This window comes from Burkholderia sp. AU17457, from assembly GCF_002223255.1.
Taxonomy (GTDB): domain Bacteria; phylum Pseudomonadota; class Gammaproteobacteria; order Burkholderiales; family Burkholderiaceae; genus Burkholderia; species Burkholderia sola.
Genome location: NZ_NKFB01000008.1, coordinates 915352 through 1030694 on the forward strand (window position 1 = coordinate 915352; position 115343 = coordinate 1030694).

90 protein-coding genes, 1 pseudogene and 2 riboswitches (2 of these 93 only partly in view) are annotated in these 115343 nt (G+C 66.7%); of the genes and pseudogenes, 48 read left to right on the forward strand and 43 right to left on the reverse strand.

Going from position 1 to position 115343, the window contains the following annotated elements; all coding sequences use genetic code 11:
* The 7 genes from CFB49_RS34110 to CFB49_RS34140 form a co-directional block, all read right to left on the reverse strand.
* Nucleotides 1-130 carry the 5' end (the start) of a transporter substrate-binding domain-containing protein gene (locus tag CFB49_RS34110; RefSeq protein WP_089493586.1) on the reverse strand. It extends 608 nt beyond the left edge of the window, so the window shows 130 of its 738 coding nt (coding positions 1-130); the start codon lies at nt 128-130; the stop codon falls past the left edge of the window.
* Nucleotides 131-275: 145 nt separating this feature from the next.
* Complete coding sequence (locus tag CFB49_RS34115) at nt 276-1187, reverse strand: ABC transporter ATP-binding protein (protein ID WP_069619902.1); 912 nt, start codon at nt 1185-1187, stop codon at nt 276-278.
* 45 nt (nt 1188-1232) lie between these two features.
* Nucleotides 1233-2207: an ABC transporter permease gene (locus CFB49_RS34120; RefSeq protein ID WP_089437986.1), complete on the reverse strand. Its 975-nt coding sequence runs from the start codon at nt 2205-2207 to the stop codon at nt 1233-1235.
* Nucleotides 2208-2271: 64 nt separating this feature from the next.
* Nucleotides 2272-4143 (reverse strand): allophanate hydrolase, encoded by a 1872-nt coding sequence (atzF, locus tag CFB49_RS34125; RefSeq protein ID WP_089437987.1) that lies wholly within the window; start codon nt 4141-4143, stop codon nt 2272-2274.
* Complete coding sequence (gene uca / locus CFB49_RS34130; protein ID WP_089493587.1) at nt 4140-7766, reverse strand: urea carboxylase; 3627 nt, start codon at nt 7764-7766, stop codon at nt 4140-4142. Before uca ends, atzF begins: the two co-directional genes overlap by 4 nt.
* Nucleotides 7767-7854: 88 nt before the next feature.
* Nucleotides 7855-8511: an urea amidolyase associated protein UAAP2 gene (locus CFB49_RS34135; RefSeq protein WP_089493588.1), complete on the reverse strand. Its 657-nt coding sequence runs from the start codon at nt 8509-8511 to the stop codon at nt 7855-7857.
* A gap of 11 nt (nt 8512-8522) precedes the next feature.
* Entirely contained in the window at nt 8523-9278 is a 756-nt protein-coding gene (locus CFB49_RS34140; protein WP_089437990.1) for an urea amidolyase associated protein UAAP1, read from the reverse strand.
* Nucleotides 9279-9335: 57 nt separating this feature from the next.
* Nucleotides 9336-9467: riboswitch (guanidine-I (ykkC/yxkD leader) on the reverse strand.
* A gap of 432 nt (nt 9468-9899) precedes the next feature.
* Nucleotides 9900-10021: riboswitch (guanidine-I (ykkC/yxkD leader) on the forward strand.
* A 140-nt stretch (nt 10022-10161) separates the two neighbouring features.
* Here CFB49_RS34140 and CFB49_RS34150 point away from each other — a divergent pair.
* Nucleotides 10162-11184: an ABC transporter substrate-binding protein gene (locus CFB49_RS34150; RefSeq protein ID WP_089493590.1), complete on the forward strand. Its 1023-nt coding sequence runs from the start codon at nt 10162-10164 to the stop codon at nt 11182-11184.
* A 359-nt stretch (nt 11185-11543) separates the two neighbouring features.
* On the opposite strand, the gene CFB49_RS36155 is transcribed toward CFB49_RS34150, so the two are convergent.
* Together CFB49_RS36155 and CFB49_RS34155 are read right to left on the reverse strand one after the other, a co-directional pair.
* Nucleotides 11544-13802, reverse strand: a complete 2259-nt coding sequence (locus CFB49_RS36155; RefSeq protein ID WP_143329357.1) for a hypothetical protein — start codon at nt 13800-13802, stop codon at nt 11544-11546.
* A gap of 220 nt (nt 13803-14022) precedes the next feature.
* Entirely contained in the window at nt 14023-15147 is a 1125-nt protein-coding gene (locus tag CFB49_RS34155) for a sensor histidine kinase (RefSeq protein WP_089493591.1), read from the reverse strand.
* 283 nt (nt 15148-15430) lie between these two features.
* On the opposite strand from CFB49_RS34155, the gene CFB49_RS34160 reads away from it, so the two are divergent.
* Nucleotides 15431-16537, forward strand: coding sequence for an extracellular catalytic domain type 1 short-chain-length polyhydroxyalkanoate depolymerase (locus CFB49_RS34160; protein WP_089493592.1), 1107 nt, complete (start codon nt 15431-15433; stop codon nt 16535-16537).
* 33 nt (nt 16538-16570) lie between these two features.
* Here the strand turns inward: CFB49_RS34160 and CFB49_RS34165 are convergent, their stop codons facing one another.
* The 6 genes and pseudogenes from CFB49_RS34165 to CFB49_RS34190 all read right to left on the reverse strand — a co-directional run bounded on the left by CFB49_RS34165 (nt 16571) and on the right by CFB49_RS34190 (nt 23257).
* Entirely contained in the window at nt 16571-18340 is a 1770-nt protein-coding gene (locus CFB49_RS34165) for a histidine kinase (RefSeq protein ID WP_069620112.1), read from the reverse strand.
* An 83-nt stretch (nt 18341-18423) separates the two neighbouring features.
* A complete protein-coding gene (locus CFB49_RS34170) occupies nt 18424-19836 on the reverse strand; it encodes an HD domain-containing phosphohydrolase (RefSeq protein ID WP_089493593.1) in 1413 nt (470 codons plus the stop codon).
* 76 nt (nt 19837-19912) lie between these two features.
* Nucleotides 19913-20412, reverse strand: a pseudogene (locus tag CFB49_RS34175) (GNAT family N-acetyltransferase).
* 386 nt (nt 20413-20798) lie between these two features.
* Nucleotides 20799-21203, reverse strand: coding sequence for a hypothetical protein (locus CFB49_RS34180; protein ID WP_089437996.1), 405 nt, complete (start codon nt 21201-21203; stop codon nt 20799-20801).
* Between the two features lie 169 nt (nt 21204-21372).
* Nucleotides 21373-22611, reverse strand: coding sequence for a dicarboxylate/amino acid:cation symporter (locus tag CFB49_RS34185; RefSeq protein ID WP_179234999.1), 1239 nt, complete (start codon nt 22609-22611; stop codon nt 21373-21375).
* Nucleotides 22595-23257, reverse strand: a complete 663-nt coding sequence (locus tag CFB49_RS34190) for a GntR family transcriptional regulator (protein ID WP_069619887.1) — start codon at nt 23255-23257, stop codon at nt 22595-22597. Before CFB49_RS34190 ends, CFB49_RS34185 begins: the two co-directional genes overlap by 17 nt.
* Before the next feature lie 149 nt (nt 23258-23406).
* On the opposite strand from CFB49_RS34190, the gene CFB49_RS34195 reads away from it, so the two are divergent.
* Together CFB49_RS34195 and CFB49_RS34200 are read left to right on the forward strand one after the other, a co-directional pair.
* Nucleotides 23407-23871, forward strand: a complete 465-nt coding sequence (locus CFB49_RS34195; protein WP_089493595.1) for a GNAT family N-acetyltransferase — start codon at nt 23407-23409, stop codon at nt 23869-23871.
* Between the two features lie 745 nt (nt 23872-24616).
* Complete coding sequence (locus CFB49_RS34200) at nt 24617-25783, forward strand: porin (protein WP_069620111.1); 1167 nt, start codon at nt 24617-24619, stop codon at nt 25781-25783.
* 73 nt (nt 25784-25856) lie between these two features.
* Here CFB49_RS34200 and CFB49_RS34205 read toward each other — a convergent pair whose 3' ends face one another.
* Complete coding sequence (locus tag CFB49_RS34205; RefSeq protein WP_089493596.1) at nt 25857-26789, reverse strand: LysR substrate-binding domain-containing protein; 933 nt, start codon at nt 26787-26789, stop codon at nt 25857-25859.
* Nucleotides 26790-26927: 138 nt separating this feature from the next.
* On the opposite strand from CFB49_RS34205, the gene CFB49_RS34210 reads away from it, so the two are divergent.
* Together CFB49_RS34210 and CFB49_RS34215 are read left to right on the forward strand one after the other, a co-directional pair.
* The gene (locus CFB49_RS34210; protein ID WP_069619884.1) at nt 26928-28157 is read left to right on the forward strand and encodes an MFS transporter; all 1230 of its coding nucleotides are present in this window, start codon (nt 26928-26930) and stop codon (nt 28155-28157) included.
* Nucleotides 28144-29040 carry an oxidoreductase gene (locus CFB49_RS34215; RefSeq protein WP_069619883.1) on the forward strand — a complete coding sequence of 299 codons (897 nt, stop codon included), beginning with the start codon at nt 28144-28146 and terminating at the stop codon, nt 29038-29040. Before CFB49_RS34210 ends, CFB49_RS34215 begins: the two co-directional genes overlap by 14 nt.
* A 125-nt stretch (nt 29041-29165) precedes the next feature.
* Here CFB49_RS34215 and CFB49_RS34220 read toward each other — a convergent pair whose 3' ends face one another.
* Complete coding sequence (locus CFB49_RS34220) at nt 29166-29765, reverse strand: DJ-1/PfpI family protein (RefSeq protein ID WP_089493597.1); 600 nt, start codon at nt 29763-29765, stop codon at nt 29166-29168.
* A 302-nt stretch (nt 29766-30067) separates the two neighbouring features.
* On the opposite strand from CFB49_RS34220, the gene CFB49_RS34225 reads away from it, so the two are divergent.
* The gene (locus CFB49_RS34225) at nt 30068-31225 is read left to right on the forward strand and encodes a DUF4382 domain-containing protein (RefSeq protein ID WP_089493598.1); all 1158 of its coding nucleotides are present in this window, start codon (nt 30068-30070) and stop codon (nt 31223-31225) included.
* A 303-nt stretch (nt 31226-31528) separates the two neighbouring features.
* Here the strand turns inward: CFB49_RS34225 and CFB49_RS34235 are convergent, their stop codons facing one another.
* From CFB49_RS34235 to CFB49_RS34245, 3 genes are read right to left on the reverse strand one after another with little or no spacing between them, the layout of a single operon-like run.
* Complete coding sequence (locus CFB49_RS34235; RefSeq protein ID WP_069619880.1) at nt 31529-31990, reverse strand: chromate resistance protein ChrB domain-containing protein; 462 nt, start codon at nt 31988-31990, stop codon at nt 31529-31531.
* 14 nt (nt 31991-32004) lie between these two features.
* Nucleotides 32005-33177, reverse strand: coding sequence for a chromate transporter (locus CFB49_RS34240; RefSeq protein WP_069619879.1), 1173 nt, complete (start codon nt 33175-33177; stop codon nt 32005-32007).
* Between the two features lie 19 nt (nt 33178-33196).
* On the reverse strand, nt 33197-34159 hold the full coding sequence (locus CFB49_RS34245) for a chromate resistance protein ChrB domain-containing protein (protein ID WP_089438183.1): 963 nt from the start codon (nt 34157-34159) through the stop codon (nt 33197-33199).
* 297 nt (nt 34160-34456) lie between these two features.
* Here CFB49_RS34245 and CFB49_RS34250 point away from each other — a divergent pair, with 297 nt between their 5' ends.
* From CFB49_RS34250 to CFB49_RS34270, 5 genes are all read left to right on the forward strand, one after another.
* Complete coding sequence (locus CFB49_RS34250) at nt 34457-34741, forward strand: hypothetical protein (RefSeq protein ID WP_050013512.1); 285 nt, start codon at nt 34457-34459, stop codon at nt 34739-34741.
* Between the two features lie 257 nt (nt 34742-34998).
* On the forward strand, nt 34999-35283 hold the full coding sequence (locus tag CFB49_RS34255) for a hypothetical protein (RefSeq protein WP_069620109.1): 285 nt from the start codon (nt 34999-35001) through the stop codon (nt 35281-35283).
* A gap of 46 nt (nt 35284-35329) precedes the next feature.
* Entirely contained in the window at nt 35330-35539 is a 210-nt protein-coding gene (locus CFB49_RS34260) for a hypothetical protein (RefSeq protein ID WP_069620108.1), read from the forward strand.
* Between the two features lie 35 nt (nt 35540-35574).
* Nucleotides 35575-35787 carry a 30S ribosomal protein S21 gene (gene rpsU, locus CFB49_RS34265; RefSeq protein WP_069619878.1) on the forward strand — a complete coding sequence of 71 codons (213 nt, stop codon included), beginning with the start codon at nt 35575-35577 and terminating at the stop codon, nt 35785-35787.
* 9 nt (nt 35788-35796) lie between these two features.
* On the forward strand, nt 35797-36003 hold the full coding sequence (locus CFB49_RS34270; protein ID WP_089493599.1) for a hypothetical protein: 207 nt from the start codon (nt 35797-35799) through the stop codon (nt 36001-36003).
* On the opposite strand, the gene CFB49_RS34275 is transcribed toward CFB49_RS34270, so the two are convergent.
* Nucleotides 35987-36346 carry a hypothetical protein gene (locus tag CFB49_RS34275; protein WP_143329358.1) on the reverse strand — a complete coding sequence of 120 codons (360 nt, stop codon included), beginning with the start codon at nt 36344-36346 and terminating at the stop codon, nt 35987-35989. The genes CFB49_RS34270 and CFB49_RS34275 overlap by 17 nt on opposite strands.
* A gap of 41 nt (nt 36347-36387) precedes the next feature.
* Between CFB49_RS34275 and CFB49_RS34280 the strand changes: the two genes are divergently transcribed.
* From CFB49_RS34280 to CFB49_RS34295, 3 genes are all read left to right on the forward strand, one after another.
* Nucleotides 36388-37122, forward strand: coding sequence for an ABC transporter substrate-binding protein (locus CFB49_RS34280; protein WP_089493601.1), 735 nt, complete (start codon nt 36388-36390; stop codon nt 37120-37122).
* Between the two features lie 422 nt (nt 37123-37544).
* Nucleotides 37545-38852 carry a dicarboxylate/amino acid:cation symporter gene (locus CFB49_RS34290; RefSeq protein WP_089438002.1) on the forward strand — a complete coding sequence of 436 codons (1308 nt, stop codon included), beginning with the start codon at nt 37545-37547 and terminating at the stop codon, nt 38850-38852.
* Between the two features lie 13 nt (nt 38853-38865).
* Entirely contained in the window at nt 38866-39807 is a 942-nt protein-coding gene (locus CFB49_RS34295; protein ID WP_089493602.1) for an amino acid ABC transporter substrate-binding protein, read from the forward strand.
* A 90-nt stretch (nt 39808-39897) separates the two neighbouring features.
* Here CFB49_RS34295 and uvrA read toward each other — a convergent pair whose 3' ends face one another.
* Nucleotides 39898-45792 carry an excinuclease ABC subunit UvrA gene (gene uvrA / locus CFB49_RS34300; RefSeq protein WP_089493603.1) on the reverse strand — a complete coding sequence of 1965 codons (5895 nt, stop codon included), beginning with the start codon at nt 45790-45792 and terminating at the stop codon, nt 39898-39900.
* 471 nt (nt 45793-46263) lie between these two features.
* Here uvrA and CFB49_RS34305 point away from each other — a divergent pair, with 471 nt between their 5' ends.
* The 4 genes from CFB49_RS34305 to CFB49_RS34320 all read left to right on the forward strand — a co-directional run bounded on the left by CFB49_RS34305 (nt 46264) and on the right by CFB49_RS34320 (nt 53957).
* Nucleotides 46264-47001, forward strand: coding sequence for a response regulator transcription factor (locus CFB49_RS34305; protein ID WP_089493604.1), 738 nt, complete (start codon nt 46264-46266; stop codon nt 46999-47001).
* Between the two features lie 1060 nt (nt 47002-48061).
* Nucleotides 48062-51910 (forward strand): YadA-like family protein, encoded by a 3849-nt coding sequence (locus CFB49_RS34310; protein ID WP_089493605.1) that lies wholly within the window; start codon nt 48062-48064, stop codon nt 51908-51910.
* Nucleotides 51911-52022: 112 nt separating this feature from the next.
* Nucleotides 52023-52817: an OmpA family protein gene (locus tag CFB49_RS34315; protein ID WP_089493606.1), complete on the forward strand. Its 795-nt coding sequence runs from the start codon at nt 52023-52025 to the stop codon at nt 52815-52817.
* Between the two features lie 69 nt (nt 52818-52886).
* Nucleotides 52887-53957, forward strand: a complete 1071-nt coding sequence (locus CFB49_RS34320; RefSeq protein WP_084044379.1) for a LabA-like NYN domain-containing protein — start codon at nt 52887-52889, stop codon at nt 53955-53957.
* Between the two features lie 125 nt (nt 53958-54082).
* Here the strand turns inward: CFB49_RS34320 and CFB49_RS34325 are convergent, their stop codons facing one another.
* Nucleotides 54083-55651 (reverse strand): sensor histidine kinase, encoded by a 1569-nt coding sequence (locus tag CFB49_RS34325; RefSeq protein WP_249190424.1) that lies wholly within the window; start codon nt 55649-55651, stop codon nt 54083-54085.
* Between the two features lie 722 nt (nt 55652-56373).
* On the opposite strand from CFB49_RS34325, the gene CFB49_RS34330 reads away from it, so the two are divergent.
* Nucleotides 56374-57144: an EAL domain-containing protein gene (locus CFB49_RS34330; RefSeq protein WP_249190425.1), complete on the forward strand. Its 771-nt coding sequence runs from the start codon at nt 56374-56376 to the stop codon at nt 57142-57144.
* A 93-nt stretch (nt 57145-57237) separates the two neighbouring features.
* Here CFB49_RS34330 and CFB49_RS34335 read toward each other — a convergent pair whose 3' ends face one another.
* The 5 genes from CFB49_RS34335 to CFB49_RS34355 all read right to left on the reverse strand — a co-directional run bounded on the left by CFB49_RS34335 (nt 57238) and on the right by CFB49_RS34355 (nt 64775).
* Nucleotides 57238-58230 carry a beta-ketoacyl-ACP synthase III gene (locus CFB49_RS34335; protein WP_089493607.1) on the reverse strand — a complete coding sequence of 331 codons (993 nt, stop codon included), beginning with the start codon at nt 58228-58230 and terminating at the stop codon, nt 57238-57240.
* 65 nt (nt 58231-58295) lie between these two features.
* The gene (locus CFB49_RS34340; protein ID WP_089493608.1) at nt 58296-58625 is read right to left on the reverse strand and encodes an acyl carrier protein; all 330 of its coding nucleotides are present in this window, start codon (nt 58623-58625) and stop codon (nt 58296-58298) included.
* A 92-nt stretch (nt 58626-58717) separates the two neighbouring features.
* Nucleotides 58718-62602, reverse strand: a complete 3885-nt coding sequence (locus CFB49_RS34345; RefSeq protein WP_089493609.1) for a type I polyketide synthase — start codon at nt 62600-62602, stop codon at nt 58718-58720.
* 32 nt (nt 62603-62634) lie between these two features.
* On the reverse strand, nt 62635-63912 hold the full coding sequence (gene ccrA / locus CFB49_RS34350) for a crotonyl-CoA carboxylase/reductase (protein WP_179235000.1): 1278 nt from the start codon (nt 63910-63912) through the stop codon (nt 62635-62637).
* A 47-nt stretch (nt 63913-63959) separates the two neighbouring features.
* The gene (locus tag CFB49_RS34355; RefSeq protein WP_256976420.1) at nt 63960-64775 is read right to left on the reverse strand and encodes an SDR family NAD(P)-dependent oxidoreductase; all 816 of its coding nucleotides are present in this window, start codon (nt 64773-64775) and stop codon (nt 63960-63962) included.
* 197 nt (nt 64776-64972) lie between these two features.
* Here CFB49_RS34355 and CFB49_RS34360 point away from each other — a divergent pair, with 197 nt between their 5' ends.
* Together CFB49_RS34360 and CFB49_RS34365 are read left to right on the forward strand one after the other, a co-directional pair.
* The gene (locus tag CFB49_RS34360) at nt 64973-66046 is read left to right on the forward strand and encodes a carboxymuconolactone decarboxylase family protein (RefSeq protein ID WP_069619862.1); all 1074 of its coding nucleotides are present in this window, start codon (nt 64973-64975) and stop codon (nt 66044-66046) included.
* A 58-nt stretch (nt 66047-66104) separates the two neighbouring features.
* Nucleotides 66105-66575, forward strand: coding sequence for a MaoC family dehydratase (locus tag CFB49_RS34365; protein WP_069619861.1), 471 nt, complete (start codon nt 66105-66107; stop codon nt 66573-66575).
* Between the two features lie 52 nt (nt 66576-66627).
* Here CFB49_RS34365 and CFB49_RS34370 read toward each other — a convergent pair whose 3' ends face one another.
* From CFB49_RS34370 to CFB49_RS34385, 4 genes are all read right to left on the reverse strand, one after another.
* The gene (locus CFB49_RS34370; RefSeq protein ID WP_373453200.1) at nt 66628-68085 is read right to left on the reverse strand and encodes an amino acid racemase; all 1458 of its coding nucleotides are present in this window, start codon (nt 68083-68085) and stop codon (nt 66628-66630) included.
* A complete protein-coding gene (locus tag CFB49_RS34375; protein WP_089438015.1) occupies nt 68082-69356 on the reverse strand; it encodes a dicarboxylate/amino acid:cation symporter in 1275 nt (424 codons plus the stop codon). The genes CFB49_RS34370 and CFB49_RS34375 overlap by 4 nt, the downstream gene beginning before the upstream one ends.
* Nucleotides 69357-69541: 185 nt before the next feature.
* Nucleotides 69542-70456, reverse strand: coding sequence for a LysR substrate-binding domain-containing protein (locus tag CFB49_RS34380; RefSeq protein ID WP_069619859.1), 915 nt, complete (start codon nt 70454-70456; stop codon nt 69542-69544).
* 171 nt (nt 70457-70627) lie between these two features.
* The gene (locus tag CFB49_RS34385) at nt 70628-70843 is read right to left on the reverse strand and encodes a DUF3820 family protein (RefSeq protein ID WP_069619858.1); all 216 of its coding nucleotides are present in this window, start codon (nt 70841-70843) and stop codon (nt 70628-70630) included.
* A 202-nt stretch (nt 70844-71045) separates the two neighbouring features.
* Here CFB49_RS34385 and CFB49_RS34390 point away from each other — a divergent pair, with 202 nt between their 5' ends.
* Nucleotides 71046-71234, forward strand: coding sequence for a hypothetical protein (locus CFB49_RS34390; RefSeq protein WP_059583815.1), 189 nt, complete (start codon nt 71046-71048; stop codon nt 71232-71234).
* Between the two features lie 203 nt (nt 71235-71437).
* Here CFB49_RS34390 and CFB49_RS34395 read toward each other — a convergent pair whose 3' ends face one another.
* Both CFB49_RS34395 and CFB49_RS37030 read right to left on the reverse strand, forming a co-directional pair.
* Nucleotides 71438-72067, reverse strand: coding sequence for an OmpA family protein (locus tag CFB49_RS34395; RefSeq protein WP_089493753.1), 630 nt, complete (start codon nt 72065-72067; stop codon nt 71438-71440).
* Between the two features lie 125 nt (nt 72068-72192).
* Nucleotides 72193-76137, reverse strand: coding sequence for a YadA-like family protein (locus CFB49_RS37030; protein ID WP_089493611.1), 3945 nt, complete (start codon nt 76135-76137; stop codon nt 72193-72195).
* A gap of 1472 nt (nt 76138-77609) precedes the next feature.
* Between CFB49_RS37030 and CFB49_RS34410 the strand changes: the two genes are divergently transcribed.
* Complete coding sequence (locus CFB49_RS34410; protein ID WP_069619856.1) at nt 77610-78443, forward strand: response regulator transcription factor; 834 nt, start codon at nt 77610-77612, stop codon at nt 78441-78443.
* Nucleotides 78436-80787, forward strand: coding sequence for a sensor histidine kinase (locus CFB49_RS34415; RefSeq protein ID WP_089493612.1), 2352 nt, complete (start codon nt 78436-78438; stop codon nt 80785-80787). Before CFB49_RS34410 ends, CFB49_RS34415 begins: the two co-directional genes overlap by 8 nt.
* A gap of 48 nt (nt 80788-80835) precedes the next feature.
* Here the strand turns inward: CFB49_RS34415 and CFB49_RS34420 are convergent, their stop codons facing one another.
* From CFB49_RS34420 to CFB49_RS34440, 5 genes are read right to left on the reverse strand one after another with little or no spacing between them, the layout of a single operon-like run.
* Nucleotides 80836-81123: a hypothetical protein gene (locus CFB49_RS34420; protein WP_069620105.1), complete on the reverse strand. Its 288-nt coding sequence runs from the start codon at nt 81121-81123 to the stop codon at nt 80836-80838.
* Between the two features lie 33 nt (nt 81124-81156).
* Nucleotides 81157-82245, reverse strand: coding sequence for a galactofuranose ABC transporter, permease protein YjfF (gene yjfF / locus CFB49_RS34425; protein WP_069619854.1), 1089 nt, complete (start codon nt 82243-82245; stop codon nt 81157-81159).
* Nucleotides 82242-83285: an ABC transporter permease gene (locus CFB49_RS34430; protein WP_069619853.1), complete on the reverse strand. Its 1044-nt coding sequence runs from the start codon at nt 83283-83285 to the stop codon at nt 82242-82244. The genes yjfF and CFB49_RS34430 overlap by 4 nt, the downstream gene beginning before the upstream one ends.
* Nucleotides 83282-84796 carry a sugar ABC transporter ATP-binding protein gene (locus tag CFB49_RS34435; protein ID WP_089493613.1) on the reverse strand — a complete coding sequence of 505 codons (1515 nt, stop codon included), beginning with the start codon at nt 84794-84796 and terminating at the stop codon, nt 83282-83284. Before CFB49_RS34435 ends, CFB49_RS34430 begins: the two co-directional genes overlap by 4 nt.
* Before the next feature lie 60 nt (nt 84797-84856).
* Nucleotides 84857-85819 (reverse strand): ABC transporter substrate-binding protein, encoded by a 963-nt coding sequence (locus tag CFB49_RS34440; RefSeq protein WP_006482235.1) that lies wholly within the window; start codon nt 85817-85819, stop codon nt 84857-84859.
* 373 nt (nt 85820-86192) lie between these two features.
* On the opposite strand from CFB49_RS34440, the gene CFB49_RS34445 reads away from it, so the two are divergent.
* Both CFB49_RS34445 and proP read left to right on the forward strand, forming a co-directional pair.
* The gene (locus CFB49_RS34445; protein WP_089438020.1) at nt 86193-87221 is read left to right on the forward strand and encodes a DNA topoisomerase IB; all 1029 of its coding nucleotides are present in this window, start codon (nt 86193-86195) and stop codon (nt 87219-87221) included.
* A 274-nt stretch (nt 87222-87495) separates the two neighbouring features.
* Entirely contained in the window at nt 87496-88965 is a 1470-nt protein-coding gene (gene proP, locus CFB49_RS34450) for a glycine betaine/L-proline transporter ProP (protein WP_069619850.1), read from the forward strand.
* A gap of 55 nt (nt 88966-89020) precedes the next feature.
* On the opposite strand, the gene CFB49_RS34455 is transcribed toward proP, so the two are convergent.
* From CFB49_RS34455 to CFB49_RS34470, 4 genes are all read right to left on the reverse strand, one after another.
* Nucleotides 89021-89845 carry an alpha/beta fold hydrolase gene (locus CFB49_RS34455; RefSeq protein WP_089493614.1) on the reverse strand — a complete coding sequence of 275 codons (825 nt, stop codon included), beginning with the start codon at nt 89843-89845 and terminating at the stop codon, nt 89021-89023.
* 147 nt (nt 89846-89992) lie between these two features.
* Nucleotides 89993-90982 carry a LysR substrate-binding domain-containing protein gene (locus CFB49_RS34460; protein WP_069619848.1) on the reverse strand — a complete coding sequence of 330 codons (990 nt, stop codon included), beginning with the start codon at nt 90980-90982 and terminating at the stop codon, nt 89993-89995.
* A gap of 608 nt (nt 90983-91590) precedes the next feature.
* The gene (locus CFB49_RS34465) at nt 91591-92442 is read right to left on the reverse strand and encodes a ferritin (protein WP_089493754.1); all 852 of its coding nucleotides are present in this window, start codon (nt 92440-92442) and stop codon (nt 91591-91593) included.
* Between the two features lie 29 nt (nt 92443-92471).
* On the reverse strand, nt 92472-93419 hold the full coding sequence (locus CFB49_RS34470) for a fatty acid desaturase family protein (RefSeq protein ID WP_089493615.1): 948 nt from the start codon (nt 93417-93419) through the stop codon (nt 92472-92474).
* 427 nt (nt 93420-93846) lie between these two features.
* Here CFB49_RS34470 and CFB49_RS34480 point away from each other — a divergent pair, with 427 nt between their 5' ends.
* The 21 genes in view from CFB49_RS34480 to CFB49_RS34580 are tightly spaced (at most 58 nt apart) and all read left to right on the forward strand, a layout consistent with a single transcriptional unit that may run on beyond the window.
* A complete protein-coding gene (locus CFB49_RS34480; protein WP_256979940.1) occupies nt 93847-95610 on the forward strand; it encodes a fatty acyl-AMP ligase in 1764 nt (587 codons plus the stop codon).
* The gene (locus CFB49_RS34485) at nt 95607-96317 is read left to right on the forward strand and encodes an ABC transporter ATP-binding protein (protein WP_089493617.1); all 711 of its coding nucleotides are present in this window, start codon (nt 95607-95609) and stop codon (nt 96315-96317) included. The genes CFB49_RS34480 and CFB49_RS34485 overlap by 4 nt, the downstream gene beginning before the upstream one ends.
* Nucleotides 96289-97506, forward strand: coding sequence for an ABC transporter permease (locus CFB49_RS34490; protein ID WP_089493618.1), 1218 nt, complete (start codon nt 96289-96291; stop codon nt 97504-97506). Before CFB49_RS34485 ends, CFB49_RS34490 begins: the two co-directional genes overlap by 29 nt.
* Nucleotides 97503-98246 (forward strand): outer membrane lipoprotein-sorting protein, encoded by a 744-nt coding sequence (locus CFB49_RS34495; RefSeq protein WP_089493619.1) that lies wholly within the window; start codon nt 97503-97505, stop codon nt 98244-98246. The genes CFB49_RS34490 and CFB49_RS34495 overlap by 4 nt, the downstream gene beginning before the upstream one ends.
* Nucleotides 98236-99564, forward strand: coding sequence for a hypothetical protein (locus CFB49_RS34500; protein WP_089493620.1), 1329 nt, complete (start codon nt 98236-98238; stop codon nt 99562-99564). The genes CFB49_RS34495 and CFB49_RS34500 overlap by 11 nt, the downstream gene beginning before the upstream one ends.
* A 13-nt stretch (nt 99565-99577) precedes the next feature.
* Nucleotides 99578-100663, forward strand: coding sequence for a hypothetical protein (locus tag CFB49_RS34505; RefSeq protein ID WP_089493621.1), 1086 nt, complete (start codon nt 99578-99580; stop codon nt 100661-100663).
* Between the two features lie 58 nt (nt 100664-100721).
* On the forward strand, nt 100722-100976 hold the full coding sequence (locus tag CFB49_RS34510; RefSeq protein WP_006481176.1) for an acyl carrier protein: 255 nt from the start codon (nt 100722-100724) through the stop codon (nt 100974-100976).
* A gap of 7 nt (nt 100977-100983) precedes the next feature.
* Complete coding sequence (locus CFB49_RS34515; RefSeq protein ID WP_089493622.1) at nt 100984-101859, forward strand: hypothetical protein; 876 nt, start codon at nt 100984-100986, stop codon at nt 101857-101859.
* Nucleotide 101860: 1 nt separating this feature from the next.
* On the forward strand, nt 101861-102469 hold the full coding sequence (locus tag CFB49_RS34520; RefSeq protein WP_089493623.1) for a hypothetical protein: 609 nt from the start codon (nt 101861-101863) through the stop codon (nt 102467-102469).
* A 1-nt stretch (nt 102470) separates the two neighbouring features.
* Nucleotides 102471-103454, forward strand: coding sequence for a ferritin-like domain-containing protein (locus tag CFB49_RS34525; protein WP_059579151.1), 984 nt, complete (start codon nt 102471-102473; stop codon nt 103452-103454).
* 1 nt (nt 103455) lies between these two features.
* Nucleotides 103456-104445 carry a 3-oxoacyl-ACP synthase gene (locus CFB49_RS34530; protein WP_089493624.1) on the forward strand — a complete coding sequence of 330 codons (990 nt, stop codon included), beginning with the start codon at nt 103456-103458 and terminating at the stop codon, nt 104443-104445.
* A complete protein-coding gene (locus tag CFB49_RS34535) occupies nt 104435-105610 on the forward strand; it encodes a PLP-dependent decarboxylase (RefSeq protein ID WP_089493625.1) in 1176 nt (391 codons plus the stop codon). Before CFB49_RS34530 ends, CFB49_RS34535 begins: the two co-directional genes overlap by 11 nt.
* A gap of 16 nt (nt 105611-105626) precedes the next feature.
* Entirely contained in the window at nt 105627-107204 is a 1578-nt protein-coding gene (locus CFB49_RS34540; RefSeq protein WP_089493626.1) for an acyl-CoA ligase (AMP-forming), exosortase A system-associated, read from the forward strand.
* Complete coding sequence (locus CFB49_RS34545) at nt 107201-108295, forward strand: hypothetical protein (protein ID WP_089493627.1); 1095 nt, start codon at nt 107201-107203, stop codon at nt 108293-108295. The genes CFB49_RS34540 and CFB49_RS34545 overlap by 4 nt, the downstream gene beginning before the upstream one ends.
* Nucleotides 108295-110145: an acyl-CoA dehydrogenase gene (locus CFB49_RS34550; RefSeq protein WP_179235001.1), complete on the forward strand. Its 1851-nt coding sequence runs from the start codon at nt 108295-108297 to the stop codon at nt 110143-110145. Before CFB49_RS34545 ends, CFB49_RS34550 begins: the two co-directional genes overlap by 1 nt.
* Nucleotide 110146: 1 nt before the next feature.
* Nucleotides 110147-111400 (forward strand): citrate/2-methylcitrate synthase, encoded by a 1254-nt coding sequence (locus tag CFB49_RS34555; protein WP_089493628.1) that lies wholly within the window; start codon nt 110147-110149, stop codon nt 111398-111400.
* 28 nt (nt 111401-111428) lie between these two features.
* Nucleotides 111429-112091 (forward strand): class I SAM-dependent methyltransferase, encoded by a 663-nt coding sequence (locus CFB49_RS34560; protein WP_069619832.1) that lies wholly within the window; start codon nt 111429-111431, stop codon nt 112089-112091.
* Between the two features lie 3 nt (nt 112092-112094).
* Complete coding sequence (locus tag CFB49_RS34565) at nt 112095-113168, forward strand: TauD/TfdA family dioxygenase (protein WP_069619831.1); 1074 nt, start codon at nt 112095-112097, stop codon at nt 113166-113168.
* Nucleotides 113169-113179: 11 nt separating this feature from the next.
* Entirely contained in the window at nt 113180-114193 is a 1014-nt protein-coding gene (locus CFB49_RS34570) for an ATP-binding cassette domain-containing protein (RefSeq protein ID WP_089493755.1), read from the forward strand.
* Entirely contained in the window at nt 114186-115265 is a 1080-nt protein-coding gene (locus CFB49_RS34575; RefSeq protein WP_089493629.1) for an ABC transporter permease, read from the forward strand. Before CFB49_RS34570 ends, CFB49_RS34575 begins: the two co-directional genes overlap by 8 nt.
* A 36-nt stretch (nt 115266-115301) precedes the next feature.
* Nucleotides 115302-115343, forward strand: partial view of a permease gene (locus CFB49_RS34580; protein WP_089438037.1) — the start only. It continues 501 nt past the right edge of the window; the window shows 42 of its 543 coding nt (coding positions 1-42); the start codon lies at nt 115302-115304; its stop codon lies off the right edge, out of view.

The window sequence follows — 115343 nt, forward strand, 5'->3', positions numbered from 1 at the left end:
ACTCGATCCGGGTGACGCCGATCTGCCGGAGAATCATCGCCGCGAGTTCGAGATCGGCGCCGGTAGCCGTGCCCTCCGCTTCGGTCCAGCCGAATGGCGGTTCTTCGATGTACGCAATGGTCACCTTCATCGCTTTCTCTCGCAAGCCGAAGAATCGATCGGGAATTCATCAGCTTACCGTGGGAAGTCGAGGTCCACGAAGCGTGGACAAAATTAATCCGTGTGTAAGCCAGTTGGCGACATCATTTTGGTGCAGGCGTGTGTGAAGTCGTCGACTATTCGACGTTATCCGCAACATCCGTCATCCGGATCATGTGCGGCTTGATACCGTCGTCTTCCGCCGTCGCGGCCTCCTTCGGATGAATCAGCGCTTCGAGCCGCGCCTTCGTCGCGATGAACTCGGGCGTATTGACCTGCGAATAGTCGCGCGGCCGCGGCACCGGCACCTCGATCAGCTCCTGCACCCCGCCCGGATTCGCCTTCAGCACCAGAATCCGGTCGGCCAGAAAAATCGCCTCGTCGAGGTCGTGCGTGATGAACAGGATCGTCACGTCGATGTTGCGCCAGATGTCGAGCAGGTGCGTCTGCATCCGCGCACGCGTCTGGGCGTCGAGCGCGCCGAACGGTTCGTCCATCAGCAGGATGCGCGGACGGTTCGCGAGCGCGCGCGCAATCGCCACGCGCTGCTTCATGCCGCCCGACAACTGGTGCGGATACACGTCGGCGAAACGCGTCAGCCCGACGAGATCGAGCCACTGCAGCGCCTCGCGCTCGGCCACGCCGCTGCTGCTGCCGTTCATTCGCAGACCGAACATCACGTTCTTCTTGACCGTGAGCCACGGAAACAGCGTATAGCCCTGGAACACCATCCCGCGATCGGCGCCCGGCCCGTCCACCGGTTTGCCGTCCAGCAGCACTTCGCCGCTCGTCTGCGCGTCGAGCCCGGCGAGGATCCGGATCAACGTCGACTTGCCGCAGCCGGACGGGCCGATCACGCACACGAATTCGCGCCGGTGCGTGCGGAAGCTGATGTCGTCGAGCGCGACGCACTCGCCCTGCGGCGTCGCGAAACGCTTGCCGACGTGCCGCACGTCGAGTATCACGTCGCGGGCCTTCAGTCGCGCGAAGCGCTCGCGCACCGCGTCGGATTGGATCAGGTAATCGGGGACGGCTTGCGGGTTCTGCATGATGCCCTCTGCGGAAATCGGTCGATGGGTACGGGGGGGCGAACGTCACGCTTTCAGCGTGCGGTCCCACGGAAAGAGCCGGCGGCCGAGCAGCCCGAGCACGATGTCGGTGCCGAGGCCGATGATCCCGATCATCAGGATCGCCGCATACACGTTGTCGAAATGCTGGTAGCGCGCCTGCTGGCTGATGTACCACGTGATGCCCGAACTCGTGCCGACCAGCTCGGCGACGATCAGATACGTCCACGCCCAGCCGAGCAGGATCCGCTGATCGCGATACAGGTCCGGCAGCACGCCCGGAATCACGACGTGCGTGAGCAGCTTCAGCTTCTTCGTGCCGAGCGTCATCGCGGCCTCGAACAGTCCGTATTCGAGCTTGCGCGTGGTGTTCGCGACGATCAGCACCTGCTGGAACAGCGTACCGATCACGATGATCGCGATCTTCGGCGCGTCGTAGATGCCGAGAATCGCGACCATCAACGCGCCGAACGCGGGCGCCGGCAGATAGCGGAAGAACTCGAGGAACGGCTCCTGCAGCCGCGCGAGCGCACTGAAGGTGCCGCAGACAATGCCGAGCGGCACGCCGATCGCGGACGAAATCACGAAGCCCCAGAAGATGATGCGGATGCTGTGCCACAGGCTTTCGTGCAGCCACACGCCGTCGCGCGACGCGGGCGGAGTCGTGAACGCCGTGTAGAACGCGCGCAATACCTGGTGCGGCGCCGGCAGGTACACCGGATTCGCGCGCTCGCCCTCGGGCACCGCCGCTTGTGTCGCACGCGCATGCGCGCGCTCGTCGTCGAACACGTCGCGGTCGATCTGCATGCCGGTCTGGAAATAGTCGACGCTGCCCGGATTCGTGATGCGCATCTGCGGATGCCAGACGAACGGGACATAGCTGATCAGGCACCAGACGGCGAACGGCAGCAGGAAGGACGCCAGCCCGAGCGTCCATTTGCCGCGCGTGGTCAGCTCGCGGCGCACCGCGAGCCAGCCGGTCGTGTTGCGGGTCGTTGTCATCGGAATCTCCGTATCGTTTCGGGTGCCGGTCGCGCGGATGCCGCGGCATCGCGCGACCGTGCGTTCATTGCAGTGCGTCGCGGGCCGCCTGCGCGCGGTAAGCGCGCCAGCCGCCGAAGCGCGTGATGTCCTGCGCATCGTCGAGCGCCACGCTTTCGCACAGGAAGCCCTGCACGCGCGCACCGTCGGCGAGTGCCAGCGTGCCGATGCCGAGCGGCGCCGCGATACCGGCGACGAAACTGCCGTACGCGTCGACCGGTATCTCCCAGACCTCGACCGCGATCGGCGCGCCGCCGTCCGGCACGCGCACGAGGCCCGGCTTGGCGACGCCGCCGCTTGCGTCGGCGGACAGCGCATAGAGACGATAGGCCGGCGCGGTCGTGGTCGCGGCGACGAAGCGCGCGCCACGCTGCGTGAGCTGCCCGTTCAACGGTTCGCCGCGCAGATGCGCACCGACGACGGCCACCCGCACGACGCCCGCGGCTGCGGCACGCGCCGGCGTCGCGGCCGCGGGTGGCCGAACGTCGTCGAGCGCGGCTGCGCCGTCGCCCCACGCGTGCGCGAGATCGAGCAGCCGCGCATCGTCGTGCGCGCGGCCCACGAACGTGATCCCGAACGGCAAGCCCGCATGCGGCCCGGTCGCGCACGTGCCCGCAGGCACCGCGATCGCCGACAGGTCGAGCAGGTTCACGAAGTTCGTGTAGTAGCCGAAGCGCGAATTGATCGCGATCGGATCGGCGTCGAGCGCCTCGACGGTCGCGGTCGTCGCCGAGGTCGGCATCACGATCGCGTCGAGGCCGTCCCACGCGCGGGCCGCCTCGACGCGCAGCGCCGCAAGCCGGTCGAATGCGGCGAACGCATCGGCGGCGCTGAAGCGCGCGGCGCCGCCAATGATCTCGCGGATCACCGGATGCAGCGCATCGGGCTCGCGCGCGGCGAACGCGCCGATCGCGGCGAGCCGCTCGGCGACCCACGGGCCGTCGTACAGCAGCCGCGCGGCCGCCAGGAACGGTTCGAAGTCGATCTCGACGATCCGCGCGCCGGTCGTACGCAGCCGTTCGAGCGCCGCGCCCCACGCCGCGCGATACGATTCGTCGCCGAAGAATTCGAGCTGATCGGCACGCGGCATGCCGAAACGCAATTGCCCGAGCGGCCGCGCCGGGTCCGCGCGCAATCCGTCCGCACCCAACAGCGGCTGCCACGGGCGCCCGTACGGGTCGCCTTCCGTCACGCCGTGCGCGGCGGCGAATACGGTGCGCGCGTCGTCCGCCGACCGCGCGAACACCGACACGCAGTCGAGCGACCGGCAGGCCGGCACCACGCCGAGCGTGCTCAGCACGCCCCGTGTCGGCTTGAGCCCGACAAGCCCGTGGAAGGCGGCCGGCACGCGCCCGGAGCCGGCCGTGTCGGTGCCGAGCGAGAACGTCGCGACGCCGAGCGCGACCGCCACCGCCGACCCGGAACTCGACCCGCCCGACGCATAGCGCGGGTCGAGCGCATTGCGGCATGCGCCGTAAGGCGAGCGCTGCCCCGAGAGCCCGGTCGCGAACTGGTCGAGATTGGTCTTGCCGACGGGAATCGCGCCGGCCGCGATCAACCGCTCGACGACGGGCGCGCTGCGTGCCGGCGTGTATGCGTAGGCGGGACAGCCGGCCGTCGTCGGGATGCCGGCGACGTCGATGTTGTCCTTGATCGCGAACGGCACGCCGTACAGCGGCAACGACGCGATGTCGCGTCCGGCCAGCGCGTCGGCGTACGGCATCATCTCGTCGCGCGTCAGCGGCCGGATCCACGCATGGTGCGGATCGCCCGCGTCGAAGTGCGCGGCGATCGCGTCGACGAGCGCATGCGGCGTCAGGTCGCCCGCCGCGTAGCGCGCGCGCAGCGCGGCAATCGAGTGCCGCCCCGGCAAAACCGGGCGTTTCGTCGTGCTCATGCGACCTCCTCGGCGGCGCCCGCCTTCATCACCATCAACCGCTGGCCAGCCACCACCGCAGCGCCTGGCGCGCAATCGATCGTCTCGATCGTGCCGTCTTCCGTTGCCGTCACCGCCACCTCCATCTTCATCGACTCGACGATCGCGACGACCTGCCCTTCGGTCACGCGCTCGCCGGCTTCGACCAGCACTTTCCACACGCTGCCCGACACGTCCGCGGCGATCGCGCGCTGCGTGTCGTCGAGCGCGCCCGCTACGCGGTCCGCGTGCGCATCGCCCGGCTCCCCGTCGCCGACGTATTCCGCGTGGCCGGCCGCGCGCCAGCGCTCGCGCTCCGCGTCGAACGCGGCCTGCTGCGTCGCCTTGAACGCGGCGATCGACTCCGCCTCGTCGTGCAGGAAGCGGTTGTATTCGCGCAGATCGAACACCGATTCCTCGATCTTCAGCGTCGCGCGGCCCGCGATGAAATCCGCCCGCAGCGCAGTCAACTCGGCCTCGCTGACTTCGTAGAAGCGGATCTCGTCGAAGAAGCGCAGCAGCCACGGTTTGCCGGCTTCGAATTCGCGTGTGGTGCGGTGGCGATTCCACATCTGCACGGTGCGGCCGACGAACTGATAGCCGCCCGGCCCTTCCATTCCGTACACGCACAGATACGCGCCGCCGATGCCGACCGCGTTCTCCGGCGTCCACGTGCGCGCGGGGTTGTACTTCGTCGTCACGAGCCGGTGCCGGGGATCGAGCGGCGTCGCGACGGGCGCACCGAGGTAGACGTCGCCGAGGCCCATCACCAGATAGCGCGCGTCGAACACGATGCGCTTCACGTCGTCGATGCTCGCCAGGCCGTTGATGCGCCGGATGAACTCGATATTGCTCGGGCACCACGGCGCGTCGGGCCGCACCGACTGCATGTAGCGCTCGATCGCGACGCGCGTCGACGGGTCGTCCCACGACAGCGGCAGATGCACGATGCGGTTCGGCACGCGCATGTCGGCCACGTCGGCGAGTTCGCGCTCCGCGGCCTGCAGATGCGCGAGCAGCGCGTCCAGCGGCAGCGTCCGTGCATCGAACTGCACCTGAAGCGAGCGAATGCCCGGCGTCAGGTCGAGCATGCCGGGCAGCCGGTGCGCGTCGAGCCAGCCCATCAGCGCATGCACGCGAAACCGCAGGTTCAGGTCGAGCACGAGCGGCCCGTATTCGACCAGTACGTTGCGATCGCCCGAGCGCCGGTAGACGACGCCGATGCCGCCGCCGGCCGACGGGTCGCGATGCAGCACGCAATCGTCGGATGAGCCGGATGCAGCAGCAACGGCGGCAACGTCACGCGTCGCCTCAGCGATCGCGGCAGCGGGTTTCCCGGTCGATATCCCGACCGACACGTTCGCGCGCACGAACTGCACGGTATCGCCCGGTCGCAACTGCCCGAGCTTCCACAGCTCGTCGCGCACGACCGTCACCGGACACACGAAGCCGCCGAGGCTCGGCCCGTCCGGGCCGAGAATCACCGGCATGTCGCCCGTGAAATCGACGGCGCCGATCGCATACGCGTTGTCGTGAATATTCGACGGATGCAGCCCCGCCTCGCCGCCGTCCGCGCGCGCCCATTGCGGCTTCGGGCCGATCAGCCGCACGCCGGTGCGGCTGGAGTTGTAATGGACGGTCCACTGCGTGCCGTAGAGCATCGCGATGTCGTCCGGCGTGAAGAAGTCCGGCGCGCCATGCGGACCGTCGAGCACGCCGAGCGTCCACGCATGCGTCAGCGCGGGAATATCGGCCGCGGCCAGCGTCGCACCGGCGTTGCCGCGCCCGGCGTCCGCGTGCAGATGCAGCACGTCGCCCTTGCGCAACGCGCGGCCGGCATGGCCGCCGAACTGACCGAGCGTGAAGGTCGCCTTGCTGCCGAGATAGTCGGGCACCTGCAGCCCGCCGTTGACGGCGAGACACGCGCGCACGCCCGCGCCCGTCACGCCACCCAGCTTGAGTACCGCCCCCGCTCGTGCGCGCACGACCTCCCAGAACGGCACCGCTTCGCCGTCGAGCGTGGCCGTGAGCGGCGCGCCGCCGAGCACGAACAGCGTGGCGGTATTGAAGCGCAGCGTCGCGCCGACCATCGTGAATTCCAGCCCGGCCGCGTCGCGCGCGTTGCCGAGCAGCGCGTTCGCGAGGTCGAACGCGCGATCGTCCATCGGCCCCGACGGCGGCACGCCGACGCTCCAGTAGCCGACCCGCCCGGGCGCCTGCTGCACGGTGGTCTGCACGCCACCGTCGAGCACGTCGATCGTGTGCGGCGCGAATGCGAAGCGCGACAGGAACGCGGTCGTCGGCGCGCCGCGCGCGAACGTGTCGGAACCGACGACGGCACGCAGGTAGTCGAGGTTGGTCTCGATCCCGTACAGCTCGGTCTGGTCGAGCGCGGCGCGCAGCGCGCCCAGCGCGTCGCGCCGCGTGTCGCCATGCACGATCAGCTTCGCGAGCAGCGGATCGTAATGCGCGCTGATCTCCGTGCCCGCGTCGATCCAGCCGTCGACCCGCACGTTGTCGGGAAACGCGACGTGCGTGAGCACCCCGGCGCTCGGCTGAAACTGCTTGTTCGGATCCTCCGCATAGAGCCGCACCTGGATGCTCGCGCCGCGCGGCGCGACGGCGAGCGTGTCGAGCGGCGGCAGGTCGCCTTCGGCCTGCAGGATCATCCATTCGACGAGATCGACGCCCGTCACTGCCTCGGTCACGCAATGTTCGACCTGCAGCCGCGTGTTCACCTCGAGGAAATAGAACTGCCGCGCGGTCGCGTCGAACACGAATTCGACCGTGCCGGCCGATGCGTAGCCCACCGCGCGCGCGAGCCGCACCGCGCTCGCGTGCAGCGCATCGCGCTCGGCGTCGGTCAGGTCGGGCGCGGGCGTTTCCTCGATCACCTTCTGGTTGCGGCGCTGCACCGAGCAATCGCGTTCGCCGAGCGCGATCGCGCCGCCGTGGCCGTCGCCGAAGATCTGCACTTCGATGTGCCGCGCGTGTTCGACGAACTTCTCGAGATAGACGCCCGCATGCGCGAAGTTCGCAGCGCCGAGCCGCACGACGGATTCGAACGCCGCGCCGAGCTGCGCGGCATCGCGGCACAGCGACATGCCGATCCCGCCGCCGCCGGCCGTGCTCTTCAGCATCACCGGATAGCCGATCGCATCGGCTTCGGCGAGCGCCGTCGCGACGTCGTCGAGCAGCCCGGTGCCGGGCAGCAGCGCGACGCCGTGCGCGGCCGCGAGTTCGCGCGCGGTGTGCTTGAGTCCGAACGCGCGCATGTGATCGCCGAGCGGCCCGATGAAGCGCAGGCCCGCCGCTTCGCATGCGTCGGCAAAGCCCGCGTGCTCGGACAGGAAGCCGTAACCGGGATGCACGGCCTGCGCGCCGGTCTCGCGCGCGGCGGCGAGGATCGCCGCGACGTTCAGATAGCTGTCGGCGGCCGGTGCGGGCCCGACACGCACGGCTTCGTCCGCGAGCGCCACGTGGCGCGCATCGCGATCGGCATCCGAATAGATCGCGACCGATGCGATGCCGAGGCGCTTCAGCGTGCGGATCACGCGGCACGCGATTTCGCCGCGGTTCGCGACGAGGACTTTGGCGAATCTCATGTTGCCTCCCGCAGCGAACGTGTCGGCCCGGAGTAGCGCTTCAGCGCGTACTCCGGCCCCATGCAAAGCAAGTGAGCGTGGGGGCAGTTCATTCCGCCTCCCACACGATGAGGCGCACGGGCGTCGGGTTGTAGCCGTTGCACGGGTTGTTGAGTTGCGGGCAGTTCGAGATCAGCACCGTGACGTCCATCTCCGCGCGCATCTCGACGTACTTGCCGGGTGCGGAGATGCCGTCCTCGAACGTGAGTCCGCCGCGCGGCGTGACGGGCACGTTCATGAAGAAGTTGACGTTGCCGACCAGGTCGCGCTTGGTCAGCCGCGCGCCGGCGCCGCACGTGCAGTGCGCGATCGCGTTGAGGAAGCTGTCGCGGCAGTTGTGCATGTAACGCTTGTCGAGCGCATAGCGCACCGTGTTGCTCTCGGCCGCGCACGCGCCGCCGAGCGTGTCGTGACGGCCGCACGTGTCGGCGACGATCGTCGCCATCGGGTTGCCGTGGCTCGACACGAGTACGCTGCCCGCGCTCAGGTACAGGTTGCGCTGCGCGCGGATCGTGTCCTGCGCGCTGTAGCGCTCCTCGGGATCGTCGGTGCGGTAGAACAGCGTGTCGACGGCCTGGTTGCCTTCGAGGTCGAGAATGCGGAAGATCTGCCCGCGCTTCAGGTCGTGCAGCCACGGGTCGCCCGCGTTCAGCGTGGTGTCGTGGATCGCGTCGCGCGGGTCGAGTCGGCTTTCGATGATCGGCATGGTGTCGCTCCTCATGCGAACAGGCGGTCGGTGTTGGCGAAGCCGCGCGTGTTTTCCGCGCATGCGCGCCGGCACGGGTCGTCGTCGGGCGCGGCGCCGTCGGCCGGATACGCGCGGTACGCGATCAGCTTCACGGCTTTCGGCGCGTAGTCCGGACGCGGGTCGAGCGGATGCGGCGCGGTCGAGAACGCCGCCAGCGTATTCATCTCGAAGCGCAGATCGAACGCGCTGCCGGCCGGCGAATGTCCGGCGACGAAATCGAGCGCGCCGTCGTCGCGCGTGTCCAGCTTGCTGAAGAAGTTGACGTTCGCGGCGAGGTCGCGCGCCGACAGCCCGTATTTCGCGAGTTCGAGCACGAGGCTGTCGCGGCCGTTGCGGATCATCGCGTTGCGGTCGGCCTGATACGACGACGTGCCGTACTTGTGCGCGAACAACCGCGCATCGCCGACGCCGCCGAGCGGGTCGTGCCAGCCGAGCGTGTCGGCCGTGATCGACGCGATCACGCGCCCCATGTCCGTATACAGCGCATGGCCGCGCGTGAGATGCGCGGTGTGCTGCGCCTTCAGCGTATCGGCCATGTTGTAGCGTTCGAGCAGGTCTTCCTGACGATGAAAGACGGCGGACAGGTTCGCGCCGCCGTCGACATCGACGATGCGCAGCGCGAGACCGCGGCGCAGGATGCCGGACCAGTGGGTTCCGGCGGGAATCAGCGTTTCCCACGCGACGTGTGGCGGCGGGGCAAGGACGGTTTGGGGGCTCGGCGACATGGCGGCTCCGGGATCGGTTGGACAAAAGGCGTGAGAGGGCGACCGAACGACATCGCGACCTCCCGGGCTTTTATCCCTCCGTGGAGCCTCGCCGTTTCCTCTCATCGAGGCGAAGGCAAGACCGGATTGCTCTCGGACCAGGCATCGCGCGGCGCACGCCGCACGACCGGAACCCTAGCGATCCTGAAGATGATGCAAATTGCTTCGCACCTCTCGGGCATCGAATAAGCGAGTTGCATGCCAGCCGCCGCCTAATCACCGTACGACGCGGCCCTGTGGCGCGATGCCGCGCGGCATCCGGATGGCGGACGCGTTCGCTTGCCCTCGCGGCGGGCGCGCGGCGCACCATGCGCACGCAACCGCGCACCGGTGCAGTGCGCGTCGCGCGGGCGCGCACCGTGCGATCCGCGATGGCACGGGCATTGCTGAACTCACGCACCGTTACCTCATACCCGCTCCTTCATGAACAAGCTCGACCTGCTCCGGCGCGCGCTGCACGCGCTGTTCGCCGCCCGCTTCATCGAACTTCAGCGCACCATGCGTCAACGTTGAATCGCGTTGCCGCGCGCCGTTGGCACGCTTCTCGCTCGGCATGACGCCGAGAGGTGCGGCGGCGTCGCATCTTAGGGGTGCTAGGGTTCCGGTTCATCGAATGTCTGGTCCGAGAGCAGCCCGGCGCGGGTTCATCCGATCGCGAGACCGGATGCACGCGTGCTACACGGCGGGACAAAAGCCCGGGAGATTGGCGATGGCAACGGCCGTCGCGCCTCTCCGTGGCCGCCCCGTTCGTTCCGCATCCGCAGGAACCGGTCACGCAGCCGGCCCGTGTGTTCGCGCACGGGCCGTATCGACGATCCCGATCCCGGTCTCCTGGAGAACAACGATGACCCGTCCCGCCCCGGCGTTCCGCCGCCTGTCGTCCTTCCGTTTCATCCGTCATGCTTTGGGCGCCGCCGCCGCGGCCGCCACGCTATGGGCGGCGCCTGCCGCGCACGCTGCCGCACCGCTGAAGATCGGCTACAGCGACTGGCCCGGCTGGGTCGCGTTCCAGGTCGCGCTCGACAAGGGCTGGTTCAGGGAAGCCGGCGTCGACGTCGATTTCGAATGGTTCGATTATTCGGCGTCGCTCGACGCGTTTTCCGCAGGCAAGCTGGACGCGGTCGCGGCGACCAACGGCGATGCGCTCGTGACGGGCGCTTCCGGCGCGAAGAACGTGATGATCCTGCTGACCGACTATTCGGCCGGCAACGACATGATCGTCGCGAAGCCGCCGCTGCGAACCGTCGAGGCGCTGAAGGGCAAGAAGGTCGGCGTCGAGCTCGGCCTCGTCGACCACCTGCTGCTCGAAACCGCGCTGCAGAAGCACGGACTCAAGAACAGCGACGTCACGCTCGTGAATGCGAAAACCAACGAGCTGCCGCAGGTGCTCGGTTCGTCGGCCGACATCGCGGCGGTGGCGGCGTGGCAACCGAACGCGGGCGAAGCGTTGAAGCGCGCGCCGGGCGCACGCGCGATCTTTACGTCCGCGGATGCGCCGGGGCTGATCTACGATGCGATCACGGTCGCGCCGGCGAGCCTCGCCGCGCGCCGCGCCGATTGGGCGAAGGTGGTCAAGGTCTGGTATCGCTGCGTCGCGTACATCAACGATCCGAAGACGCAGGCCGATGCGGTCAAGATCATGTCGGCGCGCGTCGGGCTCGCGCCGGCGCAATACCTTCCGCTGCTGAAGGGCACGCACCTGCTGGACGAAGCGGCTGCGAAGCGTGCGTTCCGCAAGGGTGACGGGCTCGATTCGATCTATGGCTCGACGCGCAATGCGAATGCGTTCAACGTGCGTAACGCGGTGTACAAGCAGTCGCAGGATGTCGATGCGTATATCGATTCGCGGTTCATCGACGCGCATTGACGGCAGCATGCCCGCCGGCGCGGCGATGTACCGCGTCGCGTCGGTGGGCAACGCGTGTCGGCCGCATGCTCCATACTGGAGTAACCTTCCGCCATGTGCCCGGTTGAATGGCTGCGACGCTGATTGATCGTCGCGGCGAGATGCGAACGGTTGTTTGCAAGCCGTTGCCGAAGGCGGCGTGGATCGTCCGCTGCCGACCCTTTGGAGACGTTTCCGTAGCCACGCTCGGAACGTCCGAGTTCAAAATTGAAACGGACAGCCGCGATGAGCAGCGAGCTCGCGCGGCATATTACAGACTTCAAAACCGCTTCACATCTGAAGAAATAGAACGCGCAATGATTGAAATTCGAAACGCGGTCTCATTGCCCGGGAAACTCTTTCATCGCCATGAGTTCAGTCCAAGTAACTCTTCTAATTGACGTGAACATTGCCGACTGGTCTTCGAAAAGCACCTCTTCGCGAGGATCGTCGATTGTGATCGGAATCCTCATGCCGCCAGGTGAAATAGTTCCCGTTCCCAGCACTCCATTTGCAGACAGGATGACCCCCACGTTTTTCTGGCCCCTTGCATAAGCCTCCGACACCCCCTGTCGGAGCCACTCCCAATCGACGTCAATGGTGGAAAGCGATGGTCTAAGGTGAAGAACGCCATGCGCCAACCAATCGGAGGCCGAAAGACATGCACGCCAACTTTTGACAAGTGTAGCGGGTGACACTTGATCGATCGAATGTGAATTAACCTTGTTCAGACCAAGCTCGGACGTCAATCGATTAAGTTCTCGTATTCCTTTAGGTAAAAGGCCGCCCTCATCTCGAAATTTGGTGAGCTCGTCAAGCACGAATTCAGTGGCTGATCTGATTTCTTCCTCGATAGCTTTCGTTGCTGCCGTACGGTAATCGTCGTCGATCAGCGAATCTATTGTGCTGTCATCAAAAATCGCAGCTCCGTTTACTCCGCAGATAAAAGCGTTGATGTGCCCGCCTGATCCCATTAAGAAATCCTCGCAAATCCATTCCACGAGACGATCGAATTGATCAATGTCAAACTTAAGTGGATTCGAATAAAATCCAATGGGATCCGCAGGTCGAGTAATATCTGCCGAATCTGCCAAGAGGGACATCTCGTCAAGTGCCAGCACCAAATCCATCCTATTCCAGAGGAATCGGCACAGTAAAGGGCCAGCGGGTTCTGTGTCAGATTCCCTTTGTAGATTCTCTCGAAGAAATCTATCAAGTCCAACAAAGACACCAAGCTGAAAAGCATCTGACCAACGTACATTGCCGCTGCCGAACAGCTGTGGACGCATGAACTGCGCAACCAGCGACAATGCGACGTCGGGATTCCGCCAATCTCCTTCTCCTTTTTGCAACAATAGCTGTCGCCATGCTCGAACCGAGGGGTTCGCCACGTACTCGCGCGCATATCGACCGAGAGCCCCCCAAAATTCGCAGATCAAGGGTTCAGCTCGGAGCGACAGCGATATCTTGTCCTCACTCCACGTGGATGGGGATTCCCATACAGGCCGTGACACCTCTGCGAGCAGCGAGGCAGCGGATTCGCAAATAGAAAAGAACGAGCTTGAGTGGCCGCTAGGAAAAAAATCGCGACGAACTTTGTCGAGCGCGCCTGCGAGCGCGCTTGATTTTGAATTGCGCCCAGACTGCGAGGCTTCATAGATTGCAAATGGCGACACTGAGCAAACCGTTATACAGTATGCGTCGGGTGAGGGGGCCGAGTGGTCCCGCCATAGAAGGACAAATCCGTGACCTCCCGCGACATCACCCTCCCGCGCGATCAGTTCTACAGCGGTAATCATCTGGTGAGGTACATATTCCGACGCTGTTTCATCCTCGGTGTGCCAAGGCTCCAGCGAGCTGCCTGGAGTATCGAACTCATCCTTTCTATAGAGAGTGAGCTGTGATGTCGCAAGTGCCTCATTAGGCAGAAAGACAGAACCGGTGATGGTCCATGCCTTGGGAATCCGTGTTCGTAGCGTAAGTGCTCCGTTCTCGTTTGAGGCATGCAAGCATAGAATATTCTTTCCGGACCAAGTAATGGCGGCGGAAACGCCATGATCCATCAGAGTGTTCCACTCTGTAGATAGGATAATTAAGCAAATGTCTCGCTCGGCAAGCAGTGGTAAATGATTTTTGATCTCTTGCTCGTATGCCGCCAATTCTGAAACTGCCTGCCGCCCCGGGGAAGATGAGTTTTTGAGTTCAAACAGGACAATGCTTTGCAGTTCCGGACTGAAGCAGACAATGTCCGGGCGAAGCGTTTCCGACTCTTCCAGTGAAACGTCTGTATCGGAACTCAGGATCACCAAGTTATCTAGCGCATTGAGTACCCTCGCGCCCGCGCGAATGGAAGCGCTTCTACACAGGTAATCGATCGAAAAATGTGGAAGAATATTGGCTGCCACCTCCTCGTGCTTCCCTCGCAATTTCGCAGTGTCGGTGATTAGCGTTGGTAATTGCTGACTCCGAATTGCCTCCAAGACCAAGGCTTGAAGTTCTGCTTCAGATGAGAATTTTTTCATAAAATTTTTCTTGTTGAAAAATATAATCGTTCGGAGAAATATCGGCTTCTCGATGGAATATCCGATGTTTACGATCACTCACGAGTTCATCGCAAGCCCGACTGCGTAACGAGAGCCGGAGTACCTCGAGCTAACGGCAGGCTAGCGTGGAACTTGAGAACGCGATTGGATGTCAGCTTTGGACTTGGCACGGACATCAGAGTGCCCTGCTGGACGACGCATGTTGGCCGATAGCGGCCTCTCGCCACCCCGCCGACCGCAAGCCCGGCGAATCATTCCCCTGCCCGCGCTCCCCGCCTCATATGCCTCTCGGCAACCGCACCGTAAAAACGGTTTCCGTCTGATCCGACCGCGCGTCAATCCGGCCGCGATGCGCCTTCGCGATTTCGTTGGCGATAAACAACCCGAGCCCCAGACCGGCATCGTCGCCCGTCCTTCGCGAACGATCATCCTCCCCGCGCTCGAGCGGATCGAAAATACGGTCGAGCGTGCGCGGATCGATCGCCGGCCCGCTGTTGCCGACTTCGACGACCACTTCGGCGCCGGTCGTCGTCGCCACCACCCGCACCGGTGTATCGTGCGTGCCGTACTTGACGGCATTGCTCACCAGATTGCTCAGCAACTGCTGCATGCGCTGTTCGTCCCACTCACCCCGGAGGTCCCCACGTATATCGACGGTAATTTCGCGATCCGGATGACCCGCCCGCAGCTCGTCCACCACATTGACGAGCACGTGCGCGAGATCGATAGGGCGGGGAACGACGTTGATGCCCAGCCCGAGCTGGGTTCGATTGAAATCGCAGAGATCGTCGAGCAGGCCCTGCATGCGACCACCGCTTCTGATCAGCCGCGCGGCGGCCGCCGAGACTTCCTCACCCGCATGGAGCGCGGCAAGATACGACGCCGTGAGCTGGATCGTCTGCAGCGGCGTGCGCATGTCGTGGCTCAGCATGCCGAGAAACAAGTTACGAGCCTGTTCGACCTGTTCGGTAAAAAAAGCGACGGATTCCGCCAGCGCTTGATCGATCGCTTCGTTGAAGCGAATCATGTCGTCCATATCGATCGGGCCCGGCTGACACGCGTCGATCCACAGGCGCAGCACGCTGGCACGCAGCGCCCGATACTCGGCTGCCAGCTGGTTGATGTTGAAGCCCCGCCGGGCGCGCAGAACGGCATGCGTCTGGGCAGCCGTTTCGCGAGCGTCCGCCGGCTCGGGTGCGCGCCCCAGCGATTTTTCGTGTTGCGCTTCCCTCGTCTGCGGGGTCGCGATGTCCCTGGCGACGGCGGTCAGGATCTCGCGCGCGTGGTCGCGTAGCCCGTGCGAGGTCATGTTCCTCGCGGCCGGTAACAGCGTGGCGGCAAACGCTTCCCACTGCACCAGGATCGGTTCCATGTTCCGTACGATGAAATCGGAAAGACGCATGTCGCCCCTCACAACGGAATGAACGGTGGATCTTCTGTCGAACCGCACGATATCACGTGAATCACGGCGTTAGCCGAAGCGGGCTTCGATTCGCACGCCCGTCACGTCGGGCGGCCAGTATCGCCGATAATCGATTCGCGTCATTCCGGTTCCGAAGGGCGCCACCTTTCGACTGCCGCGACACCGGCAGCACGAACCTTGCTTCGCGCCCGTTCGACTTCCATCCAACGGCGGGATCGGCCGCCGCTTCCTGTCACGGCCGGCCGCCGGCACGAGATTGCACATGCCCAGGAAAAAATCCAGCCTCTGGTTGCGGCATCTTGAACTGTTTTCAGCGGCGGCCGGCGCACGTCCGAAGAAGCGCGCCGGCAAGCCGCGGCCGGCCGCAAAAAAAACCACCGCCAAGCTGGCTCAACGGCGCGCCAAGCCGGCCGCCCCCGCGCGCGCCGCCAAACGGCAGGGCACCGCACGCGCCCCGTCGGCCCGGCCGCCCGGCACCTGGCTCCGGTCGTTTCATTCGTCCGGCCCGAGCGCAGGCCGGCTCGTGAACCATCTGGCGTACGCGCTGTATCTTCCCGCGGCGCCCGTGACGACAGCGGGCATGCCGGCCGTCGTCATGCTGCACGGCTGCAGGCAGACCGCCGAATCGTTCGCCGCGGGTACGCGCATCTGCCGTCTCGCGGAGCGGGCGGGGTTCGCCGTGCTGTTTCCCGAGCAGGCCAAAACCGCCCATGCGCACCGTTGCTGGCACTGGCATGGCGACGCGACCCAGTCCGAAGCCGCGTCCGTCGCGTCGCTGATCGACGCCATCGTCCGGCGCCACGGCTTCGATCGCGACCGGATCTACGTGGCCGGCATGTCCGCCGGCGCCGGGCTCGCCGCGGCGCTGGCGCTCCGCTATCCCGACCGCTTCGCGGCCGTCGGCCTGCACTCCGGGCCGGCCGTCGCGCCGCCGTCGTCGACGATGGCCGCGATGAACCTGATGCGCCGCGGCCTCCGCGACGATCCGATTCACGCGCTCGACGCATGCGTCGACGTCGCATCCTATCCCGGCATGCCGGCCTTCGTCATCCATGGCCGGCTCGATACGGTCGTGACCGACCGGAACGCGACGCAGCTCGGCATCGCGTTCGCGCGGCTCAACCGGCTCGTCGACGAACACGGAGCGATCCGCGTCGGCGAGCAACGCAGCTACGCGCAGGACGATGCGGACTACATCGACTATCTGAAGGGTGGACGGCTGGTCGTCAGGGTGTGCATCGTCCGCGGGCTGCCGCATGCATGGAGCGGCGGCGATCCGGGCGAACCATTTCATTCCGCGACGGGGCCGGACGCGACCGCGATGTTCTGGCATTTCTTTCGTCGTCAGCGCCGCAAGCGGTTGGCGTGACGCGCGACGCTCGCGCCGGCCGCCATCGCGTCGTCATGCCCGTTGCTCCAGCGCCGCCGCGTTCGCGCGATCGCCGGCACGCCGAACCGGCAACCGTATCCGGAAGGTCGTGCCGCGCCCCGGCTCGCTGGTCACGTCGATGGTGCCGCGATGACGCTCGACGATGCCGTGCGATACCGACAGCCCGAGCCCCGTACCCTGCCCGACCGGTTTCGTCGTGAAGAACGGATCGAAGATCCGCCGGACGACGTCGGGCGTCATGCCGGCGCCGGTGTCGCTGATCGCGATCGATACCTGATCGCCGTCGCTCGACGTACGGATCGTGATCACGCCGCGCTCCGGAATCGCCTGCGCCGCGTTGACGAGCAGGTTCATGAAGACCTGGTTCAACTGCGATGGCAGGCATTCGACCTGCGGGACATCGCCGTAATCGCGCACGATGTCGGCCTTGTACTTGAGCTCGTTGTGGACGACGTTGAGCGTGCTCTCGAGGCCCGCATGCAGATCGACCACGCTCCATTCGTCGCTGGCCGGGCGCGAGAAATCGCGCAAATCCTGCACGATGCGCCGCACGCGCAGCGCGCCGTCGATCGATTCGTCGATCAGCATCGCGATCTCGTCGCGGACGTAGTCGAGATCCGCGGCACGGTGCACGGCCGCCAGCGCGTCGCGGGTGGCCGGATCGAGCTGCGGCAGCGTGGCCTCATGCGCCGCGACCACGTCGAGCAGGCTGCGCACCCACGTCTTCAACGTATTGAGGTTGGCGCTGACGAAGCCGATCGGATTGTTGATCTCGTGCGCGACGCCGGCCGCGAGCTGGCCGATCGACGCGAGCTTTTCCGACTGCAGCAATTGCTCGTGCGTTTCCTCGAGCGCATGCAGCAGGCGCCGCTGTTCGTCCTTCTCCTGTTCGAGCAGCGCGTGCGCGGCCTTGCGTTCGTCGATCTCGGTCGCCATGTTCTCGCGCGTGCGTTGCAGCATCTGCGTCGTCTGCTCGTAGCGATGCAATGCGCGTTCGAGTTCGCCGGTTCGCAACCGCACGAGCCGTTCGAGCGTGTCGGTCATCCCGCGCAGGAACGTTGTGCGCGCATCGAAACGGCACACCAGCAGCGTGACGACCAGCGTCGCCATCGTGAACAACGCGACCGTCGTCGCGAGCCACGGCGCGTCGACGCCGTTCGCGGCGCCGCACCGCGCATCCGGCGCGAAATGCGCGGCCGCCATCGCCGTGTAGTGCATGCCGGTAATCGCGATGCCCATGATGACGGCCGCGCCGATGCGTTGCGCGGTCGCGTAGCGTGCCTGCTGCATGCGCAGCGCCTGCGCGATCCACAGCGCGGCCGTCGACGCGATCACCGCGATGCCGATCGACGCGGCGAACAGCGCGGCATCGTAGCGAATGCCGGGCTGCATGTGCATCGCGGCCATCCCGGTGTAGTGCATGCCGGCGATTCCGCCGCCCATCAGCACACCGCCCGCGCACAGCCGCCGCCAGCCCAGCCGTGCGCGCGTGACGACATTCAGCGCGAAATACGATACGAGCACCGCGATCGCGAGCGAAGCGCCGGTTTCCCGCCATGCGTAGCCGAGCGGCACCGGCAACGAAAACGCGAGCATGCCGACGAAATGCATCGACCAGATGCCGGTGCCCATCGCCGCCGCGCCGCCGCCCAGCCATGCGCGCTTCAACTTCGGATTGTCGAGCAGCGAAATGAATGCGGCGAGGTCGAGCGTCGTATAGGAGGCCAGCGTCGCGATCGCGAGCGACAGCAGGACGAGCGGAAGGTTGTAGATGCCATGCATGATCGGACGCGCGGAACGGGTTGATTGCATCGCCGCGGTACGGGCAGTCGCGCGCACCGCGGCCATCGGGCCGACGTTCGACGTCAGGCCGGCGGCGCGCCTGCGTTGGGAGCGTGCGTCTGCCCCGCCGGACGGGCCAGCACGAGAATGTCGAACGGCGTGCCCTCCCGCGTTTCGAAGCGGCGCACGAGTTCGATCTGGTGCGCGGACATCACGCTGCCTTTCGTCATCAACAACACGCCGCGATGCGTGCGCAGATCGTCGGCAAGCTCCATCCCTTCGCGCAGTTGAGCCGACCGGATTTCGGCGACGGACGCCGCGATGCCGAGACTCTCCGGATCCCGCATCAACTCGACGAAGCGGGCGACCAGTTGCGGGTCGTAACGCACGCCTGCTTGCGAGTGCAACACGTCGATCGCCTGCTCGATCGAATGCGGCGCACCGATTTCGCCGTGGCGCAGCCCTTCGAAATCGCGCGCGATCGCGACGATCCGCGATCCGACCGGGATCGCGTCGCCGACCAGACCGTCGGGCGTGCCGCGACCGTTGAAGCGCTCGTACTGGTGCAGCACGATCGACGCGACCTTGTGCAACTGGGCGACCGGCGTCAGCACCATCTGCGCGCGCAGCGGATGCTCCTGGAACACGCGGTGCTCGTCCGTCGTCATCCGCGAGAGCGGCTTGCGCAGCAATTCGTCCGGCAGCGACAGCTTGCCGATGCCATGCAACAGTCCCGCGAAATAGACGTCCTGCGCATGCAGTTCGCTCATCCCGGCGGAAAGCGCGAGCCGGCGCGCGATCTCGCCGACCCGCATCGCATGCCCGCTCGCGGCCCCGCAGCGCAGCTCGATCATGCTTGCGCACACCTGAACCATCGCCGTGAAGCTGCTTTTCAGGTCGCTCTGCGCCGCTTCGAGGAACATCACCGTCTGGCCGAGCTCCTCCGTTCGCGCACGAACCTGCGTTTCGAGATCCGTATTGAAACGGCGCAGCGCTTCATTCTGCGCTTCCGTCAGCGCCGCCAGCCGGGCCGCTTCGCGGCGCAGACGGCGCTGCTCCAGCGCGTGCTCGATGGTCAGCAGCAGGTCGTGATCGTCCCACGGCTTGTTCAGGTAGCGATACACGCCGCCTTCGTTGACGGCCTGCATGACCGACGCGATCTCCGCATAGCCGGTCAGCAGAATGCGCATCGTGTCCGGGTACAGCTCCCGCGCGCGCGCCAGGAATTCCGCGCCGCTCATGTGCGGCATCCGCATGTCGGACACGATCAGGTCGATTTCCGTCGACGCCAAAATCTCGAGCGCGGCCTCGCCGCTGTCGGCGGTCACGATGTCGTAACCGGTGGGCCGGAACACGCGCCTGAGCGCGGACAGCACGTTCGGTTCGTCGTCGACCAGCAGGATCGACGGTACGCGGGCCGCGTCGCCGGATGCCGCTGCGGTGTCGGACGTTTCGGGCGGCACGGCGTTCACGCCGTTTGTTGCAGATGTCGTCATAATCGGCCTCGGATCAATTATTTACGCCCTCTCTGCAACATCGGCCGGGGCCGCGTTTTCCGCATTGGTGGAAACGCTAATGCGCGCGTGTCGATTTCAACCGGAATGCATCACGCGAATGCTGCGTCGTTGCCGCGCCCGGTTCGCGCCGGGAGTAGATGTCCCGTTCCGCTTCGTCGGTTTGCACGAAGCCGTGCCGTTCGCAGAAGCGGTTCGAATCGCTGCCGCGCAATGCGCCGACGCGAACGGGCATTCGATGTTCGTCGGCGTCGGCCAGGATCTCGCGCAGCACGGCGGCGCCGATGCCCCTCCGCTGATGCGCGGGCACGATGTACAGGTGGTCGAGCAGCCGGTCATCCGCCATCGGACGAAGCGTGTAGAAGCGCGCACGCGAATGGTCGGCTTCGATGAAGCGGCATCGCGCCGCGCGAACGACGCGGGAAACCGGTCGCGCGCACGCTGCGGATCGAAACGGCCGATGCGCTCGAGACTGTCGCGGATCGCGGCGATGCGGATCGCGACGAGGGCACCGGCGTCGGCGCGCGTGACGGGGAAGAAGGCCGGGGCCGTCGTCACTGGCTGACGAGATGCGGGCGGAAGCAAGCGCTCGGCCCGGCCAGGCGCGCCGCCGGGCGTCGAGAACGCGTGATCTCGTCAGCGCGCCTCGCTGCCTTGCGCTTGCATGAACTGACTCCGGACATCTTCGCTCAACACGGACTTCGGCGGCACGCCTCTCCTCGATCGGCGAGCGCGAAGCAAGCGAGCCGACGCGATCGGCTCAACGAATAAAAAACGCTGGCCAGTAAGCTGGCCAGCAAAAGGTTCTGGCGATCCGAGGTTGAGTGTGCCAGAACCGCATACATTGAACGGCGTACGTGTACCAACGGACGGGGACGGCCAACGACCTGCCCCGAAAATCGGGACGCCCGGCTCGACCCCGCGCAACAATCTGTGATCGCAGTTCAGGCCGGGCTAACGGATGCTGCCAGGCGAGCGCTCACGCCCGCAAGCTCGAACGCCTCGCCGGGATTCGGCCCTTCCCATGTTGCGATCATCGCGTCGGTCGGCAGATAGTCGGGATCGGCCGACGCGACGCCGGCCCACAGTCCTTGAGACACCTGTCTGCCATGGAGATAAAAGTGCAGCTCCCGGCCGGCGCGCTCGCAAGTACACCTGATTCTCCCCACCGATTGGCCCAGCCCTCTGATCTGTGCGACCTGGTTGCGATCCAGCTCGAACATGGCGCTCACCACCCCGTCGCAATCGACAATGCCGATCATGTTGCTGTCATCGGTGAATGTCCACGACGGATGCGGCGTGCCCAAACGCAGCATGAAAAAATCTGCGGATTCTGAACCAATCATCATGTTTCTCCTGCAACGATACGTCGTTCTACTCACTGTAACTTGATGAAGACGCTCGCTCATCCAATGCCCTCTCGTCGCCGTGCCTGGATGCTCGAGTGGACATACGCCAGCGCCTTGCAACAGGCGGGCGCAACATGGAAACGCGCACCGCCCGTCGCTTCCGGAGCCCCTACACGCTTGCCCGCCCCGTCACGGTTTCCGCGGCCGTACTCTCCGAACCGGAAAGCTTCACCGCCACGGCGGCGGCCGCCGTGCTTCCGTAGACGTTGAGGGCGGTTCTCCCCATGTCGAAAAAGGCGTCGACGCCCAGCAGCAGCAGCACCGCATCGGCCGGCAACCCGATCGACGTGAGAACGATGGTGATCGCGACGATCGCGCCGGACGGCACGTTGGCAGCTCCATCGATGGTGACGATCGTCAAAATCAAGATCGTGATCACCAGCGGCCAGGACCAGACGAGGTGATAGGCGTCGGCCAGATACCCGACCGCGAGGGCCGTGTAGAGGACCGCGCCGTCGCGATTGAAAATATAGGCAAGCGGCAAGATCGTGGACGCCACGCCGTAGGGCACGCCCAGTTCAACCAGCTTCTTCAGATGCAACGGGTAGGTAATTTCGGACGAACGTGTCGTGAACCCCAGGATCAGCGGTTCCTTCACTTTTCTCAGCACGGCGAGCGGCGACTGACCGGCGACGCGAATGACGATGGTGAGCACCACCGCCAGAATCGCCATGCCGAGATAGGCCACGCCCAGCAGTTCGATGAGCGAGTGCGCGCCTGTAAAGCCCTTCGCTGACAACAGCTGCGCGATCGCGGCGAAGATCGCGAGCGGCGACCAGGCGATCACCCACTGGATCATCTTGAACAGCCCCGACAGCAGCGCCTCGAAAACGGCAATCGCAGGCTCGGCACGCTCCGGGGCGGCCGACAATGCGGCGCCGAAAATGACGCCGAAAACGAGCACCGGGAGCGAATTCCCCGCGGCAAGCGCAGCGACGATGTTGGCGGGGATCAAATCGACCAGGAATTTCGTCCAGTCGATGCTGGACGCGAGCGCGGCGGGCATCGATCCGGAGTGAGTCAGGCTCGCCCCGAGCCCCGGTCGAAATGCAAAGTTGAGCAGCAGGCCGCACGAGGCAGCCAGGCCGGTCATAAGAACGAAGAAGCCGATACTGGACAGCGCGACCTTTCCGAGCCGCTCGCGCAGCCGGCCCGCGCGAAAGACCCCGACCGTGACCGACAGGAAGATCAGCGGCATGACGACCATCTTGATCGCGTGGCCGAACATCGTGCTGAGAAAGCCCAGCTTCACGGCGAAGCCCGGTGCGAACACGCCGCAAGCGACGCCCAGCACAAGTCCGCCAAACATTTGCATCGGGAGGGAAAGCCCTTTATTTTTCGTGTTCATGCCGTGCCTTTAGCAGTTTTATCCGTGCCGGCGTGCCGTCAACGATGTGATTCCACATATGCTGACGCGCAAGCTCGCCGTCGTTCGCTTCGATTGCGTGAAAGATGTGCAGGTGCTCGATCGTGCCGCGCCGAACGGTTTCCGCGTCGCCACGCGGGAGTTCGTTCAGGGCCAAGGTCTGGGCCCGCAATAAACCATACGCCGACGAGATCCGGACGTTCCGTGCGGCAGCAAACAACTCTTGATGAAACACCCAACCGATACGTTGCTCGAGCATGATGTCCGCGACGTCCCGTTCGATCAGCTCCTGCATTTTTGCCGCGGCCTCGCGAAGGCCCGCCGTTACGCCCGACTTCGCTGCAAGAAACGCTGCGGTACTCTCGAGGGCCAGCCGCATTTCAAAAATTTCGCGAAGATCGCTGGTAGTCGGCGACGCGACATAGGTGCCACTCTTTTCGACCACGACGACCAGCCCTTCGGATTCGAGCAAATGCAATGCGCTGCGCACCGGCATCTGGCCGAAACCCAGTTCGTCCGACAGGCCTCGGTGAGATACTTTCTGCCCAGGCGCAAGACGGCCGTCAAAGATCCTCGATCGGATCTCGTCGTAGGCCAGTTCTGCATCTGTCGATACTTTCAACGTCATCTGTGATCGCAGTTAGCGTATGATTCAAAAAAAGAAACAGGTAGGAAATTACCCTTACTCGCCATGCCCGGCAACTGCTAATTTTGCGAGTGGGTATGCCGAAAGAGAATTGGAAGAAAATCCGCGTTACGAAGAGAGCCGATAATTATATGACTTCACAAGATGTGCGCTTTACCATCTGTGCCGTCCGTGCGGAAGAAACCTATCCCCTCAGAGCCGCAATCCTGATGTCCGGAGATGAAGAGGGAAGCGCGTTACACGGAGATCACGCCCCCACGACGATGCACTTTGCCGTTCGTGACAACGACAGGATCGTTGCAGTGGCATCGGTGTGTAAAGAAGCACAATCCGGCGCTTTGAACACTGAAATGTGGCGCCTTCGCGGCATGGCCGTCGATCCGTCGGTACGCGGCCTGGGATTCGGACGCCTGCTGGTCAATCTGTCCATTCGCCATGTGCGCGAACAGCGTGGCGTCCTGCTCTGGTGCACGGCGCGCGAATCGGCATATCCATTCTATGAAATGCTCGGCTTTGAGCGGGACCCGATACCGATTTCAATGCATGGCCGCGACGACATGAAATTCTATTTAATGCAACGCCGGATCGAATGCTGAGTTTCGTTCGCGATTGACGTTCGATTGGAATCGGAGGCCGATGTCAGGCGCTGGCTGCCGACCCGGAAAACCGGTTCGCCCGGCGTCCGCATGAGCCGGTTCGCCCGCGTAAAACCCTCCGACGCACTGCGACATGCGAAAAACCCGCTGGCGGCCAATACGAACAGATACTCAACAATCGCCTTTTCCGTTTCGATTATTGCAATCCGGGAATAAATGGAACGATTACAACCGGTATTGCCTGATCGTCGCCCGTCGTGGCCGGCCTCTTGAAGCCGGTGATTGCTCCCCACCCACCCAATCCGAATTCGCTTGCCGTGGTCGAGATCATCAGCGTGACGGCGCGGATCGCGATAACACGTCGCCTTCGTGCCGGCGCTTGTAAGGGAAATCCCGTAAGACGCCCCGCAATCAGACGAGATTAACTTATATCAAACAAATTTTGACCAGAATTTATGTTCCTGATATGGTCTTTGCACTTGCAAAGTGCGGCCAGGCCGTATTGGCGCCCGCCGCCAGCGGCTGAACCGGACGCTTGACCAGTCCACAAGGATGGCCGATGCGACAACCGAGCAAGGGAAATTGTAAGGACCACGAAGTGAGCTGATCTCGCATGCCGATTTGGCGAACATGACGGCGGCCTCGCGACCGAGACGACGCGCAGGCCATGCACCGTCCGCTGCATCCGGATACGACAAAAGCCGTTTCACCCCATCCCGAAACTACTCCTGACCGTGAAATGCAGATGAAAAACAAAAAAATCAACATCAGCGTTATCGCTGTTGCCGCCTTCGCAGCATCTTCGGCAGCAATGGCACAGTCGTCGATCACCCTGTATGGCATGCTCGATGCAGGTATCGGTTACACGTCGAACATCAACGGCCACAGCAGGTACGGCCTCGATGGCGGCGCCGCGGGTTCGAACAAGTGGGGCCTCAGAGGGCAGGAGGATCTCGGTGGCGGCCTCCAGGCGGTATTCAAGATCGAGAATGGTTTCAACATCGGGACAGGCGGCATAGGCGGCCAGGGGCCGATCGGTTCCACCCGTTCGCTGTTCAACCGCCAGGCTTACGTGGGCCTTGCGTCCAATCAGTACGGCGCGTTGCGCATGGGGCGCCAACTCGACGCCGTGACGGAAATGGTTCAGGTCCTGACGGGTGACGCCATTTCGGCGTCGACCTTCTCGACGCCGGGCGACGTCGACAACAACGACAACACGACGAACCAGAACAACGCGGTGAAGTACATTTCGCCGATCATCCACGGCTTCCAGGCCGAAGCCGCGTACTCGTTCGGCGGCGTGGCCGGTGCAACGGGTTCGGGGCAATCGTGGTCGGCGGCCGCGACCTACGCTCAAGGTGGCCTGACGGTCGCCGGCGGCTACTTCCGTGCGGCCAACCAGGGCGAGAACGGATGGTTGAACGCAACGGCGCAACCGAGCTTCGGTGGCGCGCTCGGCTATCCGAGTTCGGGCTACAACGGCGGCAATGCGTTCAAGAGCGCGGGCATCGCGCAAGTCGCCGCGCAATACGAGGTCGGTCCGTACACGGCGGGCCTGCGCTACTCGAACGCCCAGTACAAGGGCAACGACGGCCAGCCGTCGATCCACTTCAACGTGCTCGGTGCGCTGCTGCAGTACCGCGTCACGCCGGCACTGTCGCTGGCGACCGGCTACACGTATGTCTACGGTTCCGCAGCCACGCCCACGCAAGCCGCCGAAGGTCGCACGATGGCCTCGATCAACCAGGTGTCATTGGGTGCAACGTACTCGCTGTCGAAGAGCACCGCGCTGTATGCGATGGGCGCCTACGTGCATGCCAAGGGTGCGCAGGCTTCCGCTGCGGACTTCGGCAACACGTCGTCGGGCGGCAACCAGGTTCAGGTCAACATCGGCATGTTCCACGGCTTCTGATCGCCGGCTCGCAACACCGGAGCAGTGGCGGCATGGCTCCGGTGTCGTACCTCGCCCGGCCTGATCGGCGAACCTAGCCGCCCTCCTGACTCGCCATGCCTTCCATCCACGCCTCGAACGCGGACACGGCCGCATCGTCGGCGCGATCGGCATTCGTCACCAGCATGTAGTCGTCCGCACGCCAGACGGGCGATGCGATGGGACACACGAGGCGCCCTTCGGCAAGATCGCGCCCGATCAGCGGCAGCGATGCCAGCGCCACGCCGAGCCCCTCGATCGCCGCGCCAAGCTGAAGATTCACATGATCGAATTCGACATGGCGCGCCGCTCGCAGATCGGGCGCGCCCGCTTCCTTCAACCAGTGCGACCACGCGGCACGCGTCGTGGCCGAATGCAGCAGCGTGTGATGACGCAGATCGGTCACGCTCTGTATCGGATGCCGGCGCAGCACGGCGGGATTGCAAGCCGGCACACGCGGGTCGGGCATCAACGGACGCGAGACGACGCCCGCGCCTTGCTCGGGACCGGAGCGAACGCCGATATCGAAAGCGTCGGCGACATAGCGCAGCTTGCGCGACGTCGTCGATACCCTGACGTCGATGTCGGGGTACCGCGAATGGAAATCGGCGAGCCGCGGCAGCAGCCAGCACAGCGCAAAGCTCATCGGCACATTCACCCGCACGACGCCCGATATCCGGTGCGCGAACGGGTTGTGGCGCAGCCGCACCACCGCGGTACCGAGGCGCTCGAACGCGTGGCTGACGTCGTTCAGCAACGCGGCTCCTTCGTCGGTCAGCACGACGCCACGCGGACGGCGGTCGAACAACGGCAGGCCGAACCAGTCTTCCAGCAACCTGATCTGTTTTCCGACGGCCCAGTGGGTGACGTGCAGTTCCGCCGCGGCCCCGGCGAAGCTGCCGTGCCGCGCGACCGCATCGAAAGCGCGCAGCGCATTGAGCGGAGGCAACTCGTCCCGGTGCTTCGAAGCACCTCGGCTTTCGTCCATGACGTGACTTTTTCTCTCTGTTGACGGGATTTTAGCTCAATTGAAATGGGTGGCGCCCCGGTCATAGAATTGACGCGTCGAGCCTGAAAACCATACCGCGAGCGCCTTTCATTCACCGCTCGTACGGAGAGAATGACAATGCGCTTGCCCGTTTTTTCCCCTCCCGTCGTGCGGGAAACTGCACCGTCGAGGCCGCGCGTGCTGTGGCTATCCTGCGTTGCGCACGCCATACACGATGGCTATACGGACATGATCTACGCGCTGCTACCCGTGTGGCAGTCAGAATTCGGGCTCGACTTTGCGGCCCTGGCTATCCTGCGCGGCGTCTATGCGGGCACGATGGCGACGCTGCAGTTGTCCGCGGGGCGTGTCGCGCAACGTCTGGGCAGCGGCGCGACGCTCGCAATCGGTACGCTGCTCGCCGCGCTCGGCTATGCGATCGCGGGCATGTCGGGTGGGCTGCTCGGGTTGGGCGTCGCGCTCGCGATCTCGGGCGGCGGCTCCAGCACGCAGCATCCGATCGCGTCGGGCGCCGTTTCCCGCGTCTACGGGCGCGACGCGAGAGGCCCGCTGAGCATCTACAACTTTTCCGGCGACCTGGGGAAATCCGCGCTGCCGGCCGCCATTTCGCTGCTCGTGACCATGATGCCGTGGCGTCATGCGCTATGGATCGTCGCCGGGCTGGGCTGCGTCGTGGCCGCCGGCATCGCGCTCTGGTTTCCCGCCGTGCCCCGCGCCGCCGCGCAGGCAACGGCAAAAGAGCAAACGTCCGCTCGACACAGTGGCACCGGCGGAAGCGGATTCTCCGCGCTGTTTTCCATCGGCGTGCTCGATACGGCCGTACGCATGGGACTCCTTACCTTCCTGCCTTTCCTGCTGAAGGCAAAGGGCGTTTCGCCGCAACTGCTGGGAACGGCGCTTGCACTCGTTTTCATTGGCGGCGCGGCCGGCAAATTCACGTGCGGCTGGCTCGGCGCGCGCATGGGGACGGTGAGGACGGTGCTGCTCACCGAGGGCGGTACGGCGGCGTGCATCGTCGCGGTGATATATCTTCCGTTGACGCTTACCATGGTGCTGCTGCCGATTCTGGGCATGATGCTCAACGGCACGTCGTCGGTACTGTACGGAACCGTCCCGGAGATGTCCGCACCCGAGCGCACCGAGCGCGCATTCGCGATTTTCTATACCGGGACGATCGCATCGGGCGCGATCTCGCCCGTTCTCTACGGTTTCCTGGGCGACAGGATCGGTGTGCACGGCGCCACGTATGCGACCGCGTTGACCGCGCTGGCGATCTTTCCGCTCGCGCTCGCACTGCGCCCGCATCTGACAGACCACTCACAGGATGAACGCCATGACGAAGCCTGACTACCCGAGCGTCGCCCTCGTCGGTCCCGGCGCAATCGGAACGACCGTCGCCGCCGCCCTTCATGAAGCCGGCCGCACGCCGGTGATCTGCGGCCGCTCGGCGCACGAGCAGTTGACGTTGCGCTTCGACGGCGGCGAGATCGTCGTGCCCGGGCCCGTGCTGACCGATCCGCAAGCCGTCCACGACCGGTTCGATCTCGTGTTCGTTGCGGTCAAGTCGACGCAGATCGCGAGCGCGGCACCGTGGGTCTCCGCGCTATGCGACGCGAATACCGTCGTCTGCGTGCTGCAAAACGGCGTCGAGCAGAAAGCCGCCTTCGCACCGTACGCGGCCGGCGCCACGATCGTGCCGTCGGTCGTCTGGTTTCCCGCGCAACGCGAATCGGGCACGTCGGTGTGGCTGCGGGGCAAGCCCCGGCTCACCCTGCCCGATACGCCGGCGAGCGACGTGGTGGTCTCGGCTTTGCGTGGCACGCGGTGCTCGCCCGAGGTGGCGGAGGATTTCATCTCGCTCGCGTGGCGAAAGCTGTTGCAGAACGCCGTGGCGGGGCTCATGGTACTGACCGGTCGCCGCGCCGGCATGTTCGCGCGAAGCGACATCACCGACCTGTCGCTCGCGTACTTGCGGGAATGTCTCGAGGTCGCGCGTGCGGAGGGTGCGAAGCTGGGCGATGAAGTGCCGCAGGAGATCGTCGACGGATTCCACGGCTTTCCGCCCGATTTGGGGACGTCGATTCTTGCCGACCGGCAGGGCAACCGTCCGCTCGAATGGGACTGCCGGAATGGCGTCATACAGCGATACGGACGAACGCACGGCATTCCGACGCCGATCAGCGATCTGGTCGTGCCGCTTCTCGCGGCCGCGAGCGATGGTCCGGGCTAACGGCGAGGCACGCTCCATCGAGCGCGATCCGCGTGAACCCGCGCTGGAGACGACGCCGGTGACGAACGCCACGGCGGCCCGTCAGTTCGCCGGTCGCGGCTCGCCGCGATGGATTGACTGTCGAGCTAGGGCAAGTAGGGTTTGAGGTTCGCCAGCGCGCGGGAAACATACTCGTCCTTCTCCCCGACCGGCGCGACGTAGTGCAGCGCGCCGCGCGCGGCGTCCTCACCTTCCAGCCGCGCAATGAGCCACGCGGCCAGATATTGAGAAGCAAAGCAGCCACCCGCCGTGGCGACGTTACCTTGAGCAAAGAACGGCTGATTCAGGACGTCGACGCCCGCCTCGATCACCCACGGTTTGGTCGTGAGATCGGTGCACGCCGGGATTTTGCCGAGCAAACCGAGCTTCGCCAGAACCAACGTGCCCGAGCATTGCGCGCCGATGAGCTGGCGCGCGGGGTCGAACTTCAACTGCGCCATCAGCGCCGCGTCGTTGACGATTTCCCGGGTTTGAATACCGCTCCCGATGATGACGGCATCGGCCGTGCAAGCATCCGCCAACGTCGACTGCGCATGCACGGTGACCCCGTTCATCGACGTGACGGCAGGCTCGGGGCAACAGAGGGTGACCCGCCAGCCGGGCTTCCTGATCCGATTGAGCACGCCGAGCGCAATGAGCGAGTCGAGCTCGTTGAAGCCCTGGAAGGTTACGATCGCGATGTGCATGGGATACCCTGTCTTCAGTCGGTGGACGCATCTTGCCAGATTGCCGTCACGAAGGGCCCTCCCTTACCGACAACTCAGTGTTACAGCCGGCAAAGCTGGCGATAACGTATGACGAAAGGGATTGCGCCGTACGACGCAATCGCCTTCGCCGCCCGCCCGGCGTGCGCCGAAGCGACATCCATGCCGGTCAAGATTTACCGATCGAACAATTAGTTACCGTTCGTTTCAAAGATACCCAAATAGTGAGCTGCGGCCCGGCTATTCTTCCGTCACCCACAATAACCATCCCATGGGGGTGACATATGAACAATATGATCAAGAGCGCCCTGTGCGCTGCCTTCGTACCATTCATTCTCGCCGGTTGCGGCGGCGGCGACGACGGTGGCGGCGCGCAAACCGGTACGCTGCACGTCGCAATGACGGATGCGCCATCGTGCGGCTTCGACCACGTGTACGTCACCGTCTCGCAAGTCCGCGTCAACGCCAACCCGAACGCCAATGATAACGACGCCGGCTGGTCGACCGTTTCCCTCGCGACGCCGCAGAAGATCGACCTGCTGTCGCTGACCAACGGCGTGCTCGCCGATCTCGGCCAGACCGCACTGCCAGCCGGCCAGTATCAGCAAGTCCGGCTGGTGCTCGCGCAGAACCAGGGCAACACCCTCGCCAACTCGGTCGTCCCGACGGGCGGCACGGAGCAGGCGCTCGCCACGCCGAGCGCGACCCAAAGCGGCTACAAGATCATCCAGCCGTTCACGGTCCAGCCCAACACGCTCGTCGATCTCGTGCTCGACTTCAACGCATGCAAGTCGATCGTCCAGCGCGGCAACGGCTCGTACGCACTGAAACCCGTCGTCACCGCGATCCCGACCGTCGTGAGCGGCGCGATCTCCGGTTACGTCGCATCCGCCGAAGCCGGCGCGACCGTCTATGCCGAGCAAGGCGGCAAGGTCGTCCGCGGCACGGTGGCCGACAGTTCCGGGAAGTTCGTGCTGTCGCCGCTGATCCAGAGCTCGACGCAGGGCAACTACGATGTCGTGATCGTGCAGAACAACTTCGCGTCGGGCATCGTCCGCTCGGTTCCGGTGGTCGTGAACACGACCACGGCGGTGTCGGCGTCGAGCGCACCGATCACGCTGCCGGCCTCGACGATGAGCACCGTCAGCGGTACGGTCACGGCCAGCGCGAACGCCTTCGTGCGCGCGCTGCAGACGATCGACGCGAACGCCTACGAGATCACGTCGATCAACGCGAACATGGACACCGGCGCCTATGCGCTGTCCGTGCCCGCGGCTGCACCGATCGTCGGCACTTACTCGGGCTCGCTGCCGGTCGCGCTGGCCGCAGCGCCGGTCGCCGCGGGCCAATATACGATCGAGGCCGACGCGGCATCGGGCGCGACCCAGTCGGCGAACGTCAATGCAACGACCAGTCAGTCCAACGTCAACTTCAGTTTCTGACGCGCTGACCGCATCATCGAAAGGGCCGAACGGCCCTTTCCTATCAACGGGAGAACGAAGTGAAAAAAGGGGTAATCGCAGTGCTCGCAGCGGCGAGCATGGTCGGCGCGCTCGGCGGGTGCGTCGCCTATGTTCCGGGCCCACCGGTCGTGGTCGCGCCGCAAGGCGGGCCGGGGAACGGATTCTGTCCGCCGGGACAGGCCAAGAAAGGCAACTGTTGACGAAATGCCCGCGCATCGCGGGCATTTTTTCATCCGTCGACGGAGCCGGACGGTTCGACGAGTCCCCCCGTTCTCCGCGTCGTCACTCCGCCATCCTCGGCGGCCACGCATGGCCTTCGGCCTGACAATGCCTGCACCACGCATACAGCGCGTCGTACATGACGAGACCGTGCTCCAACATCGCGTGATCGTCGGCAAACATGTCCGACAGTCCGAGCGAAATCGCATAAAGGCCGCTCGACTGCGGCGTCAGGTCGAGCCGCGACGTATCCGCGCCGCGAATGATGCGGGCCATGTGCTGCAACGCCCGATCGTCAGCCAGACCATACTTGTCGAGAAACGCGTCGAAGCTGCATTGCTCGCCGACGTGCGTCAATTCCACCCCCGGAATGTCGTACGGGATCGCGCCGGTCTCGTCGGCGATCCGCAGCACGTCGCCCGGCGGGACATACAGAAATTCGGGCGTCTCGTCGATAAAACGGGCAATGAGCCAGGGGCACGCTACCCGGTCTATTTTCGGACGTTGTCGCGTAATCCATTGCATGGCGGCCTCCACGATCAGTGATGCAACAGCGGGTACACGATCAGGCCGATCACGGCGGCCCCGCCGACGACCACCGGCTCCGACAGCTTCTTGAACCTGACCAGCAGCACGATCGTCGCGAGCGCCATCAACGCGGTGGGCACGTCGACGATCGAACGCCGCGCCAGCACGATCACCGACCCGGTGATCGCGCCGACGGCGGCGGCCGTCACGCCGTCGACGAATGCCAGGATCGCCGGCAGCCTGCCGTACTTCTTGAAGTACGGCGCCGGCAACACCGTGAACAGATAGCACGGCAGAAACGTGCCGGCCGCCGCCACGCACGCGCCCGGCAGCCCCGCCACCAGATAGCCGATGAAGCCGACCGTGATGACCACCGGGCCCGGCGTGATCATCGCGACCGCCACGGCGTCGACGAACTGCTTCTCGTTGAGCCAATGGTGCTCGGTGACGACGCCACCATAGAGGAACGGCACGATGGCGAGCCCCGAGCCAAACACGAACGCGCCGGCCTTCGCAAAGAACACGGCGAGTTGCGCGAGCTGCGGCCAGTCGACGATACCGAGCCATGCGCCGGTGGCGGACACGGGCAACGCCACGGCGGCATTGACGCGCCGCTGGCGCAACCACCTCGGCGGCGCGCGCGTGAACCAGACGAGCAGGCCCGCCGCGAGAAACAGCCACGCCACTTCGGATTCGGTGATCACCGTCACGGCGACCAGCGCGAGGTAGATCGCCCAAAGGAGCTTGTCGCGACCGATGCTCTTCACGGTCAGCTTGCGCGCGCTGATCGCGATGATGCCGATCACCGCCGCGCCGACGCCATAGAACACCGACTGCATCCACGTCAGGCCGCCGAATCGCGTGTACGCATAGCCGAGCAGCACGACCATCAGAAACGACGGCAGCACGAACGCGATCCCGACCATCGTGGCGCCGACGATCCGGTAGTGCACGTAGCCGAGATAGATCGCCAGTTGCGCGGCAAGCGGGCCGGGGGCCAGCTGCGCGAGCGCCAGGCCTTCCTTGTAGTCCGCGTCCGCGATCCAGCGGCGCGTGTCCACGAGATCCCGATGCATGTAGCCGGCCAGCGCGACGGGCCCGCCGAAACCCGTCGCGCCGAGCCACGCGAAGTACAGGATCAGTTGCCACAGCGTATAGGCCGGACGGTCGCGATGTGTATTCATGTCGAGGCGGGCAGCGAGGTCAGGGTTTGCGGTTGCCGCGGAAATGCACGTACAACGAATCGAGTACCGCGCCGATCTCCATCAGCAACGCATCGTCGTCGGCCAGACGCTTGCGGGCGCCGGCGAGAATGGCCTCGAATCCGCCGGCTTCTGGCACTGTCGCGCCGCCCACGTCCAGCGCATGCACCATGGCCCCCAGCCGGACGAGTCCGTCGTCGTCGCCGAGCCCGAAGCTCGCGACCAGGACCTCGAACGACACGCGATCGCCCACGTGCGTGAACGGAGCGCCGTCGAAATCGAAGCCGAGCGCATCAGCCGGACAATCGGCGAGGTTGTCCAGCCACACGAAACGCGCATGCGGATCGATGAAACGCCGAATCAGCCACGCGCTGGCAACGCGATCGACCCACAGGTGACGGCGCGTCGCCCACAGCCTGCCCTGATACTGCGCGGGGTCGCGACGGGGAATGCCGCGTTGAGCGGCATGCGGCTCGCCGGGAGAGCGCCGCGCTTCGATCGCGGCGGTGAAATCCCGCCATTGCGCGTGCGCGCGCAGCGACGTTTCACCGGGAAAGAAATCGATGCTTCGAATGGCCTCGTACGTGCGCGCGTGGCGGCGTTGCAGGCGATTGAGATCGGCTGCCGTCAGGTCGGGCAGCGTCTTGCGGGCCTCCGAAAGCTCGGCCAGCCAGTCTGCGTAATCGCCCGCGCGATCGAACAGCGACTTGTACGCTGCTTCGTCCGCGGGATCGTCCGCACGGACATCCAGCAGCCACGCGTGGCCGTCGCCGTTACGTGCGTCGTCGGCCAGCTCGCGCAACTGCGCCGCCTGCTCGGCATGCGCCGGCAACAGGTAGGCACCGTCGCGCAACGCGCCGCAGCCGAGCGCCTTGACGGTACGCCAGATGCGCATGCGGGCAGTCGCGCCGGAGGTCGGCAGACTGACGATCAACAGGAGCCAGGGCGTCGGGGCGGGATTCATGACGGCAGCATAATGGGCCGTCACGAGCACTGCAATTCAGTAGATATCGCTACAACGTTTCGGCGGCAGGCCGCTCCACTCGACGCGTGGAGCGCGCGCTCCACCTGACGGCCGGATCGCCTCGTCGCCGGACCGACGCCGCGGGACATCGCTACGATATCCTGCGAATCGAGCGGTTCAACGCATAAACTGAAAGCACGACACGGCGAATTCCCGTCGCGCCATCGCGCCCTTTCGCCGATACCGTTCCGAATGCAGCCGGACGGCAAACGCAGGCCCACACATGAAACCGCGCCAATGACAATCGATCCCGGCTCCATTCCTTACTATCTCGTCCTTCGGGCCGGTTGGCCACCCTATGTGTTGAACGCGGATCGTCAAGTGCTGCGCCGCCAGGCGAGCCCGCTCTTGCTGGCATTCGCGCGCACGCGCGGCGCGATCGCCCATGTCGACGACAGCGCGTGGAACGTCTTCTCCGACAGCGAGGGGCTCACGGTGGTCGAACGTCGCGAGACCGGGTTCTTTTCGCTGGTCGCGGGAAACGAGACTGAACGTCAGTTGCAGTTGCTGACGACGCTCTGACGCCGGCGCCGCGCGTGCCGCCGTGCCTGCGCCGCCTGGAATAAATCGACCGCTCGGCAGACGATGCGCGTATGATGGGTCCATCCGCGCGATCAGCCGTCCTTTGACCGTTCGCCCCTCCACCCACCCGCTTGCTGCATCGCCCCTCCTTCGCGCTGCAACGTTGTCCCCTTCACCCATCGGCCCCCCATAACGGGAATACTGGCCGGATGTGTTCGCCCATGCGACTCGTCGTGGCCGAACGCCAGGAGTTCGTCATGAGCATGCACGTCTATCGTGGATTCGAGATTTATCCACTCATTTATCCTCACGTGCCGGCGCTGAACGGCTGCCCGCACAACTACGACGCCGGATTCGACGCGGCGGTCAAGATTTGCCTGCGCGGCACCACCGATACGCTGACGCAGAGCCAGACCTTCAGATTGGGCGACGCATCGCCATTCGACAACGCCGGCGACGCGCGTCGAGCGTCGGTGCGCTATGCCGAGAACATCATCGACGACAATCGCGGCAAACAGGGATTCTTCGCCAGCGCGTGCTGACGCGGCTCGTCAATGCATACACCTTTTCGGTACTTTGGAGGTCGAAATGATCATCGACGAACTGCTCGGCTTGATCAGCCGGCGTGAAGTCACCCGGATCGACACCGCCGTGCCGGCCGGAATCGCCGATTCGGCGATGTGCCATCAACCCGAGCTGCACATGTTCATGGCGGTCCGTGCGCTATCGATCGGCGCAGGCTATTCGGAATTCGAATCCGACGAGATAGCCAGCGCCGTCATGACACGGCTCGGCTAGCTTTCCGTTCCCACCTCTTTCCAGACAGGATCTACATGACGACAATCACGCCGAAGCTGAACGAACCGATCGATGTCACGCTGCGGCGATTCCGGCGCGACATCGAGAAAATCGGGCTGATTCGCGAGCTGCGCAGCCGCACGAGCTACGAGAAGCCGACGACGGAGCGCAAGCGGAAAAAAGCCAGCGCCGTTGCCCGACAGCGCTTGCAGGCGAAGCGCCTGTTGCCGCCCCGAAAAATGTACTAGGCGTACATCGTGTACGACATGCCGGCCGAGGCGCCACCGTTCTTCCCGCTGACCAAATGCGAAGTCGATTTCGATCGGGAGAACGACATGGTGACACTGCTGCCGAGCTTCTATGCCTTCGGGTGCGAGTACACCAGCCGCGGGTTGCTGATCGGGCGCAGCGATGCACTCAAACTGATTGCCGCGATCGAGAAGGCGCTCAGCATTCAGGGGTGAGCCGACAGCGGCGCGGCAGCCCGCTCGTCGGATTGCCGCCGTCGATGTCCTGCATCGTCAGCCAGTCGTCGCGCGCGAGAATCCCCAGCCCGATACGCGCCGCCGACAGAAGCGCCTCGTTGTCGTTGCCGATCATGCTGCCGCGCGCCTTGATCGCATGTGGCTGGCCGTCCAGCGTCAGCTTCCGCTCCGGACACGTGTGCAGCCCCGTGACAGGGATGCAGCGGCCGCCCATGAAGGCCGCGTGCCGACTCAACGTCTCGTCGTCTCCACCCAGGCACGCCCGCAACACGCGGTCTACGACGTCCGGTGATAAGCTCGGCATCGACGCGCTGTCGCGCATCCCGTCACCCGACCGACCCCACGCCTCCCGCGAGTCCGCCCATGCCCATCGCTCCTGCTGTCGTCGCCGCCTTCACCCCCACCGGCAAGCTCCGCGCCTCGATCAACCTCGGCAATCCGATCCTCGCGAACCGCGACCCGGCAACGGGCGAACCGTTCGGCGTATCGATCGACCTCGCCCGTGCATTCGCCGAGCGCCTGTCGGCCGAGCTCGAACTCGTGGTGTTCGACACGGCCGGCAAATCGGTGCAGGCGCTGACCGACGAGCGCGCCGATTTCGGCTTCTTCGCGGTCGATCCGCTGCGCGGCGAAACGGTCGCGTTCACCGCGCCGTACGTACTGATCGAAGGCTTCTATCTCGTGCCGGACGCATCGCCGATCCGCACCAACGCGGACGTCGACCAGCCACACAACCGCGTGGCCGTCGGCAAGGGCAGCGCGTACGACCTGTTCCTCACCCGCGAACTGAAGGCCGCGCAGATCGTGCGCGCGCCGACGTCGCAGGCCGTCGTGCCGACGTTCGTCGAGCAGCAGCTGGAAGTGGCGGCCGGCGTGAAGCAGCAGCTCGAAACCGACGCCGCGAAAACGCCCGGCCTGCGCCTGCTCGACGAGCGCTTCATGGTGATCCGGCAGGCGATGGGCGTGCCGAAGAGTCGCGGCGACGCGGCCGCGGCGGCACTGAGCGCCTTCGTCGAGGAAATGAAGGCGTCGGGCTTCGTCGCCGATTCGCTGCGCCGGCACCGCATCACGGGCGCATCGGTCGCGCCGGCGGGCTGATCGAGAATCGCGGGCCGTCACGCCGAATGCGTCCGTTCGCTGGCCGCCGGGATCGTCCGGCTCGCGGCGCAAGCGGGCGATTTCAGCACGCGCCTGCCCGATCCCAGCGCGCGTGACGCGTGCAACATCGCGGCAACGCAGCATCGCTCGCCGATCAGCGCCGGACGGGCGCACATGGCGCGGCGGCGCAGGTCATGCCGATCCGGCGGCCGCCGAACAAGCGATGTGCTGCTCCGCAACAAACCGGTAGCCGGTTGCGCCGGCTTCGGGCACGAAGCGCCACCGGCGCCATCGCCGTCGCCCGATCGGCCGTGACCCGGCGCTAGCGCAAACCCGAACCCGGTTGCACTGTTCATCGCGATTCTGGTCCTGTATCGTCGTCCCATCCCCGATTGCGAAAACCGCTGCATGGGAGGCTTACGATGCGAAAAAAGAATGCTGCAGCCGTCTGGATCCTGATCGCGATGGTGGCAGGCATCGCGATCGGCTACATGGTCTTCACGAGCTTTCCGGACAAGAAGGCCGCCGCCGAAATCGCCGGGTACATCTCGCTCGTCTCCGACGTGTTCCTGCGGCTGATCAAGATGGTGATCGGGCCGCTCGTCTTCTCCACGCTGGTGGTCGGCATCGCGCACATGGGCGACGCGGCCTCGGTCGGACGCGTGTTCGCGAAAGCGTTCGGCTGGTTCGTCACCGCATCGCTGGTCTCGCTGCTGCTCGGACTGCTGATGGCGAACCTGCTGCGGCCCGGCGACAATCTCGGCTTGCCGCTGCCGGACATCGGCGCCTCGGCGAACCTCGCGACGTCCAAGTTCACGTTGAAGGATTTCGTCGGCCACATGGTGCCGAAGTCGTTCGCCGAGGCGATGGCGAACAACGAAATCCTGCAGATCGTCGTGTTCTCGATGTTCTTCGGCGTCGCGCTCGCCGCGCTCGGCGAGCGCGGCAAGATCCTCATCGCCGCGATCGACCAGTTGTCGCACGTGATGCTCAAGATCACCGGCTACGTGATGAAGCTCGCGCCGCTCGCGGTGATGGCCGCGATGGCCGCGACCGTCGCGGTCAACGGGCTGTCGGTGCTGCTGAAGTTCGCGGTGTTCATGGGCGACTTCTACGTCAGCCTGTTCCTGCTCTGGGCATTGCTCGTGTGTGCCGGGCTGTTGTTCCTCGGCCGTCGCGTATTCAAGCTGCTGGTGCTGATCAAGGAAGCGTTCATGCTGTCGTTCGCGACGGCCAGTTCCGAAGCCGCGTACCCGAAGATCCTCGACGCGCTCGACCGTTTCGGCGTGAAGCGCAAGATTTCGAGCTTCGTGATGCCGATGGGCTACTCGTTCAACCTCGACGGCTCGATGATGTACTGCACGTTCGCGTCGCTGTTCATCGCACAGGCGTACAACATCCACCTGTCGCTCGGCACGCAGATCACGATGCTGCTGGTGCTGATGCTCACGTCGAAGGGGATGGCCGGCGTGCCGCGCGCGTCGCTCGTCGTGATCGCGGCCACGCTGCACCAGTTCGGGCTGCCGGAGGCCGGGCTGCTGCTGATTCTCGGCGTCGACACGTTCCTCGACATGGGCCGCTCGGCCACCAATGCGGTCGGCAATTCGATCGCGAGCGCGGTGGTCGCGAAATGGGAAGGCCAGCTGCTGTCGGAAGCGGAAGCCGAAGCCAACGCGGCGCGCATCGAAGCGGAACTGGAAGCGACGATCGCCCATCCGACCGAAGTGTGACGGAGGTCCGGCGATGAAGATGCAGCGATTCTGGCGTGCGCTCGCGCTCGCGGGCCTGCTTGCCGCGGGCGCGACCGCGCACGCGGAAGATGCACCCTCGACGCCGCCGCGCGTCGAGCCGTTCGCGCCGGCCCAATTGACCGGCACGCTCGCGAAGGTGCGCGGCAGCGGCACGATCTCGCTCGGCTATCGCGACGCGTCGATACCGTTCTCGTACCTGAACGCGCGCAACCAGCCGATCGGCTATTCGATCGAGCTGTGCAAGGCGCTCGTGTCGTCGATCGAGGATGCGATCAACCAGAGCCTGACGATCCGCTGGGTGCCGGTCACGTCCGACAACCGCATCGACGCGGTGGTCAGCGGGAAGGTCGATCTGGAATGCGGCTCCACGACCAGCAACCTCGAGCGCCAGAAGCGCGTGGCGTTCTCGCCGATCTTCTTCGTGGCCGGCACGAAGGTGATGGTGAAACGCGGCGCGCCGATCCGCTCGTTCCGCGATCTCGCGGGCAAGAAAGTCGCGGTGACGGCCGGTACGACCAACGAGAAGGCGCTGCGCGACCTGAACGAGCGGTTCAGGCTCGGGATCCAGCTACAGGTGGTGCCCGATCATGCGCAGGGCTTCGCGCTCGTCGCGAACGGCAGCGCCGACGCGTTCGCGACGGACGACGTGCTGCTGTACGGCCTGATCGCCGAGAATGCGGGCAAGGGCGGCCAGTACGACGTGGTGGGCGATTTTCTGTCCTACGACCCGTACGGCATCATGTTCCGCAAGGACGATCCGCAGCTCGCGCAGGTCGTGAAAAGCACGTTCCAGGAACTGGCCGCCGACGGCGAGATCGCACGTCAGTACAAGCGCTGGTTTCTGCGCCCGCTTCCGTCGGGCTTGAGTCTCAACCTGCCGATGAGCCCGCAACTGGAGACCATCATCGAGGCGATCGGCGTCAACGAGAATTGAGCGCGGCGCCATCGTCGACATGAACTGACGAAACGAGAACGGCCCCGATGCCTCGCCAGGCACCGGGGCCGCTCGCCGGATGCAACGCGGTCAGCCGACCCGCGCCGCACCCTGCTGCACCGCTTCGGCGCCTTCGCTGGCCGTTCGCGCCAGCACCGGCTTCAGCGCCTGCCCGGTATGGCTCGCGCTCACCTTCGCGAGCGCTTCCGGCGGCGCCGCCGCGACGATCGTGCCGCCGCCCACGCCGCCTTCCGGGCCGAGATCAATGATCCAGTCGGCTTCCGCGATCACGTCGAGGTCGTGCTCGATCACGACGACGCTATGCCCCGCATCGACCAGCCGGTGCAGCACGCGAATCAGCTTCGCGACGTCGGCCATGTGCAGGCCGACCGTCGGCTCGTCGAGCACGTACAGCGTGTGCGGCGCCTTCTGGCCGCGGCGCGTGATGTCGTCGCGCACCTTCGTCAGCTCGGTGACGAGCTTGATGCGCTGCGCCTCGCCGCCGGACAGCGTCGGCGACGGCTGGCCGAGCGTCAGGTAGCCGAGCCCGACATCCTTCATCAGTTGCAGCGGATGTGCGATGTTCGAGATCGGCGCGAAAAACGCCACCGCCTCGTCGATCTCCATCGTCAGCACGTCGCCGATGTTCCGGCCGCGCCACGTGACCGCGAGCGTTTCCGGATTGAAACGCTGTCCGTGGCACACGTCGCACGACACCTTCACGTCGGGCAGGAAGCTCATGCCGATCGTGCGCACGCCTTGCCCTTCGCACGCGGGGCAGCGCCCGTCTCCGGTGTTGAACGAGAAACGCGACGCGGTATAGCCGCGGGCGCGCGCTTCGAGCGTATCGGCGAACAGCTTGCGGATCGTGTCCCACACGCCGATATAGGTCGCCGGGCACGAACGCGGCGTCTTGCCGATCGGCGTCTGATCGACTTCGAGCACACGGTCGATCTGCTCCCAGCCGCTCAGCGACTCGCAGCCCTGCCACGCATGCGTGACGTTCAGCGACGGCCGCGGTGCGCTGCGCGCGAGCACGCTCGAGCGGCGGTTGGCAGCCGGCGCGTCCTGCTGCGCGGCCTTGCGCGCACGCCGCGTGGCGGGCGACGACAGCACCGAGCGGCCGACCGCGTCGAGCAGGTTCGTCATCAGTACGTCGCGCGCGAGCGTCGACTTGCCCGAGCCGCTGACGCCCGTCACCGCGACGAGCCGCGCGAGCGGAATGCCGACCGTCACGTCGCGCAGGTTGTGCAGCTTGGCGCCATGCACGGTCAGCCACGCTTCCGGCACGGCTTCACCGCCCTTCTTGCCCGGCAGGCTCACGCTGCGGCGCGGCTGCAACGGGTGCAGCATCGGCTGCGCGAGCAGACGTCCCGTCACCGAATCCGGCTGCGCGGCGAGATCGGCGACCGCGCCTTGCGCGACCAGCGTGCCGCCGCGCTTGCCGGCGCCCGGGCCGACGTCGATGATGTGATCCGCGCGGCGGATCGTGTCCTCGTCATGCTCGACGACGACCAGCGTATTGCCCTTGTCGCCGAGCTTGCGCAATGCGTCGAGCAGGATCTGGTTGTCGCGCGGATGCAGGCCGATCGTCGGCTCGTCGAGCACGTAGCACACGCCCTGCAGGTTGCTGCCGAGCTGCGCGGCCAGCCGGATCCGCTGCGCTTCGCCGCCCGACAGGCTCGGCGCCGCGCGGTCGAGGCTCAGGTAGCCGAGCCCGACTTCCTCGAGAAACGCGAGGCGGCTGCCGATCTCGCTGACGATGTCGCGCGCGATCTGCGCGTCGCGCCCGATGAGTTCGAGCGCGTCGATCCAGCGACGCGTGTCCGACACCGTCCACTGCGCGACCTCGACGATCGGATGCGCGTCGAACGTGACCGCGCGCGCGGACGGGTTCAGCCGCGTGCCGTGGCAATCCGGGCACGGCTCGTTGCCGACGCCTTCCGGCTCCTGCTCGTCCGACGGCAAGGTTTGCTCGCGGCCGCGATCGTCGCCGGCGAGCACCGTGTCGTCGTATGCGGCGCGCTGTTCGCGCGTGAGCGTGACGCCGGTGCCGACGCAGGTCGTGCACCAGCCGTGCTTGCTGTTGTACGAGAACATTCGCGGGTCGAGTTCCGGATAGCTCGTGCCGCACACCGGGCACGCGCGCTTGACCGACAGCACCTTGACCGCGCCGACCTGCGCGGTCGAACGATCGTTCTGCATCGCGTGGTGCAGCCCGTCGAGCGGCGCGAGCAGGTGCATCACGCCCTTGCCGAGCTCGAGCGTTTCGTCGAGCCTGCGCCGCAACTCGGCCTCGTTGTCCGGCGACACGACGATATCGGCCACCGGCAATTCGATCGTGTGCTCGCGGAAGCGGTCGAGCTTCGGCCACGGATCGACCGTGACGAATTCGCCGTCGACGCGCAGATGCGTGCTGCCGCGCGCCTTCGCCCACTTCGCGAGATCCGTATACACGCCCTTGCGGTTGACGACGAGCGGCGCGAGCAGCCCGACGTGTTCGCCGCGATGATCGCGCAGCAGTTGCGCGGCGATCGACTCGACGGATTGCGACGTGACCGGCGTGCCGTCGTGAATGCAGTGCTGCAGGCCGAGCTTCACGTACAGCAGCCGCAGGAAGTGCCACACCTCGGACGTGGTCGCGACCGTGCTCTTGCGGCCGCCGCGCGACAGCCGCTGCTCGATCGCGACGGTCGGCGGAATGCCGTACACCGCGTCGACCTCGGGGCGCCCGGCCGGCTGCACGATCGAGCGCGCATACGCGTTCAGCGATTCGAGGTAGCGACGCTGGCCTTCGTGGAACAGGATGTCGAACGCGAGCGTCGACTTGCCGGACCCCGACACGCCGGTGATCACGTTGAACTTGCCGTGCGGGATGTCGACGTCGAGCGACTTCAGGTTGTGTTCGCGTGCATTGACGATGCGCACGACGTCCTCGCCTTCGATCGCACGGCGCGCGCGCGCCGCGTTCAGCACGGCCTGCAGCGGCACGCCTTCGTCGGCGCGCCCTGCTTCGCCGTCCATCTCGCGGTCATACTGCAGCAGCGCCACGCCGGTATGCGATTCGGCGCACGCCTTCACGTCGTCGGGCGTGCCCGCGCACAGCACGAGACCGCCGCCGTCACCGCCTTCCGGGCCGAGATCGATCAGCCAGTCGGCCGCGCGGATCACGTCGAGGTTGTGCTCGATCACGATCAGCGAATGGCCGGCCGTGAGTAGCTTGCCGAACGCCTGCATCAGCTTCGCGATGTCGTCGAAGTGCAGCCCGGTGGTCGGCTCGTCGAACATGAACAACTTCGCGCGTGCGATGCGCGCCTCTTCCGTCGCGACCCGGCGCCCGTTGGCCGCCGCCGCCGACTCCGCAAGGAAGCCGGCGAGCTTCAGGCGCTGCGCTTCGCCGCCCGACAGCGTCGGCACCGGCTGGCCGAGCTTCACGTATTCGAGGCCGACGTCGACGATCGGCTGCAACACGCGCAGCACCTCGGCATCGGTCGCGAAGAACGCGGCTGCTTCACTGACGGTGAGATCGAGCACGTCGGCGATGTTCAGCGCGCGGCCGTCGCGCTCGATGCGCACTTCCAGAATCTCTGCACGATAGCGGCTGCCGTCGCAGTCCGGGCAGCGCAGGTAGACGTCGCTCAGGAACTGCATTTCGATATGTTCGAAGCCCGAGCCGCCGCAGGTCGGGCAACGGCCGTCGCCCGAGTTGAAGCTGAACGTGCCCGCGCCGTAGCCGCGCTGCAGCGCGAGCGGCGCCTTCGCGAACAGCTTGCGGATTTCGTCGAACGCGCCGACGTAGCTCGCCGGGTTCGAGCGCGTGGTCTTGCCGATCGGCGACTGGTCGACGAACACGACGTCGCCGACCTGGTCGGCGCCCGTGAGGCTGCGGTACGCGCCCGGCGATTCGGTCGCCTTGCCGTGGTGCCGCGCCATCGCCGGATACAGCACGTCCTGCAGCAGCGTGGATTTGCCGGAGCCGGACACGCCCGTCACGCATACGAGCCGCTGCAGCGGAATCTCGACCGTCACGTCGCGCAGGTTGTGCTCGGTCGCGCCCTCGAGCACGATGCGCGGCATGTTCGCGTCGACCGGGCGACGCGCCCAGTTCGACGCATGCGCGACCTGCTTGCGGCCGCCGAGATACTCGCCCGTCAGCGTGTGCGCCGAACGGATGTCGCCGGGCGTGCCGTCGTACACGATCGTGCCGCCGCGCTCGCCCGGGCCGGGCCCCATGTCGATCAATCGATCGGCCGCGAGCATCACCGACGGATCGTGCTCGACCACGACCAGCGTATTGCCCGCGTCGCGCAGCCGCTGCATCGCCTCGACGATCCGCGTGAGATCGCGCGGATGCAGCCCGATGCTCGGCTCGTCGAGCACGAACAGGGTTTTCGTGAGCGACGTGCCCAGCGCGGTCGTCAGGTTGATCCGCTGCACCTCGCCGCCCGACAGCGTGCGGCTTTGCCGGTCGAGCGTCAGGTAGCCGAGCCCGACGTCGCACAGGTATTTCAGGCGCGTGCGCACCTCGGCGAGCAGCAGCTTCAATGCATCGTCGAGCAGCGCGCTCGGCAGCACGATGTCGTCGAAGAAGCGCCGGATGCGCTCGATCGGCAACAGCATCAGGTCGTGCACCGTCAGGCCCGGCAGCGCTTCGAGCTGCGCGCGGCTCCAGTCGACGCCGCGCGGCATGAAGCGATCGGCCGGCGCGAGCACCGCGTCGGCGTTTTCCTTCGAGCCGAGCCGCCATTGCAGCGATTCCGTCTTCAGGCGCGCGCCGCCGCACACGTCGCACGGCGTGTAGCTGCGGTATTTCGACAGCAGCACGCGGATGTGCATCTTGTACGCTTTCGATTCGAGGTAGCCGAAGAAGCGCTTCACGCCGTACCACTGGCTCTGCCACTTGCCGTTCCAGTCGGGCGAGCCGTTGACGACCCAGTCGCGCTCGGCGTCCGTCAGCTCGGACCACGCCACGTCGCGCCGGATGCCGGCCTTCGCCGCGTAGCGCATCAGGTCGTCCTGGCACTCCTTCCACGCGGGCGTCTGCATCGGCTTGATCGCGCCGCCGCGCAGCGTCTTGCGCGCGTCGGGAATCACGAGGCCGAGATCGACGCCGATCACGCGGCCGAAGCCGCGGCACGTTTCGCACGCGCCGTACGCCGAATTGAACGAGAACAGCGCCGCTTGCGGCTCCGCGTAGCGCAAGTCGCTGTCGGGGTCGTGCAGCCCGGTGGAGAAACGCCAGATCACCGGCTCCGCCACCGCGTTTTCCGCTTCGGGCGCGAGCACATACACGTTCACGCGGCCACCGCCGCGCTTCAGCGACGCCTCGATCGCCTCGACCACGCGCACCTTGTCGGCCTGTTGCACGCGGAAGCGGTCGGCCACCACGTCGAGCAGCTTGCGCGGCCCGGTGGGCGACGCGACTTCGCGCTGCGCCTGCACGCGCGTGTAGCCGCTTGCCGACAGCCACTGCGCGATTTCCTCGTCGGACACCGCTTCCGGCAATTCGACCGGGAACGTGACGACGACGCGCGGATCGCCCGCCTGCGTGCGCGCGACGAGCTCCGCGTAGATCGTTTCTGGCGTGTCGTGCCGCACCTGCCGCGCGGTCTTGCGGTCGAACAGGTCGGCCGCGCGCGCGTAGAGCAGCTTCAGATGGTCGTTCAGCTCGGTCATCGTGCCGACGGTCGAGCGCGAACTGCGGACCGGGTTGGTCTGGTCGATCGCGATCGCGGGCGGCACGCCGTCGACGCGCTCGACCTGCGGGCGATCCATCCGGTCGAGGAACTGCCGCGCATACGCGCTGAAGGTTTCGACGTAGCGCCGCTGGCCTTCCGCGTACAGCGTGTCGAACACGAGACTCGACTTGCCGGAGCCCGACGGGCCCGTCACGACCGTCATTTCGCCGGTGCGCAGGTCGAGATCGAGGTTCTTGAGGTTGTGCTGACGTGCTCCGCGAATGCGGATCAGATTGCTGGATGACAATTTGCCTGCCCGTCTGAATGAGTTAGCCGGAATTCACGGTGCCGGAACGCTGCGGCGGATGCCCGCAGGCGCGGCGCACGGGCCGCAAGGGTTGGACCTGTGCGGCTCGAGTTCGACGGATACTATACTGTATATTCATACAGTTTTCCATTACCGCTACGACACAGCGAAATGGTCATGCGGTCGCACACGCCATTGTCTGTCCGCTGGCCCGAAACCGCACTTCTTTATCTGAAAGCACGCGCCGGGCAAGTAAAAAATTCTGGAAATAAAAGCGGTTCCGTCTCTTTTTACCTACGGCGAAAATCCTCCGACGAATTCACAAAATGTCACAATCGCATCCATTACCGATGATTTATATTGCCTAACCGTTTGTTCCAGACGGACCAAAAAGCAAACGTTTGCTTGCTCGCCGCCCGATGTTTTTCAGGTGTCGGCCGACAAGCCGATCACGTTAGTCGGGGTGCATGAATGCGCATACTGGTGGTAGAGGATGATCCCGTTCAGGCCGAGGAAGTCCAGAGCGCGCTGGCTCCGTACCGTCACACGATCAAGGTCGTCGTCGACGGCGAGCAGGCGTTGCGGTTCCTGCGATCCCAGTCCGTCGACGCGGTCGTGCTCGACTGGCACTTGCCCAGCATGACCGGAATCGAAGTGCTGAACTGGATCCGCACGCGCGCCGACGTCGAATACGGCGTGCTGTTCCTGACCAGCCGGGTCCAAGAGCTCGATGTCGTCAGAGCGCTGGAGGCCGGCGCCGACGATTACCTGACCAAGCCGTTTCGCGCGGAAGAACTCGCCGCACGCGTGAACGCGTTGCTGCGCCGCGTCGCGCGCAACGTGAAGCGCGACGAGCCGATCCGCGCAGGCGAGTACGTGCTCGATCCGGTGGAACGCGCGGTCCGGCTTCGCGACAGCAAGATCGAACTGACGACCAAGGAATTCCAGCTCGTCGCGTGCCTGTTTCAAAACCTTGGCAAGATCATGTCGCGAGAGCTGCTCGCAACGACGGCGTGGGGGCGCGAACTGGGCACGGAATCGCGTTCGCTCGATACGCATATCTACCGGATCCGGCAAAAGCTGAAGCTCGGCATCGAGAACGGCTTGCGACTGTCGGCGATCTATACGCTCGGCTATCGGCTGGATCAGATCAAGACGACGATCGACGTCCCGTGCGACACCCGGGTGCTGGTCGAAGATCAGGCTTGAGCAGGCGTCGCATATCGTAGACGGCGTTGCCTGCGGCACGGCGCAGTGCATCGGGTGCCGCGCCTTCAGGCGTTGCCGGAAAAATGCGCTCACATCCGGTGCACGGACGCCGTCATTTTCCGCTGTACTCGCGCGACAGAAAATTCGGAATCCTCTTTATTTGACTGAGGTGCGACGGCGATCGCCGCGCTTGCGAAGCGACGCGTCGAATGCGGTGCATTCGCTCGCGACGGACGGGCGTCGCGATCCATCGCGATGGAGGTGGGTCATCGCAGTTCCGTAGTTCACGCGAAGGTGACAAATGTTCACTTTTTGATTTTTCCGTCCTCTCCTAACATCTAGCCATCACAAGCTTCATTGAATTCAATACATTGTCACGAGAAATACAAATTCGAATTCTCCAATAAACAAATGTAGTGTTCCGTTTTAAAGATGACGTCACATCGGGATGCACGACACACAAGGATTCAGGCAACGCAGCGGGTTTATAAAGCAACGGCGATCCATCGCCAGATCGTGATTCACCCCTATAGAGATACAGTTATGCCCAATCTCACGAGACAATCCGTAGTTATCCAAAGTGAATCCTTTTGCATTGGATATCTCCCGAACGACGCAACGGCCTTCCGCGCCCGCGCGCGCCCAACTCGCACTCGAGTTCGATCCGCCTCATGTGCGCAGCTCGTCCGCGATGAGAATCCGGCTCGATCGGGAACGACGTTCGATTCCGCCGACGTGTTTCCAAGCCATGCCAATCAGCCAATGCTCGACCCGGCCAAGCCCGTGCCATGCGCTCATTTCACGGAATCATGTTTCCGTTTCCGCATCGGCATTTCGATATTTTTCATCTGATTTCGCATAACTCACTCTTTCACATGAATACAACAAATAAACCCGGCCACACGGAAAAATGATCCCCTCCAATCCCAATCGATCCCCGACGCCCTAATATCGATCTATTGATTTCCCGATCATCCGTGACTTTTATTTGACCATAAAAATTAGCATTACTACTGAATTTGTCCTGACAGAACGTGACCATTTCACATGGAGCATCAACATGAACAGAGTGCACAAGATCATATGGAGCAAGTCGCGCGGGACGCTTGTCGCCGTGTCGGAAGTCGATAGGGCCGGGGGAAAAGGAAAGCCGGGGGCGTCAGGTGCGATCGATCGACGCGGCAGAGCCACCGAAGGCGAAATCGCCGTCAAGCGGTGCGCGATGGCCGCGCCGTCGGCCGACCACCGGCAGCAACCGTCCATGCGAGCGGTGATCGCCGCTTCGATCGGCATCCTTGCCGCAGGCATGCCGGTGCTCGGGTATGCACAGGCGGCGGGGTCCGTCACGGTGAACGGCTTCAACTGCGGCGCGGCTGCCGCAACCACCAACGCAATTGCGGCCGGATGCTCCGCGAACGCCGCTGGACAGGGATCGATGGCACTCGGCTTCGCCGCTGGTGCAGGCGGCGGCAATGCTGTCGCCATCGGCGAACATTCGAACTCGAACGGTAATGCGTCAACCGCCCTCGGCGCGGCAACGACCGCGACATCCGACGGTGGCGTGGCGCTCGGGGTGCTGGCCGCAGCCACCGGATCGGGGAACTCGATCGCGATCGGCTCGAATTCCGCGGCGAGCGGGTTCAAGGCCATTGCGGTCGGCGCCGGCGCCATCGCGAGCGACACGGGTGCAAGCGCATTCGGGCAGGCCGCTACGGCGTCCGTCAGCAGCGCGACCGCCATCGGCGGCGACGCCACGGCCAGCGGTATCGGCGCAACGGTCATAGGGCACGCGTCGGTGGCGACCGGCACGAACGCGTCCGCCTTCGGCGCATCCGCATCCGCATCCGCAGAGAACGCGAGCGCAATAGGCGATTTCTCCGTGGCGTCCGGCATCGGCAGCACGGCGCTTGGTGCCGGCTCCCGCGCAAGCGCCGACAACGCGGTGGCTGCCGGATTGAACGCAGTCGCTTCAGGCACGTCGTCGATTTCCGTCGGCAATGCCTCGATCGCGTCGGGCAATTCCGCCACGACGCTCGGCGCCGGCGGCACCGCGTCGGGCGACCACTCGACCGCGCTGAGTACGATGTCGACGGCCGCAGGCGGCTATTCGATCGCCATGGGTTTCAAATCCATCACGGCCGGCACGGCCGACGCGGGCGTGGCGCTCGGTTCGGGCGCGTCGGTCAGCGGCGCATCCGGCGTCGCGATCGGCGTGAACAGCGGCGTGTCGGGCGTGAACGCGGTCGCGATCGGCCCGGGCGGGACAGCCGGTGTCCCTGGTTCGGGCACGCAGGCGACTGGCGACCAGTCGATTGCCCTCGGCTACAACGCGCTCGCCAGCGGCACCACTTCGCAGGCATTCGGCGGGCAGGCAACGGCCAGCGGCACCAGTTCGATTGCGGTCGGCAATACCGCGACGGCGTCCACGCTGTTCGGCATCGCCGTCGGCAACCTGGCAACCGCTGCCGGCATTTCCGGCGTTGCATTGGGCGCGGGCGCGACCGCGAGCGCCGACAACACCGTGGCACTCGGCGTGAATGCCGTTTCATCGGCATATGGCGGCGTCGCGATCGGCGTCAATTCCCAGGCGCTGGCCGGATCGACCGTCGCGTTCGGCGACACCAGCCAGGTCACTGCGGCCGCGGGCGCGGGTTCCATCGCCGGTGGTCACAACTCTCAGGTGACGAGCGGCACGGGCGCCGTCGCGCTCGGCGAAGGTCAGACCGCCAGCGGGAACGGCGCGGTGGCGATCGGCGATCCGAACACCGCCATCGGCAACGGCGCAGTGACGATGGGCGCCAACAACACCGCGAACGGCAACGGCGCGATCGCGCTGGGCAACACGAACGTCGCGACGGGCCAAGGGTCGGTCGCACTCGGCAACGCGTCGCAAGCCAACGTCGCGGGCGCGATCGCCATCGGCGACACGGCGACCGTCCAGGCCGCCGCAACGAGCGGCGTCGCGCTCGGCTCGGGCGCCAACGCGAGCGTCGCCAACAGCGTGGCGCTCGGTGCGAATTCGACGACCACCGCCGCCACCCCGACCCCCAACGCAGTGATCGGCGGCGTGACCTACAACTTCGCGGGCACGGCGCCCACGGGCGTCGTGAGCGTCGGCGCACCGGGCGCGGAACGCCAGGTCCAGAACGTCGCCGCAGGTCAACTGAGCGGCGCCAGCACCGATGCCGTCAACGGTTCGCAGCTGTTCGCGACCAACGAACAGGTGACCGCCAACACCACGGCGATATCGAACATCACGAACGGCGCAGGGATCAAGTACTTCCACGCGAACTCGACGCTGGCCGACAGCCAGGCCACGGGGACGGACAGCATCGCCGTCGGCCCGCAGGCAGCCGCGAGTGCGGCCGACAGCTTTGCCGTCGGCAACGGCGCGCAATCCACCGCGGCGAGCGCGATGGCGCTCGGTGCGCAGACGACCGCTTCCATCGCGGGCGCGGTCGCCATTGGCGCGGGTTCCATCGCGGACCGCGCCATCGCCGCCGGCAGCGGTACGATTCCGGCCGGCACCCACACGGTGCCGTTCAACACATCCGACGCGACGCTGCTCGGTGCGGTCTCGTTCGGCAGTGCTTCCGGCAACACGTACCGCCAACTGATCAACGTCGCCGACGGCACAAGTGCCCACGACGCCGTGACGGTCCGCCAACTGACCGGCGCACTGCAATCGTTCGCCGTGACGCCGACGATGTACTTCCACGCCAATTCGACCGCAGCCGATTCGCTCGCCGTCGGCGCCGAGTCGATCGCGGTCGGGCCGACCACCGTCGTCAATGGCGACAACGGTGTCGGCATCGGCAACGGCGCGATCGTTCAGCAGACGGCGCCCGGCGGCGTGGCAATCGGCCAGGCCGCGAATTCCGGGCAGGCCGATGCCATCGCACTCGGCAGCGGCGCGAATGCGACGGGGCCGCAGTCGATCGCGCAAGGGGCCAACGCCGTCTCGAGCGCATCGGGCGGCATCGCGCTCGGTTCGGGCGCGAACAGCAGCGCGGCCGATGCAATCGCATTGGGTGCCGGGGCAAGCGCGAACTTCGCGAACAGCATCGCGCTCGGCGCCGGTTCCGTCACGACGGTCGGCGCGCAGTCGAACTACATTGCGTACGGCCTGAGCAGCCCGCAATCGTCGGCCGGCGAGGTCAACATCGGGAACCGCAAGATCACCAGCGTGGCTGCCGGGTCGGCAGGCACCGATGCGGTCAACGTCAGCCAGCTCGAAGCCGTCAACCAGAGTCTGACAACCATGATCCAGAACCTCAGCAATACCAACGGCGGAACCGGCGGCTTCCCGTCGACGCCCGGCTCGTCGACGCCGCCCGCTTCGACCGGTTCGAACTCGTCGGCCGGCGGCAACGGCGCAGTCGCGTCCGGCTCGAACAGCACGGCCGTCGGCAACGGCTCGACCGCGTCGGGCGCGGGCTCGACGACGATCGGCGCCGGCTCGACGTCGTCCGGCAACAACTCGGTGGCGCTCGGCACGGGCAGCAACGACGGCGGACGCAACAACGTCGTGTCGATCGGCACGGCGACCTCGACGCGACAACTGACGAACGTCGCGGCCGGCACTGCCCCCACCGATGGCGTCAATGTCCAGCAGTTGAATGCCGCGGTCGGCAATGCAAACGCCTATACCGACGCGAAGATTCAGGGCCTGCGGCGAGACGCGGACGGGGGCACCGCCAGTGCGATGGCCGTCGCGGGTCTGCCGCAGCCGTCGGGACCGGGCAAGAGCATGGTCGCGATCGCCGGCAGCGTCTATCGAAGCCAGTCGGGCCAGGCAATCGGCATCTCGACGATCTCCGAAAACAATCACTGGATCTACAAGGCCGCCATCACGACCAATACGCGCAACGACTACGGCGCGGTGATCGGCGCGGGCTATCAGTGGTGATCGCCCGAACCTGACGTCCAACCGGAATGCACGACGACTGCGCGCAACGTTTCGGCGATCGTTGCCGCAGTCGTTGGGTGCGCCGCTCCTCACACGACGAGAGATACTGATCATGAAAATCCAATGGGCACTTGCGCTGTCCGCCAGCCTGCTTTGCGTTGCCACCCTCGAGGGCTGTGCCGTCGACGGCCCGCCCCGCTTTCCCGATCCGCAGTCCGCCAGCCCGAAGGGCGGCACCTTCGTGAACGTGGACAACCTGCGTAACGTCGGGCCCGGCCTGAACAAGGACCAGATGTTCGACCTGCTCGGCCCCCCTCACTTCAACGAGTGGTTCGTCGGCAGCCATGTCTGGAACTACCTGTTCGACTTCCGCCGCGGAAACGAAGTCGTCGCCTGCCAGTACCAGGTGCGATACGACCAGCACATGAAGGTGAGCGACACCTACTGGCGCGATCCCGCATGCGCGGACTTCGTGCGGACGAAACCGGCCGCGCCGGCGGTCGCGGCGGAACAGCCGGTCTCGACCATCGAGCAGTTCACGCTGCAGAGCGATGCGCTGTTCGCGTTCGGGAAATCGAGCATCGATTCGATGCTGCCGGCCGGCAAGGCGCAGCTCGACGATGCGATCGAACGGATCAAGCGCCACAAGGAGGTCACGAGGATCGTCGTCGTCGGGCATACCGACCGTATCGGCAGCGACAAGGTCAACGAACCGCTGTCGAGGGCGCGCGCGCAGACGGTCCGCGGCTATCTGGTCTCGCATGGGCTGAACGGCAGCATCATCCAGGCGGAAGGCGTGGGATCGAGCGAGCCGGTCACCCATTGTCCGCCGGGCCGCAGCAGCGCCGTGATCGCGTGCCTGCAACCCGATCGCCGTGTGTCGATCACGGTGAGCGGCCGCAACTGAAAAACCGCGGAGCCTGTGGCGTCGATCACGCATCGCCCGTGTGATCGGCGCCACCCATCGAACCGACAGGTGAAACCGGTCGAGCGTGCCGCCGGGCGGCAAGCCATTCATTGCGCGCGCAAGATGCTCTTCGCGACGTTCGATCATCGCGCTCATCGAACCGCCGCCGGGATGGCAGCAGGCCGCGGCGGCGCAATTCGCGTATCGCACGCCACGCGACGGCCGACGCGCCAGCACACCTTTAGACCCGGGGCCATGCCGAATCGCGCGGTTCGACGGCACTTGATTCGGTTTCCTGATCGAAAGCCAACAGCATTCCGGAAGACGATGATGAGAAGGGTCGGGGTTTATGTAGACGGAAGCAGCATGGACGCGAACGGCGGTCACATGATGCGGTACGAAGTGCTGCGCGCGCTCGCGGGACGCGCCGGCGCGACGATCCAGCGCCTGCACGCGTATCTGAGTTTCGACGAGCGCCGCGCGGCACGCTCGGCCGATTACGACGTACGGATCAAGGGCTATCAGGCCGCCCTGCGCGACAAGGGATTCCGCGTCACGGTGAAGCCGCTCAGACACTATGCGGACGAGGACGGCACGGAGACGGTCAAATCGAATTCGGATCTCGGGATGGCAATCGACGCGCTGTCCGAATCGGACAGGCTCGATACGGTCCTCGTCGCGACCAGTGACGGCGATTTCGTCGAAGTCGTACGAGCGCTGCAAAAAAAGGGATGCCGGGTCGAAGTGCTGGGGTTCGACAACGTGCCGCTCGAGCTGCGCGATGCAGCCGATCAATTCATCAGCGGTTACCTGGTCCCTGGCCTGCTGCCGATCCGCGACGCCGCCCCTGGCCTGCCGGCATGGGGGCAAGTCGGGTCCCGCGTGCGCGGCCTGTGCAACCGGTTCGAGGAGGATGACGGGTACGGCTTCATCGCGTTCTGGGCGTCGCTGCCCGATACGCCGCTGCTCGCGGCAGCCGAAACCAGCCCCGCCTACTTCCGCAGCAGCAGCTTTCTGGATTCGTCCGCGCTCACGCGGCTGCCGTCCCGAAGCACGGTCCTGGAGTTCGACCTCGCCCCGCCGGCAAAGCAGAACGGCGCGCTCGAGGCGCGCCGAATCCAGGTCGTTTCCGCCGTCTAGCCCAGCGATGCGCCGCGACGATCGGCGCGCGCCGCCACGCGGCCGGTGAATCGCACGCCGATCGGCCCGGCGGCACTCATCCCGTTTTTCCGTTCGCACGACGCGGGAACGCAACTGCGCCGCGCTCAGTCCCCCATTGTGGCATCGTGATCGTGCCTCGACAGGAACATGAGGAACGTCGTCCCTTCGCCGACCTTCGATCGGACCTGCAGCTTTCCGCCGAGCGAATCCACCACCGTCTTCACAAATGCCAGGCCGAGCCCGTGCCCGGACATCGACGCATGACCGTCCAGCTGCGTGAATTCCCGGAACAGCTTCTCCTGATCCCGTTCGGATATGCCTGCTCCGTAATCGGTGACGGCGATCTTCACGTGCCGATCCGTGGCGGACAATTCGACGTCGACCGTCGACGCTTCCCGCCCGAACTTGATCGCATTGCCGATCAGATTGACGAACGCGCGCCGCAGCAACTGCACGTCGGCGATCGTACTGAGCCCCGGCTCCGCCGTCAGATTGACGGTCGTGAATTTCGCGCTTGCCTGCGGCAGCAGATCGTCCACGGCATCCCCCAGCACCAGCGCAGGATCGACTTCGGCCAGCTTCGGCGGCAGGTTCTCGGCCTTGGCCAGGAACAGGAAATCGTCGGACAGGCTGAGCGCGCGCGTCGCATACTGCGCCACCAGTTCCGCGAATCGCTGCGGCGTGTACCGCGACGGGTCGCGCTGCATCTGGGAAACCAGCGCGAGAATGGAAGCCTGCGGGGCTCGCATGTCGTGCGACAGGAAGCGCAGCGCCATGTCCCGCTGGCGCTCGGCCATCCGTACCGACGACACATCCGCGACATGGAACACCAGCGCGCCCTCGCCATGGAACGACGGACGGATCAGTGCGCACTTGATCAGCAACGACAGGCCGCCGCGCGCATTGGCAATCTCGATGCCCTGATCGAGCTGGGATTTCGTTCGCGCCGATAGCGCGTCGCCGTCCGGCCAGTGATCGAGCGACGCCAGCGCCTGCGCGGCAAACTCGTTGGCCCGGTGCGACCCGGTGATCTGGAACAGTACGTCGGAAACCGCGCGTCCGACCGGCGAACTCCCCGCCCGCGAATGCGCATCGCGATTCGCGCACAAGGACATCACGCGCTCGTTCGCGAGCAGCACGATCCCCGCAGCCGACGCGATCAGCGTCGCCTCCGGCAGACTGTCGACCCATGCGTCGATCAGCGCGCGATACCGGCGCACTTGCGTGTCCAGCATCGCAACGCGACGCAACTGCCGCTGAACCGGATCCATGCAATGCCCGGCCTGGACAGGCCTCGCATGCAGCACGGGTTCGGTCGTCATCCGGTCCGTCAGCAACGCAGTGAAGCGCAACAACGCTTCGAGCCGTCGCCATGACCATAGCAGGTAGGCGAGCACGCAGATCGACATGCCGGTCGCGGGCGGCATGATCCGGCCTTGCCAGGTGAAGAGGGCGAAGGCGGTCGCCGCGATCGCGGCCGACATCCCTGCTGCCGCCAACAGGCCGGCGGAAGAACCGAGCCTGTAGAGCAGCGTGCAAATCGCGACAACGATCAGCTCGTTGAACAGCAGTTCCGGGCCGACACCCACGCGGCCGGGCATCGCCAGCCCGAAAAAGGCCTGGTCGACGCGCTGCAATGCATGTGCCGCCGTCAGGATCAGGCAAATCAGCATGAGCGCGAACGTCAGACCTACCCACTCGATTGCAAGGTTCGACGGCGCATGCCCGGGCGCCGGCCTGCCCTCGTCACATGAACGGCGCCATCGTGGCACAAGAAATCTTCCGAACATGTCAATCAGATGATGCTCCATCAATATCGCATTGGGCAACATTTGAAACAACCGCATCAAACGTCGCAAATCCCCCGACCTGAATACAGACAACCAAAAACCGTATTTTTATTGAATAAATTTATTATTTTTCAATTAAACTTCATTTGCAAAAATTCACAAACACACCACCCAAACAATCTTATCTTAGAGTACATCATCCAACAATAAAAGAATCACTTCCAATGCATCTATTGTATTCCAATTTAAAATAAATTGGAATCTGTTTTTAAATAAAATCAGAATGCAATTTGATATTTTCGGCGCCCGCTTCGGGTATTTCATACCGGACAATGGTGTCACCCAAAGCCGGCCACGACATTACAAAACGCGAATCGTAATTTTGATTCGCAACACGTATAAAGACCGCCACATCATCCGAAAAACAAGCATCGAAAAATATCGAATTCGAAATCAACACCGTTAAACAAATTTACATTTGATCACTTTTCGATATTGAAAATTTCAGCCCCGCTCCATAGAATTGGTCGATCAAACGACGAAGCCATTGCCTCCATCGGCCTGCATAAATGTTCACAAACAGCACATTTGCGTCAAACCATCCATTGAACGATGCCGAACGGGGACTTCGTCAGGACGAGTTCTTTTTCCTGATGCAACCCAAATTCGCATTGCAGGCATCTCGCCTGTCCGGCTTCGAGTATCTGATGCGCTGGCGACATCCCGAGCGCGGTGTGCTGGAACCGGCATCGTTCCTCAGTGTGATCGAGGATTCGTTCCTTGCCGCACGATTCACCCACCTCCTCACCCAGCACGCGACACGCACGCTCGCGCAGTGGACGGCGGCCGGATACGACGAACTGGCGCTTGCGATCAATTTGTCGTCGCGGGAACTGGGGCATACGGATTTTCCCGGTCAACTGGTTACGCTGCTGAAATCGCACGGCATCGATCCGGGCCGTTTCGAGATCGAACTGACCGACGTCGTGCCGCCCGCCCGGCTCGACTGGCTGGTAGAAGCCATCCATGCGGTGCAGGCGATTGGCGTGCGTGTCGCGCTCGACGACTTCGGCGCCGGCTTCAACTCGTTGACGCTGCTGCAGCAATTGCCTGTGGACATCGTCAAATTCGATCGCTCGCTGATCCGCGACGTGCTGCAGAACGGCGAGTCCACGCGTGTGCTCGAAACCCTGGTGCATCTTGCAAAAGGTCATGGCAAGCAGATCGTGATTACCGGCATCGAGACGGCAGAGCAACTCGAATGGGCCAGCACGCTGCCCGGTGTCGAGGGCCAGGGCTTCTACCTCGGCGAGCCGCTGTGCGAAGCGGACGTCGATGGATTCATTGCGAGCCGTCAACGCAGCCCCCTCGCGTAGACAGGCATGGCGCCCGCCTTGTCCGACCCACGCGCGATGCACCGACAGGTTCGGGCGGGTCACACGATTCCAATGTGACAATCGACCCTCGATCTACCACCGGATCAACGCCGAACCCCACGTAAAGCCCGAACCCATCGCCGGCGTCAGCACCAGATCGTTCTCCTTGATGCGCCCATCGGACACGGCCTCGCTCAGCGCCAGCGGAATCGACGCCGCCGACGTATTCCCGTGCTTGCCGACGGTGAGCACGACCTTCTCCATCGGCAGATTCAATTTGACGCCGAGCGTCTGCACGATGCGCTGGTTCGCCTGATGCGGCACGATCCAGTCGACGTCGTCCTGAGTCAGGCCTTGCGACGCGAGTGCTTCCTGCGACGCTTCGGCGAGGTTGACGACGGCATGCAGGAACACGTCGCGCCCCTCCAGGTGCATCTTGCCGGCGCCCTGCGTCGACGATACGCCGCCGTCCGTGTGAATCTTGTCGTGATATCGGCCGTCGGAATGCAGATGCGTGGTGAGAACGCCGCGCGGCGCGTCGCCGTCGCGCCGTTCGCCGCGCAGCACCACCGCGCCCGCGCCGTCACCGAACAGCACGCAGGTGTTGCGATCCTCCCAGTCCACGATGCGCGACATCGTCTCCGCGCCGATCACGAGCGCGGTGCGAGCCTGGCCGAGCCGGATCATGTTGTCGGCGACCGACAGCGCGTAGACGAAGCCCGAACACACGGCCTGCACGTCGAACGCCGCACCGCGCTGCATGCCGATTGCCTCCTGGACGCGCACGGCCGTCGCGGGCATCGTGCGATCGGGCGTGCAGGTCGCGAGCACGATCAGGTCGACGTCGGCGCCGCCGATGCCCGCTTGCTTCAGCGCAGCCTTGGCCGCGCCGATCGCGAAATCGGACGTATGCTCGCCGCTCGCCGCGATACGGCGCTCCTTGATGCCGGTGCGCTGCGTGATCCACTCGTCCGACGTGTCCACCCTGCGCGCGATGTCATGATTCGTCATCCGCTGCTCGGGAAGCGCCGAGCCGCAACCGACGACGCGCGAGATCCTGTTATCCGCGCGAGTGATGTCCGCCATCTTCCATACTCCGGTGAAGGTCGATAAGGCGCCGGGCGACCGACCGATCGCGCCGGCGCACGCCGTTACCAGTTACCCGCGCTCGCGCTTTCGCCCGGCGCCGTGTCGGCGGCGGCGCCCTGCCCGCCCAGCGACACGAGATGTTCGGCCAGCGACATGAAGGTCGGGTAATCGTAGAGCACCGTGTCGTCGATCTTGATCTTGAGCCGCTCTTCGAGGAAGAACGCGAGTTCGACCGAATGCATCGAATCGAATCCCGCGTCGGCGAAGGTCTGGTCGAGATCGGTCGGGACCTGGAGATTGTTCGCTTCGGCCCACTCCTGGATCCACGCGAGAATGGTCTGTGCGGTCGCCGGGGTTCCGCTCACGTTTGCTGCTTGAAGTTGGTCGCTCATGGCATCGATCTCCTGCTGTCGGATTGAGAAGGAAAGGCGCGGCTCGGACCGGGCCTTGTATGGGTGAAACGGTTGAAGCCGACACACGCCGCCTAGGTGGACGTCGCCCGCACGAGCGAGTCGACCACCGCATCTGCGGTGCCGACGCCGTCACCGAAGCACTCCGCGACGCGACGCGCCGAGGGCTCGCGCACGATCGAGTTGTGATCGTCGTCGAACACGCTCACCGTGATGTCGCCGTGCGTGAGAAGCCGCAGGCTCTGCGTCGCCTGCGCGCCCGACAGGTTGCCCGGCGTGCGCGCGGCAAGCGCGTACGCAATGCGCGTGTGCACCTGTTGCGGGCGGTAACGCGCGAGCGCCAGCGCACTGGCCGCGTGCAGCCGCGCGATATGCGCGAACATCGCGGGGTCCGCGCGCCGCCGTACGTCGCCGAGGTAAAAGTCACGATCGAGCATCGCATCGAAGCGCGGATCGGCAAGCCATGATTGGACAACCTGCGTGACCTCGACGGCCGAAAACTCGCTATCGAGCTCGCGCAGCCGCATCGCGAATTCGCCGTCGTGGAGCGGGGAATCGATGATCGTCAACGGCGGCGCGGCAAGCCCCTGCGCTTCCCACTGCGCGGCCATCTCGTGCGCGACGATGCCGCCGAACGACCAGCCGCCCAGCAGGTCCGGCAGCTTGCCGTGTGCGGCGAGCAGCGCCGCACGATAGCGCGACGCCAGTTGCCCGATCGACAGATACGTCGACGCGCGGCCCGGGTCCGCGTACGGATGGCGGACCGCGACGATCGTCGGATCGCCAGGCCACGCGGCGGCCAGATCCTGATAGCACAGCACGTTTCCGCCGACCGGATGCACGAGCGCGACGAGCGGCCCGGCGCCCGAGCGCAGCGTGACGACGAGATCGCGATCGTCCGCTGCGGCGGATGCCGGCTGCAAGTCGCGCGAGACGATTTTCACATCGGGCGTGCTGTCGCGCGACGCGCCGAACCATCCCGCCAGCGTCGACAGCGACGCGCCGCGCGCGAGCATGGTGATCGGCGGCATCCGGCCGAAGTGTTGCTGCAGGCGCACGCGCAGTTCGGTCAACGCCAGCGAGTCGAGTCCCTGTCCGACGAGCGCGACGTCATCGGCCAGGACGACGCCATCCGGCGCGACAGCCGCCGCGATGGCGCGCAACGTCGTCAGCACCGGCTCCGCGTACGCACGTGCGGCCGCCTCGCCCAGGTCCACCGCTTGCGACACCGCGTGGGGCACAGCCTCATTCGCCGCGATGTCGTGCCGCTGTTGCACGCGGCCGTGCTTCGACCCGGCACCCGCGCGATCCGGGAACGGCAACTCGAAGCGCTCGGCCTCGAACGGATAGGTCGGTGCTTCGGCCGGCCGTGGCGCACTGCCATACAGCCGGCTCCACGCAATCTTCTGCCCCACGCTGTAAAGCCGCGCACACGCATGCGCAAAGCCGGCCGATTCCGTTTCCTCGTCGCCTTCCGGCCCGTCGGCGAGCGACGAGATCGCGCATTCCCAGTCGCCGCCCGCCGCGGCGCGTGCGAGCTTGGCAAGCGCGGCGCCGGGCCCCACTTCCAGGAAAAGCGTCTTGCCATCGGATGCCGCGACCAGCGCCTCATGAAAGCGCACCGGCTGCTCCACGAGATCGAGCCAGTGCTCGACACTGGCGATCGCGTCCGTCGCGCGTTCGCCGGTGAGCGTGGAAATGATCGGAATCGACGGCGACGCGAATTTCAGCGGTTCGAGTGCGTGCCGGAATGCATCGCGCATCGACCGCAACATCGGCGAATGGCCGGGCGTGTCGTAGGTCTTGAGCAGCGACACGCGCTTGCCGGCCGCGATCATCGCGTCGTGAACCTGCATGACCGCGGCCTTCGTCCCGCTCACGACGGTTTGCCCGGGCCCGTTGATGCCCGCAACGAACAGGTCCGAGCCGAACGTGAAGCGTGCGGCAAGCTCGTCGGCGCCGGCGGCGACCGCGAGCATTGCGCCGGCCGGCGTCGCCGTGTCGAACAGCCGGCCACGCGCCTCCACGGCCTTCAGGCCGTCGCCGAGCGACATTACGCCGCCGATCACGGCCGCCACATGCTCGCCGAGCGAATGCCCGATCAACAGTTCGGGGCGCACGCCAAGATCCATCCATGTACGCGCCAGCGCGTAACACACGATGAAGTGCGCGAGCTGGCCCGGATGATGGCGTACGGATTCGGCGGTACGGCCGAGAATCGCATCGAGAACTTGCCGCGCCGTCTCTGTGTCGAGCTGACCGACGCATGCATCCGCATGTTTGCGGAACATGCCGTTCTCGTCGTACAGATTCGCACCGATGCCTGGCTGCCAAGCCCCTTGACCGGGTATCAGAAACGCGACGCGTGGCTTTCTCGGGTGCTCGCCCGCGTGCCATCGCCCCGTAGGATCCGCCGCGAGAAACGCATCGAGCGCCGCGACGCAATCCCCTTTCGTCGAACCGACCAGCGCGACGCGATGATCGAAATGGTCGCGCCGCACACACGAGGTGTGGCACGCATCGCGCAACGGCGTCGACGTCTCCGCGAACCACGCACGCCACGCGGCGGCAACTCGCCGGAGTGCTTCCGGCGACCGACCCGAGAGCGTCAGCACCCGTTCCCGTGCGACGTGCACGGCGGCATCCGGGGTGCGGTCCGGCGCGGCAAGGATCAGATGGACGTTCGTGCCTGTGATGCCGAAGCCGCTCACACCGACCAACGCGTCGCCTTCGCCGAGCGGCATACCTTCGCGCGGGATCTCGAGCTGCGCGCCTTCCCATTGGAAACGCGGGTTCGGCGTCGTGAAGTTCACCTGCGCCGGCACGTGTCGATGACGCAGGACCAGCATCGCCTTGATGAAGCCGGCCATGCCGGCCGCGCCCTCCAGATGGCCCAGCTGTGATTTGACGGAGCCCACCCGAACCGGTTTGTCGCGCGTGGCGTGGCGCGCATAGACGTTGCGCAGCGCGGAGAGCTCGATCGGATCGCCGAGTGCGGTGCCCGTGCCGTGCGCTTCCACGTACGCAACGGCTTCCGGACGGATGCCCGCGCGAGTCAGCGCGCGACGGATGACGGCCTCCTGCGCCGCGCCGTTGGGGGCCGTGAGTCCGTTGCTCGCGCCGTCGCTGTTGACGGCCGACCCCACCAGCACGGCATCGATGCGGTCGCCGTGCGAGCGCGCATCGTCCAGTCGCTTCATCACGAGTGCGCCACCGCCTTCGCCGCGAATATAGCCATCGGCGTTCGCATCGAACGGACGGCACTGCCCGGACACCGACATCGCCTGAAGCCGCGCGACGCCGATCGTTTCCTCCGGCCCGAGGATCAGGTTCACGCCGCCGGCGATCGCCACGTCACATTCGCCCGCCTGCAGGCTCTGCGCGGCAAGATGGATCGCGACGAGCGACGACGAGCACGTCGTGTCGACGAAGATCGCGGGCCCGCTCAGGCCCAGCACGTGCGCGACGCGGCCCGGCGCCATCGCGCGCAGATTGCCGAGCTTCGAATAGGTGGTGATGCGCTCCGGATCGCCGGACCATACCGTGCGCCGGCCATAGTCGGCTTCGCCCGTCGTCATGAACACGCCGACGTTCGTGCCGCGCAGCTGCCCCGGCGCGATGCCGGCGTTTTCGAGCGCGGCCCATGCGAGTTCGAGCATCCAGCGCTGCTGCGGATCCATCTCCATCGCCTCGGCCGCCGACGTGCGGAAGAGCTTGCGGTCGAAGAAAAACGGATCGTCGACGTAGCCGGCCACACGCGAATACGTGGTGCCCGGTTCATGCGGATCGGATGAATAGAATGCGTCGATATCGAACCGCTCGCGTGGTGTTTCGCGAATCGCGGTGCGGCCCGAATTCAGCAGCGCCCAATAGCTCGACGCGCACGACGCGCCGCCGGGAAAACGGCACGACATGCCGATGACGGCGACGCGTTTCGCGTCAGTAGTTGACCGATCCATACCGTTCTCTCAGCAAGAAGAATGCTTCGTGGCTAGTGGCGACGCGCGGCGTCGAGATCGTCGCGGCTGCTCGCCTGAACCAGCACCGCCATGTTGCCCGGCAAGTGCTCGTTCGCGCGGATCTTCGCGTGCGCGTCCGGCAGGCGGTTCCACGGGAACACTTCCGACAGACACGGGTCGATCTTGCCGCTCATCACGAGCCGGTTCGCCTGCGCCGCCTCCTTGAGGCTCGCGAAGTGACTGCCCTGGATGCGCTTCTGCCGCATCCATACGTAGCGTGCATCGCAGGTCAGGTCGTAGCCGCTCGTCGCCGCACAGAAGACGACCATGCCCCCGCGCTTCACGACGTAGCAGGACGGCGCGAAGGTATTGCGGCCCGGGTGTTCGAACACCATGTCGACGTCGCGCTTTTCGCCGAGCGCATCCCAGATCGCCTTGCCGAACTTCTTCACGCCGTCGACATAGGTGGCGTACGCGTCTTTTTCATCGACGGAGGGCGGCGTGCCCCAGCACGAGAAGTTCGAGCGGTTGATCACGCCGACCGCGCCGAGCCGCTTGACGAATTCCGCCTTCGAATCGTCGGAGACCACCGCGACGGGGCGCGCGCCGGCCAGCGCCGCGAGCTGGATCGCCATCGTGCCCAATCCGCCTGCCGCGCCCCATACGAGCACCGACTGGCCCGGCGACAGCACGTGCGGCTTGTGTCCGAACAGCATCCGGTATGCGGTGGCGAGCGTGAGCGTGTAGCACGCGCTCGCGGCCCACGTGAGATGCTTCGGGCGCGGCATCAGCTGCGTGGACTGGACGCGCGCGAATTGCGCGAACGAGCCATGGGAGGTCTCGTAACCCCAGATGCGCTGCGACGGCGACAGCATCGGATCGCCGCCGTTGCATTCCTCGTCGTCGCCGTCGACCTGCGAGCAATGCGCGACCACCTCGTCGCCGACCTTCCACTTCTTCACGTTCGACCCGACGGCCCAGACGATGCCCGCGGCGTCCGACCCGGTGATGTGATACGGATCGTCGTGCAGGTCGAGCACCGAGAACGGCTGACCGAGCGCTGCCCACACGCCGTTGTAGTTGACGCCCGCCGCCATCACGAGGATCAGCACGTCGTTGGGGCCGACCGACGGCACGTCGACGATTTCCTTCGTGAACGCGCGCTGGGGCTCGCCGTGATTCTCGCGGCGAATCGTCCATGCATGCATTTTCGCGGGCACGACGCCGAGCGGAATCGGGCTGCCGATCTCGAACAATTCAGACTGGTCACGTCTCGTTTCGACCGCCATATCCAATACTTTGGCATCCATATTGATATCCCCAAAAGATCCGATTCGATTGAGATGACGCTCGCAGGTCAGGCCGCGGCCATGCCGCCGTCCACGGAGAGCGCAGTGCCCGTCATGAACGACGACTCTTCGCTCGCGAGGAACAGGACCGCCTTCGCAATCTCGTCTTCGGTCCCCAGGCGGCCTACCGGATGAAATGCCTTGATCTGATCGGTCATGCCGGTCTCGCCGAGAAACTTCTCGACCATCGCCGTCGCGACGAAGGCCGGGCAAATCGCATTGACGCGAATATTCTGCTTCGCATATTCGAGCGCCGCCGCTTTCGTCAGGCCGAGAATGCCGGCCTTCGACGCGTGATACGCGCAGCCGCCGAATGCCGATGCCACTATTCCGTAAGTGGACGACATATTGACGATCGCGCCGCCGCCTGTTTTCAGCATTTCCGGAATTTCGTATTTCATCGACAGGAACATCCCTTTCAGGTTGATGTCCACGACGAAATCCCAGCTCGCCTCGTCGGTATCGGCCACCGGCTTGCCGAACGACTCGACGCCGGCATTATTGAAGGCGATATCCAGCCGGCCGAATTCGCTTACCGTTCGCGCGACCGCATTTGCGCAATCGTCCGCGCGGGAGACATCGGTCTTCACGAACATCGCGTTGCGGCCCGAGGTGCGAATTGCCTCGACGACGGCCAGCCCCTCGTCGGTACGACGCGATGCGATCGCGACATGCGCGCCTTCCGCCGCAAACCGCAACGCGGTGACGCGACCGATGCCCGAACTCCCGCCGGTCACGAGGACGACCTTATCTTGAAATCTCGACACTGCACTCTCCCGGTTGCGTTGATATGACGGATTCCTGATAGCCATCCGTTGATCCATTCCACCCGTCTGAATCCAATTGCCATCTCGTAGTCGGGACGATTCTAGACGGCGAAAACCGGGCGAAGATGAAAGTTCATAAAAGTTCAAATTTGATTTTCTAGCGGGCGAATATCATCCGGAACGTCAGTGGCTTCAGCGTTCAACCGATTGAGTCAACCATGCACGCGAACACGATATCCAGACATGAACTCGGCATGTCCGTCATCCATGCCATTGGCGTCGAAGGCTTCAGCGGCCTCAGCGCCGCGCTCGATCGCCTGGATCCGGATTTCGGGCGACTGCTCGTCGAGGGCGCTTATGCGGACATCATTGCCCGCCCCAATCTGTCGCTGAAAAACCGCGAACTGGTGACCGTCGCGGCGCTGACCACGATGGGCAATGCCGATTCCGCACTCAGATACCACGCGGGCGGCATGTTGAACACGGGCTGGACGCCCGAGGCGCTGTTCGAAACGGTCTTGCTGACGCTGGACTACGCAGGGGTGCCGGTGGCGATGGCCGGCATGCTCCACGTCGCGGCGTTGCTGCGGGAGCGTGGCGTCGGCGCCGACCACGTGGCCGATCTCGTTGAAGGGTACGATTGCGCGCTCGCCTACCTGCTGCAGCGTCGGCAGCGGCCATTCGATGCGCTGACGCCCAAGGAGCGCGGACTCGCGACGCTCGCGATCGTCATCGCACTCGAAAATCGGCACGACGCGGTCCGCCAGCAGTTGAGGGTCTGTCTCGATGTCGGCTGGACGCGCAGTGAACTGACCGAGGTATTGATTCAACTCACCGGCTATATCGGCTGGCCGCTGGTGCTGCCCGTGTCGCGCATTGCGCTCGCCGTGTTCGATGCGGCGGACGGCTGCCCCGGTTCGGCGCAGGCGAACGCAGTCACCGCACCGGAAGCGCCGGAAGCGTCCGAACGCCGCATCGACGCGCCCGGCGCATACACCGATATGTCGCGCGAACTATCTCGTTGCCTCGACGAGCTTCAGGCGTCGACGTCGCAGCCGGCTTCGATCGAAAACACGAAGGCACGACACCTGACGGCCATCGCCTGCCTGACTTGCGTCGCCCGCAATGCCGACGTCGACGCACTTGCGGCTCATATGCGCGGGGCGCTGTCGCTCGGCGCATCGCAGCGCGAAATCATCGATGCCATCGTCGGCGCATTGCCGCACGCCGGTGTGCTCGCCGCGCAATGGGCGCTTGACTCGGCAAATCGATTGTTCGCGTCGCCGGATGTGCGCACGGCGCCGCAACAGGAAAGCGCAGCGGCATAGCGAACGACGACGCTCGCCCCTCCAACACGACGTGGTACGAACGATACGGGAACAGACGATGAACGACGAAGGCGGATACGATCTCGAGGATCTCATCCCGGGCATGAGTGCGCGCTTCCTGAAAACACTGTCCGAGCGCGACGTGTTCCTCTTTGCAAGCGCGTCGGGCGACAAGAATCCGGTGCACCTCGACGACGCCTATGCGAAGCAGACACGATTCGGCGGCCGCATTGCCCACGGCATGCTGTCCGCCTCGGTGATATCGGCGGCCATTGCGACGCACCTTCCCGGCCCGGGTTCGATCTACCTGTCGCAGGATCTGCAATTCCGGCGCCCGGTGAAGCTCGGCGAAACGGTTTGCGCGACCGTGACGGTCAAGGAGATTCTCGCGAGCCGGCGGCGGGTCGTGCTGGAAACCTGTTGCGAAGTCAACGGTCTCGTCGTGGTGGAAGGCACGGCGGTCGTCATGCCGACGAACATCGCGGAGCGACGGAAAGACGCGGCGAACGTACAGGGTCAGGAAGTTTGACGGCCTGGCGTGGCCGGCACCGCGTCAACGCCCACGTCGGGCCGGAATCCGTTCAGCCGCCGCCCGCCGCATAGGCAATGCACGACCGTGCGAGCACGTCGGTCGGGTCGACGAGCGTCGCGCGTTCGCCATTTCGCGCGACGTATTCGCCGCCCGGCAGCAGGATCGGCAGCTCGGTGCAGCCGAGCACGATCACGCGCACGCCGTCGGCGATCAGCGCGTCGACCGCCGCGCCGATATCCTCCTTGCACCGCCCGGTCGTGAAGCCGGCCTTCACGCCGTGCTTGCCGTAGATCGCCTCCATCACGCGCGCCTGCAACGCGGCCGTCGGCGCGACTTGCAGGAGCCCTTGCAATTCGAGCGCCTTTTGATAGACGTCGCTAGCGATCGTGCCGAACGTCGCCAGCACGCCGACCTCGCGCAGCGCCGGCCACGTATCGCGCAAGTGCGCGACCGTCACGGTCAGCATGTTGACGATCGGAATTCCAAGGTGCGGCTGAATCCGTTCGACGAACGCGTGCGCGGTGTTGCACGGAATCGCGATGACGTCCGCCCCGCCTTCCTCGAGCCGCTTGCAGGTGGCGTACAGCGAGATCGTCGGGTCCGCGCCGGCGCCCACCAGGTTCTCCGTTCGATCGGGAATCTGCGGATTCTGTTCGACCAGCAGCTTGACATGGTCCTGATCGCGGGACGCCGGCGTGTTGCGCACGATCTTGTCCAGAAAATCGACCGTCGCGGCCGGGCCGACGCCGCCGACCACGCCGAGCTTGAACGCCGCCGCACGCAAAGCCGGCTGTTCGGTCAGCGCGTACTGCGCATAGGCCTGGTTCGAATCCACCAGCGGTACACGCCGCGGACGGATTGCATCGGCGACCAGCGCGATCTCGGTCAGGCCGGGGACGATCACGTGCACACGCTGATCGATCAGGTCGTCGCACGCGCGGCGCAACCACTCGACCGGACGCCCCCGAAGATTGCCGCGCTGGATGCCGTCGGCGCCGTAGATGGCTTCGGTCACGAGGTCGATCCCGTCGTGCGGCCGCGGATAGACGACTTCGAACCGCGGCGACGGAAAATACGCATCGAAGAGCCGCTTGTCCCGCACGTAGTCGGAAGCCAGCACGCCGATACGCGTCGCGTCCGGGTGCGTGCGCCGCACATGACTGCGAACGGCTTCGACGATATCCACGATCGGCAGGCAAGTATTCGCCTTCAGCTCGTCGATGAACGTGTGGCTCAGGAAGCACGGCAGCACGACCGTCGTCACGCCGCGCTTCTCGAGCTGCCGGATCATGTCGAACACGTACAGCTTGCGCTCGGCGGTCGCGGCACTCCCCTCCCCCGAGCCGTCGAACGGGTGTTGCTCGAAGATCACTTCGGGGTGCGCGTCGTCCGACGACGCAGGCGTCGCCTTCACCATCTTGAAGAACACGTCGGCACTGCCCAGCGGCCCGAGGCCGCCGACCACGCCGAAAGTCCGCCGCGCGGTCACGTTGTCCGTGCGCATCATGCATTCAGCTCCGGCCGGTCGAACACGGCGTCCCGCGGCTTCGCGGCGCGCCGGCTTTCCCATTTCGCGATCACCGCCGTCGCCACGCTGTTGCCGATCACGTTCGTCATCGTGCGGCCCATGTCGAGGATCTGGTCGATCGCAAGCACCAGCGCGACGCCGGCCACCGGCAGATGGAACATCGGCGCGACCGCCGCGACCACGACCACCGACCCGCGCGGCACGCTGGCCATTCCCTTGCTGCTCAACATCAGCACCAGCAGCATGAACACCTGCTCCGACAACGGCATGTGCACACCGAACGCCTGCGCGATGAAGAGCGCGGCAAACGCCTGATACATCATCGAGCCGTCGAGGTTGAACGCATAACCGAGCGGCAACGTGAAGCCCACCACCTTCTTGTCGACGCCGAACTGCTCGAGCTGCTCGGTCAGCCGCGGATACGCGGCCTCGCTGCTCGCGGTCGAGAACGCGATCAGCGCGGGTTCGCGTACGGCCTTCAGCAGGCTTCCGATACGTCGTCCGAGAAACAGGTAGCCGACGCCGATCAGGATCGCCCAGAGGACGAGCAACCCGAGATAGAACGCGCCGATCAGCTTGCCGTACGTATAGATCACGTCGAGCCCGCGCAGCGTGACCGACGACGCGATCGCGCCGAACACGCCGAGCGGCGCCGCGCGCATCACGTAGTTCGTCAGGCGCAGCATCACCGGCACCATCCCGTCGATCGACCGGATCACGACGCTCACGCGCTCGTCGTGCTTCAGCGCGCTCAACGCGATGCCGAGAAACGCCGAGAACACCAGGATCTGCAGGATGTCGTTGCGCGCCATTGCGTCGAGCAGGCTGGTCGGGAACGCGTGCGTGATCACGTCCCGTGCGTTCAGCGCGGCGGTGTTCAGTCCGGCGCCGGCCTCGCCGGCAGTGGCCGTGAGGTTCAGGCCGGCGCCCGGCTGCAGCGCATTCGCCATCGCGAAGCCGAGACTCAACGAAATCAGCGACGCGCAGACGAACCACCCGATCGAGCGCAGGCCGATGCGCCCGACGTCGCCGCCGCTGTCCATGCCGGCCAGCCCGGATACGAGCGTCACGAACACCAGCGGCGCGATGATCATCTTGATCAGCCGCAGGAATATGTCGGTGACGATCGAGAAATAGCCGGCGACTGCTTTGAGCGGGGCCGGGTCCTCGATAGTCGCGTGGCACGCATAACCGGCGACGACACCTGCGATCATGCCGACTGCGATGCTCAAGGTAAGGCGATTTTTCATGTCCGTTCGTCCGTGGGTGGCGCCCGGCCGCCGGAAGGCGGACGAGCGTGGCGAAGAAGGCCGCGCGACGCGTGTCATGCGTCACATTTGCCGTTGGAACGAATGGTAGGGAGGACCGAAAAAAACGTGATGCCGGAGCAACATGGCGGTATGCGAGCCCCGCATAACGCGGGAAAACCCCCGGCTCAGCCGAGCCGGGAAGGCGCCGCGCGCAGGTGCTGCCACAGCGTGTCGAGAAATTCGCTGCGGTTCGACACGTCGCGATACACGCGCAGTTCGATTTCCAGGTTCCACGCCGCCGGCCCGGCCGGCACGAGTTCGCCGGACGCCAGTTCGGCGCCGATCGCGCTGCGGGGCAGCCATGCGACGCCCTCGCCTTCCATCACGAGTTTCTTCAGCACTTCGGCCATGTCGGACTCGTAGTGCAGTTGCAATGCCGGCGCGTCCGATGCGCGGCCGAGCAGCAGCGCGAGGCAGCGCCCGAAGTAGCTGGTCTCCGTATACGAAATCAGCGGCAGCGGATGCTGCTTCGTACCGGGCAGGCGGAATGCAGGCGCGGACCGACGGTTCGGCCGGCACGCCGGCATCAACGTGTCGAGCCCGACGGTCAGGTGCGCGTACTTCGCGGGATCGAGATGAAGCGGCAATTCAGGATGGTGGTACGCAAACATCAGCTCGCAGTTGCCGTTGACGAGCATCAGGATCGAATCGTGGACATTGGTCGGAATGACGCGCGCCCGCACCTCGCCGAAATGCGGCGCGAGCGCCTTGAGCCAGCCGGGCAGGAAACTCAGTGCGATCGTGTGGCCCGCGGCGATCTGCAGGCTCTTGCCGGCGATCCGCTGCTCGGTGCGGATGATCGCGCGGGTGTCGAACAGGCGGCTGAGCACGTCCTCCGCCGTCTCGCGAAACAGGCGGCCGGCCGGCGTCAGCACCGGCGGAAAGCTGCTGCGATCGATCAGCTCCGCGCCGATCCATTGTTCGAGCGACTGGATGCGGCGGCTGAAGCCCGATTGCGTGACGTTGCGAAATTCAGCGGCCCGGGAAAAGCTTTGATATTGAGCGAGGGCGAGGAAGTCCTCGATCCATTTGATTTCCATGCTGGCCCTCGAGATGCGCGGAAGGAGTCGGGGTGCGCGCGGCACTCAACCGACGAACGCACACATTGTATGTGCTCGTCGCGGCCGTCCACGCTCCGAAGCCTGCTCCCGCCGACGGGGCATGCAGTGCGGCGAGGTCGACAAGCGCCTGTCGCGGCGCGTGACGCCGCGCTAAGCCGGTTTGCGCAGCGGCTCCAGCAGGTGCCGCAAGCCGTTATGGTCGATCTCGTGCATGAGCGCGAGCTGTCGGCCGAGTTCCCCGCGCGGGAATCCTTCGCGCGCCAGCCAGTTGAGGTAGGGGCCGGGCAAGTCGGCAATGAGTCGGCCCTTGTATTTTCCGAAGGGCATCGTGACGGCGACAAGGCATTCAAGATCAGGGGTGCGCATGCGCGCATTGTGCACGGCTTTTCGCTCCCGCGCGCATCGCGGCCCCGCTCCGTGCCCACCGCTCCACGGCTGCGAATCCGGCCCTTCACGGCCGGCCGAATCGGCAAACCGGCCCCGATTGACGGCCGGATTCGCATCAACTGCCGACTTCGTTGCTGCCTGCTAGACTGAAACTTCCCCCTGCAAAACGATGGAGGGAACCATGATGTCCATCTACGTCGTGAAAACCGGCGAGCAGTTCCTGTGCACCGCCGAGGACGGCGATATCGGCATGGCACCGGCAATCGAAGACGCCGCATCCTTTGGTTCGTATGACGAAGCGGAAAAAGCCGCGAGCGCGCATGCCGACCCGGGGTACGAGATCGTGGCCGTCTGCATGATCAGACACTGAACGCCGATCCCCGGCCCGGTACGGAAGGCGATCCGCGTGCGGGACGCCAGTCGTCGTGCGACGGCGGCGTTCCTGTGACGGACACCGCATGCGCACGCCGCGACGCGCCTTTCCCGCCGCGCTCGTCTGTGTCGAGCATCCTTGCCGCAAGCGAGCCGTCCGGCTTCGACGGCCGCGCTTGGCGGCAACTGGGTCGCAGCGTCCTACTTCTGCAGCGAAATCTCCACGCGACGATTGCGCGCGCGCCCTTCGGCGGTATCGTTCGACGCCGCCGGACTGGCTTCGCCGTGACCGGCCGCGGCGAACGCATCCGCTTTCAGCCCGTGATCGCGCAAATACCCGGCGACGGCATCCGCCCGGCGCTTCGACAGCGCCTGGTTGTGCGCGTCCGAACCGGTCGCGTCGGTATAGCCGTCCACTTCCACGCGCGAGAAATGCCGGTCGCCCTGCCGGTTCAACAGCGCGTCGAGCGCGGCGGTGGCCGCGGACGTCAGCACGGCCGAGTCGGTCGCGAAATATGCGTCGCCGGTCAGGCTCACCTTCTCGGCCGGCGCGGGCGCCGCACCGCACTGGAACACGATCGAATGCGGATCGGCGCCGTCGCGGTAGGGCGTGGTGGTGTCGACCAGGCGCACGGCCTCGTTGCCGCACATGCGCGTCGCGACCTTCATGCACGTCTTCGCGGTCGACAGGATCCCGTGGCAGTCGACCTGGAACGTCCGGATACCGTTTCGCGACTGCAGTTCGTACGCGTTGTACGTCGGCCCCGACGCACTCGAACAGCCCGCGAGGGCAACGACGGACGCCAGCAGGGCAAGATGGATGTTTTTCACTTGATGACTCCGAGAATGCGATGGGCGCAGCGTGTGCGGCGCGATGACGCGGCCGCACGCGCGTGCGTTTGCGTTCGGCGCGGCCCGCTCCGGCAACCCGTGCCGGAACGAACCGCTGCCCGCGATCACTTCCACTGATACAGCATGCCCGCGCCGACGACGCGCTGGCTGCCGGCGAAACCGCCGTTCACCGTCGCCTTCAGGTTCTCCGTGATGCGCGCCTGCACGCCGACCGCCATGGCCTTCTGGCCCTGGAACGTCGCCGTGCCGACCCCCATCGCGAAGTTCGAATCGCGGTCCATGTGCGGAATCGATGCCAGGGCGGCGGTCGCGGCGATCCCCTCGCGGGCCATCGAATCGGTCTGCTGAATCTGCTGCTGCATCTGCGTGAGCTGGTTGTTGACCGTGTTCAGCGACTGCGTGAACTGGTTCGATACCGCGTTGAGCTGGTTCACGTTCACCGCGTCGGTGCCCTGCGTGCCGGCCGCGACGTTCACGACCTGCCGCGGCGAATTCCCCGAGCCCACCGCGACCACGTTCGAGCGGCCGCCGTCGTTGCTGCCCGCGCCGAGTGCCGTCGAGTTGTTGCCCGATGCGGTCGACCCCACGCCGATCGCGGTCGAGCCGTTGCCGGACGCCGTCGAACTATTGCCGACCGCCGTGCTGTTCGAGCCCGACGCGACCGCCCCCGAGCCGCCCGCCGACGAATTCGAACCGCTCGCCCCCGGCGGCACGTTGCCGCCGGGCGGGTTCGTCGTGTACTGCCCGCCGAGGTTGGTCGTGCGCTGGTCGATCAGCGTCGTCAGCTGGTTCGCGACCGAATCGAGCTGCGAGACGTTCACCGCGTCCGTGCCGTTCCTGCCGGCGGCCAGCCCCGTGATCTGCCGGTTGCCGACGTTCACTTCGCCGGCCGACGACTGCGGGCTGCTCAGCCCGTACGCAACGTAGTTCGTCAGCGCGCCGACCGTGGTCAGCGAACCGGCGCCGAGCGCCACGCTGTTCGCGAACGTCGCCGAGGCCCCTGCGCCGAGCGCGAGCGCGTCGGTCGCGCTGCCGCGCGCCCCCGAGCCGAGCGCGACGCTGCCCACGCTGACCGCCACCGCATTCGCCCCCTGTGCGACCGACTGCGCGCCGGTCGCCGTCGCGCCGCTGCCCAGCGCGATCGCATCGGCCTGCGCGGAACTCGCCGCCTGCCCGATCGCGATCCCGCCCGGCGCGGTCTGATCGACGATCGCGCCGTTGCCGACGCCCACGCCGTTGTCACCGTTGACGACCGTCGTCGGCCCGACCGCGACCGATTCCGCGCCGACCGCGAGCGAATCGCCCGCCGTCGAATTCGCGTGGAAGTACTTCTGGCCCGTGACCGCGAACGACTGCAGCGCGCCGGTCAGCTGCCGCACGGTCACCGCATCCTGCTGGCCGGTGCCGTCGGCGACGTTGGTGATCTGGCGGTACGTCCGGTTCGTCGCATCGCCAACCGATACCGCGCCGAGCAGCGTCTGGTCGGTCGTGTCGAACGGGATCGACGCGCTGCCGTTGCGGATGATGCCGGACGCGGGCGCCGTCGCGCGGTCGGCCACCGAGCCGGAGCCGAGCGCGATGCTGCCGTCCACCCGCGAGATCGCGTTCGGGCCGATCGCGACGCTGTCCAGGCCGCGCGCCTGGCTGTCCGGCGCGGTCGAGTTCGCGTGGAAGTACTTGATGCCGTTCGCGTTGATGTTGTCGATCGCCGAGCCGACGTTGTTGTTGATCGTGGTCGAGCCGTCGCTGTTGTACGTCACGTACGACGGCGCGGAGATGGTGCCGGTGGTCGGATCGTAGGTGGCGCCGCCGCCGATCGCGCCGGCCGTGCTGTTGCCGAGGTTCGTGTTGTTGTTCGTGATCGAGCTCAGGCCGGTCGACAATGAACTGATGCCGGTCGACGTGGCGGTGGACAGCGAGGTCAGGTTGCTGTTGGTCGAACTCAGGCCGGTGGACAGCGAGCCGACGACTGTCGACGTCGACGTGGACAGCGACGTGATCGTGCTGTTGGTCGAGCTCAAGCCGGTGGACAGCGAACCGACGACCGTCGACGTCGACGTGGACAGCGACGTCAGGTTGCTGTTGGTCGAACTCAAACCGGTGGACAACGAACCGACGACCGTCGAGGTCGACGTGGACAGCGACGTCAGGTTGCTGTTGGTCGAGCTCAGGCCGGTGGACAGCGAACCGACGGCCGTCGACGTCGACGTGGACAGCGACGTGATCGTGCTGTTGGTCGAACTCAAACCGGTGGACAACGAACCGATGCCGGTCGACGTAGACGTGGACAACGACGTGATGCTCGACGCCGTCGACGTCGACAGCGAATCGAGCGCCGTGTTCGTCGCGGCGAGTTGCGAACCGTTGATCGCGTCCGTGCTCGCCGAACTGATCCGCCCGGCCGCGACGTTGGTGATCTGGCGCTCGCTGCCCGCTTTCCCGACGCTGACGACGCTGGTCGGGTTGATGCCGTTGAAGGTGTACGTGACGCCGCCGATGACCGCGCTGGCCGTCGGATTCGGCGCGGCCGTCGTCGATCCCGAGCCGAGCGCGACATCGTTTGCGTTGTTGGCCACGGCAGACGCACCGAACGCGACCGCCCCCGCCGCCGCTGCCGTCGACGTATTGCCGAGCGCCAGCGAACCCGTGCCCTGCGCATTGTTGGTATTGCCGATCGCCACCGCGCCGTCGCCGTTCGCGGTGTTGTTCGACCCCATCGTGACCGCGCCGGTACCGATCGCGGTGCTCGGATCGCCGATCGCGACCGCGCCGTCGCCGCTCACCGTCTGGCCGAAGCCGAGCGCGACGGCGCCGACGCCGCCCAGCACCTTCGAGCCGTAGCCGCCCGCGACCGAACCCGCACCCGCTGCCGCGGCAACCGAGTTGGAATCGCCGATCGCCACGGTCGAACTCGCGGCCGCGACGCTGTTGATGCCGACCGCCGTCGCATTCGTGGCCGACGCGGTCGCGCCGGGCCCCAGCGCGCTGGCGGACACGCCGGTCGCGAGCGACAGATTGCCGAGCGCGGTCGCGAACTGCTGCGTCGCGGTCGACTGCACGCCCATCGCGATCGAACTGACGCCCGACGCGTTGGCGTTCAGGCCGAATGCCAGCGCATTGTCCGCGCCGGCCGACGTGTTCGAGCCCATCGCGATCGAGCTCGTGCCGAGCGACTGCGTGCCCGACCCCGGCACGCCGGCGGTGCCGCCCCAGCCGATCGCGATCGACGCGGTGCCCTTCGCGCCGCTGTTGACGCCCATCGCGACGCCGGAATTACCGGTCGTCAGTGCCCCGCTGCCGACGGCCACGCCGGCCGCGCCCGTACTCGTCGCCTGGTTCCCGACCGCGACCGCGCCGGTGTCGGTCGCATGCGCCGCATAGCCGAGCGCCACGCTCTGCGCGCCGGCCGCGCTCGCGCCGAGACCCAGCGCTGCAGCGTACTGGCCGGATGCCAACGCGTTGTTGCCGAGCCCGACGGCGGAAACGCCGGTCGCCGCCGCACCGCTGCCCATCGCGACCGAGCCGCTTTGGGTCGCGCTCGACAGGTTGCCGATCGCGACCGAGTAGGCGCCGGAACCGATCGCCTGCACGCCGAGCGCTGAACTGTTGACGCCGGTCGCCTGCGAGTTGATGCCGACGGACGTCGAACCATCGCCCATCGCATGCGCGCCCGGGCCCAGCGCGGTGGCCGACAACCCCTGCGCTGTCGACAGGTTGCCCAGCGCAGTGGAATTCTCTTGCGCGGCAGTCGAACCGAGGCCGATCGAGATCGCCGTCGTGCCGCCCGACGCGGTACCGCCATCCGGCGCGTACTGCGCATGTGCACTCGCATGGAACAACCCGAGGCAAGCGGTCGCCGTCAGCACGGCCAGTCTCAGTACCGAAGGCGCCGACGGCATGCCCTCGTGCGTTGCGGCTTCTCCGTGCGCGGTGCATTCCGACGCACGCCTCGACGACGCCACGCGCTTGCCGCGCGCCCGGTCAAGCTCCGAAGCCGCAACCCAGGCTCCCAATGCTTCGTTCCAGATCGACTTGAACGACTTGTTCATCTTGTATTCCCTCGGTTCTGTGCTGGATGACGCAACAGCGAACGCGGCGTCAGGCGACGCGCGGACCTTCTCCGCTTTCGCCTGTCTCGCGACGCCCCCCCTCTCACTTCGTATTACTAATAAAAATTACGAACAGCGTTGCCCGACACGCTCGACTCACGTCGCGAGTGCACGACCGATCGCCGCGCATGCCCGTTCGGCACGATGCGCAACAGCAATCGCCGTTTATCGATTCATGGAAGTCGACATCGCCTGCCCGCCGGCGACACGACGCACGACGCGCCGCGAATCCGCACGCGCGCGCACCGTCGCACCCGCCGAAGGGCGACTTCGAATTTCACTGGAAAAGCGTCGTTCGGACGCTGGACGAACGGACGCCGGCCCGCACCGCGGGCGGCCCGTCATGTTTCATTCAGGCGGCGAAAGGCGCCACGCCGTCCCCGGGTCTGAAGCATGCGCCGCCGGATCGCTGACGCTGACAGCCGGCGCCGGGTCTATCGACCCGATGCCCTGACCCGCCATGCTTGTCGTATTCATATTTTTCGTATCCGCCTGATTCGATAGCGCGCCACGCGCGACCTCCGGATCGATCCATCCGCCCGGCGGCCCACGCGAAGTCACTCACCCCTTTCCGTCCGGCGGGCGTCCGGCTTTTCCGGATCTCCGGAAAAACCCGGCCACTCACCGAACGACCCCGGCATCGAATTAATCGATCGAATTTTCGTGACGATTTCTTCTCGCCCGATGCCTCACACCCAGACCCATCCCGTCATTTCGCGACTCATCTTGTTTATCTGTGAATTTCGCGGATGATGACGTTTTCATTACCCTCGTGCCTGTTATCGTTTTGTAATCGACCGCACAGCCCGTTGGAATGCCATCAATCGATGTGACATTGAATATTGGCTACCCATGAAGCGACGGCGATAGCAACTTTCCTGGCGCCCGGACACATCCAGAAAACCGATTCCAGCCGCTCTGGAGCTAGTGTGCCGATATTCGTCCAAACAAACCTTTTCCGCAGCGGAAAAATCCTTTTCCGGAGCGGACGGCTTTTACATTCATACACATCAAAATGAAAAATCCGATTTTTCGGAAAGACGAATACCGGCCCGTATTCGGCTAGAACTCGATATACCGACAAGGAATCGGTGGATTCGATTTACAGCATCATCATCGAATTCGACATTATTTGCATGAATTCATCATTCGGGCCATTTCCATTCCATCCGTCATTTAACCGGAAATAAAGACCGGAATTTTATAAATCGATTCGGCACATTTTTCCGACTCATTTTCCCGACGAACGGACGACACCGCCGCGCCCCGCGACGCCGCTGCGACAAGCCCCCACGCGCCGCACGGAATCCTCACTATCGACGCGGCTGTCGACATATAATTTTTTGCAATAATCGTACAGATTGCGATGCCTCCGACCTGACACGCCACTCCTTTCCAACGCGTTCGCAACCATGTCATCCCGCCTGTCCAGTTCGGCGTCGCCACGCACCACGCCGGATCTCGCCGGCGCCCATATTCTGATCGTCGACGACCGCCCGAACGACCTGCGGCTCCTGACCGAAATCCTGCGCACCGCGCAGTGCCGGATCAGCGTCGCGTTCGACGGGTTGCAGGCCTACCACCGCGCGCAGGCCATCGCGCCCGACCTGATCCTGATGGACGTCCGCATGCCGCGCATGGACGGTTTCGCCGCGAGCCGGCTGCTGGCGTCGACGCCGTCGACGCAATCCATTCCGGTGATCATCCTGACGGCCGCGGGCGATCTCGAGGATCGGATCGCGGGGCTCGAAACGGGGGCGATCGACTACATCATCAAGCCGTTCGAACCGGCGGAAGTCATCGCGCGCATCCGCAATCACCTGAAGCGGGTGCGGCGCAGCCAGCCGTTCGCGCACCTGCCCGAACTGCCCGACAACCCTGACGCGGCGCTCGTGCGCGCGGCGAGCGACGTGCTGCTGCGCGACCTGCGCCATCCGCCGGCCCTCGAAGATCTCGCGAAGCAGGTCGGCACGCACGAAAAGCGGCTGTCGCGCGTGTTCCGCGATCATCTCGGCCAGACCGTATTCGAGTACCTGCGCGACACGCGGCTGCGCGCCGCGATGCACTTCCTGTCGGAAACGTCGATGGGGATCGGCGACATCGCCGAGGAAATCGGCTTCTCCACCCCCGGCAATTTCGCGACGGCGTTTCGCGAACGCTTCGGCATCACGCCGTCCGACTGGCGACGCCAGCGCCACGCGGTCGACGCGCCGGCCGCGCCGGGCGGGCGCCACGGCGATGCGTAGGCGCTACGCGGCATGGGCGGCGGGAGATCGTGCGTTTCGCGCGTTGCTCCTGCTTCTGGCGGCGCTGGCCGCCACGTGCGCGACGGCGCGTGCCGCTGCCGCGCCGAATCCCGCGCCACTCGAAGCCGTATCGGTTTTCGAAGACGCCGGCAAGACGCTGTCGGCCGACGCAGTCGCCGCCCGGCTCGCCGACCCGGCCCGCCACGCGGCCGCTGCCGCCCCTCCCGTGTTCAACGTGTCGTTTTCGCGCTCGGCCTGGTGGGTTCGCGCGACGCTGGTCAACCGCGACAGCGAGACACGCCCGCTGGTGCTCGCGATTCGCGACGCGCGCGTCGACCGCGCCGACTTCTACGTCGACCGGCACGGCCAATGGACGCTCGAGCGCAGCTTCCCGACCGACCGCGGCGACGCGCTCGATGCGCCGTCGCGCTACCCGACTCTCGACGCCACGCTGCGCGCGGGCGAACAACTCCCCGTGCTGATCCGCATCACGTCGCGCAAGGAAATGCGGCTTGCGCCGGCCGCGTTCACCCGCGACGCGTGGATCGCGCAGGAACTGCATGCGTCGATGTGGAACTTCGGGTTCTTCGGCGGGCTGCTCGCCCTCGTCTGGTGTGCGCTGCTGATCGGCTTTTTCTCGCGCAGCGGCGTGTTCCACGTGCTGGCCGCGCTGACCCTGAACACCGCGCTGTTCGAAGCGGCGTACCGCGGCTATCTCGCGATGCTCCTGTCGCCCGGCGCGCGCGAGTGGTCGACGCGCGGCGAAACGATCTTCGTGTACCTGTCCGTCGCGTGCTTCATCGCCTTCATCCTGATGGTCTCGCATCGCGAGAAGGCGAACATCCCGATGCGCGCGGTGTACGTGGTGTTTCTCGCGCTCGAATGCGCGGGGATGACCGGCGCGGCGTTCGGCGATCTGGCGACCTTCGCCCGGTTCTGCCTGTGGCTGAACACCGTGCTCGCGCTCGTCAACATCAGCCTCGCGCTGATGCTCGTGATCCGGCGCACCCCGACGGCCCGCGTGATGCTGATCGCGGTCGGGTTCGCGACGTTCAACATGCTGATCCGCATACTCGACGGCCGGGATGCGTTGCCGTCCGTGCTGTCATGGATCCACTCGGACGTCTTTCCGAACCCCGTCATCGCGATCATCGGGCTGGCGACGCACCTGCTGGTGCTGGCCGCGTGGATCCACCACGTGGGCCGGCAGCGCACCGAGGCACGCAAGCGGCTCGAACACTGGCAGCTCACCGAGCAGGACCGGCTGCGCGACGAGGTCGCGCGGCGCACGGTGGCGCTCAACGAAGCGTTGCAGCAGTCGAAGACGCACATGCAGCAGAAGATCGAGACGCTCGGCTATGTCAGCCACGACCTGCGCGCGCCGCTGTCGACGATCAACGGCTATGCGAAGCTGCTGCTGCAAGGCGCGACGCGCGGGCAGGCGCGGTTGATCCGGTCGATCGACCGCAGCATCCGCTACCAGCTCGCGCTGATCGACGAATTGCTCGCGTTCACGAAGGCCGAACTCCAGCCGCTCGGCGTCGCGCCCGATCGCACCGACCTGCCCGGGCTGCTGGACGACATCGGCCACTACGCGGCCGCGCTGTGCGAGCAGCAGCACAACCGGTTCGTCTATCGGCCGGTCACGGCGCTGCCGCGCACGGTGCTGATCGACGGCATTCGCCTGCAACAGGTATTGCTGAACCTGCTGTCGAACGCATCGAAATTCACGCGCGACGGCACGGTCGCGCTGTCGGTTCACGCGTCGCGCGAAGGCGATGCGTGGCGCCTGCTGTTCGAGGTCGCCGATACGGGCATCGGCATCGACATCGCCGCGACCGATGACATCTTCCGCGCGTACCAGCAGGTGCAGGCGGTGAACGGCGGCACCGGGCTCGGCCTGTTCATCGCGCAGCGCATCGTCGCCGCGATGGGCGGCGAGCTGGCCGTCGCAAGCCAGCCGGGCGTCGGCACGACGTTCTCGTTCGCCGTCGTCGCGCCGGCCCTCGGCCATGCGCTCGCGCCGGCGTCGGGGCTCGTCAGGCGGTTCGATCCCGCCGTCGAAGCGGAACCGGCCAGCGCCGCGCCCGCGATGCGCTGCCCGCCCGCCGACGCGCTCGCCGAATTGATCGCGCTCGCCGGCGAGGGCCGGCTGACCGATATCGAGGAATGGCTCGGCCAGTATGCCGACGAGCCGGACCATGCGCCGTTCGCGCAGGAAGTGCGCGCGCACCTCGATGCGCTGGACTTGCATGCGATCGAAAAACTGGCCGGCTCGCTGAAACGCACGCGCGTCGCGGATACGTCGTTCGACACCGAGGCGGACACGACCGGGCCGGCCTGACGGCGCGGACGCGGGCGGGCGGCATGCGCCGGCATGCGACCGCGCGCATCATTCCACCGCGGTTCCCTCACGCTGCCGATCGGCCCGCTCGACCACGCGGGCCAGCCGAATGATGTCGGTCAAGCCGAATTCGCCGGCATCCGGGCGCGGGCGGCCATGCTCGTCGGCCACGCGCATCGCGAACGCCAGCGCTTCCGAGCGCTCGCGCAGCAGCACCCGCAGCGCGTCGGCCACGATCCGGCAATCGCGCGCGTCGCCCAGGTCGAGCAGCGGCCGACGGCCATGCTCGACGGCCAGCGCATCGGCCATGCCCGTTGTCAGATCATCGCGCTTCATCATGTTCTCCTCGCGCAAGGGGGGTCGGTCGAACTACGACCGCCGCATCGTCGATACCAGCGCGATGTCCTCTTCGGGCGGCGCCGGCCGCGCGGCGGCGGCGGCCTGCGTCGGCCGCCGCGCACCGAGCCCGGTGCCGCCGGTGCGGCGCCGCGTCGCGTGCCGCTCGATGACCCGCTGCAGCACGCAGAACACGCACAGCAGCGCGCCGATCACGATCCGCGTCCACCACGAACTCAGCGTGCCGTCGAACGTGATCAGCACCTGGATCGTGCCAAGGATGCCGACGCCGAACACCGAGCCGATCACGTAACCCACGCCGCCCGTGAGCAGCGTGCCGCCGATCACGGTCGCGGCGATCGCGTCGAGCTCCATCCCCTGCGCCTGCAGCCCGTAGCCCGACAGCACGTACAGCGTGAACACCACGCCGCCGAGCGCCGAACAGAAGCCGCTCAGCGCATAGACGCCGATCTTCGTGCGCGCGACCGGCAAGCCCATCAGCAGCGCCGAGCGTTCGTTGCCGCCGACCGCATACACGTTGCGGCCGAAGCGCGTGAAATGCGCGACGTAGATCGCGACGGCCAGCGTCGCGAGCGCGATCAGCGCACCGGCGCTCAGCATGCCGCCGCCTAGCGGCACGCTGATGCCCGCGATCGCATGGAACGCCGGCGCGTTGATCGTGATCGACTGCGTCGTGATCAGGAAGCACGCGCCGCGCGCGAGAAACATCCCGGCGAGCGTGACGATGAACGGCTGCAGCCGGAAGTAGTGGATCAGCGCGCCCATCGCCGCGCCGTACAGCGCACCGAACGCGAGCACCAGCGGCACGATCACCCACACGGGCCAGTGCAGCCGTTCGGCGCCGACCGCGCAGAAGATCGTTGTCAGTGCAACGACCGAGCCGACCGACAGGTCGATGCCGCCCGACACGATCACGAACGTCATCCCGATCGCGACGATCAGCAGGAACGCGTTGTCGACGAGCAGCCCGGTCAGCACCTGCATCGAGAAAAAGCCCGTGTACATCACGGACCCGAAGCCGAACAGCGCGGCGAACAGCACGATCGTCACGACGATCGGCAGCGTGCGCGGATCGGCGAGGCGGCCAAGAAAACGGGTCATCGCGGCGTCGCTCCGGTGGTGGTGGCGCGCGATCGCGCGGAAGGCAGCAGCCGCGACGCATGCCGCACGAGCAGCGCGCGCGCCGCGTCCGACTGGATCAGCGTCACGACGATCACGACGACCGCCTTGACGACGAGCGTCGCCTCCGGCGGCACGCCGATCGAATAGGTCGTGTAGGTGAGCGTCTGGATGATCAGCGCGCCGAGCACCGAGCCGGCGAGGCTGAAGCGGCCGCCGAGCAGCGACGTGCCGCCGAGCGTGACGGCGAGGATCGCGTCGAGTTCGAGCAGCAGGCCCGCGTTGTTGCCGTCGGCGCTGCGCACGTTCGAGCTCGCGAGAATGCCCGCGAGCGCGGACATCACGCCCGAGCACAGATACACGCCGAACACGATCGCGCCCGAGCGCAGCCCGACGAGCCGCGTCGCGACCGGGTTCACGCCGATCGCGCGAATGAACAGCCCGAGCGCCGTGCGGTTCACCAGCAGCGCGATCGCGCCGATCGTCGCAAGCGCGATCCACACCGCGCACGGCACGGTCGCGAGATAGCCGCCGCCAAGGGCGAGGTAGCCGGGCGCGCCGATCGGGATGATCTGGCCGCCCGTCAACAGTTGCGCGATGCCGCGCCCGGCCACCATCAGGATCAGCGTCGCGATGATCGGCTGCATTCCGACGAAGGCGACGAGCAGCCCGTTCCACGCGCCGGCCAGCAGCCCGACGCCGAGCGCGGCCGCCAGCGCCGTGCCGACTTGCGACGGGTCCGCCTCGAGCACGGTCGCGGCCGCCGCGCCGGCGATCGCGACGATCGCGCCGACCGAGATGTCGATCCCGCGCGTCGCGATCACGAGGGTCATGCCGAGCGACACGATCACGAGCGGCGCCGCGCGGTTCAGGATGTCGATCGGCGCGCCGAACAGATGGCCGTCGAGCAGCGCGATCGACAGGAAGCCCGGACGATGCGCGACGTCCAGCGCGAACAGCAGCGCGAGCGTCAGCACCGGCCACGCGAGCGAATGACGAAACAGCGTGCGTAGCCACGTCATGACTGGCCTCCCGCGATCAACCGGTAAACCTGCTCCTCCGACGCATCGGCGCCGCTCAGTTCGGCGACCTTGCGGCGGTCGCGCAGCACCGCGATCCGGTGGCTCACGCGCACGACCTCGCCGATCTCCGACGAGATGAACAGGATCGCGAGCCCCTGCGCGCACAGCGCGAGCACGCGCTCCATGATGTCGAACTTCGCGGCGACGTCGATGCCGCGCGTCGGCTCGTCGAGAATCAGCAGCTTCGGGTCCGTCGCGAGCCAGCGCGCGAGCAGCACCTTCTGCTGGTTGCCGCCCGACAGCAGCCCGATCGGCTGCTCCGCGTCGCGCGCCTTGATGCCGAGCCGGGCGATATACGTGTCGGCGATCTCGCGCTGGCGCGCCCGACCGATCAGCCGCCACCAGCCGCGCCGCGCCTGCAGCGCGAGCACGATGTTCTCGCGGATCGACAGCGCGGCGACGATGCCCTCCTTCTTGCGGTCCTCCGGGCAATAGGCGATGCCGTTGCGCACCGCGTCGTGCGGCGACGCGAGCCGCTTGCGCGCGCCGTCGATCTCGATCGCGCCGGTATCGGGGCGCGCGGCGGCGAACGCCAGTTGCGCGGTTTCGGTGCGGCCCGAGCCGAGCAGCCCGGCCAGCCCGACGATCTCGCCGGGGCGCACGTCGAGATCGAGCGCGCTCATCATCCCGCGCCGGCCGACCTGCTGCATCGACAGGAACGGCGCATCGGCCGCGGCGGTGCGCTCGACCGCGGCGGCGCCGGCCTGCAACGTGTCGGACATGCGCTCGCGGCCAGTCATCTTCGCGACCAGCACGTCGACCGGCAGGTCGCGCGCGAGGTACTCGCCTTCGCGCTCGCCGTTGCGCATCACGGTGATCCGGTCGGACACCGCATAGGTCTGCTCGAGAAAATGCGTGACGAACAGGATCGCGATGCCCGACGCCTTCAGCCGGCGCAGCACGTCGAACAGCCGCGCGACCTCGCCGTCGTCGAGGCTCGACGTCGGCTCGTCGAGAATCAGCACGCGTGCGTCGACCGACACCGCACGCGCGATCGCGACCATCTGCTGCACCGCGATCGGATACGAGTCGAGCGAACGCGTGACGTCGAGCGCCAGGTCGAGTTCGGCGAGCGCGTCGCGCGAGCGTGCATGGATCGTCTTCCAGTCGATCGCGCCGCGCCGCATCGGCTGCCGGCCCGCGAAGATGTTCTCCGCGACCGACAGGTTCGCGCACAGGTTCACTTCCTGGTAGAGCGTCTGGATCCCGGCCGCCTCGGCCTCGCGCGGCGCGGCGAAATTCACCGGCGCGCCGCCGACGCGAATCTCGCCCGCATCGTGCGCATGCACGCCGGTGAGCACGTTGATCAGCGTCGACTTGCCCGCGCCGTTCTGGCCCATCAGCGCGTGGATCTCGCCCGGAAACAGCCGGAAGTCCACGCGCTGCAGCGCGCTGACGCCCGGAAACGACTTGTCGATGCCGATCATCTCGACCACCGGCGGACTCTGCATGCATCCTCCCTCGAAGCGTCGCCGGGCGGTGGCCGCGAGGCCGCCGCCCGGGCGGACAGGTCAGTACTTGCGGGTCGGCAGCACCTGCGCCGCGACGTTCATCGGGAACACCGTCTCGTTGGTCACGATGCGCTTGGGCAACTGCTTGCCGGCGACCACGTCCTTCACCGCGGTCATCAATTGCGGGCCGAGCAGCGGGCTGCATTCGACGTCGACGTTGATCTTGCCCGCGACCATCGCCTGGAAGCCGCCCTTGGTCGCATCGAACGACACGACGCTCACGTCCTTGCCGGGCTTGATGCCGGCCTCTTCCATCGCCTGGATCGCGCCGAGCGCCATGTCGTCGTTGTGCGCGTAGACGACGTTGATCTGCTTGCCGTAGGTCTTCGCGAACGCTTCCATCACCTGCTTGCCGCCGGCGAGCGTGAAGTCGCCGCTCTGCGATGCGATCACCTTGAATTTCGGATTGTTCTTGATCACTTCGAGCAGGCCGGCGCGGCGGTCGTTGGCCGGCGCGGAGCCGACCGTGCCCTGCAGCTCGACGATGTTGATCGGGCCGGCGTCATTCTTGTAGCGCTCTTCGAGCCAGTGGCCCGCGCGCCGCCCTTCCTCGAGGAAGTCGGAGCCGATCATCGTCACGTACAGCGACGGGTCCTTCACGTCGACGCCGCGGTCGGTCAGGATCACCGGGATATGCGCGGCCTTCGCTTCGGTCAGCACCGGCTCCCAGCCCGATTCGACGACCGGCGAGAACGCGATCACGTCGACCTTCTGCGCGATGAACGAGCGGATCGCGCGAATCTGGTTCTCCTGTTTCTGCTGTGCGTCGGAAAACTTCAGGTTGATGCCGGCGTCCTTCGCCGCGCTCTTCACCGATACGGTGTTCGCGGTGCGCCATGCGCTTTCCGCGCCGACCTGCGAGAACCCGAGCGTGATCGGCTTTTGCTGCGCGTGCGCGCCGCCTGCCAGCACCGTCGCCGCGGCGACGATCGCGCCGGCCGCCAGCTTCCTGATGAATGTCATGGTCCGTCTCCGATGATGTCGTTGTGTGCCGCGGCGCTGTTGTGTTTCTGCGTGGCGCTGGCGCGGATCGGGCTGCGCCGGCCGGCGTGTCGTGCCGGCGCGGTATACAGGCCCCGCATCAGTGTAGGAACAAGTCCGATAACCTTCCAATGAAATATTGGATTGGGGCGATGCCGGAATCGGCATGCGTATAAACACCTAAGCATGCGAGCAAGGCCGGGCGGCGCGGCGCACGGTTCTTGCTCCCTGGCCATGGCTGTTCGCACCCCATGTCACACGCCCGCCCTTCACGCGAACCCAAGGAGACAAGCATGATCGCTGCCCGTGAGCGCGGGTCGCCGCGCACCGCCGCCGCCGGCCGGCGCGTCGCGACATGAAGCGGCCCGCTTCGAGCGCCGTCGTGGCGCTGCGCCATGTCGACGACCGCCAGCCCGGCTACACGCGCCGTCGGCTGCGCAACGGCTTCGCGTACTACGGGCCGGACGGCGCGCGGCTGCGCGATGCCGACGAAATCGCCCGCATCGACGCGCTGGCGATTCCCCCCGCGTACACCGACGTGTGGATCTGCATGGACCCGCGCGGTCATCTTCAGGCGACGGGTCGCGACGCGCGCGGCCGCAAGCAGTATCGCTATCATCCGCAGTGGCGCGAAACCCGCGACGCGAACAAGTACGCGCGGATGGCCGCGTTCGCGCGGGCGCTGCCGCGCATCCGCGCACGCGTCACGCGCGATCTGGCGCTGCCGGGCATGCCGCGCGATAAGGTCGTCGCGACGATCGTCCGCTTGCTCGATACGACGCTCGCGCGGATCGGCAACGCGGAATATGCGCGCGAAAACGGCTCGTACGGGCTGACGACGCTGCGCAAGCGCCATTTGAAGATCCAGCCCGGCCAGGTGCGGCTGCGCTTCGCCGGCAAGAGCGGAATCGAGCACGACGTGACGGTCGACGACGCGCGGGTCGCGCGGATCGTGCGACGCTGCGCGGAGCTGCCCGGGCACGAGTTGTTCCAGTATGTGGACGACGACGGCGTACGCCATCCGGTCGGGTCGTCCGACGTGAACGACTACCTGCGCGAGGCCGGCGGCGCCGATTTCACCGCGAAGGATTACCGGACCTGGGCCGGCAGCGTGCACGCGCTCGGTTTGCTGCGGCGCATCGAGCATCGCGGCGTCACGCACGCGCGCAAGCAGATCGTCGAGACCGTGCGCGCGGTGGCCGACCTGCTGCGCAATACGCCGGCCGTGTGCCGGCGCTGCTACATCCATCCGGCCGTGCTCGACGCGTTCGAGGCGGGCACGCTCGCCGCGCTCGCGGTGCGGCGCACGCCGCGCGGCCTGCGCGCGGATGAAGCGGCGTTCGTCGCGTTGCTGGTATCCGCGAGCCGGCGCGCGGCCAGATGACCGTGCACGCCGCGCGTCCGCCCGCCGGGGCGAAATCGGCACCGCTTCCCCGCGTGTCGTTTACCACCGGGTTCCGGGCGCATGACCGATAGCCGCTCGCGCCCGTTTCTCTAAACTGGTTCGCACAACACACCTGCCCGGTGCTGTCCGCCGCGCGCGTCACGCCACCGGCATCGAGGCATCCCCGAGCTATCCGCCTTCGCTGTCCGCCGGCCCGCACGCCCCCGCTGCATTCCCGCCGGTCGCGCCGCCAAGGCCATTCCAGGAGAGATCATTGAGTTCGTCGCAAGCGCACCCCGCGAAAGCCCGGTCTTCGCGCCAGTCCGTCAAGCTGGATGACATCACGATCGTCGACCCTGCCGTCCTCAAGCGCGCGGTCGGCGCGATGGCGTTCGGCAACGCGATGGAATGGTTCGACTTCGGCGTCTACAGCTATATCGCCGTCACGCTCGGCAAGGTGTTCTTCCCGTCCAGCAGCCCGTCCGCACAGTTGCTCGCGACCTTCGGCACGTTCGCGGCCGCGTTCCTCGTGCGTCCGCTCGGCGGCATGGTGTTCGGCCCGCTTGGCGACCGCATCGGCCGCCAGCGCGTACTCGCCGCGACGATGATCATGATGGCCGTCGGCACCTTCGCGATCGGGCTGATCCCGAGCTACGCGTCGATCGGCATCATGGCCCCGATCCTGCTGCTCGTCGCGCGCCTCGTGCAGGGCTTTTCGACCGGCGGCGAATACGGCGGCGCGGCGACCTTCATCGCCGAGTTCTCGACCGACAAGCGCCGCGGCTTCATGGGCAGCTTCCTCGAATTCGGCACGCTAATCGGCTATACGCTCGGCGCGGCCACGGTCGCGCTGCTGACGGCCACGCTGTCGCAGGAAGCGCTGCTGTCATGGGGCTGGCGCGTGCCGTTCTTCATCGCCGGCCCGCTCGGCCTCGTCGGCCTCTACGTGCGGCTCAAGCTCGAGGAAACGCCGGCCTTCCAGAAGGAAGCCGAAGCACGCGAAGCGGACGAGCGCGCGCGGCCGAAGCAGCGCTTCGCGACGCTGCTCGTCGAACAGTGGAAGCCGCTGCTGCAGTGCGTCGGCCTCGTGCTGATCTTCAACGTGACCGACTACATGGCGCTGTCGTACCTGCCGAGCTACCTGTCGGCGACGCTGCACGTGCGCGAATCGCAGGGCCTCTTCATGGTGCTGCTCGTGATGGTGCTGATGATGCCGATGACGCTGTACGCCGGCCGCCTGTCCGACAAGGTCGGCCGCAAGCCGGTGATGATGGCCGGCTGCGTGGGCCTGCTCGTGCTGTCGGTGCCCGCGTTGATGCTGATCCGCACCGGCGGCATGTTGCCGATCTTCGGCGGGATGCTGATCTACGGCATCCTGCTGTCGACGTTCACGGGCGTGATGCCGTCGGCGCTGCCCGCCCTCTTCCCCACGCGGATCCGCTACGGCGCGCTCGCGATCGGCTTCAACGTGTCGGTGTCGCTGTTCGGCGGCACGACGCCGCTCGTCACCGCGTGGCTGGTCGATCGCACCGGCGACCTGATGATGCCCGCGTACTACCTGATGGGCGCGTCGTTCATCGGCATCGTATCGGTGCTCGCGCTGCGCGAGACCGCGCGCCAGCCGCTGCCGGGCTCCGGACCGTGCGTCGCGAGCCGCGCGGAAGCGCTGAGCCTCGTGCGCGGCGGCGCCGACGAAGCACCGGTGCGCAACCGCAAGTTCACGGCGGTCAGCGAGCGCGCGTAACGCGGGCCGGTGCGACGCCGCGCGGCTTGCGCGGGCGTCGCCACTCGCGCGATCGTCAGTTCGACGACAGTTGCTGCGCGTCGAACCAGTCGAGCAGCGTGCGCGTGACGAACGCGGGATTTTCCAGGTTCGAGATATGGCCGGCGTCGGGCACCAGCGCATGCGCGCAACCGATCACGCTCGCCATCTTCACGGTTTCCGACGGCGGGCGCGCCATGTCGCCCGCGCCGCACATCAGCAGCGTGCGTGCGGCATCGAGTTCGGCGAGTGTCGCGAGCGTATCGGGCCGGCCGAAGATCAGCCGGCCGAGCGGCGCGATCGATTGCCGCAGCCGGTCGGCCGGCAGGTTCGCGAGCGCGTCGCGAAACGCCGTCGGCACCGGGTCGTCGAGATTGACGTCCGGCCGGAAGAACAGCGGCACGATCGCGTCGAGCAGCGGCGGCGCGATGCGGCCCGCGGCCTCGATCGCGTCGAGCATCGCGAAGTAGCGGATGCGCGTCGCATCGGGTTCGGCCTCGAGCGACGCATCCATGATCACGAGCGAGCGCACGCGCTGCGGCTCGCGCAACGCGAGCCGCGCGCCCCACATGCCACCGACGCTGAGTCCGACGATCGCGCACTGTTCGATCTCCAGCGCGTCGAGCAGCGCGCTCGCGTGCGCGGCGAGATCGTCGAGCGTGTGCGTGCCGTCCGGCAGCGCGCCCGATTCGCCATGCCCCCAAAGATCCGGCACGATCACGCGATACCGGCGCGACAGTGCGTCGATTTGCGGCGCCCACATCGTCGCGTCCCATAGATAACTGTGCCCGAGCAGCACCGGAAAACCGGCGCCGTGATCGAGGTAGTGCAGGGTACTGCCGTGAATGCTGTGTGCGGGCATGCTGTCTCCGGATGTGAGGACGCGGCGGGGGCCCGGAAACGGGCGCCGCGGTCGGCGGCGTTCTGCAACGAACGCGAAGCGGCGCATCATCGCACAGGTTGCAGTTGCTGCGCATGACGCCGCGCACGGCGCATGCGCCGCGCCGCGCTATCCGACGCGATACATCGGCAGCACGTTGCTGCCGCCGATGCCCGGCTCCGCCTCGAGCGAATGACACGCTTGTTCGAGCAGCCAGTTGGTCAGCACCGCAATATCGAATTCGTTGCACGCATCGGGGTTCTGCACCAGCACGTAGCTGCCCGATGCAACGGTGCAGTACGGGAACAGCTCGACGAGCCGCCCCTGCTTCAGCAGCCCGTCGACCAGCGGCCGCCTGCCGATCGCGATACCGTGGCCGTCGACCGCGGCCTGGACCAGTTGATCGTACTGGCTGAAGTGCAGCGCGCCGGCCGGCCGCAGTCGCGGCACGCCGAGTTCCTTCAGCAAATGGCTCCAGCCGTGCCACGGCCATTCGCCGCGCGGGTCGTCGAGGTGCAGCAGCACGTGCTTGTCGAGGTCGGCCGGCTTCATCGACGCGGCGTCGCCCGCCGCCACCAGGCTCGGGCTGCACACCGCGACGACACGCTCGCGAAACAGCACGTCCGTATCGTCGGTCGACGTATACGGGCCTGCATAGCGCACGGCCAGGTGCAAACGTTTGCGTTTGAGATCTTCGATTTCGCTCGTGGCCGACACGCGCACGTCGATGTCCGGATAACTCGCGCGGAACGAACCGAGGCGTGGAATCAGCCACAGCGCGGCGAACGAGACGGTGGTCGACAACGAGATGGCGCGCTGGCCGACACTCGACGACAGCTTGCCGACCACCGACTCCAGGTCGGACAACGCGAACGAGATCGCGTCGTACAGTTCTCGCCCCTTGTCGGTCAGCGTCAACGAACGAATGTGCCGATGGAACAGCTCGATCCGGAGCTGCTCTTCGAGCGCCTTGACCTGCCGACTCACGGCCGATTGCGTGACGTTCAGTTCCTGCCCCGCCCGCGTGAAGCTCAAATGGCGCGCCGCGCATTCGAAGCCTCTCAGGAAATCCAGCGAAGGCAGACTTCTCAATCGCTTTGCCAATCTCACATTAGCCATACCGCCGCCTCAAAGTTGCACCCATCGACACACAAGTCGCCGTTCGTCTCCGTGAATCGTCTCTCCCATTTGGATTGGGAAACGATTTTATATTGAAGCATGGATGCACATCATTCTTATTTTCAATCGTGGCATCTGTATTTATCTATCGATTTTCATCGCATCGATATGCTTACATAAACATTATTCGGTAGTGATTTTGTAAATTACTGGGCGAACGAATCCAGCACTGTCAAGACAGCCGATAAATCCCCGCAAAAACATGGAATTACCGTCAAAGCACGACGCTATCGCATCGGTTTCGCCGTACAAGCAAGTGCAACCTCCGATTCCTACAATTCAATTTCAACTACCCGACTTTTAATTTTATTTCCCAGATTGCGAAAGGCAAACGGTCAGCAACATACACGGAAAATGCCGTTTAAATCCCGAATCCAGTGTTTACATAAATTTACTAAACGGATGAAATTCAAAGCCGCCATGCAATTTCAAGCAACTGATGCGCCGATTATGTCCGGAAATGATTAATTCGTCGGTCGGCGTGCATGGCGTTCGCATATCGGCCGGATTCCGGCCTGCGCGACGCGACAACTGGGCGCGTCGATCCGCTACGGGCGACCCACCGCGGCATTCGTCCGCGCGGCCACTTCGCGACGATAGCGGTTCAGTTCCTGCGCGGTCGCGAACGTGCGCTCGAACAGGATCGACAGGTTGTGCAGGATCCGCTCGACGACCTTCTTCTCCCACTCGCCGTCGAAACGGATCTGCTCGTCGAGCCAGCGCTCGAGCCATTCCGGATCCGGCAGCCGCGACTGCACGGTATCGCGCGGGAACAGCGCCTGATTCACGTGCAGGTTGGTCGGGTGCAGCGGCTTCTCGGTGCGACGCGCCGACGCCATCAGCACGCCGATCTTCGCGAATGCGGCACGGGCGACGTCGCCGTGGTCGTTCAGCGCCTTCTTCATATAGCGCAGGTAGGCGCCGCCATGACGCGCTTCATCGCGCGAAATCGTTTCGTAGATCTGCTTGATGACGGGCTCGGTGTGCCAGTCGGCCGCGCAGCGGTACCAGTGGTTCAGGCGGATCTCGCCGCAGAAGTGCAGCATCAGCGTCTCGAGCGGCGGCGCCGGATCGAACTCGAAACGCACGGCGTGCAGTTCCGCTTCGGTCGGCACCCTCTGCGGCCTGAAGCGGCGCAGGTATTCCATCAGCACGAGCGAATGCTTCTGTTCCTCGAAGAACCACACGCTCATGAACGCGGAAAAGTCGCTGTCGTGCCGGTTGTCGCGCAGGAACATCTCCGTCGCGGGCAGCGCCGACCATTCGGTGATCGCGTTCATCCTGATCGTCTCGGCCTGCTCGTCGGTGAGCAACGCGGCATCGAACCGGTTCCACGGAATATCCTGCTCCATGTTCCAGCGAACCGCTTCGAGCGATCTGAACAGGTCCGGATAGAGCATCGTCGTCCCGAGATAGTCGGCAGCGGTGGTCACGCCGATTGCGTGGACGCCGGCGCAACCGCTTCGGCATCGGGCTCGCGATCGTCCCGATCGTCGTCCACCGAGCGCGGCGTCAGCCGGCCGCGCAGCAACGCGTAGTAGAACTGCCGGTACGTGCGGTGGTAATAGCGGATGCGCGGCGCGATCGCGCCATGCAGATCGTGCAGGCGCTCGATCGGCAGGTTCGGCATCATGTGATGCTCGACGTGATAGTTGTTGCCGTTCGTGAACCACGTCATGAACGCGTTGCTCTCGATCGTTCGCGTGTTGCGGAACGGGTCGGTGCTCATCAGGTCGCAGCGGTAGTGCTCAGGCATCTCGACCAGCGCATGCACGGGCGCCGCGACGCACACGAGCGGCACGACCCACACCCAGACGACACACCACGTGTGCAGCGCGAACGACAGCGCGGCCAGCAGCGCGATCGTCGCCGCCATCAGCAGGTAGTCGCGGCGGATCGCACGCGACACGAGCGCGTTGTCGCCGAAGCGCGCGCCCGGCACGACGAGCTTCGCGACGTTCTTCGCGAACTGGATATAGTGCGCGGCCATCGACAGCCGCCACGCCCACAGGCCGACGTTGACGACGGGGCGCGCGCCGTACTGGTCGCCGTAGTCGAAGAACTCCTTGTTCGCCGGCGTGCCGAGCAGCCGGTGATGGCGCAGGTGGCTGTCCTGGTAGGCGTGGAACGACACGAGCATCGGCATGCCGAGCAGCACGCCGAACACCATGTTCAGGCGCTTGCTGCGGAACCCCTGGTAATGCAGCGCCTGGTGCTGCAGCTCGACGCCGTGCGCATACATCGCACCGATCATCAGGATGCCGACGATCTTCAGGATCACGAGCGCCGACAGCGCGAACATCATCCCGTGCGCGATGAGCGCGACGTACACCGCCAGCTTCAGCGAGAAGACCACGCCGCTCGGGCGGCTCTTCATGTCTGCAACCGATTTCGTGCGGGCGACCAGCGATGAGGTGACGGACAAGACGCTCTCCTTGAGCCGGGCCCTGCCCGGCACGATGACGCGGCGGCGCTGGCGCGCTGCCGGGATGCAATTCTTCTGTGAGTCGATGCTTCGGACAAGCGAATTTTCAGAACGCATTGCATGACGCCTGCGCATGAGCGCACCACATCGTGAACTAGACGACCGGTCGAATGAGACAGACCAGTCACCTGGCGCGTGCTCACGGTTCACGCTGATCACGAACTTGAACTGGCCCGAGTGGATGCGCTCCGCTCATGCATAGCCTGCATAGATTCCGTTTGTCGCGGCGGATCGATCCGGCAAGAATCCACCTCACTCGACGAACGGCGCCGCCGGCACCGTGGCGCGAGCGGCCGTGTTCCGCAACGGGAGAATCCTCGTGACGAAGTACGCATCGACCATTCATCGCCTGATCGAATCGCTCGAGGACGTGGCGGGCGCCACGCATCGCATGACGTTCGTCGACGACGCGGGCAACGAAGCCGCCATCACGTACCGATGCTTCGCGGAAGAGGTGTTTCGCCAGGCCGGCGCGCTGCGCGAGCTCGGTGTGCGCGAGAACGATCTGGTGATGCTTGCGCTACCCGCGTCGGTCGAACATGCGACCGCGATGATGGCCTGCGTGATGACGGGTGCGCTGCCCTGCACCGTGCCCGTTCCTGCACGGCGCGCAGCGGCCGGACGGCAGGTGGTCGACGTCGCGTGCGAGCTGTACCGGCCGCGCATCGTCGTCGCCGCCGATGCGGAGGCTGCGGCCTGGCGCGACGACGCGTTTCCGGCGGCCTCCACGCGCGTGGTCGATCTCGCGACGCTGTCGAGCGCCGCCGACGCCGGCGCGCGCGCGCTGATCAGCGCGAAGAGCGGCCACGATCCGCATCATGTCCAGCTTACGTCCGGTTCGACGTCGCATCCGAAGGCCGCGGTGCTCAGCCACGAGAACGTGATCGCCAACGTGCTCGGCATCGGCGGCTCGGTGCGCTTCGATATCGCGGCCGGCGACGGCACCGCGTCATGGCTGCCGCTCTATCACGACATGGGCCTGCTCACGCTGCTGTCGAACCTGCATTACCGCGCGCCGCTATTGATGATGCAGCCGAACAGCTTCATCCGGAATCCGCTCGGCTGGTTGAAGCGCATCGCATCGGCGCGCGCGACGACGACGTCGGTGCCGACCTTCGCGCTGCGCTACTGCGTGCGCCGCTTCAACGCCGCCGCGATGGACGGCGTCGATCTGTCCGCGTGCCGCAACATCTTCATCGGCGGCGAACGCGTGGACGACGCGACGCTGCGCGATTTCGCCGCGACGTTCGCGCCGTACGGCCTGGCGGCATCGGCGCTGCAACCGTGCTACGGGATGGCCGAATCGACACTCGCGGTATCGATGCATCGCGCGTGGCACGAAGGCGCGGTCGACGGCGCGCCGTACGTGATCGCCGACACGCTCGACCGGCGCGCGCTGATCGAGCGCCGCGACGCGCAGCCGGCCGCCGCGAACGACGGCCGCGATACGGAAACCGAAACGGTGCTCGCGATGGGCACGCCGATCGACGGGATGGCGTTCCGCATCCTCGACGACGGCGACCACGCGCTGGCGAACCGCGCGGTCGGCGAAGTCGCGATCCGCGGCACGTCGGTGATGCTCGGCTACCTGAACCCCGACGACGGCGCGATCGCCGCACCGCTGACGGCCGACGGCTGGTTCCGCACCGGCGACATCGGCTACGTCGCGGACGGCCAGCTGCATATCCTCGGCCGCAAGAAGGAAGTCATCATCATTCGCGGCAGCAACTATTTTCCGCACGAGATCGAGGAAGCGCTGGCGTCGCACAGCGCGCTGCGCAAGAGCACGTGCATCGCATTCGGGCTGCCCGATCCCGAAACCGGCACCGAGCGGCTGGTCGTCGCGATCGAGGCGCGGCCCGTCGACGCGACGCCGCAAACGCGCACCGAGTGCCAGCAGTTGCTCGCGTCGCGCATCGGCTTCGCCGCGCAGGATCTGTGTTTCGTCGAACCCGGCTCGCTGCCGCGCACGACGAGCGGCAAGCTGCAACGCCTGAAGTGTCGCGATCTCTATGCGAACGGCGCGTTGCCGGTGATTCCCGCGCCGGCCGCCGTCGAAGCCGGCCACGGAGCATTCGCATGACGGCCGCGTCGCTCCCCCCCGTGCTCGAGCTGCGCGACGTCACGCGCGTGTACGAAGGCGCCGGCCGCGTCGTCGCGGTGCGCGACGCGACGATCTCGATCGCGCGGCGCGACGTCGTCGCGCTCGTCGGTCCGTCGGGCAGCGGCAAAAGCACGCTGCTCAACCTCGCCGGCTTTCTCGACGTGCCGACGAGCGGCGAACGCTGGCTCGAAGGCCACCGCATCGACGACGCGCCGGACACGCTCGAACGGATTCGCCGCGAACGCATCGGTTTCGTGTTCCAGCAATTCAACCTGATACCCGTGATGTCCGCGCTCGAGAACGTCGAGCTCGGCTGCTTCGCGTGGGGCACGCCGCGCACGCGGCGCGAACGCGCCCGCGCGATGCTCGACGCGGTGGGGCTCGCCGCGCGCGAACGGCACCGCCCCGGCGAGCTGTCCGGCGGCGAACAGCAGCGCGTCGCGCTGGCCCGCGCGCTCGCCAAGGAGCCGGCGATCGTGATCGCGGACGAGCCGACCGCGAGCCTCGACAGCATCAATGCGCGGGCGGTCGCCGAGTTGATCCTCGACACCAACCGCACGCTGGGCACCGCCTTTCTGATTGCGTCGCACGACGATCGTCTGTGCGCGCACCTGCCGCGTCGCATCGAGATGCGCGACGGCGTACCGGGAGTGAATCGTGAACTGGTCGACGTTTGCGTGGCGTAACCTCTGGCGCAACCGGCGCCGCACCGTGCTGACGATGGCGATGATCGGCGTCGCCGCGTTCGCGTCGAGCCTCGCGCTCGGCTACGTGATCGCGACGTTCGACGCGGTGCGCGAAGGGTCGATCGACAGCGGCGTCGGCCACGTACAGGTGCTGCATCACGGCTATCTCGACCTGATCGGCGAACGGCCGCTGCAATACGGGCTGACCGCCGACGAACAGGCTGCCGCCATGCAGGCGATCGCAAAGCTGCCCGGCGTCGCAACCACCGCGCGCGGCATCGACTTCGACGGGCTCGTATCGAACGGCGATCTCAGCTACGGCTTCGTCGGCGAAGGGATCGAGCCGAATCGCGAGCCGCCCGGCTTCTTCGACTATCACACGGTACTGTCGGGCCGCTATCTGTCGCCGACGAACGCGGGGACCGAAGTCGTCGTCGGCGCCGAACTCGCGCGCAAGCTCGGCGTGCACGTCGGCTCGGTCGTGCAGTTGATGGCGTCGACCGCGCACGGCGGCATCAACGCGACCGACGCGCAGATCGTCGGCGTGATGAGCACCGGCAACAAGGACGTCGACGAACGGATCGTCGACGTGACGTTCACGGCCGCGCAGGCGCTGCTGCGCACCGACCGCGCGTCGCGCATCGCGGTGTTCCTCAAGGACACCGCCGGCACGACGGCCACCGCCGCGACGCTGCGCGCCGCGCTGCCGACGCTCGACGTGCGGACCTGGGATCAGCTCGTGTCGCTCTATCACCAGGTCGTCGCGCTGTACAGGAACCAGTTCTCGGTGTTCGGCGCGATTCTCTGCGTGACGATCCTGCTGTCGATGAGCAACTGGATTTTGATGAGCATCGTCGAGCGGCGCCGCGAGATCTCGACGCTGCGCGCGCTCGGCGTGCCGGCCGCGACGGTGCGCGGCGTGCTGGTCCAGGAAACCGCGCTGCTCGGCCTGCTCGGCGCGGCCGCCGGCATCGCGCTCGCGCTGCTGACGATGGTCGCGCTCAATCACGCGCAGATCCACCTGCCCGCACCGCCCGGCCGCGTGAAGCCGATCCTGCTCGAATTCACCGTGTCGCCCGTCGCCGTGGCCGCCGTCGAAGCCGCGTTCGTCGTGCTCGGCGTGGCCGCGGCGCTGCTCGCGACGCTCGGGCTCGCGAAACGCAACATCCTCGAAGGACTCGCCCCATGAACCGCATTCGCCTTACGTTCGCCGCGTTCGTCGCGTGCGCGTCGCTCGCCGCGCACGCGGCCGACGCGCCGACGGCCCAGACCATGCTCGCCCGTGCCGACGCATACCGCAGCACGGCCGCCGATACGCAGACGAACATCCGGATCACCAACGAGGTCGGCGGACAGTCCGGCGACGCGACGCGCTATCTCGTCTACACGCGCGGCAACGGCGACACGCTCGCGCTGACGCGCAGCGGCGAGAACGACGGCCAGAAGTACCTCGCGACGACACGCGGGCATTGGTTCTACGTGCCGAACACGCGCAGCGCGGTGCGCATCAACGGAATGCAGCGGCTTCAGGGCGAAGTCGTGATCAGCGACATCACGCGCACGCATTGGGCGGACAGCTATCGCGCGACGGTCGCGCCGGACACCACGCCGATCGCCGGCAAGCCGGCCACCGAGCTCGACCTGACCGCGACCGATCCCGACAACGTGTACCCGACGATCAAGCTGTGGGTCACGCCGGATACCGACGTGCCGGTGCGCGCGCAGTTCTTCCTGGCGAGCGGCCTGCTGTTTCGCAGCGCCGACTTCTCGGCGCCGGTCGACGCGAACGGCCGCAAGGTGATCCGCAAGATCACGTATCGCAACGAGGTCGAGAAGCAGCGGGCGAGCGTCGTCGACATCCTCGACGGCCAGCCGCGCAAGATTCCGTCGGGCTGGTTCAATCCCGACACGCTCGCCGATGGCCAGTGAGTACGACGCCGATGCCGACGCTCATCGTGACCGCCGCCGTTCATCGCCCGATCGCGCCCGCCGCGGCTGGCCCGGTGTCGCGCTCGCCATCCCGCTCGCGCTCGGCTGCACGCTCGCGCACGGAGAATCGCTGATGGATCAGCTCGGCACGCTCAACGGTATCGGCTACGCACGCTCCGTCGACAGCATGGACGGCCGCGCGCTGCTCGGCCGCCTGATCGGCGACTCGCCGCGCAATCAGCAGGAAGCCGGGCTGCTCGCACGCATCGACGGCGAGAACCTGTTCGTCAACGCGCGCGTCGTCGCCAGCAACCATTCGCTCGGCGCGCAGGCGAGCCGCTTCAACGAGGCCGGCGTGCGCTACGCGTTCGACAACGGCATCACGCTGACGGCCGGCAAGCGGATCGACACGCTCGACACGTCGCAGGCGTTCTTTCCGCTCGGCTTCTTCCAGAAACGCGCGGCGACGGCCGACATCTACGATCGCTACGGCGACGTCGAAGGCACGCCGCTCGTCGAAGCGAAATGGGCCGGCGAACAGACCACGCTGCAGTTCATCGCCGGCGAGAACCGCACGCTGCGCAACGACGTCGACAACCGCGACGTCGAAGGCGCGACGCAGCTCGTGCGCGGCGCGTACAACGGGTCGGGCGGCTCGGCCGCGCTGCTCGCGGGCCGTCACGCGGGCCGCGGTGGCGCGGGCGCGACGCTGTCGTTCGACGTCGCGCGCTCGAACACCGTCTATGCGAGCGCGTGGCTCGAACGCGGCACGACGCGGCCGCTGCCCGCCTTCATCGCGAACGGCACGCCGCTCGATTCGGCGGCCGCGTACGACGCCGTCGATCGCCGCAACGATCGCCAGTACATGTGGCGCAGCGCGCTCGGCATGCAAAGCGCGCTGCCCGGCAACCTGTCGTTGATCGTCGAGTGGTCGCACGACGAAGCGCGTTACGACGCGAGCCAGTGGCGCCGGATGGTCGGCGCGGCGCAGGCGAACAACGCGCTGCTGCCCGTCGCGCCCGGCGCCGCGCTGGCCGGCCTCGGCGGCACGGCCAACTTCGTGAGCGTCGACGGCAGCCTGCGCGACTACCTGTTCGCGCGGCTCGGCAAGAAGGTCGGCCGCGTCGAGTATTCGCTGCGCGGCGTCTATTCGCCGCAGGACAAGGGCCTGCTCGCGATCGCGCAGGTCGTCGCCGACGTGAACACACGCGTGAGCGTCGATGTCGCGCTTACCCACGCTTTCTCCGACAGCCAGTCCGAGTACCGGATGGTCGGCCTCGGCACCCGCATCGACGCCGCCGTGCGCGTGCGTTTCTGACAGGAACCCTGCCATGTCCACGCTTTCCGCTCCCGCCCCGATCGCACCGCCGCTGCTGCTGCGCGTGGCCGACCAGGCCGCGTATCCGGTGCTGCGCCACCTCGACGCGACCGGCACGCCGCCGCGCGCGGCGGCCCGGCTCGTCGAAGCCGCCGCCGTGCGGCTGCTCGACAGCGAGATGGTCATCGCGCTGCGCGCCGCCACGCCGGACGTGCTGCCCGACGCGTCCGCGTCGACGCCGCTGCGGCACGACGAAGCGCCGCTCACCGAAGCGCTGCTCGAGCAGATCGGCAGCGAAGGATTTCATCATCTGTTCAAGCCGTTCATGCGCGCGTTCATCCGCATCATGTTCGGTCTGTTCTTCTCCGACGACCAGAACCGCCGCGCATGCGATTGCATCGACGCCGGCCACAACTTCGCGTTCCTGATGAGCGACGGCGGCGGCCCGACGCTGGCCGCCTGGCGCACCGTCGTACGCAGCGACGACAACGGGCTCGCGCTCACGGTCGACAAGGTGTGGGGCATCGAGGCGCATCGCGACTGCATGGCCGTCGTCGCCGCGCGCTTGCCGGGTGTGATGTTTCCGGCTGCCTATCTCGTGTGGCCCGACGAGTACCGAAAACTGAAACGCACGACCTGCGGCGCGCCGTTTCTCGCGGGCAACCTGCAGCTCGCGAACGTCGGCGGCCAGGTGCGCGTCGCCGCCGAGGATCGGCTGCGAATCGGCGGCCCGACCGTCTTCAACAAATACCTGACCGTCGTGCGGCCGTACTTCGTCCGCGCGCTGATGGCGCACGTCGGCTGGCTCGAACGGGCCGGCCGCGTCGAGCTCGACGCCGATGCGCGCGCCGTGCACCGCTTCATCGCGGACGCCGCGCGCAGCCAGACCGACGACGCGCACTACAGCTTCGGCAAGGTGCAGCGCGTGCTCGCGATCAAGCTGCTGTCGAACGAGTTCCTGAGCGCGCTCGTGCGCGACGGCAAGGTGGCGCTATTCGACGACCAGCGCGACCTGCTGGCGTTTTCGAAGATGGAAGGCAGTTCGTACCGTTGTTATCACGAGCTTCGCAAGAGCCTGCGCTGCGAAGCCGGCAGTTGATCCACGCGACAGGCCGATCGATCCCGATCCATTCAACCCAACTCCAGGAGCTCCCCTCATGACGACCCAGAACGTTCCGGCCGACGCGCTCGACATCCTGTCCCGCGAAGTCGCGAAGATCCTCAACGTCGAAACCGTCGACACGGACGCCGGCATCGGCGAACTCGGCATCGATTCGCTGAACATCGTCGAGCTGATCGTGTTCTGCGAACAGCTTTACGGTTCGATCGATCCGGAAGCGTTGAACATCACGCAGTACACGACGCTGCAGCAGCTCGACGCGCAACTGCGCAGCCAGCAGCACGCGGCCTGATACGGCGATGCTCGCGCCCCTTGCCGCCGTGGCGGCCGCCGCCGTCGAGCCGGCCCCGGCGACCGCGCTGACCGTGCAGGCGCTCGCGTACCGGCGCGTCGCGCCGTCGCGCGACGGCGCGGCCGTGCCGCTGGACGACACGGCGCACGCGATCGGCACGCTCGCGTGCGCCGAGCGCGAGCGGCTGTGCGGCGCGGTCGGCGCGGACGACTACGTGGTCAGCTCGACGATCCTGTCGATGCTGCTGATGAACGATTCGCCGCAGCATCGCGTGTTCGCGCAGGCGCTCGCCGGCGCGAACGACTACACGCCCGACTGGATGACCTGCTCGTACGAATGCGCGGGCTGGGGCTACGTGCTGCGGCGTACGCTCGCGACCGCGGCAGAAACCGGGCCGCGCACGCTGCTGCTGCAGATCGTCGACATCGACGTGCACGGCTATACGTACTGGCACGGCAATCCCGCATGGGGGCGCTCGGGCTTCGGCGTCTGCACGCTGCTCGTCGACGTCGGCCGCGAGCCGGCGCAGTCGGTGATCGCCGACGCCGCGCCGCCGTCCAGCGCGGTCGTGCGGCTCGGACGCGACATCCGCGCGTTCTGCGCGGCGCGCCCGGGCCTGCACGCGGCGCTGCCGTTCTTTCCGGCCACGTCGCGGCGCGCGCTGCTCGCGTCGGTCGGCAAGACGCCGCTGCTGCCGGACGGCCACGGCATGTTCGGTCATGCGTTCGGCAGCGACCCGTGGCTGTCGGTGCTGCTCGCGCACCGCGACGGCGACACGCCGCGCCGCGCGGCCGTCTGCTCGCTCGCGCTGAACGGCTATTACGCGATCGCCGATGTCGCGTTCGCGCCGGACGCGACGTTCTCTCTCGACGGCGACGCGTGACATGGTGCGACCCGTTCACTTCACCTACCGGATCGAGCGCGATGCGCGCCGGCCGGTCGCGGTCGCGGCCAGCGCGTACCGGATGCCGCTCGACACGCCAGCCGACTACGCACGCGCCGCGCTCGCGGAAGCGGCCGGCGATGCGGACGACGCGGCCGGCGGCGAGCGCCGCGTGCTGCTCGACCACGTGCAGTATTTCGCATTCCTCGCGGAAATCACCGCGCGGATTCGCGATGCCGTGCACGCGGACGCCCGCCTGTTCATCGAAGTCTGCGCGCCGTATTTCGGCACGCTGCCGGCCGAACTGCTCGCGCCGCACGTGCTGCTCGGCGTGCACCTGTACGACGAAGCCTTGCGCGATGCCGCGCGCGGCGCGCCGGTCGTCTGGATCGGCGACCGCATCCTGCGCGACGCGGAATTCGCCGGCGACAACCGCGTGTGCTGCGCGATCTGGCCCGCGCGGCTCGCCGATGCGTTCGACGCGCAACTGCGCGGCGCGTGGCCGGCATTCGCGATCCGGCTCGAACCGCACCCGGGCGCGTCGCGCGCCGCCTCGTTCACCGATTCCGTCCATCATTCCGGCGCCGCCGCGCGGCCGGGGAGACCCTGAAATGAATGACACGCTTACCGTGATGCAGGACACGGCCGATATCCGCTGGTCGATGCCCGTCGACGCGCTGATGTCGAACGACTACGCGCTGCGCGAAGAGGCGCTGAACCGGCTGTACGAGAAGGCGAAAGCCGCGCAGTGGGACGTCGCGACCGACGTCGACTGGCGCCACGACCTCGACCCGGCGAACCCGCTCGGCATGCCCGACCCGACGCTGCTGATCTATGGCACCGAGCTGTGGGGCAAGCTCGCCGACGCCGACAAGCGCGAGGTGCGCCACCACGCGCAGGGCTGGCTGCTGTCGCAGATCCTGCACGGCGAGCAGGCCGCGCTGATCTGCGCATCGAAGCTCGCGTCGGCCGAAAGCGGCCTCAGCGCGCGGCTGTGCGCGGCCGCGCAGATGATGGACGAAGCGCGCCACGTCGAGGCATACGCGAAGCTCGTCAACGAGAAGCTCGACGTCAGCTACCCGATGAGCCGCTCGCTGAAGGGGCTGCTGCACGACACGATCACGAGCAGCGCGCTCGACATGACGAACCTCGGGATGCAGGTACTGGTCGAGGGCATCGCGCTGTCGATATTCCAGAGCGTCGTCGCGTACAGCACCGACCCGTTCATCAAGGACCTGTTCCTGCGGATCCAGCGCGACGAAGCGCGTCACTTCGCGGTCGGCCGCATCACGCTGTGCCGCGTGTACGCCGAGATGAGTTCGCACGAGCTGCGCGAGCGCGAGGAATTCATCTGCGAAGGCGCGGCCGTGCTGTACGAGCACCTGTGCGCGGACGACATCTGGGAACCGATGGGGCTGTCCAAGCGCGAATGCAGCGCGATGGTGCGCGAATCGCCGGTGTCGAGCTCGATCCGCCGCTCGATCTTCCGGCGCCTCGTGCCGACGATCCGCGAAATGGGCCTGCTCACGCCGACCGTGCAGGCGACCTTCGAAAAGCTCGATGTCCTCGACTACGCGGCGATGCCGCTCAACTGACATGACGAAGCCCTCCTCCCACGCATCCCGCGACGCCGGCTTCTGGATCGGCGTCGACGCGGTCGCCTACGAACTGCCGGGCCCGCCTGTCGACATCGAGGCCTGGGCCGCCGAGCGCGACTACCCGGCGCAGCGGGCGGCCGCGATCGCGCAGTCGGGCAGCCGCTATTTCCACATGGCGCTCGACACGAGCGAGACCGATCTCGCGATCGCGGCCGTCGGCCGGCTGCTCGACACCGCGCGCGTGCATCCGTCCGACGTCGGCGCGATCGTGCACGTGCACACGCAGCAGTTCAGCGTGCCGCCCGCGCCGCGCAGCCTGCCGCACGAAGTGGCCGCGCGCTTCGGCATCGAGCCGCTGTGGCTCGGCTCCGTCGCGCAACTGAACTGCGTGTCGGTCGCGGCCGGCATCGAGACCGTGCGCGCGCTGATGCGCCGCCATCCGCAACTCGACGCGGCGCTCGTCGTGTCGTCCGACCGCGTGTACGGCGAGGATTACCGGATGCGGCAGATGACGGGCGTGCAGTGCGACGGCGCGGCCGCGATGCTGATCGCGCGCAACAGCACGAAGAACCGGCTCGGCGGCATCGCGATCGAGACGCATGCGAAATGGCATCGCGGGTCCGACACCGTCGCCGCGAACGAGGCCGATCTCATCATGATGGAGTGGCCGTACACGCGCCGTGCGATCGACGCGGCGGTCGCGCTCGAGCCGCATGCGCTCGACGCATACGACCTGCTGCTGCCGCACAACGCCGACCTGCCCGGCTGGAACGCGCTGTGCCGCGCGATGCGCGTGCCGGCCGAGCGGCTCTACGCGGACAACATCCATGCGCGCGGCCACGCGTGCTGTTCGGATTTCCCGATCAACCTGGCCGACGTCGGGCTCGATGCGGTCGCGCACGGCCGGCGCGTGCTCGGCGTGATGCAGTCGAACTGCGGCGCGTATGCGGCCGCCACGCTCCATCCGGTGAGCCGCCATGACGCCTGAGCGCCCGCTTCCGCCCGCCGCCGATCACGCGTGGATCGCCGATCTGCGCACGCCGTGCTACGTGTACGAGCCCGAGGTCGCGATCGCCCGCTACCGGTCGCTGAAGGCGCGGCTCGGCACGCGGCTGATCGTGTCGCTGAAGGCGAACCCGAACCAGGACATGCTCGCGCGCTGCGCGCATGCGTACGAGGACGGCGTCGAACTCGCGAGCCGCGGCGAACTCGATGCGGTGATCGGCCGGATCAAGACGCCGCGCTACCTGAACAATCCGTCGATGGACGAGATGTTCATGCGTGCGGGGCTCGCGTCGCGCTGCCATTTCGTGCTCGACAACCCGGACGCGGTCGCGCGTTTCGTGCCGCTCGCGCGCGAGGCGGCGGCCGGCGGCGGCACGCCGGCCGCCGTGCTGCTGCGCGTGAACGCCGGCGCGCTGGCTGGTGAACAGGCGAGAGCGCTGTGGCACGACCACTTCGGGATGACGCCGAACGAGGCGCACGACGCGGTGCGCACGCTTGCGGGCGCCGGCTTGCCCGTCGCGGGGCTGCATGTGTTCTCCGGCCCGCATTCGTTCATCCGTCAGGACCCGGCGCAGCCGGACACGCTCGTGTTGCCCGAACTGCTCGCGGCGCTGGCCCGCGATCTCGCGCCGGCCAACGGTGCGCCGCTCGCGTCGCTGAGCCTCGGCGGCGGTTTCGCCGACGATCATCCGGGCGATGCCGCGTTCGAACGCTATGCCGCCGCGCTCGCGCCGCTCGCCGGCCAGTATTCGCTCGCCCACGAGTCCGGCCGTGCGATCTTCGCCGATGCGGGCGTGTTCGCGACGCGCGTCGTCGCGGTCAAGACGTGGCAGGACCGCACGATCGCGGTTTGCGACGGCGGACTGTCGCAGGCGTTCCTGCTCGCGCAGACCGAAACGATGATGCGCCGCCTGGCCGCGCCGTCGCTCGTGCGCCGCACGCCCGCGCCACCGCCCCGTGGCGTGCCGACGCTCTACGTCGGCAGCACCTGCAGCCGTGCGGACGTGATCGGCCGCGACGACACGGGCGCGCCGCCGCAGGTCGGCGACATCGCGGTGTTCGCGCGCTGCGGCGCGTATCACCGCACGTACTCGATGGCGCATTTCCTGTCCCACGAAGCCGCGCACGTGTACGTGCGGCCGGCCTGAACCCGAGGAGCCGATCATGAACGCATTGATCAGCATCGCCGACCTGCTCGAACACGGCGCCGTGCGCTGGCCGCATCATCCGGCGTATGCGGACGGCGGCGGCACACTGACTTACGACCAGCTCGCGCGCGCGGTCCGGCGCGGTGCCGCCGCGCTCGCATCGCGCGGCGTGCAGCGCGGCGAACGCATCGCGATCTACGCGCCGAAGCGCATCGAAACCGTGGTCGCGATGCTCGCGGCCAACGCACTCGGCGCGATCTTCGTGCCGGTCAATCCGCAGTTGAAGGAAGCGCAGATCGAACACATCGTCGCCGACAGCGGCGCCGCGCTGTTCGTGACCGGCGCGCAGCGGCTCAAGCGCCTGCCGGCGCTCGCCGCGCTCGTCGGCGAACGCACGCTGCTGACCGAGCAATTGGCCGATGCGATCGAAGCAGCCGGCACCGACGCGCCGGCACTGCCCGCCGCCGGCCGCCCGGTCGACGACGATCCGGCCGCGCTGCTCTACACGTCGGGCTCGACCGGCAAGCCGAAGGGCGTCGTCGTGTCGCATCGCAACCTGGTGTCGGGCGCGTTCAGCGTCGCCGCGTACCAGCAGCTCGCCGAAGACGACGTCGTGCTCGGCGTGCTGCCGCTCAGCTTCGACGCGGGCCTGAGCCAGCTGACGACCGCGCTCGCGTCCGGCGCCTGCTACACGCCGCTCGACTTCCTGCAGCCGACCGAGGTGCCGCGCCATTGCGATGCGTTCGGCGTCACGTCGATCACCGGCGTGCCGCCGCTGTGGATGCAGCTTGCGTCGGCTGGCTGGAGCGACAGCGCGCGCACGCGGATCCGCCGCTTCGCGAATACCGGCGGCCATCTCGCGACGCCGCTGCTGCACCGCCTGCAGGCGCTGTTCACGCAGGCTTCGCCGTACCTGATGTACGGGCTGACCGAAGCATTCCGCTCGACCTATCTGCCGCCGGCCGACGCGGCGCTGCGCCCGACGTCGATCGGCAAGGCCGTGCCGAACGCGGAGATCCTCGTGCTGCGCGCGGACGGCAGCGAATGCGCGGCCGACGAGCCCGGGGAACTCGTGCATCGCGGCGCGTTCGTCACGCTCGGCTACTGGAACCGGCCGGAGCTGACCGCGCAGCGCTTTCGCCCGCTGCCGCGCCGACACGGCGAAATCCCGCGCCCGGACGTCGCCGTGTGGTCCGGCGACATCGTGCGGCGCGACGCGGACGGCTATCTGTACTTCGTCGCGCGCGGCGACGACATGATCAAGACGTCCGGCTATCGCGTGAGCCCGACCGAGATCGAGGACGTGCTGTTCGCGCTGCCGCACATCCGCGAGGCGGCCGTGTTCAGCGTCCCGCACCCGGCGCTCGGCGAGGCGATCGCCGCGTGCGTCGTGTCGACGCTCGACGCCGACGCGTGCCGCGCCGACATCGCCCGCGCGTGCCGCGACGCGTTGCCCACCTACATGAACCCGCTCGTCGTCGAGCCGCTGCCGGCGTTGCCGCGCAACCCGAACGGCAAGATCGACCGACCGGCATTGAAAGCGCAGTATCGCGACGCGTTCGCGCGCCCGAACCTCGAGGAGACCGCCGCATGACCCTGTCGACGCTCGATGAAACCCGTGTCGGCGCGCCGCACGTCGCCGCGCCCGGCACGCTCGCGCTGTCCGGCGGCGTCGTGGTGCTGCCGCCCGCCGTCGTGTTCAGTGCGATCCAGGCGCAGGAGCGCCATCCCGGCTACCGGCACCTGCTGCTGCCGCAGGCGCGCTTTGCGCGGCCGCGCGGCATGGGCGCGCTGACGCCCGACGAAGGCACGCGTCTCGCGCCGGGCGGCCGGCCCGCGCTGCGCATCGCGCCGCCCGGGCGCAGCCTCGCCGACCTCGCCGCCGATGCGGCGCTCGACCTGCGCGACCAGCTCGGCTCCGGCGCGCTGGCCCGCACGACGCACGTGATCGTCGCCAGTTGCGCGCTCAACGAAGGCATCGGCGACTCGGTCGTCGGCCGCATGCAGTACGAACTCGGGCTGCAGCGCGTGACGCCGTTCGCGCTCGGCCAGAACGGCACGCTCGGCTGGTATTCGGCACTGATGCTGCTCGACGGGCTGCTGTGCGACGAAGGCGACCAGGCGCTCGTGATCCTCAGCGACAAATGGCTCTACCCGTTCTTCCGCCAGTTCGGCGACCTGGTCGGCTACGGCGACGCGGCCGCCGCGCTGCTCGTGTCGCGTGCGGGCCCGGCGCCCGAGCCGGCCGCGTGGGGCGGCGTGCGGTCCGTCGCGCTCGAATTCGGGCCGTCGATCGCCGATCCGTGGGCCGATGCGCCGGCCGCGCTGCGCGACACGCTCGCGCCGGTCGCCGCGCGCGCGATCCGCCGCGCGCTCGACCAGGCCGACCTGCATGCGAACCAGATCGACTGGTGCGTGCCGCCCGGCTTCGATCCCGGCTTCGCGGCGCGCGTGGCCGACGCCGCGTCGATTCCGGTCCCCGCGCGCATCCAGCACGACGGGTCGGGCCATCTGTCGTCGGCCGAATCGGCCGCCGCGCTGATCCGGCTCGCGGGCGCGCTCGACGAAGGCGAACGCCGCACGGTGCTCGTCTGGGACGCGGCACTGCACGGCGCGGCGGCAGCAGCCGTCGTCGACCTGGCCGGCGGGCTCGACGCCGCACTCGATATCGAAGGAGACGCATGATGAGCGCCTACAAGGTCAGCCTGCGCGAGCTGCGCTTCTTTCTGTGGGAACTGTTCGAGGCCGACAAGCGGTTCCTGGCGGAACACGGCCTGTACGGCACGCACGATCGCGCATCGATCGATGCGCTGCTCGAACGCGCACGCGATTTCGCGCTCGACCTAGGCCGCAGCTACCAGCAGGCGGACGTCGAGGGTTGCACGCTGCTCGACGACGGACAGGTACGGATTCCTTCGCATTTCCACGCGCTGTGGGCGCGCTTTCGCGACGAGTGGTCGAACACGCTGTTCGGCACCGCGCACGGGCTGCCGCCGATCGTCACGCAGATGATCTACGAGATGTTCATGGGCGCGAATCCGTCGTTCATGACGTACGGCGGCTTCACGCGCCCCGCGGTCAAGCTGCTGCAGATGCACGGCACGCCGCACCAGAAAGCGCTGATCGCACCGCTCGAAGCGTACCGCTGGGACGCGTGCTTCTGCGCGACCGAACCGCAGGCCGGCACCGACCTGACCGCGGTCGCGCTGCGCGCGACGCCGCTCGAACGCGATATCTACGCGATCGACGGCGAGAAGGTCTATATCTCGGCCGGCATGCACGAGCTGACGGAGAACACGCTGTATTTCGTGCTCGGGCGCATCGACACCGCGTCGCCGGATTCGTTCTCGCTGTCGTGCCTCGTCGTGCCGCGCTTCTGGCCCGACGAAACCACCGGCGAGCTGCAGCCGAACCACGTCGACTGCATCGGCCTGCCGCGCAAGATGGGGCTCAAGGGCTGCGCGAACACGCATCTCGTGTTCGGCTCGAACGGCACGACGAAAGGATGGCTGCTCGGCGGCCGCCGCAACGTCGGGCTGCTGCAGCTGATGCCGCTGATGAACCAGGCGCGGATGAGCACCGGGATGTTCGGCGTCGGCGTCGCGTCGAGCGCATACCTGCACGCGGTCGAGTATGCGGGCCGCCGGCTGCAGGGCCGGCCGATCGAGCGCGCGTCGAACACGAACGCGGCGCGTGTCGCGATCGTCGAGCACGCGGACGTGCAGCGCATGCTGGTCGACATGAAAAGCCGCGTCGACGGCTGCCGCGGCCTGCTCGGCAAGCTCGCGGCGACCGCGACGCGCGCGGCGATGCTCGAGGCGACGCCCGACGCCGACCCGGCCGAGATCGAGCGCCATCGCAAGCTGCAACTGCTGCTGACGCCGATCTGCAAGGCGTTCATCTCCGACCAGGCGTGGCGCATCTGCGAAACGGCGATCCAGGTGCACGGCGGCCTCGGCTATACCGATGCGAGCCCGGTCGAGCAGAACGCGCGCGACGTGAAGATCCTGTCGATCTGGGAAGGCACGAACTACATCCAGGCGCAGGATCTCGTGCGCGACAAGCTCGGCTTCGGCCGCCATTCGCGGCTGATCCAGTACTACCGCGACGAACTCGACGCGTTCCTCGCGCAGCAGCATCAACCCGGCACGCATGCGGAACTGCGGCCGCTGTTCGATACGCTGCGCGCGGGCGCCGACCGCATCGCCGCCGCGCTCGACGACATCGCGCGCGACGTGCAGGACGGCCACACGCATCGCAGCAGCCAGTTCTACACGCGCTTTCTGGAGATGTTCGGCGTGGTCACGTCGGCATGGGTGCTGCTCGAATCCGCGACGATCGCCGCGCGCCGGCTCGACGCACCGGAAACGGCCGACGCGCCGGCCGAACGTGCGTTCTATCGCGGCAAGCTGAAAAGCGCGCGCTATTACTTCGCGAACGTGCTGCCCGTCGTCGACCAGCACGCGGCCGTGATCGCCGCGATGGCGCACGCGGCGATCAGCGTCAGCAGCGACGAACTCGCCGCGGTGGAATGACATGGACACGACGCTCGATTCCCGCACGTCTGCCACCACGGCCGCGACCGTCGATGCGCCGCGCAACCTGCTCGGCCGGCCGGCGACGCGTCATCGCGGCACCGACATCGACGGCGCGACGCTCGACCCCGAAGCGCTGCGCGTGCGCGATCTCGACCTGAACGCGCTGATCGGCGCGACGACGTTCGAAGGTGCGCTCGCGCATCTGTGGTTCGACGTCGCGCCCGGCAGCGCCGACCATCGCGCGCACGAGGCGACGATCGGCGCGCGGCTCGCGGCGTTCGCCGACGCGCTGGCGCCCGGCTCGGTCGCGCAGTCGGTCGCGGCCGACCTCGGCGCGGCCGGCGTCGCGCCGGTGTTCGCGGCCGCGTCCGGCCTGCTGCGCGGCCTCGACGACGTGACCGCACGCGTGCACGGCCCGGCGCCGGACGATGCCGATCTCGACACGATGCTGCTGTGCGCGGCCGCCGCGCCGTTCCTGCTGCATGCGGCGATCGAGGGCCGGCCGTTCGCGGCGGGCGCGGGCACGGGCGCCGGCAGCGCGGCATTCGATGCCGCCGCGACGCACGCGCAACGCACGCTCGTGCTGACCGGCGCGACGCGCCACGACACACCGGCGCAAGCGGCGATGGACATGCTGCTCGTCGCGTGGCACGCCGGCTTCGGCTACATCACGCCGACCGTGCTCGCGCCGCGTGTCGCGATCGGCACCGGCGTCACGCTGACGCAGGCCGTCGCCTCCGGCTTCCTCGCGAGCGGGCCGTCGCACGTCGGCGCGGCGCTCGAAGCGATGCAGTGGCTCGCCGCGCTCGCGCAGTCGGCGCCGGGCGGCGCGGGCGCGTCGGCCGCTGCGCTCGACGCGGCCGGGCGCGCGGCGATCGATGCGGCGCTCGATGCGAAACGCACGCTGTACGGCTTCGGCCACCCGCTGTTCGTCGCCGATCCGCGTCCGCCGCACCTACGTGCCCGGTTTTCGGAAGAAGGCTTCGATGGCGCGTACATGACGCTGTTCGACGCGTGCTGCGCGCAGGCCGACGCGCGCCGCGCGCTGCGGCCGAACATCGATTTCCTGACCGCCGCGACGCTGCTCGAACTCGGCGTCGCCGCGCCGTCGTGGGGCGTCGGCGTCGGGCTCGGCGCACGCATCGCGGCGATGGCCGCGCATGCAGTGGAACGGCGCCGCCGCCCGGCGTTCGGCGTCAACAGCGCGACCGCGCGACGGCTGCTGGCCGCCGTGCCGGTCGGCTGGCTGTGAACCTTCACCCTTTCGCACAAGGAACGTCATGCTGCTCAAGAACCTGCGCCCGGCGAACGACTACGATCGCTTCGCCACCGAAACGCTCGAACCGTGGGACCTGCTGTTCATCAGTCGCATCCGCCAGCTCGCGCGCGGGATGACGGCCGGCACGATCGCCGACATCGGCACGGCCACCGGCGTCGTGCCGGTGCGGCTCGCGACCGATCCGGCGATGCGCGGCTGGCGCTACGTCGGCATCGACCTCGATCCGGCGATGCTCGACGAAGGCCGCCCGCGCATCCGCGAGCTCGGGCTCGACGACACGATCGAGATGCGCGTCGGCGACGCGCTCGCGCTGCCGTTCGACGACGGCACGCTGACGATGGCGGTCGGCCGCGCGACGCTGCATCACCTGCCCGACAAGGCGCTCAGCCTGACCGAGATGTATCGCGTGCTGGAGCCGGGCGGCATCGCGCTCGTGCACGACATGCGCCGCGACGCGCCGCAGCACCTGCTCGACCGCTTCACCGAGATGCGCGCGGCCGCCGACTATCCGCCGACCCACGTCGAGGAAAAGATCACGCTCGACGAAGCGCATGCGCTGGTGGCCGAAGCCGGCCTGACTGCCGTTGCGTCGATCTACAGCCCGAGCATGGGGCTCGGCGCGCTCGGCTTCGAAATCCTGCTGAAGAAACCGGCGCTGGCCTGAGCGATGACCGATCTCGCCTTCCTCGCCGCGCATGCCGCCGTGCGGCTCGGCGCCGACGACGTGCAGTGCGCGCCGGTCGCGCCCGGCGCGACGCTGCCGCTGTGCGTGACGCCGCGCAGCGCCGAACTCGCGACGTCGCCGGAGATGTTCGTCGCGTGGTACCGCTCGCGGCTCGACACGATCGACACGCTGCTCGACGCATGCGGCGCGCTGCTGTGGCGCGGCTTCGCGGTGCCCGACACCGCCGCGTTCGGCCGCCTCGGCGCGCTGTATCCGGCGCACGCAAACGGCTATACGGCCGGCGCCGCCCCGCGCCGGCAGATCGACGGCCAGGTGTACGAATCGACCCGCATGCCGCCGCCGTTCAGGATCGGGCTGCATCAGGAGATGGCCTACATGCCCGCGTTCCCGCGCCTCGTCGCGTTCTACTGCCGGCAACCGGCCGACGCGGGCGGCGAAACGCCGATCTGCGACATGCGGCGCGTGACCGCGCGCGTGCCGGCCGCGCTGCGCGCGCGGTTCGCCGAGCGCGGCGTGATGTACCTGCGCAATTTCGCGGCGCCGGGCGACCGCGCGGACGGCCTCGCCGCGAACCCGAACCTGCCGTTCGCCGCCTACCACCGGCCGTGGGACGACGCGTTCGGCACGACCGAGCGCGCCGAGGTCGAGCGGCTGTGCGCGGAACGCGGCGTCGGCTGCCGTTGGCTCGACGACGGCAGCGTGACCGTGTCGCATGTCGGCAGCGCGCTGCGCACGCATCCGCGCACCGGCGAAACGGTGTGGTTCAACCAGGCGAGCGCGCAGCACCCGAACCCGCGTTCGATGGGCGAGCTCAGCTACCGCTACCTGCAGCGCATGTACGGCACGCGCGCCGCGTTCCCGTACGAGATCCGCTACGGCGACGGCGCGCCAATGCCGTTCGACGATCTGGTGGCGATCTACGACGCGCTCGACGACGAGGAATGCGCGTTCCCGTGGCAGGCCGGCGACGTGCTCGTCGTCGACAACATGCTGGTCGCGCACGGCCGCAACCCGTACCGGGGTGCGCGCGACACGCAGGTCATGCTGTTCGACTGAGGATGCCGACGATGAGCGTTTCGTTTCTTGCGTCCGTGCGCGCGATGTTCGGCCCGCCCGCCGCGTTCGACCGGCCGCAGCGCGCGGGCACGCCGCCGCTGCCCGACGCGCATGCGCCGGGCGCGGCGCTCGGCGCGCGTGCGATCGACGTCGCGGCCGGCGATTTCCGCTTCTCCGCGCGCCACGTGCGGTTCCGGCTCGGCGCGATCACCGCGATCGTCGGGCCGAACGGCTCGGGCAAGACCACGCTGCTCGAGACGTTGCTCGGCTTCCGGCGCGGCGGCAGCGACGTGCGCGTGCTCGACGTGCCGGCCGAGCGCTTCATGCGCGATTCGCGGTCGCTGCGGCGGCTCGGCGCGCAGTTGCAGAAGGTTGAGTATCCCGATCATCTGCGCGTATCCGAGATCGTCGCGCTGCACCGCGCGATGTACGCGCACACCGACGCGGCGATCACCGACGCGCTCGGCATCGCCGAACTGCTCGACAAGCCGTGCCGCGCGCTGTCGAAGGGGCAGCGCCAGCGCGTCGACCTGTACGTCGCGCTCGCGCACCGGCCCGAGCTCGCCGTGCTCGACGAGCCGTTCACGGGCCTCGACCGCCGCTATGCCGGCGTCGTGATCGACCTGCTGCGTCATCGCGCCCGCGGCACGAGCGTCGCGATGATCTGCCATTCCGAGGAAGAACTGAGCGTGGTCGACGATCTCGTGTGGGTGCGCGACGGCGGCGTGCGTTACCAGGGCGACCGGGACACGCTGCGCGCCAAACTCGTCGGCGATGCGCGCGCGGTCCTGCACTGCCGCGACGAAGCCGATGCGCGCGCGCTGCGCAAGCGGCTCGCGGCGCTGCCCGGCGTGACCGGCGTACGCGTGTCGGCCGCGCATGTGGTCGAGGCGTTCGGCGATGCGACGCTGCATCCGAACGTGCACCGGATCGTCGGCGAACGCGGCATCCAGCATCTCGCGCTCGCGCCGAGCACGCCGGGCGACCTGCTGCGCCTGTGCACCGAGGGCCCGACCCATGACTAAGGTATTCCTGATCCTCGTGCGCAACGAGCTGCTCGGCTATCTGCGCAGCCGCTCGTCGCTGTTCTGGACGCTCGTGTTTCCCGTGTTCCTGCTGAGCGTGATGCTGTTCGCGTTCGGCGGCTCGGGCTCGCTCGGCACGGCCGACATCGCGTTCGACGTGCCCGGCGGCGCGACGCCGTACAACCAGGCGTGCAAGGCGCAGATCGTCGCCAGCCTGTCGCACAGCGACACGGTGAAGGCGACCTTCGGCGGGCGCGGCGCGCCGGCCGATCGCGTGACGGTCGTGCTCGGCGCGGACGAACGCACGCCGGCGACGATCCGTTACGACTTCAACGGCTCGCTCGCGGTGAAGGCCGCGTCGCGCGTCGTCGAGATCGCGCTCGCGCGCTGCGCCGCGCAGCGACTCGGGCTGCCGGCCGCGCAGGCGCGCTTCGAGAACGCCGCGCCCGCGCGCCGCCCGTTCGACTATGGCGCGTTCTTCGCGACCGGCATCCTGGTGATGGCGTTCATGGCGATCGGTCTCAATTCGACGACCACCGCGATCGCCGCGCTGCGCGAGCGCAATACGTTCAAGCTGTACGTGTGCTTCCCGGTGTCGCGCGGCGTATTCCTCGCCGCGCTGATCGTCGCGCGGATGGCGATGATGGCGCTGTCGGCGCTCGTGCTGCTGACGGTCGCGCGCGTCGCGTTCGGCATCGCACTGCCGATCGCGACGCCGGACGGGCTGCGCGCGTTGCCGATCGTGCTGCTCGGCGCGGCGATGGTGCTGAGCATCGGCGTGCTGCTGGCGAGCCGCACCCGCTCGCTCGCGGCAGCCGAACTCGCGTGCAACGTCACGTATTACCCGCTGCTGTTCTTCAGCGACCTGACGATCCCGATGCACGACGCGCCCGCGTGGCTGAAGGCCGGGCTCGCGTTCCTGCCGACCAACCAGTTCGCCGTCGCGCTGCGCGGCGCGCTGGTCGACGGTGCGCCGTACGCGCAGCTCGCGCCGCAACTGCTCGGCATGACCGCCTGCACCGCGCTGTTCCTGTTCGCCGCCGCGCGGCTGTTCCGCTGGCACGACGCATGACGCGTCGCCACGCTGTTTCGACGAAGGAGAGACACGATGAAATCGAACCATCCCATAACCGACTACCTGCTGCATGCG

What these genes read in the sequence shown, in the direction of transcription:
- CFB49_RS34220 (WP_089493597.1), bottom strand. Translation starts at nt 29,765, where the DNA reads ATGCACATCGCGATCGTAACCTTCCAGGGCTTCAACGAGCTCGACTCG.
- CFB49_RS34440 (WP_006482235.1), bottom strand. Translation starts at nt 85,819, where the DNA reads ATGACATTCATCAGGAAGCTGGCGGCCGGCGCGATCGTCGCCGCGGCG.
- CFB49_RS34380 (WP_069619859.1), bottom strand. Translation starts at nt 70,456, where the DNA reads ATGGAAATCAAATGGATCGAGGACTTCCTCGCCCTCGCTCAATATCAA.
- CFB49_RS34390 (WP_059583815.1), top strand. Translation starts at nt 71,046, where the DNA reads ATGATGTCCATCTACGTCGTGAAAACCGGCGAGCAGTTCCTGTGCACC.
- CFB49_RS34305 (WP_089493604.1), top strand. Translation starts at nt 46,264, where the DNA reads ATGCGCATACTGGTGGTAGAGGATGATCCCGTTCAGGCCGAGGAAGTC.
- rpsU (WP_069619878.1), top strand. Translation starts at nt 35,575, where the DNA reads ATGACGACAATCACGCCGAAGCTGAACGAACCGATCGATGTCACGCTG.
- CFB49_RS34325 (WP_249190424.1), bottom strand. Translation starts at nt 55,651, where the DNA reads ATGCTGATTTGCCTGATCCTGACGGCGGCACATGCATTGCAGCGCGTC.
- CFB49_RS34335 (WP_089493607.1), bottom strand. Translation starts at nt 58,230, where the DNA reads ATGGCGGACATCACTCGCGCGGATAACAGGATCTCGCGCGTCGTCGGT.
- CFB49_RS34190 (WP_069619887.1), bottom strand. Translation starts at nt 23,257, where the DNA reads ATGACGTTGAAAGTATCGACAGATGCAGAACTGGCCTACGACGAGATC.
- CFB49_RS34535 (WP_089493625.1), top strand. Translation starts at nt 104,435, where the DNA reads ATGACGCCTGAGCGCCCGCTTCCGCCCGCCGCCGATCACGCGTGGATC.
- CFB49_RS34360 (WP_069619862.1), top strand. Translation starts at nt 64,973, where the DNA reads ATGTCCGTCATCCATGCCATTGGCGTCGAAGGCTTCAGCGGCCTCAGC.
- CFB49_RS34455 (WP_089493614.1), bottom strand. Translation starts at nt 89,845, where the DNA reads ATGCCCGCACACAGCATTCACGGCAGTACCCTGCACTACCTCGATCAC.
- CFB49_RS34180 (WP_089437996.1), bottom strand. Translation starts at nt 21,203, where the DNA reads ATGATGATTGGTTCAGAATCCGCAGATTTTTTCATGCTGCGTTTGGGC.
- uca (WP_089493587.1), bottom strand. Translation starts at nt 7,766, where the DNA reads ATGAGATTCGCCAAAGTCCTCGTCGCGAACCGCGGCGAAATCGCGTGC.
- CFB49_RS34410 (WP_069619856.1), top strand. Translation starts at nt 77,610, where the DNA reads ATGTCATCCCGCCTGTCCAGTTCGGCGTCGCCACGCACCACGCCGGAT.
- CFB49_RS34170 (WP_089493593.1), bottom strand. Translation starts at nt 19,836, where the DNA reads ATGACGACATCTGCAACAAACGGCGTGAACGCCGTGCCGCCCGAAACG.
- CFB49_RS34560 (WP_069619832.1), top strand. Translation starts at nt 111,429, where the DNA reads ATGCTGCTCAAGAACCTGCGCCCGGCGAACGACTACGATCGCTTCGCC.
- CFB49_RS34195 (WP_089493595.1), top strand. Translation starts at nt 23,407, where the DNA reads ATGACTTCACAAGATGTGCGCTTTACCATCTGTGCCGTCCGTGCGGAA.
- CFB49_RS34200 (WP_069620111.1), top strand. Translation starts at nt 24,617, where the DNA reads ATGAAAAACAAAAAAATCAACATCAGCGTTATCGCTGTTGCCGCCTTC.
- CFB49_RS34365 (WP_069619861.1), top strand. Translation starts at nt 66,105, where the DNA reads ATGAACGACGAAGGCGGATACGATCTCGAGGATCTCATCCCGGGCATG.
- CFB49_RS34280 (WP_089493601.1), top strand. Translation starts at nt 36,388, where the DNA reads ATGCCCATCGCTCCTGCTGTCGTCGCCGCCTTCACCCCCACCGGCAAG.
- CFB49_RS34470 (WP_089493615.1), bottom strand. Translation starts at nt 93,419, where the DNA reads ATGAAGAGCCGCCCGAGCGGCGTGGTCTTCTCGCTGAAGCTGGCGGTG.
- CFB49_RS34575 (WP_089493629.1), top strand. Translation starts at nt 114,186, where the DNA reads ATGACTAAGGTATTCCTGATCCTCGTGCGCAACGAGCTGCTCGGCTAT.
- CFB49_RS34135 (WP_089493588.1), bottom strand. Translation starts at nt 8,511, where the DNA reads ATGCCGATCATCGAAAGCCGACTCGACCCGCGCGACGCGATCCACGAC.
- CFB49_RS34500 (WP_089493620.1), top strand. Translation starts at nt 98,236, where the DNA reads ATGGCCAGTGAGTACGACGCCGATGCCGACGCTCATCGTGACCGCCGC.
- CFB49_RS34415 (WP_089493612.1), top strand. Translation starts at nt 78,436, where the DNA reads ATGCGTAGGCGCTACGCGGCATGGGCGGCGGGAGATCGTGCGTTTCGC.
- CFB49_RS34155 (WP_089493591.1), bottom strand. Translation starts at nt 15,147, where the DNA reads ATGCGTCTTTCCGATTTCATCGTACGGAACATGGAACCGATCCTGGTG.
- CFB49_RS34150 (WP_089493590.1), top strand. Translation starts at nt 10,162, where the DNA reads ATGACCCGTCCCGCCCCGGCGTTCCGCCGCCTGTCGTCCTTCCGTTTC.
- CFB49_RS34555 (WP_089493628.1), top strand. Translation starts at nt 110,147, where the DNA reads ATGGACACGACGCTCGATTCCCGCACGTCTGCCACCACGGCCGCGACC.
- CFB49_RS34375 (WP_089438015.1), bottom strand. Translation starts at nt 69,356, where the DNA reads ATGAAAAATCGCCTTACCTTGAGCATCGCAGTCGGCATGATCGCAGGT.
- CFB49_RS34525 (WP_059579151.1), top strand. Translation starts at nt 102,471, where the DNA reads ATGAATGACACGCTTACCGTGATGCAGGACACGGCCGATATCCGCTGG.
- CFB49_RS34355 (WP_256976420.1), bottom strand. Translation starts at nt 64,775, where the DNA reads ATGGATCAACGGATGGCTATCAGGAATCCGTCATATCAACGCAACCGG.
- CFB49_RS34485 (WP_089493617.1), top strand. Translation starts at nt 95,607, where the DNA reads ATGACGGCCGCGTCGCTCCCCCCCGTGCTCGAGCTGCGCGACGTCACG.
- CFB49_RS34160 (WP_089493592.1), top strand. Translation starts at nt 15,431, where the DNA reads ATGCCCAGGAAAAAATCCAGCCTCTGGTTGCGGCATCTTGAACTGTTT.
- CFB49_RS34245 (WP_089438183.1), bottom strand. Translation starts at nt 34,159, where the DNA reads ATGAATCCCGCCCCGACGCCCTGGCTCCTGTTGATCGTCAGTCTGCCG.
- CFB49_RS34460 (WP_069619848.1), bottom strand. Translation starts at nt 90,982, where the DNA reads ATGGCTAATGTGAGATTGGCAAAGCGATTGAGAAGTCTGCCTTCGCTG.
- CFB49_RS34115 (WP_069619902.1), bottom strand. Translation starts at nt 1,187, where the DNA reads ATGCAGAACCCGCAAGCCGTCCCCGATTACCTGATCCAATCCGACGCG.
- CFB49_RS34505 (WP_089493621.1), top strand. Translation starts at nt 99,578, where the DNA reads ATGTCCACGCTTTCCGCTCCCGCCCCGATCGCACCGCCGCTGCTGCTG.
- CFB49_RS34185 (WP_179234999.1), bottom strand. Translation starts at nt 22,611, where the DNA reads ATGAACACGAAAAATAAAGGGCTTTCCCTCCCGATGCAAATGTTTGGC.
- CFB49_RS34545 (WP_089493627.1), top strand. Translation starts at nt 107,201, where the DNA reads ATGACCCTGTCGACGCTCGATGAAACCCGTGTCGGCGCGCCGCACGTC.
- CFB49_RS34255 (WP_069620109.1), top strand. Translation starts at nt 34,999, where the DNA reads ATGAGCATGCACGTCTATCGTGGATTCGAGATTTATCCACTCATTTAT.
- CFB49_RS34385 (WP_069619858.1), bottom strand. Translation starts at nt 70,843, where the DNA reads ATGCGCACCCCTGATCTTGAATGCCTTGTCGCCGTCACGATGCCCTTC.
- CFB49_RS34235 (WP_069619880.1), bottom strand. Translation starts at nt 31,990, where the DNA reads ATGCAATGGATTACGCGACAACGTCCGAAAATAGACCGGGTAGCGTGC.
- CFB49_RS34430 (WP_069619853.1), bottom strand. Translation starts at nt 83,285, where the DNA reads ATGACGTGGCTACGCACGCTGTTTCGTCATTCGCTCGCGTGGCCGGTG.
- CFB49_RS34540 (WP_089493626.1), top strand. Translation starts at nt 105,627, where the DNA reads ATGAACGCATTGATCAGCATCGCCGACCTGCTCGAACACGGCGCCGTG.
- CFB49_RS34120 (WP_089437986.1), bottom strand. Translation starts at nt 2,207, where the DNA reads ATGACAACGACCCGCAACACGACCGGCTGGCTCGCGGTGCGCCGCGAG.
- CFB49_RS34495 (WP_089493619.1), top strand. Translation starts at nt 97,503, where the DNA reads ATGAACCGCATTCGCCTTACGTTCGCCGCGTTCGTCGCGTGCGCGTCG.
- CFB49_RS34260 (WP_069620108.1), top strand. Translation starts at nt 35,330, where the DNA reads ATGATCATCGACGAACTGCTCGGCTTGATCAGCCGGCGTGAAGTCACC.
- CFB49_RS34225 (WP_089493598.1), top strand. Translation starts at nt 30,068, where the DNA reads ATGAACAATATGATCAAGAGCGCCCTGTGCGCTGCCTTCGTACCATTC.
- CFB49_RS34240 (WP_069619879.1), bottom strand. Translation starts at nt 33,177, where the DNA reads ATGAATACACATCGCGACCGTCCGGCCTATACGCTGTGGCAACTGATC.
- CFB49_RS34515 (WP_089493622.1), top strand. Translation starts at nt 100,984, where the DNA reads ATGCTCGCGCCCCTTGCCGCCGTGGCGGCCGCCGCCGTCGAGCCGGCC.
- CFB49_RS34205 (WP_089493596.1), bottom strand. Translation starts at nt 26,789, where the DNA reads ATGGACGAAAGCCGAGGTGCTTCGAAGCACCGGGACGAGTTGCCTCCG.
- CFB49_RS34140 (WP_089437990.1), bottom strand. Translation starts at nt 9,278, where the DNA reads ATGTCGCCGAGCCCCCAAACCGTCCTTGCCCCGCCGCCACACGTCGCG.
- CFB49_RS34250 (WP_050013512.1), top strand. Translation starts at nt 34,457, where the DNA reads ATGACAATCGATCCCGGCTCCATTCCTTACTATCTCGTCCTTCGGGCC.
- CFB49_RS34340 (WP_089493608.1), bottom strand. Translation starts at nt 58,625, where the DNA reads ATGAGCGACCAACTTCAAGCAGCAAACGTGAGCGGAACCCCGGCGACC.
- CFB49_RS34275 (WP_143329358.1), bottom strand. Translation starts at nt 36,346, where the DNA reads ATGCGCGACAGCGCGTCGATGCCGAGCTTATCACCGGACGTCGTAGAC.
- atzF (WP_089437987.1), bottom strand. Translation starts at nt 4,143, where the DNA reads ATGAGCACGACGAAACGCCCGGTTTTGCCGGGGCGGCACTCGATTGCC.
- CFB49_RS34530 (WP_089493624.1), top strand. Translation starts at nt 103,456, where the DNA reads ATGACGAAGCCCTCCTCCCACGCATCCCGCGACGCCGGCTTCTGGATC.
- CFB49_RS37030 (WP_089493611.1), bottom strand. Translation starts at nt 76,137, where the DNA reads ATGAACAAGTCGTTCAAGTCGATCTGGAACGAAGCATTGGGAGCCTGG.
- CFB49_RS34165 (WP_069620112.1), bottom strand. Translation starts at nt 18,340, where the DNA reads ATGCATGGCATCTACAACCTTCCGCTCGTCCTGCTGTCGCTCGCGATC.
- CFB49_RS34465 (WP_089493754.1), bottom strand. Translation starts at nt 92,442, where the DNA reads ATGCTCTATCCGGACCTGTTCAGATCGCTCGAAGCGGTTCGCTGGAAC.
- CFB49_RS34310 (WP_089493605.1), top strand. Translation starts at nt 48,062, where the DNA reads ATGAACAGAGTGCACAAGATCATATGGAGCAAGTCGCGCGGGACGCTT.
- CFB49_RS34510 (WP_006481176.1), top strand. Translation starts at nt 100,722, where the DNA reads ATGACGACCCAGAACGTTCCGGCCGACGCGCTCGACATCCTGTCCCGC.
- CFB49_RS34290 (WP_089438002.1), top strand. Translation starts at nt 37,545, where the DNA reads ATGCGAAAAAAGAATGCTGCAGCCGTCTGGATCCTGATCGCGATGGTG.
- CFB49_RS34420 (WP_069620105.1), bottom strand. Translation starts at nt 81,123, where the DNA reads ATGAAGCGCGATGATCTGACAACGGGCATGGCCGATGCGCTGGCCGTC.
- ccrA (WP_179235000.1), bottom strand. Translation starts at nt 63,912, where the DNA reads ATGGATGCCAAAGTATTGGATATGGCGGTCGAAACGAGACGTGACCAG.
- CFB49_RS34370 (WP_373453200.1), bottom strand. Translation starts at nt 68,085, where the DNA reads ATGATGCGCACGGACAACGTGACCGCGCGGCGGACTTTCGGCGTGGTC.
- CFB49_RS34295 (WP_089493602.1), top strand. Translation starts at nt 38,866, where the DNA reads ATGAAGATGCAGCGATTCTGGCGTGCGCTCGCGCTCGCGGGCCTGCTT.
- yjfF (WP_069619854.1), bottom strand. Translation starts at nt 82,245, where the DNA reads ATGACCCGTTTTCTTGGCCGCCTCGCCGATCCGCGCACGCTGCCGATC.
- CFB49_RS34550 (WP_179235001.1), top strand. Translation starts at nt 108,295, where the DNA reads ATGAGCGCCTACAAGGTCAGCCTGCGCGAGCTGCGCTTCTTTCTGTGG.
- CFB49_RS34565 (WP_069619831.1), top strand. Translation starts at nt 112,095, where the DNA reads ATGACCGATCTCGCCTTCCTCGCCGCGCATGCCGCCGTGCGGCTCGGC.
- CFB49_RS34210 (WP_069619884.1), top strand. Translation starts at nt 26,928, where the DNA reads ATGCGCTTGCCCGTTTTTTCCCCTCCCGTCGTGCGGGAAACTGCACCG.
- CFB49_RS34345 (WP_089493609.1), bottom strand. Translation starts at nt 62,602, where the DNA reads ATGGATCGGTCAACTACTGACGCGAAACGCGTCGCCGTCATCGGCATG.
- CFB49_RS34520 (WP_089493623.1), top strand. Translation starts at nt 101,861, where the DNA reads ATGGTGCGACCCGTTCACTTCACCTACCGGATCGAGCGCGATGCGCGC.
- CFB49_RS34570 (WP_089493755.1), top strand. Translation starts at nt 113,180, where the DNA reads ATGAGCGTTTCGTTTCTTGCGTCCGTGCGCGCGATGTTCGGCCCGCCC.
- CFB49_RS34215 (WP_069619883.1), top strand. Translation starts at nt 28,144, where the DNA reads ATGACGAAGCCTGACTACCCGAGCGTCGCCCTCGTCGGTCCCGGCGCA.
- CFB49_RS34445 (WP_089438020.1), top strand. Translation starts at nt 86,193, where the DNA reads ATGAAGCGGCCCGCTTCGAGCGCCGTCGTGGCGCTGCGCCATGTCGAC.
- CFB49_RS34435 (WP_089493613.1), bottom strand. Translation starts at nt 84,796, where the DNA reads ATGCAGAGTCCGCCGGTGGTCGAGATGATCGGCATCGACAAGTCGTTT.
- CFB49_RS34315 (WP_089493606.1), top strand. Translation starts at nt 52,023, where the DNA reads ATGAAAATCCAATGGGCACTTGCGCTGTCCGCCAGCCTGCTTTGCGTT.